Raw genomic sequence first — 113,801 nt, 5'->3', positions numbered from 1 at the left:
CAGTGTCGTGCGTCTTCCACGCGGCTACCCCCTCCACCGCCTGCGGCCGTCGGGACGGCCGTCCGCACTGGACTTGTGAGGACCCACGTGAGCTCGAAACCTGTCGTACTCATCGCCGAAGAGCTGTCGCCCGCCACGGTGGACGCGCTCGGTCCGGACTTCGAGATCAGGCACGTCAACGGTGCCGACCGCGCGGAGCTGCTCCCCGCGATCGTCGACGTCGACGCGATCCTCGTCCGCTCCGCGACCAAGGTCGACGCCGAGGCCATCGCCGCCGCCAAGAAGCTGAAGGTCGTCGCCCGTGCGGGTGTCGGTCTGGACAACGTCGACGTGTCCGCCGCCACCAAGGCCGGCGTGATGGTCGTCAACGCCCCGACCTCCAACATCGTCACGGCCGCCGAGCTGGCCTGCGGCCTCCTCGTCGCCACCGCCCGCAACATCCCGCAGGCCAACACCGCTCTGAAGAACGGTGAGTGGAAGCGGAACAAGTACACGGGTGTCGAGCTCAGCGAGAAGACCCTGGGTGTCGTCGGCCTCGGCCGCATCGGCGTCCTGGTCGCCCAGCGCATGTCGGCCTTCGGCATGAAGATCGTCGCGTACGACCCCTACGTGCAGCCCGCGCGCGCCGCCCAGATGGGCGTCAAGATGCTGTCGCTGGACGAGCTCCTCGAGGTCGCCGACTTCATCACCGTGCACCTGCCCAAGACCCCCGAGACCCTCGGTCTCATCGGGGACGAGGCCCTGCACAAGGTGAAGCCGTCCGTGCGCATCGTCAACGCCGCCCGCGGCGGGATCGTGGACGAGGCCGCGCTGTACTCGGCCATCAAGGAGGGCCGCGTCGCCGGCGCCGGACTCGACGTGTACGCGAAGGAGCCCTGCACGGACTCCCCGCTGTTCGAGCTCGACCAGGTCGTCTGCACCCCGCACCTCGGCGCGTCCACGGACGAGGCCCAGGAGAAGGCCGGCGTCTCGGTCGCCAAGTCGGTGCGCCTCGCGCTCGCCGGCGAGCTCGTGCCGGACGCGGTCAACGTCCAGGGCGGCGTCATCGCCGAGGACGTCCGGCCGGGCCTGCCGCTCGCCGAGAAGCTCGGCCGCATCTTCACCGCCCTCGCGGGCGAGGTCGCGGTCCGCCTCGATGTCGAGGTCTGCGGCGAGATCACCCAGCACGACGTCAAGGTGCTCGAACTCTCCGCGCTCAAGGGTGTCTTCGAGGACGTCGTCGACGAGACGGTCTCCTACGTCAACGCCCCGCTGTTCGCGCAGGAGCGCGGTGTCGAGGTCCGCCTGACCACCTCGTCGGAGTCCCCGGACCACCGCAACGTGGTGACCGTGCGCGGCACCCTGTCGGACGGCCAGGAGGTCTCGGTCTCCGGCACGCTCGTGGGTCCCAAGCACCTGCAGAAGATCGTCGGCATCGGCGAGTACGACGTGGACCTGGCGCTCGCCGACCACATGATCGTCCTGCGTTACGCCGACCGCCCCGGCGTGGTCGGCGCCGTCGGCCGCATCCTCGGCGAGGCCGGCCTGAACATCGCGGGCATGCAGGTCGCCCGCGCCGAGGAGGGCGGCGAGGCGCTCGCCGTCCTCACGGTCGACGCCGAGGCCCCGGTGAACGTCCTCGCGGACATCGCCACCGAGATCGGCGCGGTCTCGGCCCGCACGGTCAGCCTCGGCTGAAGCCGAAGCCGAAGCCGAAGCCAAAGCTAAAGCCGAAGGGCCCGGGGGATTCCCCCGGGCCCTTTCGCGTGCCGCGCCCCGCGACCTTCTTACGTCGCTCAGTGCGCGAGGGCTTCGCCGGCCCGGGCCGGCTCCGCCGCGGCCGCGGCCGGGGCCTGGGCTCCGCGGCCCCGGAGCAGGGCCGCGGCGAGCACCGCCGCCGCGAGCAGCAGGACCGTACCGCCCCAGGCCGCGTACTGCATTCCGTGGACGAAGGCCTCCCGGGCCAGGGTCAGGACCTGTCCGCCGGCTTCGCCGCCGAGCTGCCGGGCGGCGGCCACCGCTCCGCCGAGCGTTTCCCGGACGGCGGGCTCGGAGCCGGCCAGGTCGGAGCGGTAGACGGCGGTGCCGAGGCTGCCCAGGACGGCCATGCCGAGGGCGCCGCCGAACTCCTGGCCCGTCTCCAGCAGGGAGGCGGCCGAGCCGGCCTTCTCGGCGGGGGCGGCGCCGAGCGCCATGTCGGAGACCAGCGACATCACGGTGACGATGCCGCAGGCGAGGACCCCCGCGCCGGTCAGCAGCAGCCACAGCGAGTCGGTGGAGACGAGGCCGATCAGGGCGAACCCGGCGGCGGCGAGGACGAAGCCGCCGGCGATGACGTACGCCCGGTCGGTCTTGTGGGCGAGGACGGCGCTGACCGGGGCGGCGGCGCCGATGGCGACCGAGGGGGCCAGGCTCCAGAGGGCGGCTTCCAGGGTGCCCATGCCGAGCACCGACTGCAGGTACTGGGTGGTGAAGTAGGCCGAGCCCATCATGGCGAAGGCGGCGATCGTGTTCAGGCCGATGCCGGCGCCGAAGCCCCGGCCCTGGAAGAGGGCCCGGGAGACCATGGCGTCGTCACGGGTGCGCTGGCGGCGGACGAAGGCGTACCCGAAGGCCAGGCCGACGGCGAGGCAGCCGGCGCGGAGCGGGGTGGGGCCCTCGGCGGCGATCTCCTTGAGGGCGTAGACCACCGGCAGTACCGCGGCCATGGACAGCGGCACGCTCAGCAGGTCGAAGCGGCCGGGGGCGGGGTCCTTGAACTCGGGGACCAGCACGGGGACCAGGGCGAGCAGGAGCAGCATCGCGGGCACGTTGACCAGGAAGACGGAGCCCCACCAGAAGTGGTTCAGCATCACCCCGCTCATCACCGATCCCAGTGCGATGCCGCCGGTCATGGCACCGGACCAGATCGCGATGGCCTTGCCGCGCTGCCGGTCGTCCTGGAAGAGGTTGCGGATGAGGGCGAGGGTGGACGGCATCAGGGTCGCGCCGCCGATGCCGAGCAGGACGCGGGCCGCGATGAGCATCTCGGCGCTGGTGGCGTAGGCGGCGCCGACGGAGGCGAGTCCGAAGGCGGCCGCGCCGGCCAGCAGCAGCTTGCGGCGCCCGATCCGGTCGCCCAGGGAGCCCATCGTGATCAGCAGGCCGGCCAGGGCGAAGGCGTAGCTGTCGAAGATCCAGAGCTGTTGGGTGGCGCTGGGGTCGAGCTCCCGGGTGATGGCCGGGATGGCGAAGTAGAGGACGGAGACGTCCATCGAGACCAGGAGCAGGGGGAGCAGGAGAACGGTGAAGGCGATCCATTCCCGGCGACCGGCCGGACGCGCTGCGGGGTTCGTCATGAGCAGCAATGTACAAGTGTCATAAACGACTGTCTAGTACGGATGTGTAGGACGGTCGTATGGAACGTTTGTCTTGGACGGGCGTCTTGGTTACCGTGACGGCATGGGACATCGCGAAGACTTGCTGGAAGGCGCCAAGAAGTGCCTGGTCGAGAAGGGTTTCGTGCGCACGACCGCACGCGACATCGTCAAGGCCTCCGGTGCGAACCTGGCCTCGATCGGCTACCACTACGGCTCCAAGGACGCCCTCATGACGGAGGCGTTCATCGCCGTCATCCAGGACTGGGGCGACCAGTTCACGGCCGGGGTGCGGGGGGAGGGCGGCTCGCTCGAGCGCTTCCGCTCGGTCTGGGACGGGGTGCACTCCGGGCGTGCGGAGTCCGGCCCGATCTGGGCGGCGAGCATGGAGGTCGCGCTGACCCCGGACCGGCTGCCCGAGCTGCGGACGATGCTCGCGGCCTCGCAGGGGGAGGGGCGCAAGGGGCTCGTCTCGATGTTCACCGGTGTCGCGGAGGAGGACCTCGGCGAGGAGGACCTGCGGACCACCGGCGCGTTCTACCAGGCCCTGCTGAACGGCTTCATGCTCCAGTGGCTCTTCGACCCCGCCTCGGCCGCGACGCCGGCGGACCTGACCGAGGGCATGCGGCGGGCCGTGGAGGCGATGGCGAAGGCGGCCCCGGCGGACGGACCGGCGGCCGGGGGCGAGGCCGCGAGCGGGGCCTGAGAGGGGCCTGAGCGGGGCCTGAGCGGAGCCGGAACCCCCGCCGCGGTGCCCGCGTCCCACCCCCTAACCGGTCCGATCTGAGGGGGAGTCGTGAGACGTGCGGTGACGGTGGTGGCGGTGTTCCTCGGGGTGCTCGTGGCGGCCGGATGCGGGGAGGCGGGACCCCCGCGGGCGGCTGCCGCGCCCGAACTCCGGCCCCGCATGGAGGAGGTGGCGCGCGCCTGGGAGGGCTCGGCCGAACTGAAGGAGTGGCGCGCGGGGTTCCACCTCCTGGAGGACCCGGTGCGGCTGCCGGCGGACGCCTTCCACGACGGGCGCGACAAGACCGCCTACGCGGAGCGGAACTTCGCCCTGCGCGGCGAACTGCCCGTGGGGGGCGGCCGATCCGCCCGGATCCGCTGGTCCGACGGTGCCACCCTCGACGTCACGGCACTGGGTGCGAGCGCCGCGTACGGGGCGCTCACCGGCGGGGCGCCCACCCGCGAGCACCCGCTGACCGTGACCGGCGCCCGGTTCGGCGAGCTGACCGTGAAGACCAGCCGCGGACCCGCCCTGGTCCCGGTCTGGTTCTTCGACCTGGAGGGGTACGGGGAGCCGCTCGCCCGAGTCGCCCTGGCCCGCGCCGAGCCGGCCGAGCCGCCGGTCGAGCCGATGGAACCGTCCGGCTCCACCACGGCGCTGACGGGCCACGGAGCCGCGGACCCCGGCGCCACGGCCTTCACCGTGGACGCCGGACACGGGGCCTGCGACGGCGGGGTCGCCGTCGAGGTGCTGGAGGGCGCCGACACGGTGGTCCTCGGCGGCCGGATCCTGCCCGGGCGGGAGCTCCCCGAGGGCGAGGGGTGCCCCGCGGTCCTGCTCGGGGCGACGGTCCCCGTGACGCTCTCCCGGCCGCTCGGAGGCCGGGTCCTGGTCGACGCGGTGTCCGGTGAGGCACTCGGCCACTCGGGCGGCGCCGTCCGCTGACCGGAGTCGCGGAAGGCGGGCCGCCGCCGCGGCAGGCGTCGGAGGCGGGAGCCCGGTCAGCCGTGCAGGCGGGCCGCCTTGAGGGACATGTGCAGGAGCAGGCGGTCCTCGCCCTCGTCCAGGTCCAGGCCGGTCAGCTGCTCCACCCGGGCGAGGCGGTAGTACAGGGTCTGGCGGTGGATGCCCAGGGCGGCCGCCGCCCGGCCCGCCTGGCCGGCGCAGTCCAGGAACACCTCGGCCGTCCGGGCCAGTTCGGGGTGCGCGGGGCCGAGCAGGGCCCGGGTCGCCGGATCGTCGAGCGCCTCCTCGGCGACGGCCGCCAGCATCCGGTACGGCCCGATCGCCGACCACTGCGCGACCGCCCCGAGCCGCGGCCGGGCGGCGGCGGCCCGGGCGGCGGACTCGGCCTGGCGCCACGCCGCGGGGAGCCCCGGGAGGGCCCGCACGGGATCGGACACCCCGGCGGTCATCCCGCCGGGGGGCGCCCCGGCTGCGGACACCCCTACGGCGGGCACCCCTGCGGCGCCCTTGCCGGGGTCGGCGGAGCCCGGGCCACTCGGGCTGCCAGCTCCGGCCGCTCCGCCCGCTCCGGCCGCGCGGGGCATCAGCCGCGAGATCGCCGTCATCGCCGGAGCCAGCGGGTCCGCGCCGCGCAGCCGGACCAGGACGGCCAGGACCTGGCGCCCCGGGGCGGCCGTGCCGTCCTGCCCGCGCGCCCCCGGGCCGGGCTCCTCCTCGCCGGCCCGCCGCCAGGGGACCACGCACACCGCCGCCGCCCCCGGGACCGAAGCCGGGGCCTCGCCGGGCCACGGGCTCACACAGACGGCCGCGTGCGGTCCGTCTCCGCCCGGACCGAGCGCCACCCGCAGCGCCGCCACGGCCATGTCCTGCTGCCAGCCCCGCCCGGCGGTGAGCACCGCGCGGAACTCCCGCGACAGGTCGGCCCCCGCCCTGGCCTCCTCCGCGAGGAGCAGTCCGATCCGCTGGGCCACCTCCATGGCCGCGGCCAGCGCCTCCGCGTCGGGGCCGGGGTCCCGGTCGAGGAGCCACACGTAGCCCTGGACGATGCCGCGGTAGCGCACCGGCAGGCAGATCCGGCCCCGGAAGACCCCGGCGTCCGGGGCCGCGGGGATCCGTACGGGCCCGGTGGCGCGGGCGATGCCGAAGCCCTCGAACCAGGAGCGGACGGCGGCCGTCGACTGGCGGGTGAGGATCGAGCGGGTCCGTACGGGGTCCATCGCGAGGTCGTCATCGCTGTCGTGCGCGCCGAAGGCGATGAGGCGGAAGTCCCGGTTCTCCAGCGTCGCCGGAGCGCCGAGCAGCGCCGAGATCTCATCCACCAGGTCCTGGTAATCGCCCTTCACCCGCACATTCTCCCACCCCCGGACCGGGCCTTCAGACAGATGTATGAGATCCGGGCCACGGATGCGTGACAGCTGTCGATGGCAGAGGATCGTGGAGATCCCTAGGTTTCACGGTGGTTTCACTTGCATTTTCCTTATGGCCCACGTCATCCCGGCGCAGGCCGTATGTCTGCTTCTGCCACCCCGTTGGAGGTGCCCCGTGCTGGGTCCCGCGATCCTCGCCGCCTCGCGCAGCGACAAGATGCGCCGAATCGTCTCTGCCGCCCCGGTGACCAAGCCCGTGGTGAACCGGTTCATCCCCGGTGAGACGGTCGACCAGGTCATCCCGATCGTCGAGGACCTCACGGCCAAGGGCCTGGAGGTGACCCTCGACGTCGTCGGCGAGGACATCACCACCGTGGAGCAGTCCCACGCCGCGCGCGACGCGTACCTCCAGCTCATCGAGCAGCTCGCCCACCTGGGCCTCGGCGAGACCGTCGAGATGTCCGTGAAGCTGTCGATGTTCGGCCAGGCGCTCGCGGGCGGCCACGAGCTCGCCCTCGCCAACGTCCGCCCGGTCGTCGAGGCCGCCGCCGCCATCGGCACCACCGTCACCCTGGACGCCGAGGACCACACCACCCTCGACTCGATGTTCGCCATCCACGAGGAGCTGCGCCGCGACTTCCCGCAGACCGGCTGCGTGATCCAGGCGTACCTCTTCCGCACCGAGGCCGACGCCCGCCGGCTGGCCGACGCCGGCAGCCGCGTACGGATCGTCAAGGGCGCCTACAAGGAGCCCGCCGAGGTCGCCTACCAGGACAAGGCCGAGATCGACCTGGCCTACGTCCGCATCATGCGGATCCTGATGGAGGGCGACGGCTACCCGATGATCGGGTCCCACGACCCGCGCCTGATCGCCATCGCCCAGGAGCTCGCCCGCACGGCGGGCCGCAAGCTCGACGAGTACGAGTTCCAGATGCTCTACGGCATCCGCGGCGAGGAGCACCTGCGGCTGGCCGCCGAGGGCCACCGGATGCGCGTCTACACGGCGTACGGGACCGACTGGTACGGCTACTTCATGCGGCGCCTCGCGGAGAAGCCGGCGAACCTCCTCTTCTTCCTCCGCTCGATGATCACCAAGAACTAGGTCCTGGCCCTGAACTAGGCCCTCCCACTAGCTCAAGGAGTTACCAGTCATATGGACGCTGTGACCCAGGTCCCCGTTCCCGTCAACGAGCCGATCCACTCGTACGCCCCCGGCACCCCGGAGCGCGCGCGCCTCGAAACGCAGCTGAAGCAGCTGTCCGAGAACCCGATCGACCTCCCGATGACGATCAACGGCGTCAAGCGGATGGGCGGCGGCGAGCGCTTCGACGTCGTGCAGCCGCACGACCACGCGTCGGTGCTCGGCACGTACGCGAACGCCACCCAGGCCGACGCGCAGGAGGCCGTCGACGCCGCCCTGGCCGCAGCCCCGGCCTGGCGCTCGATGTCCTTCGACGACCGCGCCGCGATCATCCTGCGCGCCGCCGAGCTGCTGTCCGGCCCGTGGCGCGAGAAGCTGGCCGCCTCCACGATGCTGGGCCAGTCCAAGACCGCGCAGCAGGCCGAGATCGACACCCCGTGCGAGCTCGTCGACTTCTGGCGCTTCAACGTCCACTTCGCCCGCCAGATCCTGGCCGAGCAGCCGGCCGCGAACTCCGCCGGCGTGTGGAACCGCAGCGACCACCGCCCGCTCGAGGGCTTCGTCTACGCGATCACGCCGTTCAACTTCACGGCCATCGCCGGCAACCTGCCGACCGCCCCCGCCCTCATGGGCAACGTGGTCGTGTGGAAGCCGTCCCCGACGCAGACCCACTCCGCGGTCCTCCTCATGGAGCTGCTGGAGGAGGCCGGCCTGCCGAAGGGCGTCATCAACCTGGTGACGGGCGACGGCATCGCGGTGTCGGAGGTGGCACTGAACCATCCCGAGCTGGCGGGCATCCACTTCACCGGCTCGACGAAGACCTTCCAGTACCTGTGGAAGACGGTCGGCAACAACATCGAGACGTACAAGTCCTACCCGCGCCTGGTCGGCGAGACCGGCGGCAAGGACTTCGTCGTCGCGCACCCGTCCGCGGACCGCGCGACCCTCAAGACCGCCCTGACCCGCGGCTCCTTCGAGTACCAGGGCCAGAAGTGCTCGGCGTCCTCCCGCGCCTACGTTCCGGCCTCGATCTGGAACGACGGCTTCAAGGAGGCCTTCGCGGCCGAGGTCGACGGCATCGCGATGGGCGACGTCCGCGACCTGGCGAACTTCATCGGCGCCGTCATCGACGAGCGGTCCTTTGCCAAGAACAAGGCCGCCATCGACCGGGCCGCCGCCGACCCGACCTGCGAGATCGTCGCGGGCGGCACGTACGACGACTCGAAGGGCTACTTCGTCCGCCCGACCGTCATCGCGTGCACCGACCCCGAGAACGAGGTCTTCACGACCGAGTACTTCGGCCCGATCCTGGCGATCCACGTCTACGACGACGCTGCCGCCGACGGGTTCGACACGATGCTCGCGCAGATGGAGTCCGTCTCGGCGTACGCGCTGACCGGCTCGATCATCGCCGGCGACCGCTACGCGGCCGCGGACGCGATGGAGAAGCTCCGCTTCGCGGCGGGCAACTTCTACATCAACGACAAGTCGACCGGCGCCGTCGTCGGCCAGCAGCCCTTCGGCGGCGGCCGCGCCTCGGGCACCAACGACAAGGCGGGCGCGGCGACCAACCTGCAGCGCTGGACCTCGACCCGCTCCATCAAGGAGACCCTGGTCGCGCCGACCGAGTACGGCTACCCCCACATGGGCTGATCCAGGCCCCGCTGAACCCCGCCCCCGTTCCGGTACCCCCAAGTCCGGAGCGGGGGCGGTTTCATGTCCGGAGGTCCGCCTAGACCTCCACGATGACCTGGTCCAGGGACTTGCGGACCAGGTCCGGGACCTCGCAGTCGGGGGAGGGGTAGCCGACCGGGATGACCGCGAAGGCCTTCTCGTTCTCCGGGCGGTCCAGGACGTGGGAGAGGAACCGCATCGGGCTCGGCGTGTGGATCAGGGCGGCCAGGCCGGAGAGGTGGAGGGCGGACAGCAGCATGCCGACCGCGATGCCGACCGACTCGTCGACGTAGTAGTGCTTGTGCTTCGTGCCGTCCTCGCCGAGCCAGTAGCGCTGCTGGAAGACCACGATCAGGGCCGGGGCGTCGGTGAGGTGGGTCTTCACGGCGTCCGTGCCGATGGGGCGCAGGGCCGCGAGCCATTCGTCGCCGAGCCGGCCGTCGTAGGACAGCTGCTCCTCCTGCTCCGCGGCGGCGCGGATCTGCCGCCGCACGGCGGGGTCCTTGACCAGGACGAACGTCCACGGCTGCTGGTGCGCGCCGGAGGGCGCGGTCGCGGCGCACGCGACGGCGTCCCGGACGACCTGCTCGGGCACGGGGTCGGGGGAGAAGTGGCGTACGGTCCTGCGCTCGTCCATCCGCGTCCGCAACTCGGCGGCGCGCGCGAGGGATTCCGCGCTCGGCATCCGCTCGGGGCGGTAGGGGGCGGCGCGGTAGGGCTGGCCGTGGATCGGGGTCCACTGCTGGGTATCGGGCGACATGGGCAGAGTCTGCCGAGGCAGTGGTCCAGACCGCCAGACCCGCGTCGGACGAATCCGGCCGGTGGGCGATATTTCGTGTCCGCATTCCGGATCCCGGGGCGGCGGAGCCCGCTTGGTACCGTCCCGGCATGGACGACTGGGACGCGGGGGCGGCACGGGCGGGACTGCGGCGGACGGCGGCACGGGACCCGGACTCCACGCGCGACGGCGCCGGCGGGCGGGCCGTGTTCCTTCGGCACACCTCGCAGGTCGGCGAAGGGGAGCTGCGGCGGGTGCGGGAGCTGCTCGACTCCGCCTTCGAAGGGGACTTCGGGGAAGAGGACTTCGAGCACGCGCTCGGCGGGATGCACGTGCTGGTGTACGAGGGCGAGGAGCTCGTCGCGCACGGGAGCGTCGTCCAGCGGCGGGTCCTGCACGCGGGGCGGGCGCTGCGCACCGGGTACGTCGAGGCCGTGGCCGTCCGCGCCGACCGGCGGCGGAGCGGGCTCGGCGGGGTGGTGATGCAGTCGCTGGAGGGGGTCCTCGCGCGGGCCTACCCGCTCGGGGCGCTCAGCGCGTCCGACGTCGGCGCCGCGCTGTACGCCGCGCGGGGCTGGCGGGTATGGGGCGGGGAGATCGGGGTGCTCGGGCCGGACGGGCCCGAGCGGCTCCCCGAGGAGGAGGGGTCGACGTACGTGTGGGCGCCGGACGGCGGGGTCCTGCCGGACCCCGCCGCCGGGCCGCTCCGCTTCGACTGGCGGGACGGCGACGTGCTCTAGTGCCGTGCCGTGCCGTGCCTGGCGCCGCGACCCGCGCCGCGACCCGGTGGGCCCTTCCGGCCACGGCACCGGCTGGACGGCCTGGCCGAGGGGCTAGCCGCTGATGCTCGGTGCGCCCGACTCGATGTGGCCCGTGTAGCGCCGCGACCAGGTGCCGTCGGAGTCGGCGAGGACCGTGAAGTCGTACCAGCCGCTGCTGTAGGCCACGGCGTTGAAGTAGTCCTCGCGCGAGGAGTTCGCCGGGACGGTGTACGTCCACGGGCCGTCCGTGCGGTAGGCGTTCGAGCGGATCGTGAAGGTGACCGGCGAGGCCGAGGAGTTGGTCATCTTGAAGTAGACCGCCGTCTTGCCGGTGCTCGCCTCCACCGCGAAGCGCGCCGCGACCTCGATCGACTTGCCCGCCTTCGACGCGTCGCCGATGAAGCGCCGCAGGAAGCGGTTCGGCCCGTACATCGAGATGTCGTACTTGCCGGAGCCGCTGCCGGTGCCGATGTTGAAGTAGTCCGTCGAGGTCGCGCCGGCGTCCACCGTGTACTGCCAGGCCGCCGTGTCCCGGTACTGGTGCGGGTGGATCGAGAAGTGCGCCGGCCGCTTCGCCTCCGTGCCCGCGTTCGTCATCGAGAACCAGGCCAGGATCTTGCCGGCGGCACCGAACTCGAAACGGTCCAGGTTCCCGTTGACCTGGTACGGAAGTGCCCGCGCGGGCCGCGTCCCGGCCTCCTGCACCGGCTGTGCGTTGTCCTGCGGCACCGGGTTGGGGAGCGGGCCGCAGGTCGCCTGGCCGATGACCTTGGCGGTGGACGGCAGGCCTGCGGGGACCCCGTAGACCGGGTGTGCGAAGTCGAAGACGCCCGTGAGGTCGCCGACCACCTTGCGGCGCCACGCGCTGATGTTGGGACAGGCGGCCGGGGTGCCCAGCGCGGCCGTCCACGTCTCCATGAAGCGCAGCACGGAGGTGTGGTCGAAGACCTCGGAGCTCACCCAGCCGCCGCGCGTCCACGGAGACATCACGATCATGGGGACGCGGAAGCCGAGCCCGATCGGGGTGCCGTCGATGTACTCGCCGGCCGTGCCGGGCGGGGCGACCGGCGGCGGGACGTGGTCGAAGAAGCCGTCGTTCTCGTCGTAGTTGAGGAAGAGGACGGTGGAGTCGAAGACCTCCGGGTTCGCCGAGAGCGCGCGGTAGACCAGGTCCACGAAGTGCGCGCCGTCGCCGGGCGGGGCGTACGGGTGCTCGGAGAAGGCCTCGTTCGCCACGACCCAGGAGACCTGGGGGAGGGTGCCGGCGACGACGTCCGCGCGGATGGCGGCGGCGATGTCGTCCGGGGTGGAGCCGGTGACCTTGGGCACGGAGCCCATGCCCCGGTCCCACAGCGGATTGCCGGGGGCCGCGTCCGTGAACTTCTTGAAGTAGGCGAGCCCGTTGTCCCCGTAGTTGTCCTGGGCGTTCTGGTAGACCTTCCAGCTCATCCCGGCGCGCTGCAGGGCCTCCGCGTACGTCTCCCAGGTCAGCCCGGACTCGTCGCCGCCGTCCTTGCTGCCCGCGTCGACCTTGCCGCTCCACAGGAAGGTGCGGTTGGGGCCGGTCGCGCTCAGGGTCGAGCAGAAGTAGGCGTCGCAGATGGTGTAGTTGTCGGCGAGGCCGTAGTGGAAGGGGATGTCGCCGCGGTCGAGGTAGCCGAGGGTGCGGGTGTTGCCGACGCCGGTGACGAAGTTGTCCATGCGGCCCTTGTTCCAGGCCGCGTGCTGCGAGTTCCAGCTGTGCGGGAGGTCGCCGTTGCACTGGGCGAGGGTCTCGCCGTCGACCCCGCCGGCCGGCGGGGTGGAGCTGAGCTTCCACGGGTACTGGCGGCCGCCCCAGTTGGGCTGGTTGAACATGCCCCAGCCGCCCGGGATGTTGCCTGCGGCGCGGTCGCCGAAACCGCGGACACCCTTCAGCTTGCCGAAGTAGTGGTCGAAGCTGCGGTTCTCCTGCATCAGGATCACCACGTGCTTCACGTCGGTGATGGTGCCGGAGGCGGCGGCCGCCGCCGAGGTCGGCGCGATCGCCGGGATGGCCGCCCCCGCCATCAGCCCGGCGCCGATTCCCACGAACCCTCTGCGGCTGATCGGTGTCACTGGCTACTCGCCTCCAACTCAAGTGCCCCGCTGGCACATTGACGGCAAGAGTGGCGGCAGCCGCGCCAAAGGTCTACATCCGTGCGGTAAGAACTCGGTGAACATCCGGATGGCCGGATTCAGACATCGAGCCGCACGAGCATTTTTCCCAGATTCTCCCCTCTGAGCATGCCCCGGAAGTCGTCCACCTTGTGATCGAATCCCTGGACAACGGTGGTGTCGGTGGAGATCAGGTCACTGCGCAGATGAGGGACCAGAAAGTCCTCCAGCTCGTCCTGCAGATTGGTGTGATTGCGAACCAATACCCCTTCCAGGCGCAGCGACTTGTGTACGACTTCGAAGGGGTTGCGGGGCGCGGCGGGGGAGCGGTCGCCGTTGTACATCGAGATCCCGCCGACCCACGCGATCCGCCCGTACTCGCGCAGGGCCGCGGTGCGGGTCAGGGCGGCGTACGCGGTCAGGCCGGTGCCGCCGAGGACCGAGAGGTACGCCTCCAGCGGGACGCCCTCGTGGCCGCGCAGCTTGCGGGTGCCGTCGGCGCCCAGGGTGACCTACACCCGGGCTTGGTGGCAGGCCCAGGACTGGATCCCGCGGGCCACCGTCAAGGCGGAGGACGACGGGATGGTCCTCACGATGGTCGGGCGCGGGCTCGGCATGGCGGTCCTGCCGGAGCTGTCGTTGCGGGAGGCGGGTGAGGCCGTCGAGATCACCGGTCTGGGCCCCTCGGGGCCCGTGAGACAGGTGGGATACGTCACCACGCCGGAACTGGCGAGGACGCTCGCCGTCAGGGCTCTGATCAGGGAACTCCGCTCCGCCAAGGCCTGAAGCGGAGCCGCGGTCGAGGTCCTTCCGAGGGGTTTCGCGTCTCAGATAGTAGGAAGTCCGAGTAATTGCGGAGACATACAGCGGGAGCTGGCTTACGTTGTAGAAGCCGAACGTCTCGCCGATCCGGCGAATGGCGGTCGAGAGCGCGCGCCCCGTCGCAGGCAACCCCTGCCGCGCACCGCTCCCCGCCTCTTCCGGCGCCTTGAAGGAACCCCTCATCCGTGGCCCCGCCACGCCGTGATCTCAAGGAGTCGATCACCATGACGCAGAACCCCGTCGCCGTCCGCCGCGCCCGGCGCTCCGCCGCCGCCGATGCCGACCGCAAGAACGCCGCCGCCGCCCTCCAGCGCGCCCTGGACCGCCGTGACAACGGCGGCTCGACCGGCCACTGAGCACGAGCCCGGCCCCGCACATATTGCGTCCACATGATGGACGCAATATGTCTGAGGGGTGGGACAAGGAGTACGGTTCCACCATGTCGACCAGCATCAATCTCGCAGTGATCCCCGGTGATGGCATCGGCCAGGAAGTCGTGGCTCAGGGCCTCAAGGTCCTTACCGCGGTCCTGCCCCAGGATGTGAAGCTGGAGACCAAGGAATACGACCTCGGCGCCCAGCGCTGGCACCGCACCGGTGAAACCCTCCCGGAGGCGGAGCTCGAGGCCCTCAAGCACCATGACGCGATCCTGCTGGGCGCCATCGGCGACCCCTCGGTCCCGTCGGGCGTCCTGGAGCGCGGTCTGCTGCTGAAGCTCCGCTTCGCCTTCGACCACTTCATCAACCTGCGCCCGTCGAAGCTCTTCCCCAACACGGCCACGCCGCTGGCAGGCCGTCCGGAGATCGACTTCGTCGTGGTCCGCGAGGGCACCGAGGGCCCGTACACCGGCAACGGCGGCAGCCTGCGCACCGGGACCCCGGCCGAGGTGGCCACCGAGGTCAGCATCAACACGGCGTACGGCGTCGAGCGCGTGGTCCGCGACGCGTACGAGCGGGCCAACGCCCGCCCGCGCAAGAAGCTGACCCTGGTCCACAAGAACAACGTCCTCGTGTACGCCGGCCACCTGTGGAAGAACATCTTCGACAAGGTCGGCCAGGAGTACCCCGGGGTCACCACCGACTACCTGCACGTCGACGCCGCGACGATCTTCTTCGTCACGCAGCCCGAGCGCTTCGACGTCATCGTCACGGACAACCTCTTCGGTGACATCCTCACCGACCTGGCCGCCGCCGTGACCGGCGGAATCGGCCTGGCCGCCTCCGGGAACATCAACCCGACCGGCGCCTTCCCGTCCATGTTCGAGCCCGTCCACGGCTCGGCCCCGGACATCGCCGGCACCGGCAAGGCCGACCCGACCGCGACGATCCTGTCGGTCGCCCTCCTCCTGCGCCACCTGGGCTACGAGGCCCAGGCCGCCCGCATCGAGGACGCGGTCTCCGCGGACCTGGCGGAGCGCGACGGCACCTTCCGCACCACCGACGAGATCGGCGACGCCCTCGCCGCTCGAGTAGCCGGCTGACCCGGTAGCCCCACCTCCAGGAAGCCGCCGGGTCGCGATCACCGCACCCGGCGGCTTTTCCTGTGCGGCCCCGGGTGTCACCATCTCCCCTGGGCCGCAAACACCCCGTTTCACCGAAGCCTCCTCCCGCGCGATAATCGAACGCGAGGCCGCGGACTACGGGGAAGCTCGGACGTCCTAGTACGCCGTGAGCGCGGTCCGCCATACACAACCGGTGAAGGACAAGCACTCATGACGACGCCCACGATCGAGCTGAAGCCCTCCTCGAACCCCCTGTCCGCCGCGGAGCGCGAGGCGATCCTGGCGAGCCCCGGCTTCGGCCGCCACTTCACCGACAACATGGTGACGATCAAGTGGACCGAGGGCCGCGGCTGGCACGACGCCGAGCTGGTCCCGTACGCGCCGCTGTCGATGGACCCGGCGAACATGACCCTGCACTACGCGCAGACGATCTTCGAGGGCCTCAAGGCCTACAAGCAGCCCGACGGCACCGTTGCCACCTTCCGCCCGCTGGCGAACGCCGAGCGGTTCCAGTCCTCGGCCCGCCGCATGGCGATGCCGGAGCTGCCGACCGAGCTGTTCATCGCGGCCTGCGACGCGCTGATCAAGCAGGACCGCGCCTGGGTGCCGGACTCCGGCGAGGCCTCGCTGTACCTGCGGCCGTTCATGTTCGCCTCCGAGGTCGGGCTCGGCGTCCGCCCGGCCAACGAGTTCCTCTTCATCGTCATCGCCTCGCCCGCCGGCGCCTACTTCCCCGGCGGCGTCAAGCCCGTCTCCGTCTGGCTCTCCGAGGAGTACGTGCGCGCGGCCAAGGGCGGCACCGGCGCCGCGAAGACCGGCGGCAACTACGCGGCCTCGCTCGTCGCGCAGGCCCAGGCCGCCGAGCACGGCTGCGACCAGGTGGTCTGGCTCGACGCCGTCGAGCACCGCTGGATCGAGGAGATGGGCGGGATGAACCTGTACTTCGTGTACGGGCAGGAGGACGGAGCACATCGGATCGTCACCCCCGAGCTCACCGGCTCGCTCCTTCCCGGCATCACCCGCGACTCCCTCCTCACCATCGCCCGCGACCTCGGCTACACCGCCGAAGAGGGCCGGATCACCACCGAGGACTGGAAGCGCGACAACGAGAACGGCACCCTGACCGAGGTCTTCGCCTGCGGCACCGCCGCCGTGATCACCCCGGTCGGCTCGGTCAAGTCCGAGCGCGCCAACTGGACCCAGGGCGACGGCGAGCCCGGCGAGGTCACCATGAAGCTCCGCAAGGCGCTGCTGGACCTCCAGACCGGCCACACCGCCGACACCCACGGCTGGATGCACCCGCTCGGCTAGAGCCGGCGAGCCCGTACGTACGAAGGCCCGCGCCCTCCTGACCACAGGGGGGCGCGGGCCTTCGTACGTACGGGGAAAGTCCTACGCGGCGACCGGCTCCTCGGCGGCTTCGGCCGGGGCCGCGGCGGGGGCGGTGCGGGCCGTCAGGGCCGTGTGGACCAGCCCGCCGGCCAGGCCGGACAGGACGAAGGAGCAGTCCACGCCACCGGTCAGGGCCAGCAGCGGACCCTCGTAGAACGGGGTGGTCACGGCGAGCAGGCCGACGCCCGCGCCGATCGCCCAGGAGAGGGTGGCCGGGACGTTCCAGCCGGCGCGGAACCAGTAGACCCCGCCCTTGGCGCGGCGGTTGAAGACCTGGAGGGCCTCGGCGTCGTAGTGGCCGCGGCAGCGCACGTGGCCGATGAGGGTGATCACGGCCCACGGGGTGCCGATCGCGGTCAGCAGCAGCACGAACGAGGTCATCGCGGCCTGTACGTCCCACTCGAAGGAGCCGACGAACACGAACGCGGTGGCCACGGCCGCGGCGATCACGGTGGTCGTGGTCCGGCTGGCCTTGGGGACGATGGCGTCGAGGTCGAGGCCCATGGAGTAGAGCATCAGCCCGGCGTTGCCGACCGATCCGGCCGCCGCGGCGACCAGCAGCGGAACCAGGTACCAGAACGGCGCGGCGTCGACCAGCGGACCGGCGTACTCGGCGCCGGCCCGGGCGGCGAGCGCCGTGTAGGTGCCGAAGAGCTGCGGGATCAGCAGTCCGGCGAGCAGGCCGAGCCCGGTGGACCAGAGCACCTTGCGGGAGCTGTGCCTGCGCGGGGAGATGTAGCGGGTGTAGTCGCCGAGCAGGGTGATGAAGGCGACGGGCCCGCTGAGCCCGGCGGCGACGGCGGCGAGCAGCCAGGTCGGCCAGAACGAGCCGAGCAGGTACGGGGTCTCCGGCGGGGCGGCGGAGGTGAAGTCCGGGGCGTAGGCGAAGACGCCGACGGCCAGCAGGACCACCATGCCGATGGACAGGACCTTGCTCATGCGCAGCAGCAGCCGGTAGCCGAAGACGGCTCCGACGACCGTGCACACGGCGAGCACGCCGTACATCACGGCCCGGGAGGCGCCGGTGTCCGGCAGCCCGGTGAGCCGGGACAGGGCGCCGACCATCACGTCGCCGCCGATCCACAGGGTCAGTGCGGTGTAGCCGAGCGAGAGCAGCAGGCCGACCACCGAGCCGACGAGCCGGCCGCGGACGCCGAACTGGGCTCCGCTGGAGGTGGAGAGGTTGGTCCCCGTGCGCAGGGAGACGAGCGCGAGCGGCGCGGTGAAGGCGATGCCGACGAGGGTGCCGGTCACGATGGCGGTGACCGACGGCCACAGACCCAGCCCGAAGGACGGGGGCAGCCAGCCGAAGACGATCACACCGAGGCAGAGATTGGAGCCGAGGAGGATCGAAATCAGGTCACGGGGACCGCTCGTCCGCTCCTCTTCCGGGATGGTGTCGACTCCGCGCTGTTCGATGGGCATGGGGGGACTCCCTTGGAAGGGCGGGGGGTGGCAACGCAATATTTGAGCGCCACTCAATGTGACCTAAGCCCAGGTCCCAGGTCAATGCTTCATTGCGGAGAAATGAAGAGTTAGAGTGATGCTCTAACCCATCGACTCAAAGGGTGGTGGATCGGCGTGCGGCTGACCCCAACGGAGCGCGACAGGCTGCTGCTGCGCAGCGCTGCGGAACTGGCCAGGGCCCGGCGGGCCCGCGGGCTGAAACTCAACGTCCCCGAGGCCACCGCGCTCATCGCGGACACGGTCTGCGAGGCCGCGCGCGACGGCAAGCGGCTCGCCGAGGCCATCGAGGAGGCCCGCTCGGTGCTGGGCCCCGGCGACGTCCTGCCCGGCGTCAGCGACGTGGTCACGGAGGTGCACGTGGAGGCCGTCTTCGACGACGGATCCCGCCTCGCGGTGGTCTCGTCCCCGATCCGGGGCGCCGTCGGCCTCGGCGAGCACGCCCCCGGCGCGGTCGTGCCCGGCCCCGGCGCCCCCCAGCCGGAGCCCGCCGTCCACCTGCACGTGCGCAACACCGCCTCCGTGCCGGTCAGCGTCACCTCGCACTTCCACTTCTTCGAGGCGAACCCGCGCCTTCACTTCGACCGCGCCGCCGCCTACGGCATGCGGCTGTGCGTGCCGGCGGGCTCCTCGGTCCGCTTCGACCCGGGCGGCGAGGCCGAGGTCGGCCTGGTCCCCATCGGCGGCGAGCGCATCGCCATCGGCTTCGCCGGACTGGTCGACGGCCCCCTCGACGCCCCGGGCGCCAAGGCCGAGGCCCTGCGCCGCGCGGCCGCCTGCGGCTACCTCGGCACGGATGCCACCGATGCCACCGATGTCACCGATGTCACCGACACCACCGACGCCACGGACGGAGACCAGGCGTGAGCAAGCAGACCCGGCACAGCGACCACTGCGCCCCCGGCAGTCGGCACATCGACCCGCACGAGTACGCCTCCGTCTTCGGCCCCCGCGCCGGGGACCGGGTCCGGCTCGGCGACTCCGGGCTGACCGTCTGCGTCGAGTCCGATTCCCAGAAGCCCGGCGACGAGTTCCTCGCCGGCTTCGGCAAGACCGCCCGCGACGGACTGCACCTGAAGGCCGCCGCCGTCCGCGACACCTGCGACGTGGTGATCAGCAACGTGCTGGTCATCGACGCCGTCCTCGGCATCCGCAAGGTCTCCATCGGCATCCGCGAGGGCCGCATCCACGCGATCGGCCGCGCCGGAAACCCGGACACCCTGGACGGGGTGGACGTCGTGGTCGGCACGGGCACGAGCATCGTCTCCGGCGAGGGCATGATCGCCACCGCCGGAGCCGTCGACACCCACGTGCACCTGCTGTCCCCGCGCATCATGGAGGCCTCGCTCGCGGCGGGCGTCACCACGATCATCGGCCAGGAGTTCGGCCCGGTCTGGGGCGTCGGAGTCAACTCCCCGTGGGCGCTCAAGCACGCCTTCAACGCCTTCGACGCCTGGCCCGTCAACATCGGCTTCCTCGCCCGCGGCTCCTCCTCCGACCCGGCCCCGCTGATCGAGGCGCTGGCCGAGGGCGGTGCGAGCGGCTTCAAGGTCCACGAGGACATGGGCGCCCACACCCGCGCCCTGGACACTGCCCTGCGGGTCGCGGAGGAGTACGACGTACAGGTCGCCCTGCACAGCGACGGCCTCAACGAGTGCCTGTCCGTCGAGGACACCCTGCGGGTGCTGGACGGCCGCACCATCCACGCCTTCCACATCGAGGGCTGCGGCGGCGGACACGTCCCCAACGTCCTGAAGATGGCCGGCGTGCCGAACGTGATCGGCTCCTCCACCAACCCCACCCTGCCCTTCGGCCGGGACGCGGTCGCCGAGCACTACGGCATGATCGTCTCCGTCCACGACCTCAAGCCGGACCTCCCCGGTGACGCCGCCATGGCCCGCGACCGGATCCGCGCGGGCACCATGGGCGCCGAGGACGTGCTGCACGACCTGGGCGCGATCGGCATCACCTCCTCCGACGCCCAGGGCATGGGCCGGGCCGGCGAGACGATCCGCCGCACCTTCGCCATGGCCGCGAAGATGAAGGGCGAGCTGGGTCCGCTGGCCGGCGACGGCGAGGGCGACGACAACGCCCGCGTCCTGCGCTACATGGCCAAGCTGACGATCAACCCGGCCATCGCCCACGGTCTGGCCCACGAGATCGGCTCCATCGAGATCGGCAAGCTCGCCGACATCGTGCTGTGGCGCCCCCAGTTCTTCGGCGCCAAGCCGCAGCTGGTCCTCAAGTCGGGCTTCCCGGCGTACGGGGTCACCGGCGACCCCAACGCCGCCACCGACACCTGCGAACCGCTGGTCCTCGGGCCGCAGTTCGGCTCGTACGGGGCCACGGCCGCCGACATCTCCGTCGCCTTCGTGTCGGCCGCCGCCGCGGCCCTCGGCAGCGACGAGATGCCCACCCGCAGGCGCCGCGTCGCCGTCCGCGGCACCCGCGGCATCGGCCCCGGCGACCTGCTCCTCAACTCCCGGGTGGGCGCGGTCGATGTGGACGCGCGCAGCGGACTCGTCTCCCTGGACGGGGAACCGCTGCGCTCCGAAGCCGCCGATTCGGTCTCCCTCAACCGCCTGTACTTCCTGTAAGTCAGCACAGCCCGTAAGGACCTCCTGCCATGACCGCACAGCCCGCGAACGACGGTTTCCGGATGCCCGCCGAGTGGATGCCCCACGAGCGCACCTGGATGGCCTGGCCCAGCCCCAACCCCACCTTCACCAACGAGCGGGAGCTCGCCGAGGCCCGCGAGGCCTGGGGCGCCGTCGCCCGCGCGGTGCTCGCGTACGAGCCCGTGACCCTCGTCGTCTCGCCCGGTGACGCCGAGAGCGCCCGCGCGGTCGTCGGCGACGGGGTCGAGCTGGTCGAGCGCGAGCTCGACGACGCCTGGATGCGCGACATCGGTCCGACCTTCGTCACCAACGACGCCGGCGAGCTGGCCGCCGTCGACTGGACCTTCAACGGCTGGGGCGCCCAGGAGTGGGCCCGCTGGGACCACGACTCGAAGATCGCCCGGGAGGTCTCCGGCATCGCCGGGACCCGCACCTACAGCACCGCCCTCGTCAACGAGGGCGGCGCCATCCACGTGGACGGCGAGGGCACCGTGCTCCTCACCGACACCGTGCAGCTGGGCAAGGGCCGCAACCCCGACTGGAGCCGCGAGCAGGTCGAGGCCGAGATCCACGCCCACCTGGGCACCACCAAGGCGATCTGGCTCCCGTACGGCCTGGCCGGCGACTACGGCACCTACGGCACCCAGGGCCACGTGGACATCGTCGCCGCCTTCGCCCGCCCCGGCGTGGTCATGGTCCACAGCCAGCCCGACCCGGCCCACCCGGACCACGAGCGCGGCAAGACCATCGCCGCCATCCTGCGCGCCTCCACCGACGCGCGGGGCCGGCGGCTGGAGGTCGTGGAGATCCCGGCGCCGACCGTGCTGGAGGAGGACGGCGAGTGGGTCGACTACTCCTACATCAACCACTACCTGTGCAACGGCGGCGTGGTCCTGTGCGCCTTCGACGACCCGCGCGACGAGGAGGCGGCGGAGATCTTCCGCGGTCTGTTCCCGGAGCGGACCGTGACGCTCGTCGACGCACGTACGATTTTCGCCGGGGGTGGCGGAATCCACTGCATCACCCAGCAGCAGCCGAAGGTCTGACCCGTCCGAGGGACGGGACGGGCGGACCAGAACGAGGAGTGGGCCATGGTGGCGGGTGAGGTACGTGCCGCGCGCAAGAACGCGCCGCCGCGCGAGGACGTCCTGGTCGCCGCCATGGCCACCATCGCCGAGCGCGGCCTGGACGGGCTGACCATGGCCGGCCTGGGCCGCCAGGTCGGCATGAGCAGCGGCCACCTCCTCTACTACTTCCGCACCAAGGACGAGCTCCTGCTGCAGACCCTGGAGTGGAGCGAGGCGGCGCTGGGCACCGAGCGCCGCGCCCTGCTGTCCCGCCGCGGCCCCGCGCGCGAGCGCCTGCAGGCGTACGTCGACCTGTACGTGCCCCAGGCCGCCCGGGACCCGCACTGGACGCTGTGGCTGGAAGTCTGGAACCGCTCGCAGAACGCCGGACCGGGGGAGCGGGAGCGCCAGGGGGCCATCGAGGGCGCCTGGCACCGCGACCTGGTGGCCCTGCTCGCCGAGGGCATCTCGCGCGGGGAGTTCCGTCCGGTCGACCCGGACCGCTTCGCGGCCCGGCTGCGGGCCCTGCTCGACGGCTTCAGCATCCAGGTCGCCGTCGGCCTGCCGGGGCTCTCCCGAGAGGGCATCCTGGACCACGTCCGCGAGTTCCTGAGCGAGGCGCTGACCCCGCGGCAGGCCCAGATCTGAGCCGGGTCCCGGCCTGGCGCGGCGATCGGCGTGCCCGCATTGTGAGATCCCCGTCCACCCGCGGCAGGCGGTATGGCACACTGCCGACGTGCCTGCTCAGCTCATGATTATGGACAGCAGCGCGCCGGTCCGCAGTGACCGCTGAACCGTGAAAGAACTTCGCGGAAGCGGCCATCGTGCCTCAGACCCGCGCGCAGACCTCTCGCACCCGCGAGAGGTCTTTTCGTTTTCCGGCCCCAAACATGCCGGGAGCGGGCAGCGCGCGATGATGGGGGCAGTGGAGGCGGCCTGCCCTGGGGCGGGCATCCGGAAACCACACATCCGACAGGAGTCAGATCAGCATGACGACGACAGAGGCGACTGAGTCGACTGCGCCGGCTACGGGCCCCGGCCTCCTCGATGACGGGTTTCACGTCTTCGACACGACCCTGCGCGACGGCGCCCAGCGTGAGGGCATCAACCTCACGGTCGCCGACAAGCTGACGATCGCCCGGCACCTGGACGACTTCGGGGTGGGGTTCATCGAGGGCGGCTGGCCCGGCGCCAACCCCCGCGACACCGAGTTCTTCTCCCGGGCCCGCGCGGAGATCGACTTCAAGCACGCCCAGCTCGTCGCCTTCGGCGCGACCCGCCGGGCGGGCGGCTCCGCCGCCACCGACCCGCAGGTCCGCGCGCTGCTCGAATCGGGCGCCCCGGTGATCACGCTGGTGGCCAAGTCCCACGACCGGCACGTCGAGCTCGCCCTGCGCACCACCCTCGACGAGAACCTCGAGATGGTCCGCGACACCGTCTCCCACCTGGTCGCCCAGGGCCGCCGGGTCTTCGTCGACTGCGAGCACTTCTTCGACGGCTACCGCGCCAACGCCGAGTACGCCAAGTCGGTCGTCCGCGTCGCCCACGAGGCCGGCGCCGACGTCGTCGTCCTGTGCGACACCAACGGCGGCATGCTGCCCGCGCAGATCACCGCGACCGTCGCGACCGTCCTCGCCGACACCGGCGCCCGCCTGGGCATCCACGCCCAGGACGACACCGGCTGCGCCGTGGCCAACACGCTGGCCGCCGTCGACGCCGGCGCCACCCACGTCCAGTGCACCGCGAACGGCTACGGCGAGCGGGTCGGCAACGCCAACCTCTTCCCGGTCGTCGCCGCGCTGGAGATCAAGTACGGCCGCACGGTCCTCCCGGTGGGCGCCCTCGCCGAGATGACCCGGATCTCGCACGCCATCGCGGAGGTCGTCAACCTCACCCCCTCCACGCACCAGCCGTACGTCGGCGTCTCCGCCTTCGCGCACAAGGCGGGCCTGCACGCCTCGGCCATCAAGGTCGACCCGGACCTGTACCAGCACATCGACCCGGAGCGGGTCGGCAACACCATGCGGATGCTGGTCTCCGACATGGCCGGCCGGGCCTCCATCGAGCTCAAGGGCAAGGAGCTCGGCGTCGAACTCGGCGGGGACCGCGCGCTGATCTCCCGCGTCGTCGAGCGGGTCAAGGAGCGCGAGCTCCAGGGCTACACCTACGAGGCCGCCGACGCCTCCTTCGAACTGCTGCTGCGGGCCGAGGCGGAGGGCCGGGCGCGCAAGTACTTCCGCATCGAGTCCTGGCGGGCCATCATCGAGGACCGCCCCGACGGCACGCACGCCAACGAGGCCACGGTGAAGCTGTGGGCCAAGGGCGAGCGGATCGTGGCGACGGCGGAGGGCAACGGCCCGGTCAACGCGCTGGACCGCGCGCTGCGGGTGGCGCTGGAGCGCTTCTACCCCCAGCTGGCGAAGTTCGAGCTGATCGACTACAAGGTCCGCATCCTGGAGGGCAAGCACGGCACCGAGTCCACGACGCGCGTGCTGGTCACCACGACGGACGGCTCCCGCGAGTGGAACACGGTCGGCGTCGCGCCGAACGTGATCGCGGCGTCCTGGCAGGCCCTGGAGGACGCCTTCACCTTCGGCCTCCTCCACGCGGGCGTGGAGCCGGCGGAGTAGGCCGGCGCCTTCCGGGCTTCGCCCAGCCGCCCCCCACCTCGCCGGACCGCGGTCCGGCGAGGTCCTCGGGGCGGGGGTCGATGGCCCTTATGTCCCGCTCACACAGGATTACACCCGTTCGGGTAGCGTCGTGAGTATGAGGACCAGGCTTATGTCCATACGTATGGGATCGCTGCTGGCCGGTCTGCTGCTGTCCCTGTCCGCGACCGCCCTCCTGGTCGCCCCGCAGGCATCCGCGGCCACCGGGACCACGGCCGTGGCGGAGGCCCTCAAGAAGGGCCCGGTCTACGTGGACCCCCGCGCCGAGGCGCAGCTGCCGCCGGCGCAGGCCGAGGCGCTCGCCAAGAAGATCAAGGACGCCGGGAAGCCGGTGTTCGTGGCCGTGCTGCCGGCCACCGCCGAGTTCCCCGCGGCCACCGTGCTCAAGACGGTCCGCACCGAGACCGGCATCACCGGGCTCTACGCGATCCGGCTCGGGGACGGCTTCAACGCCGGCGCGGACAAGGCGGTCATGCCGAACAACGCGGTCCGCAACCTGGTCGACGCCGTCAAGGCGGGCGCCCCGGTGGACGCGAGCACCGAGCTCAACACCTTCGTCGACCAGGCCCTGGCCCAGGCGAAGGGCAAGGCCCCCGCCTCCTGGAGCGGGGCGGGCGGCGCGGCGGCCGACAGCGGCGCCCCCGTCGGCGCACTGATCGGCCTCGGCGTCGTGGCCGCGGTCGGCGGCGGCGGTGCGTACGCGTTGGTCAAGCGCAACCGAAAGAAGAAGGAAGAGCTGCGCCGCGAGGCCGTCGCCCGGCTGGGCGTCGTCGTCGACGAGGACATCACGGCCTTCGGCGAGGAACTGGACCGCCTCGACTTCCACCCCGGCGAACCCGGCGCGGACGACGCCATGCGGGCCGACTACGGGCAGGGCCTCGACTCGTACGAGAAGGCCAAGCAGATCATGGCCTCGGTGCGGTACCCCGAGGAGGTCAAGGGGGTCACCCAGGCACTGGAGGACGGCCGGTACGCACTGGCCCGCCTCGACGCGCGCCGCCAGGGCCGGCCGCTGCCCGAGCGCCGTTCCCCCTGCTTCTTCGACCCGCGCCACGGGCCGAGCGCCGAGGACGCCGACTGGGCCCCGGCGGGCGGGGCCGCCCGTACCGTGCCGGTCTGCGCGGCCGACGCCGTACGGCTGCGCGACGGCCAGGACCCGGCGGTCCGCACCGTCGACACGGAGCACGGGCCGCGCCCCTACTACGACGCCGGCCCGGCGTACGGCCCCTGGGCCGGCGGCTACTTCGGCGGCGGCATCCTGCCGGGCCTGCTCATGGGCACGATGCTCGGTTCGATGATGTCCAGCCCGGCCTACGCCTCCGACTTCGGCGGCGGCAACGGCTACGACGGCGGCTTCGGGGGCGGGGACGTCTCCGGCGCCGACTTCAACCCGTCCGACTTCGGCGGCGGGGACTTCGGCGGCGGAGGCGGTTTCGACGGGGGCGACTTCTGAGCCGCCCCCGGTCCCGGAGGGTCAGGCCTGCTTGATCGCGGAGATGTCGAAGGTCAGCTTCACCTTGTCGCTGACCATCACACCGCCGGTCTCCAGGGCCGCGTTCCAGGTCAGGCCCCAGTCGGAGCGCAGGATCTCGGCGGAGCCCTCGAAGCCGACGCGCTCGTTGCCGTAGACGTCGGTGGCGGAGCCGTTGAACTCCAGGTCGATGGAGAGCGGGCGGGTCACGTCCTTGATGGTCAGCTCGCCGGTGATGCGGTACTTGTCGCCGCCGAGCTGGGCCGCCCGCGTCGAGCGGAAGGTCATCAGCGGGAAGGTCTCGGCGTCGAAGAAGTCGGCGGAGCGCAGGTGGCCGTCGCGGTCGCCGATGCCGGTGTCGACGGAGGCGATCTTCACGTCGATGGAGGCGGTGGAGCGGGACGGGTCGGCTCCGTCGAGGTGCAGGGCGCCCTCGTGGCCGGCGAAGGTGCCGCGGACGTTGGTGACCATCGCGTGGCGGACGGTGAAGCCGATGCTGCTGTGCGCGGCGTCGATGACGTAGTCGCCGGTGACGGCCGCGAGGGCCGGGTCCACGTCGAGCGTGGCGACGGCGCCGCCTTCCTGGGACTGCGCGGTCTGGTTGCGGCGGGTGAAGAGACCCATGACTTGCTCCTCGGTTCGGCACCCGGTCGGTGCTGTTGAACTTTCAACAAGAATGACGCTAGACCCATTCCGTTCAAATTTCAACTTCTAGGGTGCGTGTCGCCGGTTCGGCGGGCGCAGAGGGGGTCTTTGTTGGATCCGCACAAAGGACGAAGGTCCCGTCTGGCGGTGTCCGCTCATCCCTTCGTGGTTCTGTCCGGCCCGGACAGCGGAACACACGCGACACTGTGTGGATTCGACGGAGGGTTTTGGCGGTCCCGCTTCGTAAGGTCGGTACATGACCGTTGTGGACCAGATTCCGAGCGAGCCGACGGACGCCCGAGGGCGCGTGGCCGAGCTGCACGACCTGCGCGAGCAGGCGCGTCGCGGACCGAGCGACCGGGCGACCGAAGCCCAGCACGCCAAGGGCAAGCTCACCGCCCGTGAGCGCATCGCGCTGCTGCTCGACGAAGGTTCATTCAAGGAGGTCGAGCAGCTCCGCCGCCACCGCGCGACGGGCTTCGGCCTCGAGGCCAAGAAGCCGTACACCGACGGTGTCATCACCGGCTGGGGCACGGTCGAGGGCCGCACGGTCTTCGTCTACGCGCACGACTTCCGCATCTTCGGCGGCGCCCTGGGCGAGGCCCACGCCACGAAGATCCACAAGATCATGGACATGGCCATCGCGGCCGGTGCCCCGCTGGTCTCGCTCAACGACGGCGCCGGCGCCCGCATCCAGGAGGGTGTCTCCGCCCTCGCCGGCTACGGCGGCATCTTCCAGCGCAACACCAAGGCCTCGGGCGTCATCCCGCAGATCTCGGTCATGCTGGGCCCCTGCGCCGGCGGCGCCGCGTACTCCCCGGCGCTCACGGACTTCGTGTTCATGGTCCGCGAGACCTCGCAGATGTTCATCACCGGCCCGGACGTGGTCCGCGCGGTGACCGGCGAGGAGATCACCCAGAACGGCCTCGGCGGCGCGGACGTGCACGCCGAGACCTCGGGCGTCGCGCACTTCGCGTACGACGACGAGGAGACCTGCATCTCCGAGGTCCGCTACCTCATCACGATGCTCCCCTCCAACAACCGCGAGAACCCCCCGGTCCACGAGACCAGCGACCCGGCCGACCGTCGCTCGGAGGTCCTGCTCGACCTCGTGCCGGCCGACGGCAACCGCCCGTACGACATGCTCAAGGTGATCGAGGAGCTCGTCGACGAAGGCGACGTCCTGGAGATCCACGAGCGCTGGGCCCGCAACATCATCTGCGCGCTCGCGCGGATGGACGGCCAGGTCGTGGGCATCGTCGCCAACCAGCCCGGGCACCTCGCCGGGGTCCTGGACATCCACGCCTCCGAGAAGGCGGCGCGCTTCGTCCAGCTCTGCGACGCCTTCAACATCCCGATCATCACCCTCCTGGACGTCCCCGGCTTCCTGCCGGGCGTCGACCAGGAGCACGGCGGCATCATCCGGCACGGCGCCAAGCTGCTGTACGCGTACTGCAACGCGACGGTCCCGCGGATCTCGCTGATCCTGCGCAAGGCCTACGGCGGCGCCTACATCGTCATGGACTCCCAGTCCATCGGCGCCGACCTCACCTACGCCTGGCCCACCAACGAGATCGCCGTGATGGGCGCCGAGGGTGCCGCCAACGTCATCTTCCGCAAGCAGATCGCGGACGCCGAGGACCCCGAGGCCATGCGCGCGCGCATGGTCAAGGAGTACAAGGCCGAGCTGATGCACCCGTACTACGCGGCCGAGCGCGGCCTCGTCGACGACGTCATCGACCCCGCCGAGACCCGAGAGGTGCTCGTCGCCGCCCTCTCGATGCTCCGCAACAAGCACGCCGATCTGCCGTCCCGCAAGCACGGCAACCCGCCGCAGTAGACGTCGAAGGAGAAACGCCACCGATGAGCACCGCCACCGGCACCCTGCTGAAGGTCGAGAAGGGCCACGCCGAGCCCGAGGAGCTGGCCGCGATCACCGCGATCCTGCTCGCCCGCGCCGCCGCCACCCCCGAGGGCGTCACGGCCACCGTCCGCTCCCAGGCCGGCTGGCGCCGCCTCGAGCGCACCCCCGGCTTCCGCGGCCCCCGCAGCTGGCAGGGCTGAGCCCCGAGCACGGCGAGAGGCCCCGCACCCGTTCAGGGTGCGGGGCCTCTCGCGCATCCGGATCCGCCCGGCCGGGGCGGCCACGGCGAAGGCCCCCGCGTCCTCGGACACGGGGGCCTTCGCGCGCGCGTGCGCGTGCGCTACCGCAGGCGGGCCATGAGGGCGTGCTCGACCAGGGTGATGAGCGCGCTCTTGGCGTCTCCGCGGTGGCGGGCGTCGGTGGTGATGATGGGGGCGTCGGGGCCGATCTGCAGGGCCTCGCGGACTTCCTCCGGGGTGTACGGCTGGTGCCCGTCGAAGCCGTTGAGGGCGATGACGAACGGCAGGCCGCTGTTCTCGAAGTAGTCGACGGCGGGGAAGCAGTCGGCGAGACGGCGGGTGTCGACGAGGACGACGGCGCCGATCGCGCCGCGCACCAGGTCGTCCCACATGAACCAGAAGCGGTCCTGACCGGGGGTACCGAAGAGGTACAGGATCAGGTCCTGGTCCAGGGTGATGCGGCCGAAGTCCATGGCGACCGTGGTGGTCGTCTTGTCCCCGGTGTGGGTCAGGTCGTCGATGCCGGCGGAGGCGCTGGTCATCACGGCTTCGGTGCGCAGCGGGTTGATCTCGGAGACCGCGCCGACGAACGTGGTCTTGCCCACGCCGAAGCCGCCGGCCACCACGATCTTCGCGGAGGTGGTGGAGCGAGCAGGAGCCGCTCCGCCGTTAGAGCTTGCGAAGTCCACTGAGCACCCTTTCGAGCAGTGTCACATCTGGCTGGCCGCCGGCGGACTCGTCGCCGCCGGGCTGGTGGATGGCGACAAGGCCCGCCTCCGCCAGGTCGGCGACGAGGATCCGGGCGACGCCAAGGGGAATGGAGAGAAGTGCCGAGATCTCCGCGACGGATTTGATCTCCTGGCACAGACGGCAGATGCGCTGGTGCTCGGGCAACTGCCCTTGCAGACGCGCGGGATCGGCCGTGGTGCTGACCAGCGCCTCGATGGCGAGCTGGTAGCGCGGCCGGGTACGGCCGCCCGTCATCGCGTACGGGCGCACCAGCGGGTTGTGCGCCTGCGGGGCCTGCGGACGCGAGGAGCGCTGCGGCTGCTGCGAGGGCCGGTAAGGCTGCTGGGGCTGTCCGTACGGGTCTTGGGGCTGCTGTCCGTACGGCTGCTGCTGGTAGGGCTGCCGCTGGTAGGGCTGCCCGCCCGGATTGTGCTCCGGCGAGGGCCGATTGCTGGGAGTGGAGGGGAAGTTGAAGCGGTTCTGGTCGTGCCCACCCTGCGGCTGCTGCGCGCCGCCATAAGGATGTCCTCCGGGTGTTGTCACGTTTCCTCCTCCGACTCCAAGAACGCAGTACTCCCTGTGGAACCGCGCCACCGCACCCTATGGTGCGATGGCGCGAAACGCACTGCCTGTCTGCTAGTTGAGAAGGCTTCCCTGCAGTTCCGCGCGCAGGTCCGGGGTGAGGACCGTGCCCGCGCGATCCACCAGGAGGGCCATCTCGTAGCCCACGAGGCCGATGTCGCACTCGGGGTGCGCGAGCACCGCGAGCGAGGATCCGTCGGAGACGGACATCAGGAAGAGGAAGCCGCGGTCCATCTCGACCACGGTCTGGTTGACGGCGCCGCCCTCGAAGATGCGGGAGGCCCCTGCGGTCAGCGACGTCAGTCCGGAGGCCACGGCCGCCAGCTGGTCGGCGCGGTCGCGCGGGAATCCGTCGGACATCGCCAACAGGAGGCCGTCGGCGGAGACCACCACCGTGTGGGACACCCCAGGGGTGTTGTCCACGAAGTTGGTGATCAACCAGTTCAGGTTTTGCGCCGCCTGGCTCATCGCGCTCACACTAACGCTCCTGGTCATAGCTGTTACTTGACTGCTCGGATCCCGCGTTGCGGCCCTGCTGGACACCGCGCCGCAGGTTGCTCAACCTGCCGCGGACGTCCTCGGGGGCCCGGGAGACCTGGGGGCCGCCCTGCGGGGTCGTCTCCGCAGCACCCTCGACCAGGTTGGCCTTGGGCACTCGCCGAGGGAGACCGGACGGGGTGACCCCGCCCGCCTTCGGCTCGCGGAGTTTGGAGGCCTGCTGCCAGCGCTCGTCGTTGTTCGAGCGCCAGTCGGCAGGACCTTCCGGTACCTCCGGGGCCCGCTCCGGTTCAACGGGCCGCTGCTGACGCTGCGGCCGCTGTTCGAAGAGGGATCCGGTGGACTCCGCTTCCTGCTGCCCGGGCCGCTGCTGCTGCTGGCCGCCGCGTCGCGGCAGGCCCGCTCCGGTCACCTGGTGACCGGCGTCGGCAGCGGCGCCCGGACTGTCGAAGCCTACGCGTTCCCGGGGCGGTTCGGGAGCGGCGGGTGATTCCGATTCGGTCCCGTAATCCTGCTGGTAGGAGCCCGAGTAGGGGTTCTGCTCGGGCCACTCCGCCTGCGGGGACGGGGAAGCGTACCCACCGTCGTACGCCGGGAGGTCCTGTCGCTGATCCGTGTAATCGGCTTCCGGATAGGCGTACTCCTGCTGGGGGTACGCCTCGTATCCCTGCCCGTTCTGGACGGGCTCGTAACCGGGGTCGTAGCCCTGCGCGGGCTGCTGCTCGTAGCCCTGGTACGGCTGGTACGCGTGCTCCGGCTGGGGTTCCGGATACTCGGCCGCGGGCTCGCCGTACTCCGGCTGCGCCTGCGGGTAGCCGACCTGGGCCTCCAGAGCCGCGCGGCGCTCCTCGCGGCCCAGCGAGCGGCCCAGGGGGTCGGGCGCGGACTCGTCGGGGCCCGGGCGGTCGGCCCGGTGGACCTCGTAGCGCGAGTCGTCGAAGCCGAGCTCGGCCGCCGTGCGCTGCGGCGAGGCATGCTGGGCCTGCTGCTGCGGGATCATCGAGGAGACCGTGAAGTCGTCGTCCGGGATGCCCTCGCCACCGCCACCGTGGGTGATCGCGTCGGGGAGCATGACCAGCGAGGTGGTGCCGGCCGCCTCGCCCGAGGGGCGCAGCTGGACGCGGATGCCGTGCCGGTCGGCCAGCCGGCCGACCACGAACAGGCCCATGCGCTGCGAGATCGCGGCGTCCACGGTCGGCGGGTTGGCCAGCTTGTGGTTGATGTCCGCGAAGTCCTCGGCGGTGAGGCCGATTCCCTTGTCGTGGATCTCGACCATCACGCGGCCGTCGGGCAGACGCGTCGCGTTGACCCGGACCTTGGTCTGCGGGGAGGAGAACGTGGTGGCGTTCTCCAGCAGCTCGGCGAGCAGGTGCACGAGGTCGGTCACGGCCTGGCCGTGGATCTCGGCCTCGGAGACGCCCGACAGCTCGACGCGCTCGTACTGCTCCACCTCGGAGGAGGCGGCGCGCAGGACGTCGACGAGGGGGACGGGCTGGTCCCAGCGGCGGCCCGGTTCCTCACCCGCGAGGATGAGGAGGTTCTCGCCGTTGCGGCGCATACGGGTGGCCAGGTGGTCCAGGCGGAAGAGGTTCTCCAGCTGGTCCGGGTCGGCCTCGTTGTTCTCCAGCTCGGTGATGAGGGTCAGCTGGCCCTCGATCAGCGACTGGTTGCGCATGGAGAGGTTCGTGAAGATCGCGTTGACGTTGCCCCGCAGGAGCGCCTGCTCGGCGGCGAGCCGGACGGCCTCCCGGTGGACCTGGTCGAAGGCGCGGGCGACCTCGCCGATCTCGTCCTGGGAGTCGATCGGGATCGGCACCACGCGGGTGTCGACCTTGCCCGGGTCGGTGCGCGAGAGCTGGTCGACCAGCATCGGCAGCCGCTGCTCGGCGACGTCGAAGGCGGCACTGCGCAGCTTGCGCATCGCGCGGCCCATCTGGCGGGCCATCATGCCGGCCAGGATGAAGGCGGCGAGCAGGGCGACGACCACGATGGCGCCGGTGATGATCGCGTCGTTGCGGGCCTCGTCGGAGACGGTGACGGCGTCCTTGACGGCCTTGTCGAGGAGTTCCCTCTCGACCTCGGCGTAGCCGTCGAACTTGGCGGTCGCGGCGGCCTGCCAGGCCACGGCGGTGGTGCCGTTCGCGGCGAGGACTTCCTTGCGCTCGCCGCTGGCGATCGCCTCGGTCATGCCGGTGAGCGCGGAGTCGTTGACCACGGGCGGGGCCTTGAAGGGGGTGCCGGCCTGCTCCGCCGCCTGCTTGGCGGCCGCGAGCTTGGTGGCGCCCGCCGCGGACTGCTTGCCCATGACGTCCTTGAGGCGCTGCACGTCCTCTTCGGTGCCGGCGGCGACGTACTCGCCGATGGCTATCTCCTCGAGGTACGCGTACGAGGAGAAGGCGACCAGCTGTGCCTTGCGGATTTCCTCGTTCGTGTTGGGCCGCACCAGCAGGTGCGTGCCGACCGAGCGCTGCAGCGAGTTCGCGGCCTTGGACAGCTCGAGCGCGTAGACCATGCGGCCGTACGAGGTCACGTTGCCGGTGCCGAGGCCCAGCTCGTTGGAGAACTGCATGAGGTAGTGCTGGACCAGCACGTACCCCTCTTCGGTCGGGATCGGGCCGGCCGCCTTGGGCAGGGCCTTCTTCGCCGTCTCGATCTGCGGGAGGTAGGCCGTCTTGCGGACCTGCTCCAGCTTGGGCTCCTCCTGGCGGAAGAGTTCGAGGCGGCGCTCCATGCCCTGGCCCTCGGGCATGTCCTTGACGGCCTGGGCGAACTTCGCCTTGGCCGAGTCGGTGGCGGCGTACGCCTTCATGACCGGGTCGGACTCCCGCTGGCCCCGCAGCAGCGGGTCGGCCGTCAGGTCGCGCTCGTTGAGGAGGGCCTGGCCGTACTCGGCGGCGGCCTGGACGATGCGGGCCGTCTTCTCGGCGTTCTTGGCCTCGTCCCAGGTGTCGATGGACCCCTTCACCTGGAAGCCGCCCATGACCAGTCCGACGAGGACGGGCACGAGCAGGATGGCGTTCAGACGGGTCGGCACGCGCCAGTTGCGCGGCGAGAACCTGCTGGTGCTGCCGCCGCTCGTGGGCGCGTCCACGGGTACGTCGATGGGGGACGCGGCCGCGCGCGGCGGCGGGGTGAAGTTGCCGCGCGCGGGTTCATCCGCGGGGCTCGAGTTGCTTCGCCTCACTCGACCAACAACCTCTCGGCGGTGCTACTAGCTAGTTCGTTGAATTCCAGCACGGTTAACGGCCGTGTTCCAAACAGTTGAAATCGGCCGTTCCTAGAGCCTTATGCCCCACATAAAACGGACATAAAGAGCGTCCTGCGGCAAAAGTGGGGCCAGTTGTGAGCGCAGCGAGACCGGACGAACGCACCGTGTCGCCAACTTCCGGGAATTCTCCTTCGAAACGTTATGAACGAAGGGGGCGGGCCGTGTCGTATGACACAGCCCGCCCCCCAAAATCAGCCGGTGGAACTCTTTTTGCGCGGAGTATTACTTGAGCCGCGCCATGAGGGCGTGCTCGACGAGCGTGATGAGCGCGCTCTTGGCGTCTCCGCGGTGGCGGGCGTCGGTGGTGATGATGGGGGCGTCGGGGCCGATCTGCAGGGCCTCGCGGACTTCCTCCGGGGTGTACGGCTGGTGCCCCTCGAAGCCGTTGAGCGCCACGACGAACGGCAGGCCGCTGTTCTCGAAGTAGTCGACGGCGGGGAAGCAGTCGGCCAGGCGCCGCGTGTCGACCAGGACGATCGCCCCGATCGCGCCGCGCACCAGGTCGTCCCACATGAACCAGAAGCGGTCCTGACCGGGGGTACCGAAGAGGTACAGGATCAGGTCCTGGTCCAGGGTGATGCGGCCGAAGTCCATGGCGACCGTGGTGGGGTTCGGTGGCAGCTTCAGTTGTGAAAAAGAGACAGCGCCCGCCAGTGGGGGCTGGCGGCCCTGCGCGCCGACGAGGCCTGGGGCACCACCCGCGGTGACGGCGTCACCGTCGCCGTCCTGGACACCGGGGTCGACTCGGCCCACCCCGACCTGGCCGGCCACGTCCTGGAGGGCACGGACCTCGTCGGCATGGGCGCCGGCCGGGGCGACCGCGCCTGGGCCCGGCACGGCACCGCCATGGCCGGGATCATCGCCGGGCACGGCCACGGCCCGGACCGCCGCCAGGGTGTCCTCGGCCTCGCGCCGCAGGCGGAGATCCTCCCGGTCCGGGTGATCCTGGAGGAGGGCGACCCCGGCCGGAGCAAGGCCCGCGACAGCAAGGGCGGCGCGCTGGCCGAGGGCATCCGCTGGGCCGCCGACAACGGCGCCGACGTGATCAACCTCTCGCTGGGCGACGACAGCAGCTCCGCGCACCACGAGGCCGCCGAGGACGAGGCCGTCCAGTACGCCCTCGCCAAGGGCGTCGTCGTCGTGGCCTCCGCGGGCAACGGGGGCGAACAGGGCGACCGCGCCTCCTACCCGGCCGCCTACCCCGGAGTCATCGCCGTCACGGCCGTCGACCGCAAGGGCAGGAAGGCCGCCTTCTCCACCCGCAACTGGTACGCCACCGTCAGCGCCCCCGGCGTCGACATCGTCATCGCCGACCCGGACCGCTCCTACTACGAGGGCTGGGGCACGAGCGCGGCCTCCGCCTTCGTCTCCGGCGCGGTCGCCCTGGTCAAGTCCGCCCACCCCGACCTGTCCCCGGCGCAGATCAAGAAGCTGCTGGAGGACACCGCCTCCGACGCGCCCGCGGGCGGCCGCGACGACGCCCGCGGCTTCGGCCTCGTCGATCCGGTCGCCGCCCTGCAGGTCGCCGACGCGATGACCGCCGAGCCCCCGCGGCCCTCGCCGGCGGCCGCCGGGAGCACCTACTTCGGCCCCGGCCCCGAGCCGGTGCGCCGCCCCGAGCGCGGGGCCCGCCTCGGCGCCCCGGCCGGCGCGGCCGCCGGACTGGCGCTCCTCGTACTGGCCGGCGTACTGGCGCGGCGGCCCCGGGCCGCGCGGCCCGATAGGGTCGGGTAACTGTGGCGAACAAGAACATTCCCGACCCCGGTTTCTCCGACGACGACGGCTCCGCCGATCCCCGGCTGAGCGCGGCCCTGGCCGCCTGGGCCGAGGACAGAGGCAAGGAGCCCCAGGTGCTGGCCGCCCTCAAGGACGCCCGCCTGCTGGTGCCCGTCGTCGCCGTCCTCGGCGAGGTCGAGACCGACCCCGAGACCGGCCTCAAGCGCGAGAAGACCAGCGACATGGCCGTCCCCACCCTGCGGGCGGGGGACCGGCGGGCACTGCCCGCCTTCACCTCGATCGCCTCGCTGGCCCTCTGGGACCCGGCCGCCCGCCCGGTGGCGGTCCCGCTGCACCAGGCCCTGGCCGCAGCCGCCCACGAGAAGGCCGACACGCTCGTCCTGGACCTGTCCGGTCCGGTCACCTACCAGCTCACCGGCCCCGCCCTGCGCGCGCTCGCCGAAGGCCGCACGGACGCCGGGCCGCTCGCGGACCCAGCCGTGCGCGAGGCGGTACGGGCCGTCGTGGCCGCCGAGCCCGCGGTGCTCGCGGCCCACCTGGGCCCGGGCGGCGCGGACGCGGACGGCACCCTGGCGATCGTGCTGGCCGTCGGCCCGCAGGCCCAGGCGGCGGCCCGGCGGGTGGCCGAGGCCCTCGCGGCCGACGAGACCCTGCGCGCACGCCTCGTGGGCGGACTGGACCTGGCGCTGCTCCCGGAAGGGGCCCCGGCGCCGCCCGGCGAGCCCCTCTTCACGCGCTGAACCCCGCCCCGCGACGCAGAAGGCGACGGAGCACGCGACGCGGAACGCGACGCAGAAACGGAAAAGAGGACCCGACCGGCACGTTCCGGTCGGGTCCTCTCCTCGTTCCGCCGTCGCGGCTACGCGTACACGGGGCCGGTGAACTTCTCGCCCGGGCCCTGGCCCGGCTCGTCCTGCACCAGCGAGGCCTCGCGGAAGGCGAGCTGGAGGGACTTCAGGCCGTCGCGCAGCGGGGCCGCGTGGAAGGAGCTGATCTCGGTGGCGCTCGCGGTGACCAGGCCGGCGAGGGCGGTGATCAGCTTGCGGGCCTCGTCGAGGTCCTTGTACTCGGAATCGGGCTTGTCCAGGCCCAGGTTGACCGCCGCCGCGCTCAGCAGGTGGACGGCCACCGTGGTGATGACCTCGACGGCGGGCACGTCCGCGATGTCGCGGGTCATGTCGTCGTAGTCGGGAGCGGCCGGGGAAGCGGGAGTGGAACCGGGGGGCGTCGCGTCAGTCATGTGCCCCACGATATGCCGTGCGGCGGGCTTGCAACGCGGGTGCTAGTATGTACTTCGACCGGCCGGACACCTATGTGCCCGGCCACAAGTGGAGGCTCCGATTCTCCCACCCAGCCGCCCTCACGGGAGGCGGGTCACCGGTCAGGCGGTATCCATCGTTCCGTACGGACGATGGAAAGCCGCCCGATTTTGCGCCCCGCGGTTCGCACGCGACGGTGCTCCGGTTGTATTGGAGCCCCCGCCTGTGCCCGGCGGGGCTTTTTTCATTCTCCGCCGCGGTCGGTCTGACGGAAACAACGTCAGCGGCTGTCCTCCAGGCAGCCGTGTGGTGCTACCTAGGAGGATCCATCAGCACCGAGCCCCGCATCAACGACCGGATTCGCGTTCCCGAGGTACGACTCGTCGGCCCGAGCGGCGAGCAGGTCGGCATCGTGCCGCTTGCGAAGGCGCTTGAGCTCGCGCAGGAGTACGACCTCGACCTGGTCGAGGTCGCGGCGTCCGCACGCCCGCCGGTCTGCAAGCTCATGGACTACGGCAAGTTCAAGTACGAGTCGGCCATGAAGGCCCGTGAGGCGCGCAAGAACCAGGCGCACACGGTCATCAAGGAAATGAAGCTCCGGCCGAAGATCGACCCGCACGACTATGACACCAAGAAGGGTCACGTCGTTCGGTTCCTCAAGCAGGGCGACAAGGTCAAGATCACGATCATGTTCCGTGGTCGTGAGCAGTCCCGTCCGGAGCTCGGCTTCCGACTGCTCCAGCGCCTCGCGGCCGACGTCGAGGACCTGGGGTTCATCGAGTCGAACCCGAAGCAGGACGGCCGAAACATGATCATGGTTCTCGGTCCGCACAAGAAGAAGACCGAGGCGATGGCCGAAGCCCGCGAGGCGCAGGCCGCCCGCAAGGCCGAGCGCCAGGGCTACTCCCTGACCGACGACGAGGCCCTCATCGAGGACGCCGAGTTCGAGGCCGAGGACGCCGACATCGCGGCCACCGAGGTCACCGAGGTCGCGGAGGACGCTTCCGGCGAGGCGACCGAAGCGGCCGAGGCTGCCCCCGAAGAGGCAGAGGCCTCTCCCGAGGCTCCTACCCAGGCCTGATCCCGAGGCAGCCCGCCTCGGGTCACCACACAACATGACGCTCCCGCGAGCCGGCCCCCACCAGGGCCGGTGGGGGCGCCACCGACGAGGAGATAACGGCGCCATGCCGAAGAACAAGACGCACTCCGGGACCAAGAAGCGCTTCAAGATCACCGGCACCGGCAAGGTGCTCCGTGAGCGCGCCGGCAAGCGCCACCTGCTCGAGCACAAGTCGTCCCGTGTCACCCGCCGCCTGACCGGCACCGCGGAGATGGCCCCCGGCGACGCCAAGAAGATCAAGAAGCTTCTCGGCAAGTGACGTCCTCCGCTCCCCTTCCGGGAGCGGGAGCACGTCAAGACCGGGACCCCATCGAATTCGGGCCGTGTGAGGACTTCCACGGCCCCGCTACAAGGAGTACACAGTGGCACGCGTCAAGCGGGCAGTAAACGCGCACAAGAAGCGTCGGGCAATCCTCGAGGCTGCGAAGGGTTACCGCGGTCAGCGTTCGCGCCTGTACCGCAAGGCCAAGGAGCAGGTCACCCACTCCCTGGTCTACAACTTCAACGACCGCAAGAAGCGCAAGGGCGACTTCCGCCGCCTCTGGATCCAGCGCATCAACGCCGCTGCCCGCCAGAACGGCATGACGTACAACCGCCTCATCCAGGGTCTGAACGCCGCCAACATCGAGGTGGACCGCAAGATCCTCGCCGAGCTGGCCGTCAACGACCCCAACGCGTTCGCCGCGCTGGTCGAGGTCGCGCAGAAGGCCCTCCCGGCCGACGTCAACGCCCCGAAGGTCGCTGCCTAAGCAGCACGCCCTCAAGGCTGCAGTATCTTGCCCGGACCCGCAGGCCACGCGCCTGCGGGTCCGGTGCGTTCACCAACGAGTTCCACCCGCTGTACGTACGGAAGCGAGCCGACCGCCATGGGCACCCCCGCCGAGCTGATCTCCCCCCGATCCACGCGGGTGGCCGCCGCCAGGCGACTGGCGCGGCGCAACTTCCGCACCAAGGAGCGCCGCTTCCTCGCCGAGGGCCCGCAGGCCGTGCGCGAGGCCGTGGAGCACCGCGGCGCCGGCGGCGAACCGACCCTGATCGAGCTCTTCGCGAGCGTCGACGCGGCCGAGCGCTACGCCGACATCGTCGACGCCGCCTACACCGCCGGCGTCCGTGTCCACTACGCCTCCGACGAGGTGCTCGCCGAGGTCTCGCAGACGGTCACCCCGCAGGGCCTGGTCGGCGTCTGCCACTTCCTCGACTCCCCCTTCGAGGAGATCCTGGCGGCCCGGCCCAAGCTCGTCGCCGTCCTCGCGCACGTCCGCGACCCCGGCAACGCCGGTACGGTGCTGCGCTGCGCGGACGCCGCCGGAGCCGACGCCGTGGTGCTGACCGACGCCTCGGTGGACCTCTACAACCCCAAGTCGGTACGGGCCTCCGTGGGCTCCCTCTTCCACCTCCCGGTGGCCGTCGGCGTGCCCGTCGAGCAGGCCGTCGAGGGGCTGCGCGCGGCCGGCGTGCGGATCCTGGCCGCCGACGGGGCCGGCGAGGACGACCTCGACGCCGAGCTGGACGCGGGCACCATGGGCACCCCCTCGGCCTGGATCTTCGGCAACGAGGCCTGGGGCCTGCCCGAGGAGACGAGGGCGCTCGCCGACGCCGTGGTCCGGGTCCCGATCCACGGAAAGGCCGAGAGCCTGAACCTCGCGACGGCCGCCGCCGTGTGCCTCTACGCCTCCGCGCGTGCACAGCGGGCGCCCGGAGGGTGCCGCTCCGTGACCCCCAGCTAGTAATGTGGCCGCCCGGGGGCCCACTGCGCTACTCGGAGATGTGGGGTACGGGGACATGACCGTCGGTACGAACAGCTCGCCGGCAGCCGCCGAGGCGGCCGGCGCACCCATCCCGGCGACCGCGCCCCAGCGGGCCGGGACCGGCAAGGTGCCCGCGCAGCCCGCGTCCGCCCGGGCCGCCGCCGTCCAGGCCGCAACCGCCACCACCGCTGCCATCCACGCCCGGCCCGCGCACGTGAGCCCCGTAGGACCCGGGACCCCGGCCGATCCGCACACGGAGTTCGCCGGCCTCGGGATCGACCCCGACGACCTGCCCGACGGGCTCGTGATCGCCGACGCCACCGGCCGGGTCATCTGCTTCAACTCCGCCGCCGCCCGGATCACCGCCCGCGTGGCGTGCGAGGCGCTCGGCGAGGGGATCGAGCGCGCGCTGCCGCTGGAGGACCTCGAGGGGCGCCGCTGGTGGGCGCTGACCGACCCCTACGGCGGCCTCGCCACCCGGCGCGGACAGCCCGAGCGCAACCTCCTGCTCCCCGGCGGCCGCGAGGTGCTCGTCTCCGCCCGCTACGTGCGCACCCACCCCACCGGCCCGCTGCGCCGCCTCGTGGTCACCCTGCGGGGCACCGAGGCCCGCCGGCGCACCGAACGCAGCCACGCCGAGCTGATCGCCACCGTCGCGCACGAGCTGCGCTCCCCGCTGACCTCCGTCAAGGGGTTCACGGCGACCCTGCTCGCCAAGTGGGAGCGGTTCACCGACGACCAGAAGCGCCTGATGCTGGAGACCGTCGACGCCGACGCCAACCGCGTCACCCGGCTCATCACTGAGCTCCTGGACATCTCGCGCATCGACTCGGGCCGCCTCGAGGTGCGCCGCCAGCCGGTCGACATGGCCACCGCCGTGGGCCGCCACGTGCAGGCGCTGACCGCGAACGGGCAGGCCCCCGAGCGCTTCCTCGTCAGCGTGAGCCGGCCGCTGCCCGATCTGTGGGCGGACCCGGACAAAATTGACCAGATCCTCGGCAACCTGCTCGAAAATGCGGTGCGGCACGGCGAGGGAACGGTCACCATCGACGTAACGCCGACCAGCTTCGCGAACGCAGCGGGGAAGACCGAGAAGGGAACCGCCGTCACCGTGACCGACGAGGGCCCCGGAATCCCCGAAGAGTCGATGGGCCGCGTCTTCACCCGCTTCTGGCGGGGCAGCAAGCGCGGCGGCACCGGCCTCGGCCTGTACATCGTCAAGGGAATCGTGGAAGCCCACGGCGGCACCATCGCGGTCGGCCGCGGCCCCGGAGGCGGCGCCGAGTTCCGATTTATCCTGCCCGTCGCAGCCCCGGCGTACCTCACGCAGTAGTCCTGCGGAGCGTCTCGCCAGGCGGCCACGGGCTCCTTCACCCCCGGCGACCTTTAGACTCGACCTTTGGCACCCTTGTGTCCTTGTGCCGAGCGCGTCCTGCGCGTCGCGCGGGGGACCCACCAGCCAGCCATCGGAAGTACGGGAAGAGATGTCGGCACCGAACAAGTCGTACGACCCTGTTGAGGTCGAGGCACTGAAACCGGATGAGATCGAGCGCATGCGGGACGAGGCGCTCGCCGCCTTCGCCGCCGCCGGCGACCTCGACGAACTTCGCGAGGCGAAGACCGCGCACATGGGCGACCGCTCGCCCCTGGCGCTCGCCAACCGCGAGATCGGCGCGCTGCCCCCCCAGGCCAAGGCCACGGCGGGCAAGCTCGTGGGTCAGGCCCGCGGCGCCGTGAACAAGGCCTTCGGGGCCCGCACGGTCGCCCTCGAAGCCGAGCGCGACGAGCGCGTGCTGGTCGAGGAGGCGGTGGACGTCACGCTGCTCCACGACCGCGTGCCCGCCGGCGCCCGGCACCCCCTGACCACGCTGATGGACCGCATCGCGGACATCTTCGTGGCCATGGGGTACGAGGTCGCGGAGGGCCCCGAGGTCGAGGCGGAGTGGTTCAACTTCGACGCCCTCAACTTCACGCCCGACCACCCGGCGCGCCAGATGCAGGACACCTTCTTCGTCCGGGGGCCGGCAGGCACCGAGGGCGACGAGTCCGGCGTCGTGCTGCGCACCCACACCTCACCGGTGCAGGCGCGCTCACTGCTGGAGCGCAAGCCCCCCGTCTACATCGTGTGCCCGGGGCGGGTCTACCGCACCGACGAGCTCGACGCGACGCACACCCCGGTCTTCCACCAGGTCGAGCTGCTCGCCGTGGACGAGGGCCTGACCATGGCGGACCTCAAGGGCACCATGGACCACATGGTCCAGGAGCTGTTCGGCGAGGGCACCACCACGCGCCTGCGCCCGCACTTCTTCCCCTTCACCGAGCCGTCCGCCGAGATGGACATGCAGTGCTACGTGTGCCGCGGCGAGTCGGTGGGCAACCCCGACCGCCCGTGCCGCACCTGCTCCAGCGAGGGCTGGATCGAGCTCGGCGGCTGCGGCATGGTCAACCCCAAGGTGCTGACCGCCTGCGGCGTGGACCCGGAGAAGTACAGCGGGTTCGCCTTCGGCTTCGGCATCGAGCGGATGCTGATGTTCCGCCACAACGTAGAAGACATGCGAGACATGGTCGAGGGTGACGTCCGTTTCACCCGGCCGTTCGGGATGGAGATCTGATGCGGGTCCCGCTTTCTTGGCTGCGGGAGTACGTCGACCTCCCCGCCGGTGAAACCGGTCGCGACGTCGCGGCCAAGCTCGTCGACGCCGGCCTCGAGGTCGAGACCGTCGAGCAGCTCGGCGGCGGCCTCAAGGGCCCGCTCGTCGTCGGCCAGGTGCGAACCATCGAGGAGCTCGAAGGCTTCCGCAAGCCGATCCGCTTCTGCACCGTGGACGTCGGCGCCGCCAACGGCACCGGTGAGCCGCAGGAGATCGTCTGCGGCGCCCGGAACTTCTCCGTCGGCGACAAGGTCGTCGTGGTCCTGCCCGGCGCGGTGCTGCCCGGCGACTTCGCGATCGCCGCGCGCGAGACGTACGGCCGCACCTCGCACGGCATGATCTGCTCCGGCGACGAGCTGGGCATGGGCGACGACGGCACGCACGGCATCATCGTGCTGCCGCACGAGCACGAGGTCGGCACCGACGCGATCAAGCTCCTGGAGCTCGTCGACGAGGTCCTCGACATCGACATCACCCCGGACCGCGGCTACTGCATGTCCATGCGCGGTGTGGCCCGCGAGGCCGCCACCGCGTACGGCCTGCCGCTGCGCGACCCGGCGCTGCTCGACGTACCCGCGCCGAACTCGTACGGCTACGCCGTCAAGATCGACGACCCGCAGGGCTGCGACCGCTTCACCGCCCGCACGGTGACCGGCCTCGACCCCGAGGCGCGCTCCCCGATCTGGCTCACCCGGCGCCTGCAGAAGGCGGGCATGCGCCCGATCTCGCTCGCCGTCGACATCACCAACTACGTGATGCTCGAACTCGGCCAGCCGCTGCACGCCTACGACCGCTCGCGGATCGACGGCGCCATCGGCGTCCGCCGCGCCGAGCAGGGCGAGAAGCTCACCACCCTCGACGGGGTCAAGCGCACGCTCGACTCCGAGGATCTGGTGATCACCGACAACAGCGGCCCGATCGGGCTCGCCGGTGTCATGGGCGGCGCCGACACCGAGATCGCCGACTCCGTCACGACGCCTTTCGATCCTTCCGGGGCGACCGGCGCGGTCACCGGCACCACCGACGTGGTCGTCGAGGCCGCGCACTTCGACTCCGTGTCGATCTCGCGCACCGCCCGCCGCCTGAAGCTGTCCTCCGAGGCGTCCAAGCGCTTCGAGCGCGGCGTCGACCCGCAGGCCGCGGCCGCGGCCGCGCAGCGGACCGTGGACCTGCTGGTGCTGCTCGCCGGCGGCACCGCCGAGGCCGGCGTCACCGAGCTCACCGCCCCCGGTGCCCCGCGCACCATCGCGATGAGTGCGGACCACCCCGACAAGGTCGCGGGCATGGACTACGGCCGCGAGACCGTCGTACGCCGCCTCCAGGAGGTCGGCTGCGACGTCTACGGCCAGGACGAGCTCGTCGTCACCGTCCCCTCGTGGCGGCCCGACCTCGCCGAGCCCAACGATCTCGCCGAAGAGGTCATCCGGCTGGAGGGCTACGGAAACCTTCCCTCCACCCTCCCGCAGGTGCCGTCCGGCCGCGGTCTGACCGCCCGGCAGCAGCTGCACCGCCGGGTCGGCCGCGCGCTGGCCGGTGCGGGCTACGTCGAGGCGCTCAGCTACCCGTTCCTGGGCGAGGGCGTCTTCGACCAGCTCCAGCTGCCCGCGCACGACGCCTCCCGCCAGGTCGTCAAGCTGGTCAACCCGATCTCCGACGAGGAGCCGGCGCTGCGCACCACGCTGCTGCCGGGTCTGCTCGGCGCGCTGCGCCGCAACGACAGCCGGGGCAGCCACGACCTCGCGCTCTTCGAGACCGGCTCGGTGTTCCGGGCCGCCGCGCAGCCGGGTGTCGCCGTACGGCTGCCCGTCGACCGGCGTCCCACGAACGAGGAGATCGCCACCCTGAACGCGGCCCTGCCCGCACAGCCGCGCTACGCCGCGGTCGTGCTGGCCGGAGCCCGCGAGCAGGCCGGCTGGTGGGGCAAGGGCCGCCCGGCCGACTGGGCGGACGCGGTGCAGGCCGCGCGCTCGCTGGCCGTCGAGGCCGGTGCGGACCTCGTGGTGCGCCAGGGCCAGTACGGCCCCTGGCACCCGGGCCGCTGCGCCGAGCTGCTCGTCACCCTCGACGGGGTGGAGACGGTCATCGGCCACGCCGGTGAGCTGCACCCGCGCGTGGTCAAGGCGATGGGCCTGCCGGCCCGCACCAGCGCGATGGAGATCGACCTCGACCGCCTCGCGGCGGCCGGCGGCGAGGCGCTCCAGGCGCCCCGGATCTCCTCCTTCCCGGTGGCGACCCAGGACGTGGCGCTGATCGTCGACGCGTCGGTCCCGGCGTCTTCGGTGGAGGACGCGCTGCGCAAGGGCGCGGGCGAACTGCTGGAGTCGCTGAGGCTGTTCGACGTCTTCGAGGGCGAGCAGGTGGGCGAGGGCAAGAAGTCCCTGGCGTACGCGCTGCGCTTCCGTGCGGCGGACCGCACGCTGACGGCCGAGGAGTCGACGGCGGCCCGCGACGCGGCCGTCGCCCTGGCCGGAGAGCGCACCGGCGCGGTGCTGCGCGGAGCGTAACCCCGCGTTCCCCGGGCTCTGCCCGGACCCGCGCGTCAAGCGCCGGCGGGCTGGAAAATCCAGCTCCGCCGGCGCTTGACGCGTTTCGGGAAGGGGGACCACGCGGGCCGGGCCCGGTGGGTGGGCCCGGCGCGCGTTCGGTCCGGCTCGGCCGGGACCCGGCGACCAACCAGGCCCCGGCGGAGCCGAAGCGCGCCGCCCGCCTGCCGTGGAGTGTCGGGCAGACAACAGGACGGGCGGCGCGGTTGACGGGTCGTCGCACTGTACGAGGGGGAGCCGACGACCCTTGTCACCTCTTGGCGAGGCCCTTAAGTGAAGCGCTCGCGGGGCCCCCGGCGGCAGGGTGCGTATCGCATTTATGCGCGTACGGCGTTCACACCCCGTGTGAACCCCGCACCCACTAGCCTGAGTCCGACGAGCCCTTGGAGCGGCCCATGCAGCCCAATGCCCTGCTCGATGCCCTCCTCGCCGAGGCGGGCATGTCCCACGCAGGACTCGCCGCACACGTGAACCAGGCGGGCCGTACCCGCGGACTCGCCCTGCGCTACGAACACACCGCCGTGGCCCGGTGGTTGAAGGGCCAGCGCCCCCGCGGCCAGGTCCCGGACCTGATCTGCGAGGTGATCGGTGGCCGGCTGCGGCGCTCGCTGTCCCTCGACGACGCGGGCTTCGGGCTGCCGGGGCAGAGCACCGACCCGGGTCGTTGTGGCGGCACGGTCCCGCTCAGCGGCTTCGTCGACCGCGCCGCCGCCCTGTGGCGCTCCGACGACCACGGCCGCCAGTGCCTCGCCGCCGACGCCCTGACCGGCACGCCGGCCGTGATCCCGGTGTGGGAGTGGGAGAACCCGCCGGAGGACGCGGACGTCTCCCGCGACGGCCCGACCCGTGTCGGCCCCGAGCACATCGAGATCCTGCGGGCCGCCCGCGCGCACTACGAGCTGATGTACCGGCGGGCCGGCGGCGTGGCCACCCGCGACCGGATCGTGCGCTTCCTCGGCACCGAGACCGCCCCGATGCTGCGCGGGAGCTACTCCGACGGACTCGGCCGCAGCCTGTACCGGGCCGGCGGCTCCCTGGTGGCGGTGGCGGGGATCTGCGCGTACGACTCGGACGCGCACGGGCTGGCCCAGCGCTACTTCCACCAGGCCCTGCGCCTGGCCAAGGCGAGCGGGGACCGGGGGCTGGGGGCCTACGTGATCGCGCTGATCGTCAACCAGTGCCTGCACCTGCGGGAGTTCCGCCAGGCCGTGGCCTTCGCCGAGGCGGCCCTGCGCGCCGCGGGCCGCCACACGACCCCGGCGCTGGCCGCCGACCTGTACGCCATGCAGGCCAAGGCCTACGCCCAACTCGGCGACACCCGGGCCGCGTTGGCCTGCATCCGCAAGGCCGAGGCGGCCGCCGACCGGATCCGGCCCGGCACGGAGCCGGACGAGACGGGGTACGTACAGCCCGGGCTGGTGAACGTACAGGTGGCCGAGGCGCTGCTCGGTCTGGGGGACCTGCGGGCGGCCCACGAACAGGCCGCGGCCGCCGTCGGCACCCCCGCGCACGACCGGGGCCGGGTGCACCGCCTCGCGATGCTGTGCGAGATCCAGCTGCGCCAGGGCCAGGCCGACCAGGCGGTGGCGGCGGCGGCCGAAATGGCCGAGCGGGCCAGGGGGATGGAGTCGCTGCGGTTGCGCGACCGGCTCCGGACGGTCCGCGAACAACTGCTGACCAGCGGTTGTTCGGGCGCGGAGGAGACCGCGGAGCTCATCGACGGGGCGCTGCGCGTTCCCCTGTGACGGCTTGAACTGCTGCCATGTTTGCCACCTACTCGATCGGAAGGTGGCACAACCGTGCAGTGGACGAACTTGAGTGAGCAGACTGTGTACGCGAACCGTTGGTTCGACGTGAATCTCGCCGACGTGGAGCTCCCCGACGGCCGGCACCTGGACCACTTCGTGATCCGGCTGCGCCCGGTGGCCGTCGCCACGGCCGTCAACGGGGCCAATGAGGTGCTGCTGCTGTGGCGCCACCGCTTCATCACCGACAGCTGGGGCTGGGAGCTGCCCGCCGGGGTCGTCGAGGACGGCGAGTCGCTGGAGGCCGCCGCCGCCCGGGAGATGGAGGAGGAGTCGGGCTGGCGGCCCGGACCCCTGCACCATCTGATGACCGTCGAGCCGTCCAACGGGCTGACCGACGCCCGCCACCACCTCTACTGGGCGGACGGGGCCACCTACACCGGCCACCCCGAGGACGATTTCGAGTCCTCGCGCCGCGAGTGGGTACCGCTCAAGCTGGTGCCCGACATGATCGCGCGCGGCGAGGTCCCGGCCGCCAACATGGCGGCCGGGCTGCTGCTGTTGCACCACCTGCGGCTCGGCTGAGCCCGCGGGCGGTCAGGCGTACGGGTAGAAGCCCGAGCCGGTCTTGCGGCCGAGGCGGCCGGCGTCGACCATCCGCTGGAGCAGCGGGGGAGCCGCGTACAGGGGCTCCTTGAACTCCGCGTACATCGAGTCGGCCACCGAGGCCACCGTGTCCAGACCGATGAGGTCCGCGAGCTTCAGCGGGCCCATCGGGTGGGCGCAGCCCAGCTCCATGCCGTTGTCGATGTCCTCGCGGCTCGCGATGCCCGACTCGAACATCCGGATCGCGGACAGCAGGTACGGGATGAGGAGCGCGTTCACGACGAAGCCGGAACGGTCCTGGGCGCGGATCGCGTGCTTGCCCAGCGCGCCCCCGACCAGGGCCTCGGCCCGCTTGATCGTCTCGTCGCTGGTGGTCAGCGCCGGGATCAGCTCGACGAGCTGCTGCACCGGGGCCGGGTTGAAGAAGTGGATGCCGATGACCTGGTCGGGCCGCGAGGTGGCGACGGCCAGCTTGACCAGCGGGATCGAGGAGGTGTTGGAGGCGAGGATCGCGTCCGGGCGGGTGATCACCTGGTCGAGGACCTGGAAGATCTCCGTCTTGACCTGCTCGTTCTCGACGACGGCCTCGATGACCAGGTCGCGGTCGGCGAACTCGCCCAGGTCGGTGGTGAACGACAGGCGGGCCAGGGTCGCGTCCCGCTCCTCCTCGCTGATCTTGCCGCGTTCGGCGGCTCGCGTCAGCGAGGTGTGCAGGCGGGTCCGCCCGAGTTCGAGGGCCTCGCCGGTGGTCTCGGCGACCATCACCTCGAGACCGCTGCGGGCGAACACCTCCGCGATGCCCGCGCCCATCTGGCCACAGCCCACTACGCCGACGCGTGCGATGTCGTCTGGGAGGTCCGTCACATCGTGCCTTTCGCTGCTCTCCATCGCGGGTCCCCCGTACTCGTGCAGTGGTAACTGCGTTCCGGCGCCCGCCACGCCCCCCGACGTTACCCCCGTCCTTGCCCGGCGTGTCGGGCCGGGGCGGGCATGCTGGGCGGACACGCGGCAATGTCACGGAGCGGAACGGAGTCGTCGCATGGCGTACATCGGCAGGCGCGGAGTGCTGGCCGCGGCGGCGGGGGTGCTGGCCGCCGCGGCGACGGCGGCCCCCGCGAAGGCGGTCCGGCCGGGGCGGGAGCCCCGGGCGCCGAAGGCGGTCGCCGCGGACTTCCGCGGAATGTGGGTCGCCTCCGTGCAGAACGTGGACTGGCCCTCGGAGAGCGGGCTGTCCGCCGCCGAGCAGCGCGCCGAGCTGATCGGGCTCCTCGACACCGCCGTCGCCCGGCGCCTCAACGCGGTGATCCTCCAGGTCCGGCCCACCGCCGACGTGATGTGGCCCTCGGCGCGCGAGCCGTGGTCCCAGTGGCTCACCGGGGAGCAGGGCGTCGACCCCGGCTGGGACCCGCTCGGCACGGCCGTCGCCGAAGCGCACGCCCGGGGGCTGGAGCTGCACGCCTGGTTCAACCCGTACCGGGTGGCCAACCACACCGACCGGAGCCTGCTCGTCCCCGAGCACCCGGCCCGCCGGAACCGGGGCTGGACCGTCGCGTACGGCGGCAAGCTGTACTACAACCCCGGGCTGCCGGAGGTGCGGCGCTTCGTGCAGGAGGCCATGCTCGACGCCGTCGCCCGCTATCCCCTCGACGGGGTCCACTGGGACGACTACTTCTACCCGTACCCCGTCGAGGGCGAGGACTTCGACGACGACGACGCCTACGAGGAGTACGGCGGCTCCTTCGCGACCCGCGCGGACTGGCGCCGCCACAACACCGACACCCTGGTCCACGAGATGTCCGGGCGGCTGCGGGCGCTGCGCCCGGCGGTCCGCTTCGGCATCAGCCCCTTCGCGGTGTGGCGAAACTCCGACCGGGACCCGCTCGGTTCGCCGACGCAGGCGGGCGTCGCCACGTACGACGACCTGTACGCGGACACCCGCAAGTGGGTGCGCGAGGGCTGGATCGACTACATCGCGCCGCAGGCCTACTGGCAGCTGGGCCATCCGACCGCGGACTACGCCGACATCGTCCCCTGGTGGGCCCGGACCGTCGCGGGCACCGGCGTACGGCTCTACGTGGGGGAGGCGCTCTACCGTTGCGACGGGCAAAGCCCGACCGCCGCGTGGCGCGATCCCCGGGAGCTGTCGCGGCACGTGCGCTTCGCCCGCGGATACCCGGAGGTCCGCGGCCACGTCTACTTCTCGGCGAAGCAGGTGGCCGCGGACCCCAACGGGGCGATGGCCAGGGTGGTGGCCGACCACTACCCGGCCGCGGCTCCGCCGCGTTGAGCCGACGGGCCGCGCCGGTTCACTGCTCGTGTCCGTCCGGGTGCTTGACCACGCAGTCGGGCCCGGGGGACATGACGGCCTCGTGTCCGTCGTTGAAGCGGACCCGGTAGGGAGGGGTGCCGTTCTCTCCGAGCACCTGGGTGATCTCACCGACCTTGTCGTGCTGGCCCACGATCCTCCCGTGCTGAACCAGCTGGTCGCCCTCGGTCGCGCGCATAGCTGACCTCCTCGGTGGCGGTCCGATCCGGTGCTAGCAGTTTAGGTCGTTCCCTCACTGTTTGACCCGTTGGGTCACGGCGATGCAGACGAGGACCGCGCCGGCGGCGACGGGCGCGGCGGGGGACAGGTGCTCGCCGAGCAGCGCCACCGACCACACCAGGGTCAGCAGCGGCTGCGCGAGCTGGAGCTGGCTCGCGCGGGCCGCCCCGATCTCCGCCATGCCCCGGTACCAGACGTAGAGGCCGAGGAAGGTGGAGCCGACGGCCACCCAGACCAGCCCGGCCAGCCCGTGCGCGGTGAGGTGGACGGGCTCGTGCGCGAGCCCGATCGCGGAGCCGGCCAGGCCGATCGGCAGGCACAGCACCAGGGCCCAGCCGATCACCTGCCAGCCGGGCAGCACCCGGGCCAGGCGCCCGCCCTCGGTATACCCGGCCGCGCACACCAGCAGGGCGGCGAACAGCAGGGCGTCGCCGAAGGAGAGGGCGCCGCCGCTCTGGGCCAGGGTGAAGCCGAGGACGATGACGGCCCCGGCGACGGCCGCCGCCCAGAACCGGCGCGGCGGCCGGGCGCCGGTGCGCAGCGATGACACGACGGCGGTGGTCAGCGGCAGCAGGCCGACCACGACGGCGGCGTGGGAGGTGGTGGAGGTCCGCAGCGCCAGGGTGGTCAGCAGCGGGAAGCCGATGACGACACCGCCCGCGACGACGAGCAGGCCCGGCCAGTGCGCGCGGTCGGGGAGCGGTACGCGCCCGGCGAGCAAGCAGGTGCCCGCGGTCAGGCCCGCGAGGACGCAGCGCAGGGCGAAGAGCGACCAGGGGCCGAAGCTCTCCAGGCCCCAGGCGGTGGCGGGGAAGGTCAGCGAGAAGGCGACGACACCGGTGGAGGCGAGGGCGGTGCCCCCGCCGAACCGCCGCACGCGCGCGGCGCCTCGCGCCGGGCCCTGCTCCGTGTCCCGAACTGCTATCGCGGCGGGGAGGGTAGCGCTATTCTTTGCTGTCATGTACGAGCGTAGCAGTGTGGCGGAACTGGCGGAATCCCTGAGGTCCGAGCTCAACCGCTACCCGATGGGTGGAAAGCTGCCGTCCAGTCGGGCCTTGGTCGAACGCTTCCGCGTCAGCCCCGTCACCGTCTCCCGGGCCCTCGCCCAGCTGGCCGCCGAGGGGCTCGTACTCACCCGCCCCGGAGCGGGCGTCTTCCGCGCGCGGCCCCGTGCGCAGGCCCCCGAGCCGGGCGACACCTCCTGGCAGGCCGTCGCCCTCAGTGCGGAGGGGGCCGGCGACATCGTCCCGCGCTCCGTCGACGCCTCCGGGGTGCTGGTCACCCTCGCGGCCCCGCCGGCCGGGGTCATCGAACTCCACAGCGGCTACCTGCACCCCGTGCTCCAGCCGGAGCGGGCCATGGCCGCCGCCCTCGCCCGCGCCGGGCGGCGGCCCGGGGTGTGGGGGCGCCCGCCCGTGGAGGGGCTGCCGGAGCTGCGGGACTGGTTCGCCCGGGAGATCGGCGGAGCAGTCGGGGCCGCCGACGTCATGGTCACCGCCGGCGGCCAGAGCGCGCTCACCACCGCCCTGCGGGCGCTCGCCCCGCCCGGGGCGCCGATCCTCGTCGAATCCCCGACCTACCCCGGGCTGCTGGCCATCGCCCGCGCCTCCGGGTGCCGGCCCGTCCCCGTCCCGGTCGACGCGGACGGGGTCCGACCGGAGCTGCTGGCCGAGGCCTTCGAAGCCACCGGGGCGCGGGTGTTCGTATGCCAGCCGCTGTTCCAGAACCCGACCGGGTCGGTGCTGTCCGACGAGCGCCGCGCCGAGGTGCTGCGGATCGCGCGCGCCGCCGGGGCGTTCGTGGTGGAGGACGACTACGCGCGCGCCCTCGCCCACGAGGACGCCGGCCCGCTGCCCGCGACGCTCGCCTCCGAGGACCGCGACGGGGTGGTCGTGCACGTGCGGTCGCTGACCAAGGTCACCTCGCCCAGCCTGCGGGTGGGCGCGCTGGCCGCCCGCGGGCCGGTCCTGGACCGGCTGCGCGCCATCCAGGTCGTGGACAGCTTCTTCGTGCCGCGGCCGCTCCAGGAGGCGGCCCTCGAACTGGTCGGCGCACCCGCCTGGCCGCGCCACCTGAAGACCGTCGCCGCCGAGCTGCGCCACCGCCGCGACGTCCTCGCGGGGGCGCTGCGGCGGGAGCTGCCCTCACTGGAGGTGCCGCACCTTCCGCGCGGCGGATACCAGCTGTGGGCCCGGCCCGGCGGGGGCGGGGACGACGTGGCCTTCGTGGCGGCCGCCCTGCGCGCCGGGGTCGCCGTCGCGCCCGGGCGGCCGTACTTCTGCGCGGAACCGCCCGGTCCGTTCGTCCGGCTGAGCTTTGCCGGGGTCGGCGGCGCGGGCGAGCTGACCGAGGCCGTCCGGCGGCTGCGGGCCGCCTCGGGGGGCGCGGCCGACGGCGGGCTTCGTTCAGACGCTTGACCCCGTGCGACACGCGGATCACCATCGCCGCATGCATGTTCGGGTTTCGCTAGTCGCAGCAGCCCGTAGTACCTCGCTGCTCGCCGAGCGCTTCGACGACGACCGCCCCATCGACGTGGACGGCTGGCGCGCGGTGGAGTCCGCCGCGCGCGGGCTCGTGCCCCTGGGCTCGGCCGAGCTCCGCTACTGTTCGCCGACCTCGCGCAGCCGGGCCACCGGCGCGGCCCTCGGCTACGCGCCGATGGCCCAGCCCGCGCTGCGGGAGTGCGACATGGGCCGCTGGCGCGGGCTGACCCTGGCGGAGGTGGCGGCCCGCGAGCCGGCGGCCGTGGACCTCTGGCTCGCCGATCCCCGCGCCGCGCCGCACGGCGGGGAGTCGCTGCTGGCGTTCATCGCCCGGATCGGCGGCTGGCTGGACACCCGGCCGGCGGACGACGGGGGAGCGATCGTGGCGGTGGCGGAGCCTTCGGTGGTCCGCGCGGCACTCGTGTACGCCCTGAACGTGCCGCCGCTGACCTACTGGAACGTGGACGTCCGCCCCCTGTCCACGGTCACCCTGGCGGGCTGGCCGCGCCGCTGGCACCTCTCCCTCCAGGCGCCGGCGTAAACCCGTTGAGGGGCCCTCAGACCCCGGTCCGGCACCCGCTGGTCTTGGACGCGGCGGGCGGGGCCGAGGCCGGCTCAGAGGAGCGAGACGGGGGCGGTCGCGGCGGAGGGGAGGTAGATCCCCGCGATGCCCGCGTAGTTCGCCCGGTAGCCGCGCAGGATCTCGTCGAGCGGGATCGTCAGCCGGGCCGGGGTGTCGCAGCGGGCGGCACCGAACTGGTCGGTGACGGCGGTGCACAGGATCCGGCCGCCGAGGGTGGTGAAGGTGACCGGTACGCCGTCCAGCCCGGCCGGGGCGTCCGCGATCCGCACGGTGGTGCTGAGGTTCTTGACGCCGAACAGCAGCCCGTTCAGCTTCGCCGGACCGGCCGTCGCGAGGGTGGCCACGGCGGGCCGGACCTGCCCGGGCAGGTCGCAGACCTGGAGCGCCGGGGCGTAGACCTGCCCCGGGGGACAGGCCGTCACCGTGGCGATCCCGCCTCCGCACTGCACGTAGAACCGCTGGTCCTGCACCCTCGGCAGCCGCCCGGTGGCGCCGCCGGCGCACGAGCCCTCGGCGGCGGTGGCGGGCCCCGCCCCCGTGCCGAGGGCGACGACCGCCCCCGCGGCCAGTGCGGCGAGTCCCTTGCCGATGCGCAACAACACCCTTGCCCCCAGTTCAGTTGTTCACTCAGTGTGACGAAATGAATACGAAGTGACTATAGGGATGGGTGTGTGACGGACGCAATGACCCCCGGGCGCCGCTCGTGAGTGCGAATGCCGCTATGTTGAACGCGTTCAATATGGCTTCGGGTTCGGGGGAACGGTCATGGCGCACGTCGAGGCGGCGGAGGTTCGGACGGCAGGGGTTCGGACGGCAGGGGCGGCCCATGCGTGGCAGACCAAGATCGCGGCGGCCGCGTGCGCGCTGCCGCCGGTGCCCGGGCTGCTGATGCTCGCGCACGGCCTGCCGGCCCTCGCCTTCTTCGCCGCCGCCCTGCTGGCCGCCGCCCCGCTGGCCTTCCGGGGCCACCGGGCGGCCTTCGGGGCGGCCTGCGCGATCGCCGGGTGCCTGCTCCTGCCGACCGCCTTCTTCGGCTTCTACGACGGGTTCTTCATCTTCCTGTTCCCGGCCCTGGTCCTGCCGCTCGCCGTCTTCGCGGACCCCACCCGCCACCGGATCGGCGCATCGTTCGCGACGGGTGTCGCGTGCCTGCTGATCGCGGTGTCGGCGCTGATCCACGGGTGCGTCGTGGTGGTCCTCGCCCGATGAGTTCCTACGGAGCGCGCACGTCCGAGGCGTCGACCCAGTCGATCCGCGCGACGAGTCCGGAGCCGGGCGCGGAGCCGGGCGCGGAGCCGGGCGCGGAGCCGGGCGCGGAGCCGGACCCGGGCCCGGGGCCGGCGGCCTCGGCGGCCAGCAGGGCCCACTCGCGGCAGGCCGCCACGAGCTCGGGCCACGGCGCGCCCCAGTCGACCTCGGACGCCCAGTCGATGCCCCCGCCCGCGTGGGAGGCCCGCCGCTCGGCTCCGATCCGCAAGAGGCCGAAGCCGTACACCGCCTGACCGTGACCGGCCAGGTCCGAGACCGCCTCGGCCAGGTCGGCCACCGGCCAGGCCCGGCCGCCCTGCAAGGCCTCGTACCGTCGGGCCAGGGCGCCGGCGCGGGGCGGCAGCACCTCCCGGCGGCCGCCGAGCTCGGTGAGCGCCCAGCGCACCGCCTCGCCCTCGCACTCCAAGGGATCGACCCCGGTGCCGAGGAGGGACGCGTACAGGGCCAGCAGGCGCGGCACGGCCGCCCGGATCCCGAGCTCGCCGAGGGACTCGGCGGCCCACTGCCGGACGGTGGAGTCCGTGCTGTCCAGCAGGCCGGTCAGGACCTCGCCCGGCCGGGGGTCCTTCAGCGCGTTGAAGACGTCGACGGCGCAGAGCTGCCCGAAGGCGCCCAGGCCCGGCACGGCCGCGATCACCTGGTCAAGGACGCGCGGACCGAGGCGGATCAGCGCGTGCTGGGCGTCCTCGGCCTCTTCGCCCGTGTCCGAGTCCAGCAGCCGCACGAGGGCCCCGATCCCGGCGTCCGCACGCTCCACGGCGACCGGGATCAGCGGCCGCGGGGCTTGCCGCGCTTGCCGGTGGACTTGGCCACGGCCTTGCCGCTCTTGGGGCCGCCCGCCCGCGGGTTCTTGGCGGCCGGCTTGCCGCCCCCGCGGGGGGCCGGCTGGCGCTGCGGCTTCGCCTTGGCCTTGTCCTTGTCCTTCTTCTGCTCGGGCTCGGGCTGGGTGCGCCCGCGGCCGCGCGAGCTGTTGACGGTCCGGCCGCGCACGATGCCGATGAACTCCTCGACCAGCTCGGGGGTGTCCTCCGCCTCGGGCCAGGACAGTGCGACGCGCGACTCCGGCGCGTCCAGGAGCGTCCGGTAGGTGAGGTCCTTGCGGTGGTGCAGGCGCGCGAGCGACTGCGGGACCGCGAGGACTCCGATGCCCGCCGCCACCAGCTCGATCGCGTCGGCCGTCGTCTCGGGCCGCTCCCGCGCGGGCTTGCCCGGCAGCTGCTCCCAGTCGAGGGTGTCGTCGAGCGGGTGGAGCACGATCTCGTCCGCGAGGTCCGCGAGGGACAGCTCCTCGGCCGCCGCCGCGACGTGGTCCTTCGGGATCACCACGACCGTGGTCTCCGTGTACAGCGGGATCGCGCTGAGGTCCGTCCGGTCGATCGGCAGCCGCACGAAACCGGCGTCGGCGCCCTTGGCGCGCAGCAGGGCCGGAGCCTCGGCGGGGGTGACCGGCACGAGGGTCAGCGGGACGTCGGGCAGGCGTTCCTTCCAGATCCGCACCCACTTGGTGGGAGTCACCCCGGGGACGTAAGCGAGCTGGAACGACGGGGGCGCCACGGAGTCTGTCACCCGGCCAGATTACCGGCCGTGGTCGGAGGTGGTGCACACGCTCGATACCCTTGACCCCATGACGTCGCACCAGAGCGCCCAGACCATGAAGCCCGCGACCGCGGCGAAGAAGCTGGGTGTGTACCTCGAGGCCACCCCCGCCGAGTTCCAGGAGGGTGTCGTCTCGCGCACCGAGCTGGCCGCCCTCCAGGCCGAGCCGCCCCAGTGGCTGCAGGACCTGCGGAGCAACGGCCCGCACCCCCGTCCGGTGGTCGCGGCGAAGCTCGGCATCTCCATCGCCGGCCTGGCGCGCGGCGGCATCGCCGACGCGCTCACGACCGAGCAGATCGAGGCCCTGAAGCAGGACATGCCCGAGTGGCTCGTCAAGGAGCGCTCCACCCAGGCCGAGGTCCGCAAGGAGACCGTCCGCATCAAGCAGATGCAGGCCGAGAAGGCCGAGAAGCGGGCGCGCTCCTGACCTTCCAGGCCCGCTGCCCGGACCACCCCGGGGCCCCGCCCTTCGACGCCCGACCGGATCACCCGCAGTCCCCGTACCGCCGGGGCCGCGAGCCGGCGGGCGTTGTCCTGTTTCCGGGCCCTCCGGGCCTCTTTGCATAAACGTGCGTAGGTACGTATAGTCATGCCATCGAGGAGGAGGGTTTCCGATGGTGGTACGTGTAGCGGTGGCCGGTGCGAGCGGATACGCGGGCGGGGAAGTGCTGCGCCTGCTGCTGTCCCACCCCGAGGTCGAGATCGGCGCGCTGACCGGGAACTCCAACGCCGGGCAGCTGCTCGGCTCGCTCCAGCCGCACCTGGTGCCGCTCGCCGGACGCACCCTGGAGGCGACCACGCCCGAGGTGCTCGCCGGTCAGGGCCGTCGGCATGACGTCGTCTTCCTGGCCCTGCCGCACGGGCAGTCCGCCGCCGTCGCGGCCCGGCTCGGCGAGGACGTCCTCGTCGTCGACATGGGCGCGGACCACCGGCTCCGGGACTCCGCCGACTGGGACGAGTTCTACGGCGCCCCGCACGCCGGCACCTGGCCCTACGGCCTGCCCGAGCTGCCCGGAGCCCGCGCCGCGCTGGCCGGCTCCAAGCGCATCGCCGTGCCCGGGTGCTACCCGACCGCCGTCTCCCTCGCGCTCTTCCCGGCCTACGCCGCGCAGCTCGCCGAGCCCGAGGCGGTGATCGTCGCCGCCTCCGGCACCTCCGGCGCCGGCAAGGCCCTCAAGCCGAACCTGCTGGGCTCCGAGGTCATGGGCTCCATGAGCCCGTACGGGGTCGGCGGCGGCCACCGCCACACCCCCGAGATGGTGCAGAACCTCAGCCCCGTCGCCGGTACCCGGGTCTCGGTGTCCTTCACGCCGACGCTGGCGCCCATGCCCCGCGGCATCCTCGCCACGTGCTCCGCCAAGGCGCTGCCCGGCACCACCGCCGACGCGGTCCGCGCCGCGTACGAGAAAGCCTACGCGGACGAGCCCTTCGTGCACCTGCTGCCCGAGGGCCAGTGGCCGGCGACGGCGTCCGTCTACGGTTCCAACGCCGTTCAGGTGCAGGTCGCGTACGACGGGGCGGCACAGCGGATCATCGCGATCAGCGCCATCGACAACCTCACCAAGGGCACCGCCGGCGGCGCGGTGCAGAGCATGAACATCGCCCTCGGGCTCCCCGAGGCACTGGGTCTTTCCACGATCGGAGTCGCTCCGTGAGCGACGAACGGGCAGCCACCGGGCTGCGGACGAGGACGACGGCCGCACGGGCGCGCTGCGCGGGCGGAGAAGCGAACGAGGAGATGCAGTGAGCGTCACGGCAGCACAGGGGTTCACGGCGGCAGGCATCGCCGCCGGGATCAAGGCAAACGGCAATCCGGACCTGGCCCTCGTGGTCAACAACGGGCCGCGTCTGGCCGCCGCGGGCGTCTTCACCTCCAACCGCGTCAAGGCCGCTCCGGTCCACTGGTCCGAGCAGGTCCTGCGGGGCGCCGCCGTCAGCGCGGTGGTCCTCAACTCCGGCGGCGCCAACGCGTGCACCGGACCCAGGGGCTTCCAGGACACCCACGCCACCGCCGAGAAGGTCGCCGAGGCCCTCGGCGGAGAGGTCAACGCCGGCGAGGTCGCCGTCGCGTCCACCGGCCTGATCGGCGTCCTGCTGCCCATGGACAAGCTGCTGCCCGGCATCGGGACCGCGGTCGCCGCGCTCTCCGCCGACGGCGGCGAGGCCGCCGCCATCGCCATCAAGACCACGGACACCGTGCACAAGACGGCCGTGGCGACCAAGGACGGCTGGACCGTCGGCGGCATGGCCAAGGGCGCGGGCATGCTCGCCCCCGGCCTGGCCACCATGCTCGTCGTCCTCACCACCGACGCCGACCTGGACAGCGCCACCCTCGACAAGGCGCTGCGCTCCGCGACCCGCACCACCTTCGACCGGGTCGACTCCGACGGCTGCATGTCCACCAACGACACGGTGCTGCTGCTCGCCTCGGGCGCGTCCGGCCGGGTGCCGGCGTACGAGGAGTTCGCGGAAGCCGTGCGCACGGTCTGCGACGACCTGGCCCGCCAGCTGATCGGCGACGCCGAGGGCGCCAGCAAGGACATCCGCATCGAGGTCGTCGGCGCGGCCACCGAGGACGACGCGGTCGAGGTCGGCCGGTCCATCGCCCGCAACAACCTGCTCAAGTGCGCCATCCACGGCGAGGACCCGAACTGGGGCCGCGTCCTGTCCGCGATCGGCACCACGAAGGCGGCCTTCGACCCGGACCGGCTGAACGTGGCCATCAACGGCGTCTGGGTCTGCAAGAACGGCTCCGTCGGCGAGGACCGCGACCTGGTCTCGATGAAGGACCGCGAGGTCCGCATCACCGCCGACCTGGCCACCGGGTCCGAGTCCGCGGTCATCTGGGCCAACGACCTGACCGCCGAGTACGTCCACGAGAACAGCGCGTACTCCTCATGAGTACCGCACGCAGGCACACCGCGCTGCCCAAGGCCGAGATCCTCATCGAGGCCCTGCCCTGGCTGACCCGCCACAACGGCAAGGTCGTCGTCATCAAGTTCGGCGGGAACGCCATGATCGACGAGGACCTGAAGGCGGCCTTCGCCCAGGACGTCGTCTTCCTGCGCCAGGCCGGCCTCAAGCCCGTCGTCGTGCACGGCGGCGGTCCGCAGATCAACGCCCAGCTGGACAAGCAGGGCCTGGTCAGCGAGTTCAAGGCGGGCCTGCGGGTCACCACGCCGGAGGCGATGGACGTCGTGCGCATGGTGCTGGCCGGGCAGGTCCAGCGCGAGCTGGTCGGGCTGCTCAACCAGCACGGGCCGCTCGCCGTCGGCATGACCGGCGAGGACGCCCACACCATCACCGCCACCAAGCACACCCCCGAGATCGACGGCGAGAGCGTCGACATCGGGCGGGTCGGCGAGATCACCGCCATCGACACGGGCGCGATCGAGGCCCTGCTGGCGGACGGCCGGATCCCGGTCATCTCCTCCATCGCGCGCAGCGCCGACGACCACCACGTCTACAACGTGAACGCCGACACGGCGGCCGCGGCCCTCGCGGCGGCGCTCGGCGCCGAGACGCTGATGGTCCTCACCGACGTGGAGGGGCTGTACGCGGACTGGCCGAACAGCGACGAGGTCATCAGCCGGCTCACCGTCAGCCAGCTGGAGAAGCTGCTGCCCGAGCTGTCCAGCGGCATGGTCCCGAAGATGGAGGGCTGCCTGCACGCCGTCCGCAACGGGGTGACCACCGCCCGAGTGATCGACGGCCGGGTCCAGCACTCGATCCTGCTCGAGATCTTCACCGACGAGGGAATCGGCACGATGGTCGTGCCCGACGCACAGGGAGGGGAACCCGCATGACCGGAAACCAGGCCACCAGCAACCAGCACTTCGCCGCCCGCTGGCAGGGCGCGCTGACCAACAACTACGGCACCCCCGCGCTGGCCCTCGTACGCGGTGAGGGCGCACAGGTCTGGGACGCGGACGGCAAGCAGTACACCGACTTCGTCGGCGGCATCGCGGTCAACGCCCTCGGCCACGCCCACCCGGCGATCGTCGAGGCCGTCACGGCCCAGGTCTCCACCCTCGGCCACGTCTCCAACCTCTACGCCTCCGAGCCGGTCCTCGCGCTCGGCGAACGGCTGCTCCAGCTCTTCGGGCGCACCGGCAAGATTTTCTTCTGCAACTCCGGTGCCGAGGCCGTCGAAGCCGCCTTCAAGATCGGCCGGCTGACCGGGCGGACCCACATGGTCGCCACCGACGGCGGCTTCCACGGCCGCACCATGGGCGCCCTCGCGCTCACCGGCCAGCCCAAGAAGCAAGCCCCCTTCCTGCCCCTGCCCGGAGACGTCACCCACGTCCCGTACGGCGACGTGGAGGCCCTGCGGGCCGCCGTCACCGAAGAGACCGCGCTCGTGGTCATCGAGCCGATCCAGGGCGAGAACGGCGTCGTCGTGCCGCCGGCCGGCTATCTGACGGCCGCCCGCGAGATCACCCGGGCCACCGGCACCCTGCTCGTCCTCGACGAGGTGCAGACCGGCATCGGACGCTGCGGCCAGTGGTTCGAACACCAGGCCCACGAAAGTGTCGAGCCCGATCTCGTCACACTCGCGAAGGGCCTCGGCGGCGGTCTGCCGATCGGCGCCGTGGCCGCCTTCGGCCCCGTGGCCGACCTGCTCCAGCCGGGCCAGCACGGCACCACCTTCGGGGGCAACCCCGTCGCGTGTGCCGCAGGCCTCGCCGTCATCGAGACCATCGCCGCCGAAGGCCTCCTCGACCGGGTCAAGGAGCGGGGCGAGCGGCTGCGCGGCGGAATCGAAGGATCCGCACACCCTCTCGTCTCCCACGTCCGCGGCGCCGGCCTCCTGCTGGGTATCGTGCTGACCGAGCCGCTCGCGCCGCAGGTGCAGCGCGCGGCTCAGGACGCCGGCTTCCTGGTCAACGCGCCCGCCCCCGACGTCGTACGGCTGATGCCGCCGTTCGTACTGTCCGAGGCCGAGGTGGACGCGTTCCTGCGGGCCCTGCCCGGCGTGCTGGACGCGGCGAAGTCCGCCGCGGACGTGGACGGATGATGAACCGGGGAATGGGACGACGATGAGTCAGGCGCAGGAACACGAGCAGAACAGCCAGTCCGTTCCGCAGACCCGCACCGCCCGCCACCGCCGGATCGTGGACATCCTCAACCGGCAGCCGGTCCGCTCCCAGAGCCAGCTGGCCAAGCTGCTCGCCGACGACGGGCTGAGCGTCACCCAGGCGACGCTCAGCCGCGACCTCGACGAGCTCGGCGCGGTGAAGATCCGCAACACCGGCGGCGAGCTGATCTACGCGGTGCCCAGCGAGGGCGGCTTCCGCACCCCGCAGGCGCCGCTCGGCGAGTCGGCGAAGGAGGAGCGCATGCGGCGCCTCTCCGGCGAACTGCTGATCTCGGCGGAGGCCTCCGCGAACCTCGTGGTCCTGCGCACCCCGCCCGGTGCGGCCCAGTTCCTCGCCTCGGCGATCGACCAGGCCGAGCTCCAGGCGATCCTCGGCACGATCGCGGGCGACGACACCCTGATGCTGATCAGCCGCGACCCCGCGGGCGGCCAGGCCCTGGCCGACCACCTGCTGAGGCTGGCCCAGAAGGAGAGCTGAGCCCGGCGGCCCGCCCGCGCGGATCAGTACCGGGTGACCGCCAGTGCGCCCGACTCCGTGCCGATCGCGATGTGCGGGTGGCGGCGCGGGTTCGCCCAGCGCAGGATCGCGCGCATGGCCCCCTCGGGGACCGAGACGCAGCCGGCCGTCGCGCCCTTGCCGTCGACGTGCAGGAAGATGCCCGCGCCCCGGCCCCGTACGGGGCGGTCGTAGTTGAAGGCGATGACCAGCGCGTGCGCGTACTGCTTCGTGTACGAGACCAGGTGCTCGGCCTCGCCCGGCGCGCAGTCCGCGGGCAGCGGCTCCACCCAGCGGTTGTAGCTGCCCGAGGCGTTGTCCTGGCACCACCAGGAGGCGGGAGTCACCCGCCGGTAGCCGTACTCCGTCCCGGCCGGGGCGTGCGCGATGCCGAAGGCGTAGGGGAGCGCGTACAGGCCCGCCGGCGTGGTGTTCGTGCCCTGGACCCGGGACCCGCCCGCGGTCAGGCCGTTCGCGCCGAAGCGGGCGGGCGCGCCGCCGGCCTCGTACCAGCGCCCCGCCCGCAGGTCCCACCACGTCAGGCGGCCCGTCGTGGACCCGGGGGCGGGGGCGACCGCGGTGATCAGCTGGCTGCCGCCGCCGGTGTCGGCGAGACGGGCGGGCAGCGGCGGATCGCCTTGGGGCAGCAGGCTGGTGACGATCAGTGAGGCGAGGGCGACAGCGGTACGCAGCACATGTCAGACGGTACGGGGCGGAAGGGGCAGCGGCAGCGCAGGCAGGCCGTCGACGCTCACCCCGATGAACTCCTTCTTCTCGCAGTACGCGTTGAACTCCTCGTCCGTCTTGCGGCCGAAGTACTCCGCGTGGAGGGTGCGCTCGCCCTGGTACTCCATGAAGGGGATGGCGTAGCCGCACACGTCGGCGATCCGCGTGGCCTTGACGACGATGACCGCCCGCGCGGCGGGCCCGTCGGCCTCCCCGAACAGCTCGACGAGCCCGTCCCAGCGCGGGTCGTCGCGGAAGACCGCCTCGCCGTCCCCGTGGATGCGCACGATGTTCGGCGGCCCGCTGAACGCGCACCACATCAGCGTGATGCGGCCGTTCTCGCGGACGTGGGCGATGGTCTCGGCGCCGCTGCCGCCGAAGTCCAGATAGGCGAGGGTCGTTTCGTCGATGACGACGAGGGTCCCGGCGCGGCCCTTGGGGGAGAGGTTGACGTGGCCGTCACCGGCCAGCGGGGCGGTGGCGGTGAAGAAGATCGGCTGCTCCTCGATGAACGTGCGAAGTCGGCCGTCTATGCGTTCGTAGAGCTTTCCCATGACAGGATTATCGCCCCAGGTCCCTGGTCCACCCGGAGGGGCTCAGTCGGTGAGCCCGAGGCGGGACCGGCGCACCCCCAGCTCGTGGTCGCCGAACAGGTGCGCGGACCGCTCGAGCAGGCCGGCCAGTTCGGGCAGGTCCGCGTCCCCCAGGCGCAGCGTGGCCTGCCAGTTCCAGCCGACGACGACCGCCCGGGCCATGGTGCGCAGCGCCGGGTCGGGGTCCGTCGCCACGGTCACCGCGGCCCGCAGTCCGTCGATCCCGTCCCGCGCGCGCAGCAGCCGGAAGGCGGACCGCCGCACGTGCGGGGGCCGTTCGTGCCCGAGGCGCTCGCTGAGGTGGCCGTGGTCCAGCCGCCGCGCCACCGGGAGCAGGCTCAGCGCGGCCTCGCGGGCCACCGATGCCGACGGGTCGTCCAGCAGGGGGAGCAGGAGCGTGTCGTCGGTGGCGTCGTCGAGTCGGCGCAGCCCGGCCACGGCGGCGGCCCGCACCGCGCCGTGGGGGTGGTCGAGCAGGGAGCGCAGCAGCGGGGTGTCCGCCCGCTTCGCGCACTCGGAGAAGCCGGTCACCGCGTACGGGGAGAGCGGCCCGGGAGCCGTGACCAGCGCGAGGTAGCGAGCGGACGGGTCCCCGCCGCCCTGGGAAACGAGCCAGCGCGCGCAGGCCCGTACGAGTCCGGAGCGGTCGGTGAGGTGCCGCCCGGCCTCCCCGGCCCGCCCGGCGCCGCGCAGGGCGGTGACCCCGGCGGCCCGGACCATCGGGCCGTGTCCGTCGAGCAGGGTGTCGATCGCCTCGTGGTCCGGCCCGTCGGTGGCCAGCGCCCGCAGTGCGGCGTCGGTCCACAGCCTCGCCGTGGCCGGGTCGGGCTCACCGGCGGCCCGCCGCGCGAGCTCCCGTACGCCGGTCCCCCCGGCGGCGACGGTCAGCCGTGCGGCGAACCGGCGGGTCGGCGGGTCGGCGCTGTCGTGCAGTGCGGTGTGGGCGGCGAGGACGACGGAAGCCGAGCCGGGTTCCGTGCGCAGCGCGGTCTCGAACCGCTTCAGCACCCAGGCGCCCTGCTCGCGCCGGCCGAGCCGCAGGACGAGTGGGGTCAGCGCGGTCAGCGTGCCCACGGGGTCGGCGGCCAGCGCCCGGTCCAGCAGCCGCCGGGCGCGTTCGCGCACGGGCCACACCCAGTCGGCGGTCCGGATCGCGATGAGCTCCGGCGGCGCCGGAGCCCCGCCGAGGGCCGCCTCGCCGAGCGCTTCCTCGCGGACGTATCCGGAGGGGTGGCAGAGCCGTACCTCGGGGTCGGGCAGCAGCGGCATCCGGCCCGCGTGCCGGATCCGCTGCTCGAAGGCCAGCCACGCGTCGGGCCCGGCCCCGGGGAGCAGCGGTCGCGGGACGGCCTCGTCGCGCAGCAGCGCGTCCGCCGCCGCGTGCCCCTCCTGCGTGTCGTGCGGCCGTCCGGTGCTCATGGGCCCTCCCTGGTGGTGTGCGGATCACCGAGCCTATGCGGGTGCCGGTCTCCTCGCCCCTGATATTCGGGCAGGTCAGGGCATTGCGGCGGAGGTCGATTGACGAAACATACGGAGTACTGCATAGTTATGCCTGTTGGATGCACCCTGTGAGGAGGAACCCCGTGGCCGAGCGCGTCGTACTCGCCTATTCAGGCGGTCTGGACACCTCCGTCGCCATCGGCTGGATCGCCGAGGAGACGGGCGCCGAGGTCATCGCCGTCGCGGTGGACGTCGGCCAGGGCGGCGAGGACCTGGACGTCATCCGCAAGCGGGCGCTCGCCTGCGGCGCGGTCGAGGCCGAGGTCGCGGACGCCAAGGACGAGTTCGCCGACGAGTACTGCCTTCCGGCGATCAAGGCGAACGCCCTCTACATGGACCGCTACCCGCTGGTCTCCGCCCTGTCGCGGCCGGCCATCGTCAAGCACCTCGTCGCCGCCGCCCGCAAGCACGGCGCATCGGTCGTCGCCCACGGCTGCACCGGCAAGGGCAACGACCAGGTCCGCTTCGAGGCCGGCATCGCCGCACTCGGCCCCGACCTCAAGTGCATCGCCCCGGTCCGCGACTACGCGATGACCCGCGACAAGGCCATCGCCTTCGCCGAGAAGGCCGACCTGCCGATCGCCACCACCAAGAAGTCCCCGTACTCCATCGACCAGAACGTCTTCGGACGCGCCGTCGAGACGGGGTTCCTGGAGGACATCTGGAACGCGCCGATCGAGGACATCTACGAGTACACCGCGAACCCGGCGCTGCCCCGCGAGGCCGACGAGGTCGTCATCTCCTTCAAGGAGGGCGTCCCGGTTGCCATCGACGGCAAGCCCGTCACCGTGCTCCAGGCCATCCAGCAGCTCAACGCCCGCGCCGGCGCCCAGGGAGTCGGCCGGATCGACATCGTCGAGGACCGCCTCGTCGGCATCAAATCCCGCGAGGTGTACGAGGCTCCCGGCGCGATCGCCCTGATCACCGCCCATCAGGAGCTCGAGAACGTCACCGTCGAGCGCGAGCTGGCCCGCTACAAGCGGCAGGTCGAGCAGCGCTGGGGCGAGATGGTCTACGACGGCCTGTGGTTCTCCCCGCTCAAGCGGGCGCTGGACGGTTTCGTCAACGAGGCCAACCAGCACGTCAGCGGCGACATCCGGATGACCCTCCACGGCGGCCGCGCCGTCGTCACCGGCCGCAAGTCCGACGAGTCGCTGTACGACTTCAACCTCGCGACCTACGACTCGGGCGACACCTTCGACCAGTCGAAGGCCCAGGGATTCATCGAGATCTTCGGCCTGTCCTCGAAGATCGCCGCCCGCCGCGACCTCGCCTGATCCGAACGCGGCACCCACCGTCTCCCCGTTACCTCCGCGACGGGGAGGCGGTTGCACATCCAAAGCCTTATTTGAGGAGCAGTAGCTGTGAGCAGCAACAACGGTGGTGACGTCCGGCTCTGGGGCGCCCGGTTCGCCGACGGTCCCGCCGAGGCCCTCGCGAAGCTCTCCGCGTCGGTCCACTTCGACTGGCGCCTGGCCCCGTACGACATCGCGGGCTCCAAGGCCCACGCCCGCGCGCTCGCCAAGGCGGGCCTGCTCACGGCCGACGAGCTCGGCCGCATGATCGCGGGCCTGGATCAGCTCGCGGTCGACGTGGCGGACGGCTCCTTCACCGGCACCATCGCCGACGAGGACGTCCACACCGCCCTGGAGCGGGGCCTGCTGGAACGGCTCGGCGCCGACCTCGGCGGCAAGCTGCGCGCCGGCCGGTCGCGCAACGACCAGATCGCCACCCTCTTCCGGATGTACCTGCGCGACCACGCCAGGATCATCGGCGGCCTGGTCGCCGAGCTCCAGGACGCGCTGGTCGGCCTGGCCGAGGCGCACGCCGAGGTGGCCATGCCGGGCCGCACCCACCTGCAGCACGCGCAGCCGGTGCTCTTCGCCCACCACGTACTGGCCCACGTGCAGGCCCTGTCCCGGGACGCGGAGCGGCTGCGCCAGTGGGACACCCGGACCGCGGTCTCCCCGTACGGCTCGGGGGCCCTGGCCGGTTCCTCGCTGGGTCTGGACCCGGAGCAGGTCGCCGCCGACCTGGGCTTCGAGCGCGGCTCGGTCGGCAACTCCATCGACGGCACGGCCTCGCGGGACTTCGTCGCCGAGTTCGCCTTCGTCACCGCGATGATCGGGATCAACCTGTCCCGGATCGCGGAGGAGATCATCATCTGGAACACGAAGGAGTTCTCCTTCGTGACCCTGCACGACGCCTTCTCGACCGGGTCGTCGATCATGCCGCAGAAGAAGAACCCGGACATCGCCGAGCTGGCGCGCGGCAAGTCGGGCCGCCTCATCGGCAACCTGACCGGCCTGCTCGCCACCCTGAAGGCGCTGCCGCTGGCCTACAACCGCGACCTCCAGGAGGACAAGGAGCCGGTCTTCGACTCCTGCGACACCCTGGAAGTCCTGCTGCCCGCCTTCACCGGGATGATGGCCACCCTCACGGTCAACCGGGAGCGGATGGAGGAGCTGGCGCCGGCGGGCTTCTCGCTCGCCACCGACATCGCGGAGTGGCTGGTCAAGCAGGGCGTGCCCTTCCGGGTCGCGCACGAGGTGGCCGGCGGGTGCGTCAAGGAGTGCGAGGCGCTCGGGATCGAGCTCGACGAGCTCACGGACGAGCAGTTCGCGAAGATCTCCGAGCACCTGACGCCGGAGGTCCGCACGGTCCTCAACGTGAAGGGCGCGCTGGCCTCCCGCAACGGCCGGGGCGGCACCGCCCCGTCGGCCGTCGCGATCCAGCTCACCGAGCTGAAGGCGGACCTGGTCATCCAGCACGCCTGGGCGGCGCACAAGAACTAGTGCGGTGACCGGAGGGGCGGCCGGAGCCTTCGGGCCCGACCGCCCCTCCGGCATGTCCGGGGGCGGTCATCGAATGACGGTCAGTTGCCAATCGTCCCCGTCCCCGTCCAGTCCGTGAGGGCTTCGAAGTCCGCCCGGACCAGGCCGATCCGCTCGTCGATGCGCAGCAGCAGGGTGTCCGCGGGGTGGTGCCGGTCCGCGTACGCGCGGTCCGCGTCCGTGATGTCGTCGTCGATCCAGGCGAAGGGCCGCCCTGCCGCGTACTCCAGGACGTACTGCGTCTTCCAGAAGGTGCCCTCCGGCGCCCGGCCGTGCATCGTCGGCCAGTCGATGAACGGGAGCCGGGGCAGGCCCAGGTGCGGGCCTATCCAGCCGTTCGCCTCGTCCTTCCACGTCGTGGCCCAGACGAGCTCGTACGCGTCCGTGAGCGCGAGCAGCTCCGTCCCGTGGTCCGGATTCAGCCAGACCCGCAGGGGCTTCGCGCGCTCCGCCTCCGTCCAGCCCGTCGGGCGCATCCGGTGGGTGGCGTACCCCTCCGGGCGGCGCTGGGGCTTGGCCGCGTAGGGGTTCAGCGGGCTTATGCAGGCATGAGACACGTCCGGCCAATTCCCGCGGACGCTGAGTGCATGGGCAAGAGACGTCCCAGACCGCTATGGCACGAACGGGCCTGAACCAGATACCTGGACGCCGCCGGCCTACGGGAAGTTGTCGTCGCTCACGCGAGATCCTGTCGGAGCTAACGGCGCGGTCGAGGAAAAGGCGCTTCGCACAGTGGTCTATCCAGTGGTAGCTACAGGACCCACATCGGCGCGAAGCTCAGCAGGAGCCTCTTCCGGCCACGTCTGTCGAAGTCGACGACTGCTTGGGTCTCCGCTCCGGTTCCACTCACACCGACCACCGTTCCGATGCCAAAGATTTTGTGCTTGACTCGGTCGCCGATGTCCACAGTGCTTGACACGGCTGGCACGCGCGGCGAGGGAGCCCTGCCCAAGAACCGAAGTTCTTGGCCATCAGGGTCGCCGTCCGTTTCTGGCGGCTGGAAAGAAGGGCCGAGAGACCACCAGTTGACGGACGGTCGCTTTTCGCTGCTCGGGGTGCCGGCGTCTTCCCGCTCTCTACCGACTGCCTTGTCTTCGGCAGACGATGTTTGCATCGAAGTATGGGTGTCTTGCTGCCAGATGGGCAGATCCATGGCAGTACGGATCCCCGTACGGCCGGCTGGCAGCTGTACCTCGGTCAGCGCGGGCGTGGTCAGCAGTTCGAGGAGCTGCTGTGCAGTGGGGCGATCTGCGGGGCGTTTATCCAGGCAGTCCGTTAGGAGTCGGGAGAGAGCTACTGATGTCCCGACAAGGTCAGGCTCCTCATGGACAACTCGGTACAGCAGGGCGTGGGCTGAGCCATCGAAGCCAAAGGGACCGCGACCGGTTGCTGCGTAAGCCAGAACTGACCCCAGGGAGAAGATGTCGCTCGCTGTGTCTACCGTGGCCCCCACGGCCTGCTCGGGTGACATGAACGCGGGGGTCCCGACCACGCTGCCTGTGCTCGTCAGCGCAGTGCCACCATCAAGCGCCTTTGCGATGCCGAAGTCGAGGACTCGCGGCCCCTCATCGGTCATAAGAATGTTGGACGGTTTCAGGTCCCTATGCACGAGACCGACGCCGTGGATGTCCACGAGTGCCTCTGCAAGCCCTGCTCCCAGCCTCCGGACCTGCGGCTCCGCTAACGGTCCGTCCCTGCCCATCAGAGTCCCCAGGTCAGGCGCATCGATATATGCGCTGGCCACCCAAGGCACCTCAGCGTCCGGATCAGCATCGACTACAGCTGCCGTCCAGAACCCGCCCACGCGCCGGGCCGCCTCAATCTCGCGCCGAAAGCGGCGGCGGAAACCGGGTACTCCCGTGAGCTCGGAACGTACGACCTTCACTGCCACAGGGCGGCCGCTGGGTGACCGTCCCAGATACACGCACCCCATACCGCCAGTGCCTAGCCTGCCGACCAACTTGTAAGGCCCGATGCTGGTCGGGTCACCTCCAAGGAGCGCGTCCACCGTTTCCCCCGAGCTCTCGGTCATGCAAGGGCACGTCGGCAGCAGTATCTTCGATTCACAGCCTGACGCACCACCCGAGCTGGAAGGCCAACTCACTGGCGAGTCTGCGGTAGTAGATGAGGATGCAGGCGATGCTCTTCCTATGGCCCGTGATGGGTGCGCGCCCGTGCCGGAAGCGTGCGGACGTTCTCACCGTCTTGGAGGGCTGCGCGGAGACGCTGGAGTTCGTCGTGCTGTTCGACGAGCCGGGAGAGCGCCAGTGTCTTGAACTCGGCCGCTTCGGACGCTTCCTGCTTCATTCGCGAGAGTCGCCCCTTCAAGCTGGCTACCTCGGCTTTGAGACGGTCGATCTGGGCGAGGCGGGGGTCGGGCTCGCCAGTCACCTCTCGGACCCTGCCCAGCCGGTTCTCGAACTCTTCCTTGATGTGGGGGTAGGTGCGGTACAGCGTGGCCCGGGGGACAGCGGCGAGGATGCTGAGGGACTTGATGTCGCACCGCAGGCCCTCGGGGATGTCCCCGGCCATGAGCTGATCCATGGCGGCCCTCAAACGACTTTCCGCGGCGGCGCGGCGGTTATTCGGCACTGGGTGTCTCCTCACCGGCCACGGCGGAGTCGATGGATTCCACGATCCGCATGGATCGCTCGTAGGTCTGCTGGGCGCGTTGACGCTCCGGCGCGGACAGCCGGGGGTTGCCGAGGAACACAGCTCGGGTGTTCTCGGCGTGGTCGGCCCATGCTTGCCGGTGCTGGGGGTGATGGGTGGCTTGGGGGCAGCGAGCGGAGTCGCACATGCCGAGAAGAGGCTCGCTGGCGTTCGGAGTGCCGGCCATAGTGAGGCACAGGGCCTTGGCGGGGTCGGTGAACCAGCAGTAGTTCGCCACGCCGATGTGGAGTGTCTTCGCCTTGGTCTTGAGCAGTTTCTCCACGCGACGGTCGTCGGCGACGGTGGCGGGGCCGGGCTCGTGTCCGGCGAGGGAGTGGTCGACGCTTTGGAAGGCGGCGATCAGGTCGCGTGCGCCTCGGCCGGAGGGGAGGGTGCCTTGCTGGTAGTCGTGGTAGGCGGCGAGCGTGAGCCGGGTGTGTTCGACTTCCTCTTCGGCCCGGACCTCGGCGAGGAACGCGGCCTGGTGTCCGCCCGGTCGGGCGGTGTAGCCCTCGGTGGTGGCCACCGAGACGTGCTTCAGGTGCCACTTTGTGGCCAGGAGGCCGTGGGGGCGCTGGGCAATCGACAGAGCGAGGGTGCGACGTAGGGCCCGCGGGTGGACCGGACCATCGGGGATCGGGGTGAGGCCGAGATGCTGTCCGAGGGGACCGTTGATCCAGTCCCGGAGCGCGGTGTACCTGTTGGCGGAGTTGTTGGCGACGGGGAAGATCAGGTCCCCGAGGTCCGTGCCGCCGAGGCCTTCGGCGGCTCCGACAGCGCGGTGTACATCTTCGATGACCACCCATGAGTCGGGCACTCCGCCGAACTTCTCACCCTTGACGCGGCGGGAGTCCAGCCAGCGGCGGGAGCCGTAGGCGCGGTCTTCACTGCGGCGGCAGCCATGCGTGAGTTCGGCCAGCTCTGAGGTCCGCATGCCAGACAGCGCCGAGGTGAGGTAGTAGGCAGCGGAAGTGACGGCGAACACCATGCTGTCCAGGGTGAAGTGATTCATAGGGAGGGCCCAGGGGACGGGCTCTTCGTCATCGGCGCGGGGCACCGCCGCTGTGTCACGGCACCACGAGTTCTCGGTGCCACAGGCAGCGACCCATGCCTCCAACTGGGGCCGGAGCCGGTCCAGATCCCGTTTGGTAGAGGAAAGCGAAAGGAAGTCCTTGGTGAAGGACATGTGGGCGAGCGTGAGGAGGGGATCGCTGACGTCCCAACCCGAGTTAAGTCTGCGGGAGATGCCAGAGGGGGCAGCACGGGGGGCCGGGATTCCGGCTGCGATACACCGCTCGATTTCGGCGATGACGAGCGGGTGGTGTTCGACGCGGAGGGACGACCGGATGCTGCCCCGGCGGGCGATGGTCTGCCGGGCGCGGGTGGCTTCCTTGACGAGATGGGGGCTGATCGTGTCGACGAGGTAGGAGGCGCCGGCGAGGAGGGGCCGCAGGATGTCGTCTGGGACGGCGGGGGTCTGGTTGGTGTCGGGACGCTGGTATCCGGCCACCTGGGCGGCGGTGCGGTCGCCCCATGGGCGGAAGCCCGTCGGGTAGGCGTCGGGCAGCAGCGGTGCGTACGCGGCCAGGGCCTGAGCAGTGAGAACGAAACCTGCGATGGTGCCGGGGGTGACCGGCTGGCAGGGGTCGGTGCGGCCGACGGAGACGACGGGCAGGTATGCGTCACAGTGCCGCTGGTGGATCTGTTGGAGGCCGGTGAGTCCCGCCTCGGTGAGGTGGTTGAACCAGGCTGTGAGGCGGACGAGTTCGTGTCGGAGCGTCTGCAGGGCGAGAGGGGAGCGGTATGCCTGCGGGAGGACGGCGACGGACGGGTGGGTGGGCACGAGGCGGGCCATCAAGTAGGTGCGTGCGACCGATCGCCAGGTCGGGTTGGTGACCTGGGTGAAGTTCAGGATCTGCTCGCTGCGCGGCCAGGACGCCGGGGCGTCGGCGACGCAGGTCAGGTCCCAGATGTCCTGGTCGAAGTGGGGGCGGCGAGCGCCGGGCCGAGTGCGGTATCCAGCAGTCTGGAGGATGTCCAAGCCGGTGAAGGGACTGTGACCGGCGCCGGCGGTCAGAGCGTCGGATCTGGTCACGGGATCTCCTCCGGTTGCAGGACCGCGAACCCGTTTTCGGTGGCGGCCCGGATCGCTGTCGTGCTGAAACGGGGCAGCAGGTCGGTACTGAGCCTGTCGGCGTAGGGGCCGAAGATGGCCAGGAACTGGGCATTCGTCATGTGCCGTTCCTGATCGGCGAAATAGCGTTGGAGACGCAGCAGGTTGGGCAGGTGCCGGGGGGTGAACACGGCGAGCGGGCATAGCAGGCACACCCAGGGACGGGCTGGGCAGGCGGTTCCGGCCGGGGCGTGGGGGCTGTTGTAGAGACTGGCGCAAGAGGCGACGAACACGTCCTGTTCGCCGGCCAGTAGCCGCTGGACGGCGTCGCCGTCGAGTCCGGCGTCCGCAACGAGGCGGGGGAAGTCGGCAGCAAACCGGGCGGCGTCTTGGCTGGTGGCGATGACCGGCGGCGCGGCCTTGCGGCGGATGTCGCGCTGAGCTTCCTCGATGACTCCCTCGATGGCCTCCACCTGGGCGGGGGTGTGGTGGTGGAGGTAGTGATCGCCTTCGATCGCCGGGGTGTGGTTGGGGTCGATGGTGGTGCGTCCGGTCCAGGCGGAGCGGTCGCGCCTGTGATGGCAGGTCGTACGAATCCGGCCGCCGTGTGGGGCCATGGGCTGGCCGTTGTCGTCGGTCAGGCCGACGGTCTTCGCCCACTTGATCCGCTGCCATGGGGTGCGGGGATGCCCGGACAGCGCCGTGCCGTTGTAGTTGATCCACATGGAGTCGGAGAGTTCTCCGGCATGCTCGCGCAGAGACGCGGAGTGGGCGAGCCACTGGTCCAGGAGCCGTACGGCGGGGCCGCGCAGGTTGAGGGCTTCGCGGGCGGTCCGACCCTTGCGGTAGGACAGCAGGCCCGTGGCGGGGCCGGTGTGCGCGAAGTCGGGTACGGAAAGGGTGTCGATACCGTCGGGCACGGCGCCGGTCAGCATGGCCAGCCGGAGGTTGTAGACGAGTGCCGTATACCCGGATGGGAACAGGGCGTTGCGAAACTCCAGGACCGCGGTTGTGATCGCCCAAGGAGCTCCGGGGATCATCGCGCGGATCGCGCGAACCGGCACGGGGCCAGTTCTACGGATCAGCCAGGCCAGATTGTCCCGGGTGATGCCGTGGGCGATCGGGTCGGCCCCGCGTTCAGCGGATTCCAGAGCCTTGAGGTGATCCTGCCAGGCGGTGTCGATGGCGGTGCGGGCGGCTTGATCGATGCGCCGCCATTCTGCATCGCTGTAGGGCCGATGAGGGGTGGACCCGGCCTGCTGGTTGATCGGCCTTCCTTCGAGGTGGGCTCGGATGCTGGCGTGGAGGGTGCCGCCGTCGGTGAGGAAGCCATTGAGAGTGATGCGGCTGTGCCGCTCGAATGTGAATCCGAACTTCAGCCAGTAGGAAGTGAGTTGTGTCGCAGTGAGACCGGAGAGAGTGCCGGTGAAACCGGTCTCGTGCAGGTAGCGGGCGAGGTGCCGGGCACAGCGGACAGCGTGCCGGGCATCGCGGTAGGTGCGGATCGGGCCGTTGGGATGGGCGGCTGCAGTAAGTCCTCGAGCGAGGTCGCCGGCCAGTACCGAGTCGGGCAGCTCGTAGAGCGTGCCGAGGTAAGGCCGCTGACCCGGGAGCGTGTACTGAACGGCGAGCGGCTGTCGGATTTCAGCGGGCATCGGTGTCCTGGAATTCTGCGTCGGCTTCCCGGCGGGCGACCGGGTCGGGGTCGGCGTCCTCGTATGCCTGGCGGAAGATCCGCTGGGTGTCCAGGAGATGGAGGTACACCTGGGTGGTGGCGACGCTGGCATGGCCGAGGAGGTCCCGCAGGATCAGCAGGGGATCGGCCTTGGTGAGGTAGAGAGCCATGGCGTCGTCATCGCCGGTGTCGAGGACCAGGCGGGCTGCCTGCTGGTAGTAGCCCCGCACCAGCTTTTCAAGGGTGGCCATAGCCATCGTGTGGCGTGTCATGTGGGGGTGGACGTGCGGAAACGCGGGTTCCCACCGATCGCGGATGCGGGCGGAGGTCCGGCGGAGGGTGGTCGCCCAGTCCAGGAACGGCGAGCCGTCGGACTGGACGGCGAGGAGGGCGCTTCCGCCGCGGGGGCCGACGAGGCGGAGCCGTTCGGCCGGAGTCAGCAGGTGCCAGCGGCGGTAGGTGCCGTTGAGGTAGGCGCCCTCGTACGTCGGGTTTTCTACGTGGAGGGCGTGGATGGGGCGCCATCGGGAGCCGTTTACGTGGGTGGCCCGTTCCAGCGTCGCGTAGTCGTGGACGCGGGCCAGGGTGTCGTACTCCACCCAGGTCTGTCGGCCCTTGCTGCCCTTGGTGGTCGGAGGCGCGAGCGACAACGGGACGGGGACGGTGGTGCGCTGGCGGGGCAGGGGAGGGATCTCCCAGGGTGTGAGGAGCCGCCATTCTCGGAGCCGCAGGCCGGTGGAGATCGCAAGCGAGCCACCGGCGGCGTTCCTGCCGGTCTCGCGGCCCCGAAACGTGTGGTCGGGTTCGCCGTCCGGGTCGTTGCCCGCGAGAGCGTTGACCAGCAGCTCGGAGTACGGCCGCTCCAGGTACCTGCGGGTGGCGTGCCGTCTGGCACCCCGGACGGTGGCGAGGTTACGGGCGGTCTCCACTCGTACGCCGTCAGGGCGCAGGTAGGAACCCATGGCGTAGGAGAACGGGACCTCCTGACAGTGCCCCTCGCTCACGGCCCACCGGTAGAACGCCGCGATGGTCTTGACCGCAAGGTTCCAGCTGGACGCGCCGAGCCGAACTTCCAGCGGGCCGGACAGGCGATGCTCGGAGTACAGGGACAGGCCGTCGCGCAGCCGCTGGCGGTCGGAGAACAAGGCGATGCTATGGGCGGACAGGAATTCGGCCCAGGGCTTGAGCTGTAGGGCGTAGGTCTTCCACGAGTTCTCGGCGGGGGCTCCGCTGATCGGCAGCTCCCGCAGCCAGCGGTTGATGAGTGTCACCGGTCGGGGACCGTTCTCGTCCTCGAAGCGGAGATCATCGTCCACGAGAACCGGCATGCCGTCGCGGTTGAGCGGCGGGGCGGAGAGGTTCCAATCCTCCCCACCAGCTTTGGAGAAGTAGAAGAGAATCACCACTGCACGGTAGTTGGGACGTATTCAGATGTGCCCGATATCTACGAAACTGCCAGCCATGTGACGGTTGTTGATGTAGTGCGACCGTGTTGGTGTCTCATGGGTGACAGTTCCGCTGTCGCCGGGCTTGGCGGGCGCGGTGGTGGAGGTTGCCCGCGGCTTGCGTTTCCAGGCTGGTCTGCGATTCGAACGTCCAGGCGTCGCCGAGGCTGCGACCGCCCCGGCGCATCATCGTGCCGGATGGCAGTGGGATCGTCCCCGGCCGCGGCCGGGGCGCCTTCCCGTTCGCCATGGTGATCATCGGGGCGATCCCGGAGGGTAGCCACTCGCTGACGACCCTCCGGCAGCGTGAGACACGCGCACGCGCAGGACGTAGAGGTCTTGGGCAGGCTGCCGAGTGAGACAGCGAGACGGGATCAAACCGCACGGATAAGCGGGCCGTCCACGTCGATCAGGAGCAGGGGCTTCTTCGGGTCCATCCCGGCAGGATCGCCTTCCGGGAGCCCGATCGGCAGCCCATTTATCGATCCAATGAGACATCAACGTCTCATTCGGGTTATGCTTGTCTCATGGCCATGGATCGTGACCAGGTGCTCCGCGACGCGGCCGCCCTGCTCTCCCGCAAATCGACCGCCACGATGGACGAGGTCGCCCGCGCCGCCGGAATCGGCCGCGCGACCCTCCACCGGCACTTCGCCGGGCGCGACGCCCTCGTACGGGCGCTCGAAGAGCTCGGCATCCGGGAGTTCGAGGTGGCGTTCGACAACGCCCGCCTCGAGGAGGACACGGCGGTGGACGCGCTGGGGCGGCTCATCGCCGAGGCCGAGCCCAACGCCGAACTGCTGGCCTTCCTCGTCACCGAGAACCAGCTCTTCGAGGGCGACCAGGTCAACGAGGGCTGGTCCCGGCTCGACGCCCGCGTCGGCGCGCTCTTCCGGCGCGGCCAGCAGGAGGGCGACATCCGGATCGACCTGAGCCCCGCCTGGCTCACCGAGGCCCTTTACAGCCTCATCGGCGCCTGCGCCTGGGCCGTCATGGACGGCCGGGTCGCGGCCAAGGACTTCCAGTACATGATCACCGAGTTGCTGCTCGGTGGCGCACGACGGAGTGTGGAGAAATGAGCCGTACCGAACAGCTGACCCAGGCGAAGGGGGCGGAGGGCAGGGGCTCCGGGCGCTGGATCGCGCTCTCCGTGCTCGTCCTGGCCGTGCTGCTGGTCGCGGTCGACGCCACCGTACTCGGTCTCGCCACGCCCGCCCTCAGTGAGGACCTCAAGCCGTCCGGCACCCAGCTGCTGTGGATCGGCGACATCTACTCCTTCGTCATCGCCGGCCTGCTCGTCTCCATGGGCTCCCTCGGTGACCGCATCGGTCGCAAGAAGCTCCTCCTCGTCGGCGCGGCCGCCTTCGGCGCCGTCTCGGTCCTCAACGCCTACGCGACCAGCCCCGAGATGATGATCCTCGCCCGGGCCCTGCTCGGCGTGGCCGGCGCGACCCTGATGCCCTCCACCCTCGCGCTGATCCGCAACATCTTCCACGACCCCAAGGAGCGCAGCCTCGCCATCGGCATCTGGGGCGCCACAGCCTCCGCGGGCGCGGCCGTCGGACCGGTCGTCGGCGGAGCCCTGCTCCAGCACTTCTGGTGGGGTTCGGTCTTCCTCATCAACCTCCCCGTGATGATCGTCCTGGTCATCGTCGGCATCAAGCTGCTGCCCGAGTCCAAGAACCCCGTCGCCGGTCCCTGGGACCTGGTCAGCGTCGGGCTCTCCCTGGTAGGCATCATCGGAGTCGTATACGCCGTCAAGCAGGTCGCCACCCACGGCATGGGCTGGGAGGTGTGGGCCGCCGCCGTCATCGGAGCGGGCGCGCTCTACACCTTCGTACGCCGCCAGTTCACCCTGACCGCCCCCCTCCTCGACATGCGGCTCTTCAAGCACCGCGGCTTCTCCGGCGCGGTCCTCGCCGACCTGCTCACCGTCTTCGGCCTGTCCGGACTGGTCTTCTTCCTCTCCCAGTTCCTCCAGCTCGTCCAGGGCCGCGAGCCGCTGGAAGCCGGCCTCGCCGAGCTGCCCGCCGCCGTCGGCGCGGTGGTCACCGGTCTGGCCGCGGGCCGCTGCGCCCGCAAGTACGGGGTACGGGTCATCGTGACGGGAGGCCTCGCCGCCATCGGCGTCGCGCTGGCCGCGCTCACCGTCATCCACAAGGAGACCGGCTACCCGCTGCTCGGCGCGGCCCTGCTCATCGTGGGCCTCGGCGCCGGCTTCTCCTTCACCGTCACCGCCGACGTGATCCTCTCCAGCGTGCCCAAGGAGCAGGCGGGATCGGCCTCGGCCGTCTCCGAAACCGCGTACGAACTGGGCGCGGCCCTCGGCATCGCCCTGCTCGGCTCGGTCGTCACCGGCGTCTACCAGGGCTTCACCGCCCCGGCCTCCGTCTCCGGCCCGGTGGCCGACGCCGCCCACGAATCCCTCGGCGGCGCCGTCGAAGCGGCCAAGACGCTCGACCCGGAGACCGCCTCGCAGATGGTCGGGGCCGCCCAGGAGGCCTTCGTGGACGGCCTGCGGCTGGCCTCCGGCGTCGGCGCGGCCGTCCTGCTGGCCACCGCCGCGGCCGCCTGGTTCCTCCTCAAGGGCCAGGAGCTCCAGGACGGCCTCGAGCACTGACGTCGCGCCAGGCCGTGGTGTCCCGTGCGGAGTTGACAGTCCGTGGAAGCGCGGGACACCATCCCGGCGATGGAGATCACCGATCTGACCCCGGCAGAACGCCGCGTACGGGACGCCTTCCCGCGCGGAGAGCGCGTCGACTTCAGGGAGGACCCCGACGAGGACGCCTCCGACGGGATCGGCTGGGGCCCCGAGCGGACGGTGCGCGCCGAAGTCATCACGGCCTTTCTGCTGGGCGGGAGTTCCGCCGACGGGCAGGTCGCCGGCCTCAACGTCAGGGGCGCCCGGATCACCGGCAAGCTGGACCTCAAGTACGCCGTCGTCGAGCACGCGATCCGGCTGCGCGGCTGCTGGTTCGAGCGCAAACCCCTCGTCTACGGGGCCCAGTTGCGCGCCCTGGTCCTGAGCGACTCGGCGCTGCCCGGACTGACCGGGACCTCCGTGAGCATCGACGTCGTCCTGCGGATGCCCTGCTGCAAGATCACCGGGCCCGTCCGGCTCTCCGGCGCCCGGATAGCCGGCGGCCTCTTCCTCCAGCGGGCGGTCATCGGCGCGCCCGGCCCCGCCGAAGAGGCCCAGGAGCCGCCGCTCCAGCTCAATCACGCCGACATCGGCACCGACATCATCGCCATGGACCTCACCGTCCACGGCCAGACGCGCATCAACGGCGCCACCGTCGGCGGCCAGATCAACCTCAACGGATCCCGCCTGCTCGCCCCCGGCGGCATCGCCCTGCACGCCGAGAACCTGACGGTCGGCACCGACCTGCGGGGCCACCGGATGGAGGCCCGCGGCCTGGTCAACCTGACGGGCTCCCGCATACCGGGCCAGCTCTACCTGGGCCACTCAGTCTTCGACAACCCCGGCGGGGTAGCCCTGCGCGCCTCCAGCTGCGTCATCGGCGAGGTCTGGCTGAACCGCTGCGACAAGATCCGCGGGCTGGTGAGCATGCGCCGCTCCCAGTTCGACATGCTGCTCGTGCCGCCCGGGACCTGGCCGGAGAAGATCCGCATCGACGGGCTGACCTACCGCACCCTGGCCCCGCACCTGCCCGCCGAGGAGCGGCTGCCCGCCCTGGAGCGCGAGGAGTCGGGCTACCTCCCGTACGCCTACGAACAGCTCACCTCGGCCTACCGCACGGTCGGCGACGAGGCGTCCGCCCGGACCGTGCAACTCGCCAAGCTGCGCCGCCACCGCCGGACCCTGCCCCGGCACGCCAGGTTCTGGGGGGTGCTCCAGGACGCCACCGTGGGCTACGGCTTCCGGCCGCTGCGCGCCGCGGGCTGGCTGCTGGCGCTGCTGGTCACGGGAACGGTCGCGTACGGGCTCCACCCGCCCCGGGAGCTGAAGCCGGGGGAGGCGCCGGAGTTCAACCCGCTCTTCTACACGATTGACCTGATGCTGCCGATCATCGGCTTCGGCCAGGAGGCGCCGTTCGCACCGGACGGCTGGTACCAGTGGCTGTCGTACCTGCTGATCGTGACCGGCTGGATCCTCGCCACGACGACCGCGGCGGGCGTCAGCCGGTCACTGCAGCGGCAGTGACCGGCAGCAGGCGGCGGCAGGGGCGCTACGCGGCCTTGGCCTTCGTCGCGTACATGTCCACGTACTCCTGGCCCGAGAGCCGCATGACCTCGGCCATCACCGAGTCGGTGACGGCGCGCAGCACGTAGCGGTCGCGGTCCATGCCCTCGTAGCGGGAGAACTCCATCGGCTCGCCGAAGCGGACGGTGACCCGGCCCGGGCGCGGCATGCCGGCGCCGCCGGGCTGCAGCTTGTCGGTGCCGATCATCGCGAAGGGGACGACGGGCGCGCCGGTCATCAGGGTCAGGCGGGCGATGCCGGTGCGGCCGCGGTAGAGGCGGCCGTCGGGGGAGCGGGTGCCCTCGGGGTAGATGCCGAAGATCTTGCCCTCTTCGAGGATCCGGCGGCCGGTCATCAGGGCGGCGACTCCGCCGTTGGCCCCGTCGCGGTCGACGGGGATCATGCCGGCGCCGGTGAAGAACCAGGCCATGGCCCGGCCCTTGATCCCCTTGCCCGTGACGTACTCGTCCTTGCCGATGAAGTGGACCGTGCGGTCGCAGACCAGCGGCAGGATCATCGAGTCGATGAAGGTGAGGTGGTTGCCCGCCAGGATCACCGGCCCGGTGCCCGGAATGTTCTCGATGCCCTCCACACGGGTGCGGAACATCAGGCGCATGACGGGTCCGACGGTGGCTTTGATGAGCGCGGTACGGAACAACGTGGGCCCTCCGGCATCGAAAAGCGGTTTCGCGCACCCACCACACGGCGGTAGTGCAGGTGAGGACGATACTCGCGGGTCAGCTCTGATCGCACATCGGGTTCACGAGGTGGATACGCAGTGTTGACGCGCGTTCGCGCCAAGTTCGGCCCGTGCACCCCCGCGCGCCACCGCCGCTTGCCTACCATCGGCACGCGAAATCGGGCCGCAGGACCCGGAGATCCCGGGACACCCGGCCCTTACGCGATGGGGAGTGGCACTCATGACGCAGGGTGGGGCAGCACGGCGCACGGTACTGGGTGCGGCCGTCATGGCGGCGGGCGGGGCCTTCGGCGGTCTCGCGGCGGGAGCGGGACCGGCCGCGGCGGCGGAGCGCGGCCGCGGCGGCGGATCCGGCGGGTACCGGGACCTGCCCGTGCCGACGGTCATCGGGCACCGGGGGGCCAGCGGCTACCGGCCCGAGCACACGATCGCCTCCTACCAACTCGCGCTCGACCTCGGCGCCGACGTGGTGGAGCAGGACCTCGTGCCCACCAAGGACGGCCACCTGGTGTGCCGCCACGAGAACGAGATCGGGGGCACCACCGACGTCGCCGACCACCCCGCCTTCGCCGCGCGCAAGACCACCAAGACCGTCGACGGGGTCTCGGTCACCGGCTGGTTCACCGAGGACTTCACGATCGCCGAGCTGAAGACCCTGCGCGCGAAGGAGCGCATCCCCGCCGTCCGCCAGCGCAACACGCTCTACGACGGCCGCTGGGACGTGCCCACCTTCGAGGAGGTGCTGCGCTGGGCCGACCGCGAGGGCAAGCGGCGCGGCAAGCGCGTCTGGCTGCACGTCGAGACGAAGCACCCCACCTACTTCCGGGGCCTGGGCCTCGGCCTGGAGGAGCCCCTCGCCCGGCTGCTGCGCCGCCACGGCCGCGACGGGCGCGGCGCCCCGCTCTTCCTGCAGTCCTTCGAGCCCTCCAGCATCCAGCGGCTCTCCCGGCTGGTCTCCGCCCCGCGCGTGGTGCTCTTCTCCGCGGCGGGCACCCGCCCCTGGGACTTCGAAGCGGCCAAGGACCCCCGTACGGTCGCCGACCTCGTCAAGCCCGAGGGGCTGAAGTGGATCGCCGGCTTCGCCCAGGGCATCGGGCCGACCATGGACCTGATCCTGCCGCGCGACGCGGCGGGCCGGCTCGGCGCCCCCACCACGCTGGTCGCGGACGCCCACGCGCAGGGGCTGATCCTGCACCCCTACACGGCGCGCAACGAGAACAGCTTCCTGCCGGCCGAGTACCGCAAGGGCACCGACCCCGCGGCGTACGGCGACGCCTTCGGCGCCTTCCGCACGTACTTCGAGCAGGGCATCGACGGGATCTTCACCGACCAGCCCGACACCGGGCTGCTCGCCGCCGAGGCCTACCGCCCGGGCCGGGGCGTCAACCCGTAACCGCGGGCCCTCGTACGAGTGGGCCGGGCCCGGCGGGGAAACCGCCGGGCCCGGCCCACTCGTCCCGCCCGGCATGGACCCGCTGAAGGCTGAACTCGCCGACCTGTTAGTGAAGCTCCGCCCGCTGCTCCGGGCCGAGGCCGCCGCGGAGACCGCGGGCACCGGAGTGGACGCCGCCGATCTGGAACAAGCCGTCTGGGTCAGGCTGCTGGAGAACCGCCGCACCCCCGCGGAGCCCGTCGACTGGCTGCGCCGGGCGGTGCGGGCGGAGGCCCGCCTGGTCCGCCGCCGGGTCCGGCGCGAAGTTCCGTACGGCCACCGCGATCACTCCGAGGACGCCGAGGACGGCGGGGCCGGCGGGGCCGGTGGTGCTACGGGCGGCGCCGCCCGTAGCACCACCGGGACGGAACCGGAAGACGCCCTCCTGCACGGCGAGGAGAACAGGGCCCTCCGATCGGCGGTCGCCCGATTGCCCGGGCGGTGTCCGGAGCTCATGAGGGCACTTATGTCGCCCAGGGACCTCACTTACCGTGAAATCGCAGGAGAGTTGGGTATCTCACAAGGAAGTTTGGGGCCCGTCCGTTCCCGATGCCTGGGATGTCTGCGCAGAATGCTGGCCGTAGAGGTTGCGGCTCCGGCCCTGCGGGGAATGGAGCGGTAGACCACAGGGCCACCAGGTGAGCGGGAGGCATGCGCACATGGGCATGAGCGTGACCATTTCGGCGGCAGTTGCCGAGGATGCCGAGCAGATCATCAAGCTGCAGTACCTGGCGTTCCAGAGCGAGGCCGAGCTGTACGGCAACTACCGCATCCAGCCGCTCACCCAGTCCCTGGACTCCCTCAAGGAGGAGCTGGCCTCGGACACCGTCCTGGTGGCCCGGCTCGGGGACGAGATCGTCGGGGCCGTGCGCGGAAACGTGGACGAAGAGGGCACCGGCAAGATCGCCAAGCTCTGCGTCCACCCGCGCCTCCAGGGCCACGGGCTCGGCGCCCGGCTGCTGACCGCGGTCGAGCAGGTCCTCGCCGGCCACGACGGGACCACCCGCTTCCGGCTGCACACCGGCCACAAGAGCGAGTCGAACCTGCGGCTCTACCGCAAGGCCGGCTACACCCAGGTCGGCGGGCGCACCGCGTCCGACGGCGTCCGCCTGGTGATCCTGGAGAAGGAGGCCAAGGAGGCCACCGACTTCGCGGTCAGCGCGTAGGAACCCCTGACCGCCGGGCGCCCCGCACCGGGCGTCCGGCGCTCGGGTGTCCGGCGCTCAGCGCTTCGCGCGCAGCCAGAGCATCCCGGTGACGGGAAGGACCACCGGGATGAAGAGGTAGCCCATCCCGAAGTCCGACCACACGGTCGCGTCGGGGAAGGCCTCGGGCCGCAGCAGGGTCCAGGTCCCGACGGTGAGCACGCCGGCCAGCTCGGCGGCGCAGCAGATCCGCGCCGCCTTGCGGGCCGTCTCCCCGCCGCGGACCAGTGAGTACGTGATGAAGGCGTAGACCAGGGCGGCCGCGGCCGACAGCGAGTACGCCAGCGGGGCCCGGTCGAACTCGGTGGAGATCTGGTAGAGCGACCGGGAGACCGCGCCGACGGTGATCACTCCGTAGAGCCAGACCAGCAGCACCCCCGGCCCGCTCACCAGGCGCCGCCGCTCGGCGGCGGGCCCGGCGGCGTCCGCGCCCGTGTTCGTGTCCGTGTCAGGCACCGGTGCTTCCCCAGATGTCGTAGAGCCGTACTTCCAGCACGGCGAGGACGACGGCGCCCGCGGCCACCGTCACCGAACCCCACTTGGTCCGCTCGGTCACCGAGAGCATCGCGGCGGCCGGGACGGCGGCGAAGGACCCCAGCAGGTAGGCCACGAAGAGCACCGTCCCCTGCCCGGGCTTCTCGCCCCGGGCGAGCTGGACCAGGCCGATCACCAGCTGGGCCAGGACCAGTACGGTCACCACCGCCATGCCGATGAAGTGCCAGTCCTTGGTCGGCTGGTCGCGCGAGGCGGCGAAACCGCACCAGGCGGCGAGGGCGAGTGCGGCCACGCCGATGGCGACCGTCAGGGCGTCGAGCATGCAGCGAGGGTATTACGGGCCGAAAGACCCGATGCGCTCACCCCTGCTCCGGGGCCTTCCTGGAGGGCATGAAGCTGCAAGGGAGCCACGGAACCGCTTTTCGGCGCGCTGCTGTTCGACAACGACGGCACGCCCGTCTCCTCCATGGAGTCGGTGCACCAGTGCTGGACCCTCCCCCAGACTCCGTCCGGGGGGACCCCTGGCCGGGGAGTTCGGGATCGCCGAGGAGGCCTTCGGGGCCGTGGTCACCTCGGCCACCCTCCCCCAGCTACCGCTGGGAGGTGCCCCCTGGCTCGCCGAGGCCCGGCTGCGCGAGGCCGGCATCGAGTGCCCGGAGCTGGTGGCCGCCGACGACATCACCCGCGGCAAGCCCGATCCGGAGCCCTTCCTGCTGGCGGCCGCCGGCTCGGCGTGGATCCGGCCCGCTGCGCGGTCTTCGAGGACGCCCCGGCGGGGCTGGCCGCGGGCCGTGCGGCGGGCATGACGACCGTGGCCTTGACCACAACGCACGCGGCCGCCGAGCTCAACGCCGACGTGGTCGTGAGGGACCTCTCGGCCGTGTCCGTGCTGGTCGGAGCCGATGGGATGACGATTGAGACGGACGACCGCCCCTGACCGCTGTTGTCCGCTATGCGGTCGAAATCCGTCCGGTATTCGGACAGCGTTGATCGGTGACGGGGAACGTCTGGTTTACTGGGGCCCATGACCACGACGAGCAGCCGCACCCTTGCGACCGAGGCGACGATGACGCCCGGTGCTCGTTGTATGTGTCGAATGTGCGCCTTCTGAGGGCCCCCTTCCCGCAGTCTCGCGCCCCGAAGCGAGACCGGCCGAGCTTCCTCCGGCACTCCCGTGCGACCCGGATCGCTCCTGCCCCGCGCATGCGTTGACACCGCCGTTTTCCGACGGTTCGACCCGTATCGCGTCCCCAGATGTTTGCCCCGTGCCCGGCACCCGCTGCGCCGCGCACTCGACAGCGACGGAAATCCTGTGATCACCACATCGGGCCTCACGAAGGTCTACCAGTCCCGTGGCCGCGAGGTCACCGCCCTGGACGGCGTCGACCTGCACGTCCGCCAGGGCGAGGTCTACGGAGTCATCGGCCAGAGCGGCGCCGGCAAGTCCTCCCTGATCCGCTGCGTGAACCTGCTGGAGCGCCCCACCGCCGGCACCGTGAGCGTCGACGGGGTCGACCTCACCGCGCTCGCCGGCCGGGGCCGCCGCGCCGGCAAGGAGCTCCGAGAGGCCCGCAGTCGCATCGGCATGGTCTTCCAGCACTTCAACCTGCTGTCCTCGCGCACCGTCCAGGGCAACATCGAACTGCCCCTGGAGATCCTCGGCGTCTCCGGCCGGGAACGCTCCCGCAAGGCCGCCGAACTCCTCGACCTCGTCGGCCTCACGGACAAGGCCAAGGCCTACCCCGGCCAGCTCTCCGGCGGCCAGAAGCAGCGCGTCGGCATCGCCCGCGCCCTGGCCGGCGACCCCAAGGTGCTGCTCTCCGACGAGGCCACCAGCGCCCTGGACCCCGAGACCACCCGCCAGATCCTCCAGCTGCTGCGCGACCTCAACCGCCAGCTCGGCCTGACCGTGCTGCTCATCACGCACGAGATGGACGTGGTCAAGTCCGTCTGCGACTCGGCCGCGCTGATGAAGCGGGGGCGGATCGTCGAGTCCGGCACCGTCACCGAGCTGCTGGCCACCCCCGGGTCCCAGCTCGCCCACGAACTGTTCCCGCTGACCGGCGCCGCGACCACCGCGGAGCACACGGTCATCGACGTCACCTTCCACGGCGACACCGCGACCCGGCCGGTCATCTCCCAGCTGGCCCGCACCTACAACATCGACATCTCGATCCTCGGCGCCGCGATGGACACCGTCGCGGGCAAGCAGATCGGCCGCATGCGCATCGAGCTGCCCGGCCGCTACGAGGACAACGTCGTGCCCGTCGGATTCCTGCGCGAGCAGGGCCTGCAGGTGGACGTGGTGCACTCCGTTGCCGATGCGGCAGACGCGGTGGACGTGGACGGCGAACTCGCCGAGCTGGTCAAGGATGGTGCGAAGTGACCTGGTCCGAAATGCAGCCGCTGCTCACGCAGGGCACCTTCGACACCCTCTACATGGTGCTGTGGTCCGCCCTGGTGACCGTGCTCGGCGGCCTGCCGATCGGCATCCTGCTGGTGCTCACCGACAAGGGCGGCCTGCTCCAGAACCGCGCGGTCAACAAGGTGCTCGGCGTGATCGTGAACATGGGCCGCTCGCTGCCCTTCATCATCCTGCTGATCTTCCTGATACCGGTCACCACGGCGATCGTGGGCACCTTCATCGGCCCCACCGCCATGATCGTCCCGCTCGCCATCGGCGCCATCCCCTTCTTCGCCCGGCTCGTGGAGACCGCGGTCCGCGAGGTGGACCACGGGCTGGTCGAAGCCGTCGAGTCCATGGGCGGAGGCATCCCGACCCTGGTCGGCAAGGTGCTCCTCCCGCAGGCCCTGCCCTCCCTGATCGCGGCCGTCACCACGACCGTGATCACCCTGATCGGCTACTCGGCCATGGCCGGCGCGGTCGGCGGCGAAGGGCTCGGCTCCAAGGCCATCACCTACGGCTTCCAGCGCTTCGAGACCGGCTTCATGGTCGCGACCGTCGTCGTGCTGATCGTGCTCGTCACGGTGATCCAGCTCCTCGGCGACGGCGTGGTACGCCTCCTCGCGCGCCGGGGTCGGACAGCCTGATCCGGGCCTGAGCCGGACATTCACCAACTTTTTCCCAGAAAGCCCGCACTTGTCGTGCTTGGGCCGTCCTTCACACAGCAAGAAGCAAGAAAGGCACTCTTCGTGCGCAAGAACATCAAGCTCACCGCCCTCGCCGCCACCGCCGCCGCGCTCACCCTCTCCCTGAGCGCCTGCGGCAGCTCCTCGGACCCGTCCTCCACCAAGGCCGACGGCGGCAAGGTCGACGAGAGCAAGCCCCTGGTCATCGCGGCGTCCCCGACCCCGCACGCCGACATCCTGAAGTTCGTCAAGGACAACCTGGCGGCCAAGGAGGGCCTCAAGCTGGAGGTCAAGGAGTTCACGGACTACGTCCTGCCGAACACCGCCACCCAGCAGGGCCAGGTCGACGCGAACTACTTCCAGCACGTGCCGTACCTCGACGACTTCAACAAGAAGAACGGCACCGACATCGTGCCCGTCGTGAACGTGCACCTGGAGCCGCTGGGCCTCTACTCCAAGAAGGTCAAGGCCCTCACCGACATCAAGGCCGGCCAGACCATCGCTGTCCCCAACGACCCCACCAACGAGGGCCGCGCGCTCCAGCTGCTCGCCGCGAACAAGCTGATCACCCTCAAGGAGGGCGTCGGCACCGGCGCCAAGCTGTCGGACATCACCGACAAGAAGGGCCTGGAGTTCAAGGAGCTGGAGGCCGCCACGGTCCCGCGCGCCCTGAACGACGTGGACGCCGCCGTCATCAACGGCAACTACGCCATCGAGGCCAAGCTCGTCCCGGCCAAGGACGCGCTCGTCCTGGAGAAGGCCGAGGGCAACCCGTACGCCAACATCCTCGCGGTCAAGAACGGCAAGCAGGACGACCCGCGGATCCAGAAGCTCGCCAAGCTCCTGAACTCCGACGAGGTCAAGAAGTTCATCACCGACAAGTACGAGGGCTCGGTCATCCCCGCCTTCGGCAAGCCGGCCGCCTGATCATCCCCTCCCGGCCCCGCCGGGCCGTCCGGCCCCGTACGCCCCACCGGTGTACGGGGCCGGCCGCTGCCCGCTTCCGGGCAGCCCGGCCCTGCACATCCCCAGGCCGATGCTGCATGCTGTGGCCTACGACCCGCGGCAGCGGTCCGCACGAACGGGCCCGCACCACGGTCGCCTCGCACCACGGTCGCACCACGGTCTCAGGCTTGGAGCTGCGCATGACTACCACCTTCCCGGACGTCACCATCAGCACGGACCGGCTGGTGCTGCGCCCCTTCGAGGAAGAAGACGTCACCGCGCTCACCGAGATGATGAACGACGAGCACATCACCGCCTGGACCGCGGTCCCGCACCCCTACACCAGCGCCGACGCCGTCGAGTGGGCCACCAGAGCCGCCCACGAGGAGCGCACCGGCGGCCGCGGCATCGTCTTCGCCGTCACCGAGTTCCTCACCCACCGCCTGGTCGGCATCGTCCACCTGCAGGGCACCGACTGGCGCCTGCGCGCCACCGAGGTCGGCTACGTGACCGCCCCCTGGGCCCGCGGCGAGGGCTACGCCAGCGAGTCCGTACGCGCCGTCGCCCGCTGGCTCTTCCGCGAGCAGGGCTTCGAACGCCTCGAACTGCGCACCGCCGCCGACAACACCGCGTCCCAGCAGGTGGCCCAGAAGGTCGGTTGCATCAGCGAAGGCGTGCTGCGCAGCGCGTGCATAGTGCGCGTCCAGAACCCCGACGGCTCCTGGTCCGACGGCCGCAGCGACCTCATCGTCTGGGGCCTGGTCCCCGAAGACCTCGACGACGAGGGCGACGAGTACGCGGACGGGTACGCCGACGGCTACTCCGGCGAGTACGCGTCGGGCTACTCCACCGACTACTCGGCCGACTACTCCATCGAGCACTCCACCGGGTACGGCGGCAGCGGGATCCGCGCGTCCGACGCGAACGGCTACGCCGTCTCGTCCGACCGGAACTGACCCGATGACCAGGTAGTCTCACCGTGCCCCCACCCCCCGAAGGCCACGGGGAGCGGCTGCGCGGGGGGCATGCCGGGAGGCGTGGGCCTGCCGTAGCTGCCCTGCTGGTAGGTCGTGTGCTGGTACTCCGGAGGCGCGGTGAAGGTGGGCTCCGGCGGCCGGATGCGGGGCATCGCGGCGACGGCCTTGGAGAGCTCTTCCGGGGTGGTGCAGGCGGGTTCCTGACGGGAGGCGGTGGCCCCGTCGTTGGCGAGGGCGCGCATGGCGAGCTCGCCCAGGCCGCGGTGGACTCCGGCGCGGACCTGGTCGGGGGCGATCAGGCCGACGCCCTTGGGCAGGCCGGTGAGGCCGTACGCGTCGTTCTCGTACGGCCAGCGCTGGGTGAGGGCGGCGTACAGCAGGGCGCCGATGGCCTCGGTGTCCGCGCGCTGCGGGGTCTCGCTGGTGATGCCGCGCAGGGCGGCGTTCACGGCGAGGCCGCGGATGCGGTACTGGCCCGAGGAGGTGCGCAGTATGGCGCTGGGGGTCAGGCGCAGGTGCGCCAGGCCCTCGCGGTGCGCGGCGGTCATGGCCTGGGAGACCTGGCTGACCAGCTGGTAGGCCTCGTGCGGCTCCATGGGGCCCGCCGCGAGGACCGCGGTGAGCTCCGTGGCGTCGGGCAGCCACTCGTGGACGACGTAGACGAGGTCGTTCTCCTCCACGGCGTCGAGGACCTGGACGAACCGGGGGTCGCCGAGCAGGGCGGAGGAGCGGGCGGCGGCCAGGACCGCGCGGGCCCGGGCGTGGTCGGCGGGCAGCAGGTGGACACCCACCGCCCTGCGCAGCTTCTCGTCCATCGCGCGCCAGCTGCTGAATCCGTCCACACGGGTGACGCACTCTTCGAGCCGGTAGCGTCTGGCGAGCTTGTGACCGCTGTGGAGTTCGGGAGCGGCCGCAGGTGCCGCGTTCCTGCGCTCGCCGTCCTTTTCGGGCATGGATCCGTCCGCGGCTCGTCCGTTCTGGGTGTCCACCCCGTCGGCCGTGGCCTTGACCGCCTCAGCGGCCGGCGGCTCGTCGCCGCCGTTGTCGGCCACGTCGACGGCAGCCGTGCTACGTTCCGCCACCGTCGTCCCTGCCTCCCCATCCGTTACGCGCTGTCGGCCATCCTGCGAAGCCATGCCAATTGTGCCCACAGTCCGGCGCTCTGCACGACACGCTAGGGAAGGGGATGGTTGTGCGCATCAGCGCCCCAGGCGTCCGCGCACCATTCCGACCATCGCGTTGAGTTCTTCGATGCGCATCCGCTTGGCGGAGACGATGAACACCGCGGCCAGCGCGATAGCGCCGGCCACCAGCGCGGTGAGCGAACCGAGCGCACCGTTGCCGAGGAAGCGCAGCACCGCGAAGGCGACCGCGCCGGCCACGGCGGCGGCGGGGACGCAGGCGCCGATGAGACGGGTGTAGGTGCGCATCACGTGCGCCCCGTCGAGGTCGCCGCCGAGGCGGGTGCGCAGCCGGCGCCAGGCGACGCCGACGCCCACCGCGTAGCCGAGGCCGTATGCGGCGGCCATGCCGACGACGGCCCAGCGGGCCGGCAGGACGAAGAAGGCGGCGGTGGAGACGCCCGCGTTGACGGCGGCGACGATGACCGTGTTGTAGAAGGGGGTCCGGGTGTCCTCGTAGGCGTAGAAGCCGCGCAGGACGACGTACTGGACCGAGTACGGGATCAGGCCGAGGCCGAAGGCCATCAGGATGAAGCCGATGTTCTGGGCGCTCTCCGCGCCGGAACCGGCGTAGAGCAGGCCTGCCATCGGGACGCCCAGCGCGAGGAACGCGAAGGCGCAGGGCACGATCGCGACGGCCGAGGTGCGCAGGCCGTAGGAGATGTCGTCGCGGACGGCGGCGGCGTCGCCGTCGTGGGCGGAGCGCGAGATGCGGGGCAGGACCGCGGTCATGACGGAGACGGTGATGATGGCCTGCGGCATCTGCCAGAGCAGCAGGGCGTAGTTGTAGCCGGTGATGCCGGTGCCGCCGTGGCCCTGCTTGTCGGCGACCTCGCCCGCCCAGGTGGCGAGCTGCGTGACGACGATCAGTCCGAGCTGGTTGGCGAGGACGAAGAAGAACGTCCACTTCGCCAGGCCGGCGGCCTTGCCGAGGCCGTGGCCCTTCCAGTCGAAGCGCAGCCGCGGCTTGAAGCCGGCGTCGCGCAGGTAGGGAACCATCGCCAGGGACTGGACGACCAGGCCGAGCAGGGTGCCCAGGCCCAGCAGCCGGACGCCGTCGGGGGTGATGCCGGCCTCGGTGACGCCGGTGGTGGTGAAGCCGCCGAAGGCCCAGATGAAGGCGCTGAAGGTGGCGATGACGACGATGTTGTTGAGGACCGGGGTCCACATCATGGCGCCGAACCGGCCGCGGGCGTTGAGGATCTGACCGAGGACCACGTGCACGCCCATGAAGAACATGGTGGGCAGGCAGTAGTGGGCGAAGGCGACGGCGACGTCCAGGCGCTGCGGATCGTCGGCGATCTTCTGCGACATCATGCCGATGAACAGCGGGGCCGCGAGGACGCAGATGGTGGTGACGGCGCCCAGCAGGACGATGACGAGGGTGAGCAGCCGGTTGGCGTAGGCCTCTCCCCCGTCCTCGTCGTTCTTCATCGCGCGCACCAGCTGCGGGATGAAGACCGCGTTGAGGGCGCCGCCGCCGACCAGTACGTAGATCATCGTCGGCAGGGTGTTGGCGACCTGGTAGCTGTCGTTGAGGGTGGCCACGCCGATGGCTCCGGCGATCACCAGAGTCCGCATGAAGCCGGTGATGCGGGAGACGATCGTGCCGGCGGCCATCAGGGCGCTGGACTTCAGCAGGCTGGAGGCGCGTCCGGCGGGCTTGCTCGGCGCCGGTGCGGCGACGGGCGCGTCCTCCGCCGGGGTGCGCGGTGCGGCCTCCTGGTCCCGGTAGAGGTGTGCGAAGGCGTCCGGCTGGGGCTCCTGGCCGGCGGCCTTGGTGACGAGGGAGTCCACGCCGACGAACTGCGTGGTGGTGGCGTGGTCGCCGTAGGGCAGGTGCCGGGAGGGGCCGTCCGGCTCGGGCGGCGGGGTCTGGGCCCAGACCCGCGGGTCGGGGGCGTAGGAGGGGGCCTGCGGAGCCGCGTAGAGCGGGCCGGGCTCCTGGAAGGTCCCGGGCGGCGGCGGCGGGTGCGAGGCCCGGTCGTAGAGGACCTCGGCCACCGGGTCCTGGGCCGACAGGTCCTGTGACCGGTACGGGTCGTAGGCGTAGGCGTCCTGGACATACGGGTCGTGGTCCGGCGCGGGCGCGGGCGCGGGAACCTGCCCCGGCACCGGGGCGCCGGGGGCAGTGCCCTGGGAGGGCGCGGGCCCGCCAGTGCCCTGCGCGCGGTCACCTTCGTACGGCGCGTTCATCGAAACCCCACCTCATCGTCCCCAGGCCGACCGGCCACGGCGTCGCTCAACGGTCCACTGTCTCACCCGTGCCGGACGGGTCCGCGCTTTGCGGTCCGGTGTCCGGGGACTCGTCACTCTGCTGCGTGCTCTCCTCCACGGCGGCGCGCGCCGCGACGCGCTTGCGGCTGGCGTACATCTTGATGCCGGCCAGCACGAGCAGGAGGACGCCGCCGGCGATGACGAGCATGACGGTGGGGGTCACTTCGGTCGCCTCGACCGTGAACGTGCGTGCCTTGCCGTAGGGGACGCCGTCGGTCGTGAAGAGCTGCGCGGTCACCTCGACGGGGCCGCTCGCGGTGGCGTTGGCGGGGAACTTCACGGTCTGGCTGTGCCCGCCCTGGACCGCGACTTCTTCCTCGGCCTGGCCGCTGTCGCCGAACATCAGGCGGGTCGGGTTGGCGGACTGCACGCGCAGGACGAGGTTGCGGGTGTCCTGGACCAGGCTGTTCTGCACGCTGACCGGGATCGTCGCGCTGTGCCCGGAGAGGGTGGCGTCGGACTTGGGGATGACCCTGACCTTCTCGGTGAGGCCGATCAGGTACTTCTGCACCTGGTCCCGGTAGTCCAGGGCCGGGCCGGGGCGGTCGCGCCAAGAGGCGGACATCTCCCGGTTGGTGGTGTTGCCGAAGGGGATCTCGACGCGGTCGGGCGCGGTCAGGATCACCTTGAAGTGGTCGAGGGTGTTCTCAGTGCTGCGGATCTTCTCGAAGGCGGAGACCGGCAGTTCCTGCTTGCTGAGCTCCTCGGGGTACTGGCCCGCGCCCGGGACCTGGGTGGCGGCGCGCGGGTCGGGCGTCGCGGCGGCGGCCGCCTCCAGGTCGGAGGGCTGGGTCCAGCGGCCCGGCTGCAGGCCCCGGATGGCGGCGGCCATCGTCTGTGCCTGGCTGGCGGACGGCATCCGCTGGGGAGCCACGACGAAGCTGCGCTGGTTGTCGGTCTTCTGCAGGTTCAGGGCGAGCGTGTGGGCGAGGAAGCGCTGGATCGCGAGCGCGGAGTTCCCGGCATCGAGCATGTCGCCCTGGAAGGCGGTGGAGAGCTCTGCGTCGGAGACCACGGCCGTGGTGCCCGCACCGATGGGGCGGGCCGCCGAGGGGGTGTAGCCCAGCGCGCCGGTCTCCTGGAGGCTGTCGCTGCGGGTCAGGACGTTGTGGGCGCCGGCCGAAGTCGCGACGTTGACGATGGACGGGTCGATCGCCCCGTCCACCGGCCAGGAGAAATCGGTGGTCGCGGGGACGTGCAGGACGGTCTCGACGGCCTGCTTCGCCTTGTCGGTGGCCGGCCGGAGCTGGCCCAGCGTGCCGGAGACGTCCTTGCCGCGGTGGGCGAGCGAGGCGATGTCGGGGTCCGCGAAGGGCAGCGCGACGACCTTCTTGCCCTGGACGGCGCTCTCCAGCGCGCTCAGCCACTGTTCGGCGACGGCCTTGTTCTTGCCCTGGACGGTCCGGCCGTCGGGGGTGCGGATCCGGTAGCCCTTGGTCATGGCGTCGACCGTGTAGAGCAGGTCCGGATCGATCACCCAGGTGATCGGCAGATCCTTGCCGAGCGAGACCATCTGCTCCAGGCGCCCGCCGGGCCGAAGCTCGTCGGCCAGGCTGTCGTCGAGGAAGACGGGGGTCTGGAGCTCGTCCGAGCCGGTCTCCGCGGTCAGGTGCGTGGTGGAGATCAGCGGCCACACGTACGAGATCTGCGAGCGCTTGGCCGCGGCTTCCGGCTGCCAGGGCAGGAAGGTCCGCTGGATGCCGAGGACCTGCTCGTACGGGCGGCCCTCGGTCTCCCCGGACAGCGAGACGCCCAGCTGGTAGACGCCGTCCTTGTCGAGCTCCAGCTTGTTCACCGGAACCTTGAGGGTGAAGGGCTGGGAGACCTTCGAGGGCAGCGAATCGATCTTCACGGCGAATTCGGCACCGACCTCGGCGGGGTCCGCCCCGGCCCGGAAGGCGCCGCGATCCGCTGCCTCGTCGATGGAGCTGCGGTCCCCCAGCGCCGGGCCGACCCGCAAGCCCACGTGCGCGTCGGTGATCTTCTCGCGGCCGTTGTTGACCACGGTGCCGGAGATCGTGAGGGTGTCGCCCTTGACCGGGGCGGTGGGCGTCAGGCCGTCGAGCCGGATGTCGACGGCCGCGGCGGCCTCCGCGGCCTGGGCCTCGGGGGCGGGTGAGTAGACCAGGGCGGCGAGGACCGGGGTTCCGGCGAGCAGGACGACCGCGCGCCGCAACCAGCGCTTGCGGGCAGGAGCGGGGGGCGCCCCCTGGATGTCTGCCGCCTCGGCCACGCGCTCCCCCGGTCCCTCGAAGTGTCAGTGGTCGTCGTTTGTGCGTCCACGCATGGTAACGAGGCCCGCTGTGCGCGAGTGCCGCGCCTTGCTCCACATGATCGGGTCCGGCCCGGTGCCGCCGTGGGCCGGGGTGGCCGTAAACGCGGGAGCTCCGGGCGGGCCGGGCACGTACCCTTTTCTGTTGTGCCGAACGCCAACGAAGACAATCCCAGTGTCCTGAGTCAGGGGCAGGCCCGCGCGGTGAGCGAACTGCTGCGGATCGCCCCCGTCGCCGACGAGCTCGGCCGCCGTTTCCAGGCGGCGGGCTTCCGCCTCGCCCTGGTCGGCGGGTCCGTCCGCGACGCGCTGCTCGGGCGCCTCGGCAATGACCTCGACTTCACCACCGACGCCCGCCCCGAGGACGTTCTCAAGATCATCAGGCCGTGGGCCGACTCGGTCTGGGACGTCGGCATCGCCTTCGGCACGGTCGGTGCGCAGAAGCTCGCCCGCGTCGAAGACGTTGATCGGAACTTCCAGATCGAGGTCACCACCTACCGCTCGGAGTCCTACGACCGGACCTCGCGCAAGCCGGAGGTCTCCTACGGTGACTCGATCGAGGAAGACCTCGTCCGCCGTGACTTCACGGTGAACGCGATGGCCGTCGCGCTCCCCGAGAAGGAATTCGTGGACCCGCACGGCGGCCTGGAGGACCTCAGGGCCGGTGTGCTGCGCACCCCGGGCACTCCGGAGGACTCCTTCTCCGACGATCCGCTGCGCATGCTGCGGGCGGCCCGGTTCGCCGCCCAGCTCGACTTCGAGGTCGCCCCCGACGTGGTGGCGGCGATGAAGGCCATGTCCGGCCGGATCGAGATCGTGTCGGCGGAGCGGGTCCAGGGCGAGCTGAACAAGCTGCTCCTGTCCGCGCACCCGCGCAAGGGCCTCGGCCTGCTCGTGGACACCGGGCTGGCCGACCACGTGCTGCCCGAGCTGCCCGCGCTGCGTCTGGAGAGTGACGAGCACCACCGGCACAAGGACGTCTACGACCACTCGTTGATCGTGCTGGAGCAGGCGATCGCACTCGAGGAGGACGGCCCGGACCTGGTGCTGCGGCTCGCGGCCCTGCTGCACGACATCGGCAAGCCGCGCACCCGGAGGTTCGAGAGCGACGGACGGGTCTCCTTCCACCACCACGAGATGGTGGGCGCGAAGATGACCAAGAAGCGCATGACCGCGCTGAAGTACTCCAACGACATGGTCAAGGACGTGTCCCGGCTGGTCGAGCTGCACCTGCGGTTCCACGGCTACGGGGACGGGGAGTGGACCGACTCGGCGGTGCGCCGCTACGTCCGCGACGCCGGCCCGCTGCTGGAGCGGCTGCACAAGCTGACGCGCTCCGACTGCACCACGCGCAACAAGCGCAAGGCGAACGCGCTCTCCCGCACTTACGACGGGCTGGAGGAGCGCATCGCCCAGTTGCAGGAGCGGGAGGAGCTGGACGCGATCCGCCCCGACCTGGACGGCAACGAGATCATGCAGGTGCTGGACGTCGGCCCCGGCCCGGTGATCGGCAAGGCGTACGCCTTCCTGCTGGAGCTGCGGCTGGAGAACGGGCCGGTGGGGCGCGACGAGGCGGTCGCCGCCCTCAAGGAGTGGTGGGCGGCCCAGGACGCCTGAGCAGGCCCTCCCGGGCCGGGGACACGGGCGTCCGCCTGGTCGGAGGGCCGTGGTGGTCGGGGTCGGTCGGTGTTTCACGTGAAACATCGGCCGGCGGACTCGGGCGCGCTCCGGTCAGGGCGATGTTTCACGTGAAACATCGCCCTGCCGCATGAGGAAGGCCGCGATCGCGGCATAGAGCGCGGCCACGCCGACGATCAGCGGGACGGACTGCCCGTCGAGGGGGAGCACGAGCGAGGCCACGGCGGCGGCGCCGACGAAGGCGACGTTGAAGAGCACGTCGTAGACGGAGAAGACCCGGCCGCGGAAGGCGTCGTCCACCTGGGACTGCACGACGGTGTCGGTGGAGATCTTGGCGCCCTGGGTGGCGAGGCCCAGCACGAAGGCCGCGGCGAGCATCGGTCCGGGGGCGAAGAACAGCCCCAGTGCGGGGACCAGGACGGCGGAACCGGCGGCGCAGGCGGTGATCCAGCCGCGCGTGCCCAGCCGGTCCACCAGCCACGGCGTGATGACGGCGGCGGCGAAGAACCCGGCCCCCGAGACCCCCACCGCGACGCCCAGCAGGGCCAGGCCTTCGGCCTCGTCGGCCGACCAGGAGTAGCGGCAGAGCGTCAGCAGCGTGACGGTCAGCGCTCCGTAGCAGAACCGCATCAGGGTCATGGCGGTGAGTGCCTGGGCGGCCGACCGCCTGGCCGCCAGGTGCCGGAGCCCTTCGGCCATGCCCCGGACGGCGATGGCGACGCCCTCGGCGACCGTCGGGTCGATCCGGCCGGGAGGGTGGTCGGGCCCGAGGAGGCGGACGGCGAGGCGCAGGGAGGCCAGGGCGGCGCACAGGTAGAAGCCGGCTGCCAGGAGGACGACGAGGGCGTCGGAGCCGGCGGCCAGTGCCCGGACGAGGAAGGCCAGTCCCCCGCCGCCGACGGCCGCGAGCGTTCCGGCGGTGGGCGAGAGGGCGTTCGCGGTGACCAGCTGGCCGGGGCCGACGACATGGGGCAGGGAGGCTGCGAGTCCGGCGAGGACGAAGCGGTTGACGGCCGTCACGGACAGGGCCGAGGCGTAGAAGAGCCAGTCGGGCACGTGGGCGACGATCAGCATGCCGGTGACACAGGCGAGGAAGGCCCGCAGCAGGTTGCCGTAGAGGAAGACCTGGCGGCGGGGCCAGCGGTCCAGCAGCACCCCGGCGAAGGGCCCGATCACGGAGTAGGGCAGCAGGAGCACCGCCATGGCGGAGGCGATGGCCGCGGGCGAGGCCTGCTTCTCCGGGGAGAAGACGACGTAGGTGGCCAGTGCGACCTGGTAGACGCCGTCGGCCGCCTGCGAGAGAAGCCGTACGGCCAGCAGGTTGCGGAAGTCCCGCAGACGCAGGAGTACGCGCAGATCACGTACGACAGCCATGAGGAAAAGGGTCACATACGCGGAGGGTCCCCGGGCGCATTGCCCGGGGACCCTCCGCGGAAGAACAGCCGAAGTCCAGGTGTCGTCAAGGACCCTTGGGGTTCGGCGGTCGGGGCGCGACTTAGCGCTCGACCTCGCCCTTGATGAACTTCTCGACGTTCGCGTAAGCCTCGTCGTCGAAGTACTGCACCGGCGGGGACTTCATGAAGTAGCTCGACGCCGACAGGATCGGGCCGCCGATACCGCGGTCCTTGGCGATCTTCGCGGCGCGCAGGGCGTCGATGATGACACCGGCGGAGTTCGGGGAGTCCCACACCTCGAGCTTGTACTCGAGGTTCAGCGGGACGTCGCCGAAGGCGCGACCCTCGAGGCGGACGTAGGCCCACTTGCGGTCGTCGAGCCACGCGACGTAGTCGGACGGGCCGATGTGGACGTTCTTCTCGCCGAGATCACGGTCGGGGATCTGCGAGGTGACGGCCTGCGTCTTGGAGATCTTCTTCGACTCGAGGCGGTCGCGCTCGAGCATGTTCTTGAAGTCCATGTTGCCGCCGACGTTGAGCTGCATGGTGCGCTCGAGTCGGACACCGCGGTCTTCGAACAGCTTCGCCATCACGCGGTGCGTGATGGTGGCGCCGACCTGGGACTTGATGTCGTCGCCGACGATCGGGACACCGGCCTCGGTAAACTTGTCAGCCCACTCCTTGGTGCCGGCGATGAAGACCGGGAGGGCGTTGACGAAGGCGACCTTGGCGTCGATGGCGGCCTGGGCGTAGAACTTCGCCGCAGCCTCGGAACCGACGGGCAGGTAGCAGATCAGGACGTCGACCTGACGGTCCTTGAGGATCTGGACGATGTCGACCGGGGTCTCGGTCGACTCCTCGATGGTCTCGCGGTAGTACTTGCCCAGGCCGTCCAGGGTGTGGCCGCGCTGAACGGTCACACCCGCACTCGGGACGTCGCAGATCTTGATGGTGTTGTTCTCGCTGGCGCCGATGGCGTCCGAAAGGTCGAGGCCGACCTTCTTCGCGTCGACGTCGAACGCGGCGACGAACTCGATGTCACGCACGTGGTAGTCGCCGAACTGGACGTGCATCAGACCGGGGACCTTGGCCGCCGGGTCGGCGTCCTTGTAGTACTCGACGCCCTGCACCAGCGAGGCGGCGCAGTTGCCTACGCCGACGATGGCTACGCGAACCGAACCCATTCCGGTTGCTCCCTGTTTGTTCTCGGACGAGGCCTGCGAGATGCAGGCCTCACTTTGCAGTTTCGTCGGACGGACCGGGTCGTCTCTGATCCCGTCCCGCCCGCTCACTTTCGATGAGCTCGTTCAGCCAGCGCACTTCGCGCTCCACGGATTCCATTCCGTGGCGTTGCAGCTCGAGCGTGTAGTCGTCGAGCCGCTCGCGTGTGCGGGCGATCGAGGCGCTCATCTTCTCCAGGCGCTCCTCAAGCCGGCTGCGACGGCCTTCCAGCACCCGCATCCGTACTTCCCGTTCGGTCTGGCCGAAGAAAGCGAAGCGGGCGGCGAAGGACTCGTCCTCCCAGGCATCGGGGCCCGTGTGGGAGAGGAGCTCTTCGAAGTGCTCCTTGCCTGCCGCCGTCAACCGGTAGACGATCTTGGCGCGGCGCCCTGCGAGTGAAGCGGCGAGAGCGTCTTCCGGGGCGTTGCCCGGTTCTTCGATCAACCAACCGTTGGTGACGAGCGTCTTGAGGCAGGGGTAGAGCGTTCCGTAGCTGAACGCTCTGAACACCCCCAGCGAGGTGTTGAGCCGCTTGCGCAGCTCGTAGCCGTGCATGGGGGATTCGCGAAGCAGGCCCAGGACGGCGAACTCGAGGATGCCTGAGCGCCTGCTCATCCGCCTGTCCTTCCCCCGCCTCGGAGTCATTATGTCGAGCTGATGTATCGGCTCGATACATCCAGACGATAGAACGGGTGGCCCCCGGCTACAAGTGGCGACACGGTGACCGGCGTCACATCGCCAATTCGTGCGGTGCAAGTTGCCTGTTTTGGGGTGAACTTCGGCACTGATTGGCTTTTGGGCGTGCGTAGTCTGTGCGCCATGACACCGGGGGGACCGGAACTCACCTGCCGCTTCCAGGCCACTCGCCTGCCCGAGGAGTAGTCGTTCGATGAGCGAGCACCGCCGCAAACAGCAGCAGCCCCAGGGTGGGGGCCGCGCCGCTGCCCGCCGGGCTGCCCAGCAGCGCCCCGGACGGGGTGCCGAGTCCGGACGCGACGTGCCCACCGCGTCGCCCAGCGGACCGTACGGGGACGAGCCGGGGCACGGCAGCAGCCGTGCGGACGGCCGCAGATCCGCCGGCCGAGGCACGGCGGGACGGGGCCGGGGCGCCGCCCAGGCCGGACGCGGCACGGGCCGCCCGGACAAGCGGTTCATCAACTACCCGCGCTCGGACAGGGACGGCTGGAAGCGCTTCGTCCCGTCCTGGAAGCTCGTGGGCGGCACGGCCCTGGGCTTCTTCGCGATCATCACGGCAGGTGCCGGCATCGGCATCGCCTCGGTGAACACGCCGGACGCGAACAAGATGGCCGAGGCGCAGAACAACGTCTTCTACTGGGCCGACGACACCCAGATGGTCGCGACCGGCGGGTCCGTCAACCGCCAGATCGTGCCCATCGGCAAGATCCCCCGGTCGATGCAGAACGCCGTGATCGCCGCGGAGAACGAGTCCTTCGAGTCGGACAAGGGCGTCGACCCGATGGGCATCACCCGTGCCGTGTGGAACATGGCCAAGGGCGGATCCACCCAGGGCGGCTCGACGATCACCCAGCAGTACGTGAAGAACACGTACCTGGACTCCGACCAGACGCTCAAGCGCAAGGTCACCGAGCTCTTCATCTCGATAAAGCTCGGTGTCACCGCGGAGAAGAACACGATCCTCGCGGGCTACCTCAACACCGCCTACTACGGGCGTGACGCCTACGGGATCCAGGCGGCCTCCCGGGCCTACTTCGGGAAGGACTGCCAGGACCTGACCCCGTCCGAGGGCGCCTTCCTGGCTTCGGTGCTGAAGGGTCCCAACCTCTACAACCCGGACGGCGGCATCGGCACCGCGGCCACGCCCGAGCTGAACACCGCGCGAGCCCAGGAGCGCTGGGCCTGGGTCCTGGACCGCGAGGTCAAGGTCGGCCGCATGCAGCAGGCCGAGCGGGACCAGTACAAGGAGTTCCCCAAGCTCATCGAGTCGGCGCAGGCCCGCAACATGTCCGGGCAGATCGGCTACATGGTCGACACGGCCAAGGCCTACGTCATGAAGACCGCGAACCTCACGGTCGACGACCTGGCCAAGGGCGGCTACCAGATCCACACCACCTTCGAGAAGCCTCGGGTCGACGCGCTGGTCAAGGCCGTCGAGGAGACCCGCGACCGGATCATCGACGAGAAGAAGCGGCCCGAGACGGACACCTTCGTCCAGTTCGGCGCGGCCTCGGTGGACGTGAAGACCGGAGCCCTCGTCGCCCTGTACGGCGGTCCCGGCATGGACAAGAAGCACTTCAACAACAACGCCAACACCTCGGGTGTCCAGGTCGGCTCGACCTGGAAGCCCTTCGTGCTGGCGGCGGCCATGCAGTACGGCACCCAGAACTCCAGCGGCGCGGGGATCTCGGCCGACAGCAAGTACATGGCCAACGACCTCACGGTGATCAACAACCGTGACGGCCAGCCGCTGCGCGACAAGGCCGGCAAGCCGTTCAAGCAGAAGAACGAGAGCCCGACCGCCTACGGCTACGTGACCCTGAACGAGGCGATGGAGAAGTCCATCAACGTTCCGTTCGCCCAGCTCGTCTTCGATGTCGGCCACAGCAAGGTCAGGGAAGTCGCCAAGGCCACGGGCATCCTCGAGGAGTCGATGGACCCGAACGCCAACGCCTCCTTCGCGCTCGGCACCTCGACCCCCAGCGCCATCCGGATGGCCGACTCGTACGCCACCTTCGCCGCCTCGGGCACCCACCACGAGCCGTTCTCGGTGCGCAGCGTCCAGCGCGACGGCAAGGACCTGGCGAACTTCGAGGCCCCCAAGGCGCAGCAGGCCATGGACAATCTGATCGCGGACAACATCACCAAGGTCCTCCAGAACGTCGTGGAGAACGGCACCGGCAAGAAGGCCAAGGGCCTGAACCGGCCGGCCGCCGGCAAGACCGGTACCACCGATGAGAACATGTCGGCCTGGTTCGTCGGCTACACGCCCGAGCTGTCCACCTCCGTGACCCTGTTCCGCTCGGACCCCGCCGCGCAGAAGAAGGAACTGATCTCCATGAAGGGCGTGGCCGGCATCCCGTCGCTCCACGGTGGAGACATCCCGGCCGAGATCTGGACGAAGTACATGAAGGACGCGCTCGACGGGGTCCCGGTGAAGGACTTCCCGGAGCCGGACAAGATCCCTGTCATCGCGGACGCCTCCGGTGCCCCCTCCCCCAGTCCCTCGATCACCCCCTCGCCCTCGATGTCGGTGCCGGCCTCGCCGTCGCCCCAGCAGTCCCCGGCCTCCCCGTCCCCGTCGAAGGGCGGCAAGCCCTCCTGCCGGCCGTGGGAGATCTGCGACCCGGACGAACCGAGCCCCGGCGCCTCCACGTCGACGTCCCCCTCACCCAGCAAAACACCGGGCAGACCCGGTGGGGCGACGAACAGCGGCGGCAGCGGAGGCTTCCCGATAGGGGGCTCCACGGGCGGCTGACCGGCCGCCCCACGCCACGGACGCGCAGGGCCGTCGCACTTGGTGCGACGGCCCTCTCGCATGTCCGGCGCGGTACGGCAGGATGTGCGCATGACGAAGGTGCACGAGGACAGCCCCGTACTGCCCACCCAGCAGGACGAGGTGGCGGCCGCCGGGAGCGAGCTCATCGGCGGCCCACTGGGCCGCCACGCGCGGCTGGGAGGCCAGTGGCTGACCCCGGTGCGCGTCGTGGTGCTCGTCGCCCTGGGGATGTTCGCGCTCGGCATGGTGCAGAAGCTGCCGTGCTACGACTGGGCGTGGTTCCGCGGGGCCGGCTCCCAGTACACCCACGCCTGCTACTCGGACATCCCGCACCTCTACGTCGTACGCGGCTTCGCCGACGGCCTCACGCCGTACTTCGACCGCATCCCCGGCGACATGCAGTTCCTGGAGTACCCGGTGCTCACCGGGCTCTTCATGGAGATCGCCTCCTGGATGACCCCCGGCAGCGGCTCCATGCAGCACCGGGAGCAGATGTACTGGATGGTCAACGCGGGCATGCTGATGGTCTGCGCCGTCGTGATCGCCGTGTGCGTCGCCCGCACCCACCGCCGCCGGCCGTGGGACGCGCTGCTCTTCGCCCTCGCGCCCGCCTTCGCGCTCACCGCGACCATCAACTGGGACCTGCTGGCCATCGCACTGACGGCGGCCGCCATGCTCATGTGGTCGCGGAGCCGGCCGCTCGCCTTCGGCATCCTGATCGGGCTGGCCACCGCGGCCAAGCTCTACCCCGTACTGCTGCTCGGAGCCGTGTTCGTGCTCTGCTGGCGGGCCGGGAAGTGGCGTGCGTTCGGCGCGGCGGTCGGTGGCGCCGCCGCCTCCTGGCTCGTGGTGAACCTGCCGGTCATGCTCTTCGCCTGGGAGGGCTGGCAGAAGTTCTACACCTTCAGCCAGGAGCGGCCGATCGACTTCGGCTCCGTGTGGCTGCTGATCTCCCAGCGCTCCGGCAATCCGCTGGAGGGCGCCAACACCTACGCGACGGGCCTGACGCTGCTGCTGTGCGCCGGCATCGCGGCGCTCGCCCTGATGGCGCCGCGCCGCCCCCGGTTCGCGCAGCTGGCCTTCCTGCTGGTGGCCGCCTTCATCCTGGTCAACAAGGTCTACTCGCCCCAGTACGTGCTCTGGCTCATCCCGCTCGCGGCGCTGGCCCGGCCGCGCTGGCGGGACTTCCTGATCTGGCAGGCCGGTGAGGTCGCCTACTTCCTGGGGATCTGGTTCTACCTCGCCTACACGACCAGCGGGGACAAGCACCAGGGCCTGCCCCTGGAGGGCTACCAGCTGGCGATCACCGCCCACCTGCTGTGCACGCTCTACCTGTGCGCCGTCGTCGTGCGCGACATCCTGCTGCCCGAGCGGGACGTGGTGCGGCGCGACGGCTCCGACGACCCCTCGGGCGGCGTCCTGGACGGCGCCGAGGACGTCTTCACGCTGGCGCAGACGCCGAAGGCGCCGTGGGAGACGGCGCCTTCGGAGGGACAGCGGGTCGACTGGGGCGCGGCCCCCAGGGACTGACTCAGGCGTCGAGCGCCCGGTCGAACTGCGTGGTGGTGTGGCGCAGGTGCGCCACCAGCTCGTCGCCGACCTTGGGCTCGGGAGAGTCCGAGGGCACGAAGAGGATCGACACCTGCATGTGCGGGGGCTCGGCGAACCAGCGCTGCTTGCCCGCCCACACGAAGGGCGACAGGTTGCGGTTGACCGTGGCCAGCCCGGCCCGGGCGACGCCCTTGGCCCGCGGCATCACCCCGTGCAGCGCCTTGGGCGCCTCCAGCCCGACCCCGTGCGAGGTGCCGCCGGCGACGACGACGAGCCAGCCGTCGGAGGCGGCCTTCTGCTGGCGGTAGCCGAAGCGGTCGCCCTTGGCGACGCGGGTGACGTCGAGGACGGCGCCGCGGTACTCGGTCGCGTCGTGGTCGCCCAGCCACAGCCGGGTGCCGATGCGGGCCCGGAAGCGGGTCTGGGGGAACTGCTGCCGAAGCCGCGCCAGCTCCTCGGCCTTGAGGTGGCTGACGAACATGGTGTGCAGCGGCAGCCGGGCCGCGCGGAGCCGGTCCATCCAGCCGATGACCTCCTCGACGGCGTCGGAGCCGTCCGGGCGGTCCAGCGGCAGGTGGAGGGCGAAGCCCTCCAGCCGGACGTCCTCGATCGCCGCGTGCAGCTGGCCGAGGTCCTGCTCGGAGATGCCGTGGCGGCGCATCGAGCTCATGCACTCGATGACCACGCGGGCGCCGACCAGGCCGCGGACCCCGTCCACCGAGGACACCGAGCGGATGACCCGGTCCGGCAGCGGCACCGGCTCCTCACCGCGCCGGAACGGGGTGAGGACGAGCAGGTCGCCGCCGAAGTGGTCCTTGATGCTGGCGGCCTCGTACGTCGTTCCGACGGCCAGGACGTCGGCGCCCATCCGGGTGGCCTCCTCGCAGAGGCGCTCGTGGCCGAAGCCGTAGCCGTTGCCCTTGCAGACCGGGATCATCCCGGGGAACTGGTCCTGGATCTGCTTCTGGTGCGCACGCCAGCGCGCGGTGTCGACGTAGAGCGTGAGCGCCATGCCCGTCCGGAACCTCTCTCGAAAAGCTGCGTGGTGCAGCGGTGCGGTGTGTGGGGAAGGGGGATCAGCGGCGCGACATATACATGTCGAGCGCCTTGTGCAGCAGCTTGTTGAGCGGGAAGTCCCACTCGCCCACGTACTCGACGGCCTCGCCGCCCGTGCCGACCTTGAACTGGATCAGCCCGAACAGGTGGTCGTTCTCGTCCAGGGTGTCACTGATGCCGCGCAGGTCGTAGACGCTTGCGCCGAGCGCGTAGGAATCGCGCAGCATGCGCCACTGCATCGCGTTCGAGGGGCGGACCTCGCGCTTGTGGTTGGCGGAGGCGCCGTAGGAGTACCAGACGTGCTGGCCGACGGTGAGCATCGTGGCGGCGGCCAGCGGCTCCCCCTCGTGCTTGGCGATGTACAGCCGCATCCGGTTGGGGTCCTCGGAGTTGAGGGCCGTCCACTGGCGCTGGAAGTAGCTGAGCGGGCGCGGGCGGAACTTGTCGCGTTCGGCCGTGATCTCGTACAGCTGCTGCCAGACCGGCAGGTCCTCGTAGCCGCCCTGGACGACCTCGACGCCGGCCTTCTCGGCCTTCTTGATGTTGCGGCGCCACAGCTGGTTGAAGCCCTTGAGGACGTCGTCCAGCGAGCGGTTGGCCAGCGGGACCTGGAAGACGTAGCGGGGCTGCACGTCGCCGAAGCCGGCGCCCCCGTCCTCGGCCTGCTGCCAGCCCATGCGGCGCAGTTTGTCGGAGACCTCGAAGGCGCGGGGCTCGATGTGCGAAGCCTCCACGTCGCGCAGGCGCTTGACCTCGGGGTCCTGGATTCCGGCCTTGATGGCGGTGGAGTTCCAGCGCCGGATGACGACCGGCGGGCCCATCTTCACGGTGAAGGCGCCCTGCTGCTTGAGGTGCGCCAGCATCGGCTGGAGCCACTCGTCGAGATTGGGGGCGTACCAGTTGATGACCGGGCCCTCGGGGAGGTACGCGAGGTACCGCTTCACCTTGGGCAGCTGGCGGTACAACACGAGGGCCGCGCCGACGAGTTCACCGGAGTCGTCGAACCATCCGAGGTTCTCCGAACGCCACTCGTTCTTCACGTCGGCCCACGCCGGGACCTGGCAGTGGCTCGCCGAGGGCAGGCTCTGGAGATAGCCCAGATGCTGCTCTCGGCTGATGGTCCTCAGGGACAGGCTCATGCGGGGCGTCTCCTCCGGCGGCTTCGCTGGCTATGGCGCGAAGCCTACTGCGACAGGGGCGCCACCCATCTGGGGGACAGGCCGGGCCTGGGCCGGTGGAGGCCGGCGCCCCGTCGCGGAGGCACCCGGTCAGCCCAGCCAGCCGCCGAAGAGACCGCCGTGGGCCATGCCCAGGAAGAAGCCGAAGCCCGAGGCGCCGAGGCCGATGATCAACGCGAAGCGCTCGCGTGTCGTCGCGGAGATGAACTGTCCGTAGGCGCCGGTGAGGATCCCGATCAGTCCGGTCCAGGAGCTGAGCAGGTGGAGGTTGTGGAAGAACGCGGTGACGAACGCCACGGCGCCGAGGATCAGGGTGACCGCCACCAGGGTGTCCTGGAGCGGATGGGGCTTGCCGTCGGTCGCGAAGAGCGAGATGGAGGACTGGCGTCGCATTGCCTGTGCCATCGGAAGGCACCTCCTGGCTGCAGCAGAGCGGTGCTGCGGTCCGCCTCCGGCAGGAGCCGGGGGCCTAGCACCGAGCACACCCGATGCATACAGATTGTGGCCTCCTGGCGCCGGATTTCAACCGGAAGGAGTCGAGGAGGTAGTCTGTACAGCTGCGCGGTGTCTGCTCTGCAGATGCCGTGCGCACGCATCACGACCCTCCTGCCACGGAACGACCGTGGCCGCTGAGTCCAAAGGAGGTGGGTTCCACATGCGTCACTACGAAGTGATGGTCATCCTCGACCCCGATCTCGAGGAGCGCGCTGTCTCCCCGCTGATCGAGAACTTCCTTTCTGTCGTCCGTGAGGGCAACGGAAAGGTCGAGAAGGTCGACACCTGGGGCCGTCGTCGTCTCGCTTACGAGATCAAGAAGAAGCCCGAGGGCATCTACTCGGTCATCGACCTCCAGGCCGAGCCTGCGGTCGTCAAGGAGCTTGACCGACAGATGAACCTGAACGAGTCGGTTCTCCGGACCAAGGTCCTCCGCCCCGAGACCCACTGAACTTCGGTTCAGCGGTAATCGGGACCGAGTAGCACAGCAGCCCAGCAGCAATCCCCGCCGAGAGGTTCATCCATGGCAGGCGAGACCGTCATCACGGTCGTCGGCAATCTCGTCGACGACCCCGAGCTGCGCTTCACCCCCTCGGGTGCGGCGGTCGCGAAGTTCCGTGTCGCGTCCACTCCCCGCACCTTCGACAAGCAGACCAATGAGTGGAAGGACGGCGAAAGCCTGTTCCTGACCTGCTCGGTCTGGCGTCAGGCGGCTGAAAACGTCGCCGAGTCCCTTCAGCGGGGCATGCGCGTCATCGTGCAGGGCCGGCTGAAGCAGCGGTCCTACGAAGACCGTGAGGGTGTCAAGCGCACGGTCTACGAGCTGGACGTCGAGGAAGTCGGCCCCAGCTTGAAGAACGCCACGTCCAAGGTCACCAAGACCACTGGTCGCGGTGGTCAGGGCGGATACGGCGGCGGTGGCGGCGGTCAGCAGCAGGGCGGCGGCGGTGGCAACTGGGGCGGAGCCCCGGGTGGCGCCGCTCCCCAGGGCGGCGGAGCTCCCTCCGACGACCCGTGGTCGTCCAGTGCGCCGGCCGGCGGCCAGCAGCAGGGTGGCGGCGGTGGCGGTTGGGGCGGAAGCTCCGGCGGCTCCGGCGGCTCCGGCGGTGGCTACTCGGACGAGCCGCCCTTCTAGGGCAGCTCGCACCCCCACTTCTTGATTTCACAGGAGAGACACAATGGCGAAGCCGCCTGTGCGCAAGCCTAAGAAGAAGGTCTGCGCGTTCTGCAAGGACAAGACCGTGTACGTGGACTACAAGGACACGAACATGCTGCGGAAGTTCATTTCCGACCGTGGCAAGATCCGTGCCCGCCGCGTCACCGGCAACTGCACGCAGCACCAGCGTGACGTCGCCACGGCAGTCAAGAACAGCCGTGAGATGGCACTGCTGCCCTACACGTCCACCGCGCGATAAGGAAAGGGTGACCGAATAATGAAGATCATCCTGACCCACGAGGTCACTGGCCTCGGCACCGCCGGCGATGTCGTCGACGTCAAGGACGGCTACGCTCGCAACTACCTGGTCCCGCGTGGTTTCGCGATCCGCTGGACCAAGGGTGGCGAGAAGGACGTGGCGCAGATCCGCCGCGCCCGCAAGATCCACGAGATCGCGACGATCGAGCAGGCCAACGAGTTCAAGGCCAAGCTCGAGTCCGTCAAGGTCCGTCTGGCCACCCGCGCGGGTGACGCCGGTCGTCTCTTCGGTTCCGTGACTCCCTCTGACATCGCCACGGCGATCGAGGCGTCCGGTGGCCCGAAGGTCGACAAGCGCCGCGTCGAGCTGGGCTCCCCGATCAAGACCCTCGGTTCGTACCAGGTCTCCGTGCGTCTGCACGCCGACGTGGCCGCGAACGTGGGCATCGAGGTCGTCGCCGCCTAAGGGCTGCGCATGAAGGGCCGCACCCCTGTGGGGGTGCGGCCCTTCATCGTTCCCGGCGCGGCCGGTGTTTCACGTGAAACAGCACTCTGTTTCACGTGAAACACCGGCCCTGGCCCCTCCGTGCTCCCGAGGGGTGGTCTACCGGGTCGCCCCTGCGATCAGCCAGCGGCCCGAGCGGGCGCGCAGCTGGAGGGTGACCATCCGGACCAGCATCATCAGCGTCATGGCGCACCAGAGGGCCGTCAGGCCGCCTCCCATGGCCGGTACGAGCAGTGCGGCCGGGGCGAAGACGGCGAGAGTCACCAGCATGGCCCAGGCCAGGTAGGGCCCGTCGCCGGCGCCCATCAAGACGCCGTCGAGGATGAAGACGATGCCGGAGACGGGCTGGGAGACGGCCACCACGAGCAGGGCCGGCAGCAGGGCGCTCTCGACCGCCGGGTCGCTCGTGAAGAGCGGGATGAAGACGGGGCGGGCGATGATCACCAGGACGCCCAGGACGATGCCGGAGACGACCCCCCACTGCACCATGCGCCGGCAGACGGCCCTGGCGCCCTCCGTGTCCCCCGCGCCGAGGTAGCGGCCGATGATGGCCTGCCCGGCGATGGCGATGGCGTCCAGGGCGAAGGCCAGCAGGCTCCACAGCGAGAGCAGGATCTGGTGGGCGGCGATGTCGGCGTCCCCGAGGCGGGCGGCCACGCCGGTCGCGATCATCAGGACGCCGCGCAGGGACAGCGTACGGATCAGCAGGGGTGCGCCGGCCTGTGCGCAGGCCCGGATGCCCGCGGCGTCGGGGCGCAGGGAGGCGCCGTGCCGGCGGGCGCCGCGGACGACCACGAAGAGGTAGGCGGCGGCCATGGCGCACTGTGCGATCACCGTGCCCCAGGCGGAGCCGGCGATGCCGAGGTCGGCGCCGTAGACGAGTGCGACGTTCAGTACCCCGTTGAGGGCGAAGCCGCCGATCGCGACGTAGAGCGGGGTCCGGGTGTCCTGGAGGCCGCGGATGACTCCGGTGGCGGCCAGCACCACGAGCATCGCCGGGATGCCGAGGGCGGAGATCCGCAGATAGGTGACCGCGTACTGGGCCACCGCGTCGGAGGCTCCGAAGAGGGAGACCAGGGAGGGTGACGTGGGCAGCAGGAGGACGATGACGGCCGCGCCGAGGAGCAGGGCGAGCCAGATGCCGTCCATGCCCTGCCGGATGGCTGCCTGGAGGTCGCCCGCGCCGACGCGGCGGGACACGGCCGCGGTGGTGGCGTAGGCGAGGAAGATGAAGACGCTCACGCCGGTGGCGAGCAGCGCCGCGGCGATGCCGAGACCGGCCAGCTGGGGTGTGCCGAGGTGCCCCACGATGGCGCTGTCGGCCATCACGAAGAGGGGTTCGGCGACGAGTGCGCCGAAGGCGGGGAGCGCGAGCGCGAAGATCTCGCGGTCGTGTTGTCTCGGGGCAGCCTTCGGTGCTGCGGTGGCCTGTCTCATGTGCTCAATCTAATCTTCCACAGGTAATAGACACAAGGCCTTTTGGATCCTTACCGACGCGCTGATTCGCGCGTTCGTCCCACCTCATTGGAGGCGATCTTGAGACAGTGGCGAAGAATTTTCTGCCGCCCGCTCTCCTGAGGGAGAACTTGCAGGTCAAGTGGGGTGACGGGTGGGGTCGGGTGATTTTGTCCACAGCGTCGTCCCCCGGTCCGTACACAGCTTCCGGGGACTTACCCACAGCATTGGCGCCGTCATCCACACCTCATCCACACAGCCTGTGGATAACAAGATTGGCTGACGTCGCTCCCGGCTCTACCGTGGTTCGTTGCCCGACTCGCCGAAAGCCGATCCGGGTGCCCCAAATGTCAGAGCCGTGTCGTAGAAAGAGTGACACGGCGAGGTCCGCGCAGCGGACGGGAGGAGGCGGCCCGGTGAGCATGCCCGAGCCCATGGACGACCCTTGGGCCGACAGCGGTCCAGGAGACCGTCTGCCCGCCCGCTCGCGCCGCGGTGGCGAAGGCCGCGGCCGCGGGGACGAACAGCAGGACCGAGGCCGCGAGGGGGGATCCTGGGACGGCGGCGGCGGAGGCTTCGAGCGCGTCCCGCCCCAGGACCTCGATGCCGAGCAGTCCGTCCTGGGCGGCATGCTGCTGTCCAAGGACGCCATCGCCGACGTGGTCGAGGTGCTCAAGGGGCACGACTTCTACCGCCCGTCGCACGAGACGATCTACCAGGCCATCCTCGACCTGTACGCCAAGGGCGAGCCTGCCGACCCGATCACCGTCAGCGCCGAGCTGACCCGGCGCGGGGAGATCAGCAAGGTCGGCGGGGCCCCGTACCTGCACACCCTGGTCCAGTCCGTCCCGACGGCGGCGAACGCCGAGTACTACGCGGAGATCGTCCACGAGCGGGCGGTCCTGCGCCGCTTGGTCGCCGCGGGTACGAAGATCACACAGATGGGCTACGCCGCCGACGGGGACGTCGACGAGATCGTCAACAGCGCACAGGCAGAGATCTACGCCGTCACCGAGCAGCGGACCTCCGAGGACTACCTGCCGCTCGGCGACATCATGGAAGGCGCCCTCGACGAGATCGAGGCGATCGGATCGCGCAGCGGACAGATGTCGGGCGTCCCGACCGGCTTCACGGACCTGGACTCGCTGACCAACGGCCTGCACCCGGGTCAGATGATCGTCATCGCCGCCCGTCCCGCGATGGGCAAGTCCACGCTCGCGCTGGACTTCGCGCGCGCCTGCTCCATCAAGGCCAACCTGCCCAGCGTCATCTTCTCCCTCGAAATGGGGCGCAACGAGATCGCGATGCGCCTGCTCTCGGCAGAGGCCCGCGTCGCGCTGCACCACATGCGCTCCGGCACGATGACGGACGACGACTGGACCCGGCTGGCCCGCCGGATGCCCGACGTCTCCGCGGCCCCGCTCTACATCGACGACTCGCCGAACCTGTCGATGATGGAGATCCGCGCGAAGTGCCGCCGCCTCAAGCAGCGCAACGACCTCTCGCTCGTCGTCATCGACTATCTCCAGCTGATGCAGTCGGGCGGCTCGCGCCGGCCCGAGAGCCGTCAGCAGGAGGTCTCGGACATGTCGCGAAACCTGAAGCTCCTGGCGAAGGAGCTGGAGGTCCCGGTGATCGCGCTGTCCCAGCTGAACCGTGGGCCCGAGCAGCGCACCGACAAGAAGCCGATGGTCTCCGACCTGCGTGAGTCCGGCTCGATCGAGCAGGACGCCGACATGGTGATCCTGCTGCACCGCGAGGACGCGTACGAGAAGGAGTCCCCGCGCGCGGGCGAGGCGGACCTGATCGTCGCGAAGCACCGAAACGGCCCGACGGCAACGATCACGGTGGCCTTCCAGGGCCACTATTCCCGCTTCGTGGACATGGCCAACACGTAGCATCCGCTGTATGGATGCCACATCAGAAGATCTTGTCCTCCTTCCCGCGACCCGGCGGGCCCTCGCCCACCGGATCGCGGTCGCACAGCGCGACGGCCGGGCTCCGTCCCTGGTGGCGGCCGTGGTGCGGGGCGGAGAGGTGGTCTGGGAGGGCTCCCGAACCATGGTCGAGGGGCACGGGCCCGACGGGAACGTGCAGTACCGGATCGGGTCGATCACCAAGACGTTCACCGCCGTTCTGGTGATGCGGCTGCGGGACGAGGGGCTGCTCCGGCTCGGCGACCCGGTGGAGAAGTTCCTTCCCGGAACGGGCGTCGGCGAGGTGACCGTGGGCCAACTGCTCAGCCATACGAGCGGGTTGGCCGCCGAGTCGCCCGGCGAGTGGTGGGAGCGGACCGCCGGCACACTGCGCCCGGAGCTCTCCGACGTCCTGGGCGAGCAGCCCTTCCGCTTCGAGCCCGGGCTGCGCCACCACTACTCCAACCCCGGTTACACGCTCCTGGGTTCGCTCGTGGAAGCCCTGCGCGGCAAGCCGTGGGAAGAGGCGCTCCGGGCCGAGGTGCTGGAACCGCTGGGGATGGAGCGCACGACGGCGCAGCCGGTGTCCCCGCACGCGGGCGGCTGGGCGGTGCACCCGTGGGCGGACGTGATGATGCCGGAGCCGCTGGAAGACCTCGGACTCATGGCCCCGGCCGGGCAGTTGTGGTCCACCACCGGCGATCTGGCGAAGTTCGCCGCTTTCCTGGTACGGGGCGACGCGCGCGTGCTGAGCGCCGAGTCGCTGCGGGAGATGCGGACATCGGCCACTCCCCCGGAGCCGGGCCTGGCCGAGCTCGGCTACGGACTCGGGCTGCAGCTCGCGCAGAGCGGCGGGCGCCGCCTCAGCGGCCACACCGGCTCGCTGCCGGGCTTCCTCGCGGTCCTGTGGCTGAGCGAGGCGGACGACGTGGCCGCGGTGGTGCTGGCCAACTGCACCTCGGGGGTGCCGGTCTCGACGGTCGCGGCCGATCTGGTGGCGATCGTCGCGGAGGCGGAGCCGCGCGTGCCCGAGCCGTGGCGGCCGCTGCGGGAGGCCGATCTGGTCGCCCTGGAACTGTGCGGCCCCTGGTACTGGGGTACGTCCGCCCAGGCCGTGCGGCTGACCTATGAGGGGTTCCTGGAGCTGGGACCGGTGGGCGGGAACGGCCGGTCCGCCCGCTTCCGGCCGGAGCCGGACGGCAGCTGGACGGGCCTGAACGGCTACTACGCGGGCGAGAGCCTGCGGGCCGTGCGGCGGCCGGACGGGTCGGTGAGCCATCTCGACCTCGGCTCGTTCGTGTTCACGCGCGAGCCGTACGATCCCGGTGCCCCGGTGCCCGGCGGGGTCGACCCGCAGGGCTGGCGGGGCATCGGCTGACGGCCCGGATGGACCGCACCCGGATGGACCGCACCCGCCTCACCCCGCTGCCTCCCCCGTCCCCTCCGACGCCACGAGTTCGCGTTCCAGCGGGGTGCGCATGCGCGGGGTGACGCGGGCCTCCCCCACCCAGGCGCCGAGCCGGGCGGCCTCGGCGGCGATCGCCCGCTCGGCGGCGCGGCCCGGATCGCCCAGCAGCCGGTGGACGATGGCGCCGTCCGCGCGCTGGGCCCATCCGCCGACGATCTCGCCGTTCCACCACACGGTGGGGCCGATGTTGCCGGCGTAGTCGAAGAGGGCCGGGCGGTGGGCGGGATCGAGGTGGAAGCCGCGGTCCGCCCACCCCATCGCACTGGGGTCGAGAGCGGGCAGCAGGGCCGCCCAGGGCTCCGGGGCGGGTTCGGGCCCGGTGTCCCCGGGGCCGACGAGCGCAGTGGTGCCGTCCTCGAGCCGGACCTCGTCCGGGCCCACCGAGGCGAGTGCCTTGCGCACGTCGGTGAGGGTCCAGCCCGTCCACCACTTGAGGTCGGCCTCGGTGGCCGGACCGTAGGCGTGCAGCCAGCGGCGGGCGACCTCGGCGCGGGCCTCGGCCGGGGGCACGGCGGACCAGGGCTCGGCGTGCACCCAGCGGTACTGGCTGGAGGTCCACGACCCCCGGGGCCGGTCCCGGCGGATCCGGCCGTCCGCGGCCAGCAGGCGGATGACGCGGGTGGCGACGCCCCTCTCCGTCTCGTACTTCTGACCCCGGTTGATGGTGACCTTCTCCCGAAGGACCGGTACGGCGGCCGAGAGCTGGCCGCCGGTCGAGGGGCCGCGGGCGTCGAGTGCGTCGAGCGCGGCGCTCTCGGCCCGGGCCAGCCAGTCGGCGTCGAAGCCCTGGCCGTCCTCGGCGAGCTGCTTGAGGAGGTGCGGCGTTCCTTCGCGGCGATGGCCCGGGCCGTGGAGGAGTCGACGTACGGGGCGAGGCCGGTGGAGACGGCGAAGAGGGTGTTGCGCATGCTGAGCAGCCGCACGAGGCTCACCTCCTCGTACAGCGCCCGCTCGATCGAGAGGGGATCGCTTTCGCCCAGCCGGGCGCGGGCCGAGAGGAAGACGGTCGAGGCATCGGTGGCGTGGAGGGCGACCACCGCGTCCGCGGCCCGGGCCACGTCGGCGGCGCGGGCCGAGGGCGCGAGGCGGTGCCGTCGGCCGAGGCGGTGGCGGCGCTCCGCGGTGGTGATGAGGGGAAGGCTGCTCATCCTCCCGATCGTAGGCCGGGCCGCCGACAGCGCCCCGGCCCACACCCGGTCGCTCAGAGCTGGAGTTTGAACCCGACGTGGGACGCGGTGAAGCCGAGCCGCTCGTAGAAGCGGTGGGCGTCGGTGCGGGTCACGTCGGAGGTGAGCTGGACGAGCGTGCAGCCCTCCGCGCGGGACCGCTCGACCGCCCATTCGACGAACCGGGTGCCGAGGCCGCTGCCGCGCTCGTCGGCGTGGACGCGTACGCCCTCGATGATCGAACGCGTACTCCCCTTGCGGGAAAGTCCGGGGATGATCGTCAGCTGGAGGGTGCCGACCACGCGGCCCTCGCGGACGGCGACGACCACGTGCTGGCGGGGGTCGTCCACCAGCAGTTTG

General features: G+C 71.2%; 97 protein-coding genes and 8 pseudogenes (1 of these 105 only partly in view). 61 read left to right on the top strand and 44 right to left on the bottom strand.

The window, feature by feature from the left end; genetic code table 11:
- Positions 1–87: 87 nt before the first annotated feature.
- Complete coding sequence (gene serA, locus DRB89_RS05500) at positions 88–1,677, top strand: phosphoglycerate dehydrogenase (RefSeq protein ID WP_112447033.1); 1,590 nt, start codon at positions 88–90, stop codon at positions 1,675–1,677.
- Positions 1,678–1,775: 98 nt separating this feature from the next.
- Here serA and DRB89_RS05495 read toward each other — a convergent pair whose 3' ends face one another.
- Positions 1,776–3,317, bottom strand: a complete 1,542-nt coding sequence (locus DRB89_RS05495; RefSeq protein ID WP_112453210.1) for an MFS transporter — start codon at positions 3,315–3,317, stop codon at positions 1,776–1,778.
- A 103-nt stretch (positions 3,318–3,420) separates the two neighbouring features.
- Here DRB89_RS05495 and DRB89_RS05490 point away from each other — a divergent pair, with 103 nt between their 5' ends.
- Positions 3,421–4,041: a TetR/AcrR family transcriptional regulator gene (locus DRB89_RS05490; RefSeq protein ID WP_112447031.1), complete on the top strand. Its 621-nt coding sequence runs from the start codon at positions 3,421–3,423 to the stop codon at positions 4,039–4,041.
- 90 nt (positions 4,042–4,131) lie between these two features.
- Entirely contained in the window at positions 4,132–5,007 is an 876-nt protein-coding gene (locus DRB89_RS05485; RefSeq protein ID WP_162688475.1) for a hypothetical protein, read from the top strand.
- A 56-nt stretch (positions 5,008–5,063) separates the two neighbouring features.
- On the opposite strand, the gene DRB89_RS05480 is transcribed toward DRB89_RS05485, so the two are convergent.
- Complete coding sequence (locus DRB89_RS05480; RefSeq protein WP_112463218.1) at positions 5,064–6,371, bottom strand: helix-turn-helix domain-containing protein; 1,308 nt, start codon at positions 6,369–6,371, stop codon at positions 5,064–5,066.
- A 199-nt stretch (positions 6,372–6,570) separates the two neighbouring features.
- Between DRB89_RS05480 and DRB89_RS05475 the strand changes: the two genes are divergently transcribed.
- Together DRB89_RS05475 and pruA are read left to right on the top strand one after the other, a co-directional pair.
- Positions 6,571–7,497: a proline dehydrogenase family protein gene (locus DRB89_RS05475; protein ID WP_112447025.1), complete on the top strand. Its 927-nt coding sequence runs from the start codon at positions 6,571–6,573 to the stop codon at positions 7,495–7,497.
- A gap of 51 nt (positions 7,498–7,548) precedes the next feature.
- Complete coding sequence (gene pruA, locus DRB89_RS05470; protein ID WP_112447023.1) at positions 7,549–9,189, top strand: L-glutamate gamma-semialdehyde dehydrogenase; 1,641 nt, start codon at positions 7,549–7,551, stop codon at positions 9,187–9,189.
- A gap of 79 nt (positions 9,190–9,268) precedes the next feature.
- Here pruA and DRB89_RS05465 read toward each other — a convergent pair whose 3' ends face one another.
- A complete protein-coding gene (locus DRB89_RS05465; RefSeq protein ID WP_112447021.1) occupies positions 9,269–9,970 on the bottom strand; it encodes a nitroreductase family protein in 702 nt (233 codons plus the stop codon).
- Between the two features lie 128 nt (positions 9,971–10,098).
- Here DRB89_RS05465 and DRB89_RS05460 point away from each other — a divergent pair, with 128 nt between their 5' ends.
- A complete protein-coding gene (locus tag DRB89_RS05460; RefSeq protein WP_112447019.1) occupies positions 10,099–10,728 on the top strand; it encodes a GNAT family N-acetyltransferase in 630 nt (209 codons plus the stop codon).
- A gap of 93 nt (positions 10,729–10,821) precedes the next feature.
- Here DRB89_RS05460 and DRB89_RS05455 read toward each other — a convergent pair whose 3' ends face one another.
- Together DRB89_RS05455 and DRB89_RS44240 are read right to left on the bottom strand one after the other, a co-directional pair.
- The gene (locus DRB89_RS05455; protein ID WP_112447017.1) at positions 10,822–12,846 is read right to left on the bottom strand and encodes a phospholipase C, phosphocholine-specific; all 2,025 of its coding nucleotides are present in this window, start codon (positions 12,844–12,846) and stop codon (positions 10,822–10,824) included.
- A 119-nt stretch (positions 12,847–12,965) separates the two neighbouring features.
- A pseudogene (locus tag DRB89_RS44240) lies at positions 12,966–13,397 on the bottom strand (hypothetical protein); the annotation flags it as partial.
- Between DRB89_RS44240 and DRB89_RS05445 the strand changes: the two are divergent.
- The 4 genes and pseudogenes from DRB89_RS05445 to DRB89_RS05435 form a co-directional block, all read left to right on the top strand.
- Positions 13,396–13,671 (top strand): annotated as a pseudogene (locus DRB89_RS05445) (LysR substrate-binding domain-containing protein); the annotation flags it as partial. The pseudogenes DRB89_RS44240 and DRB89_RS05445 overlap by 2 nt on opposite strands.
- A 260-nt stretch (positions 13,672–13,931) precedes the next feature.
- Positions 13,932–14,063 carry a hypothetical protein gene (locus DRB89_RS45880; RefSeq protein WP_275431882.1) on the top strand — a complete coding sequence of 44 codons (132 nt, stop codon included), beginning with the start codon at positions 13,932–13,934 and terminating at the stop codon, positions 14,061–14,063.
- Between the two features lie 83 nt (positions 14,064–14,146).
- Positions 14,147–15,187, top strand: a complete 1,041-nt coding sequence (locus DRB89_RS05440; RefSeq protein ID WP_112453209.1) for a 3-isopropylmalate dehydrogenase — start codon at positions 14,147–14,149, stop codon at positions 15,185–15,187.
- A 231-nt stretch (positions 15,188–15,418) separates the two neighbouring features.
- A complete protein-coding gene (locus DRB89_RS05435) occupies positions 15,419–16,519 on the top strand; it encodes a branched-chain amino acid aminotransferase (protein ID WP_112447015.1) in 1,101 nt (366 codons plus the stop codon).
- Positions 16,520–16,600: 81 nt separating this feature from the next.
- On the opposite strand, the gene DRB89_RS05430 is transcribed toward DRB89_RS05435, so the two are convergent.
- Positions 16,601–18,025, bottom strand: coding sequence for a cytosine permease (locus tag DRB89_RS05430; RefSeq protein WP_112447013.1), 1,425 nt, complete (start codon positions 18,023–18,025; stop codon positions 16,601–16,603).
- Between the two features lie 156 nt (positions 18,026–18,181).
- Between DRB89_RS05430 and ureA the strand changes: the two genes are divergently transcribed.
- The 6 genes from ureA (at position 18,182) to DRB89_RS05395 (ending at position 25,871) form a co-directional block, all read left to right on the top strand.
- Complete coding sequence (gene ureA, locus DRB89_RS05425) at positions 18,182–18,931, top strand: urease subunit gamma (RefSeq protein ID WP_239516022.1); 750 nt, start codon at positions 18,182–18,184, stop codon at positions 18,929–18,931.
- Complete coding sequence (locus DRB89_RS05420) at positions 18,928–20,661, top strand: urease subunit alpha (protein WP_239516021.1); 1,734 nt, start codon at positions 18,928–18,930, stop codon at positions 20,659–20,661. The genes ureA and DRB89_RS05420 overlap by 4 nt, the downstream gene beginning before the upstream one ends.
- A 29-nt stretch (positions 20,662–20,690) precedes the next feature.
- On the top strand, positions 20,691–21,728 hold the full coding sequence (locus DRB89_RS05415; protein ID WP_112447011.1) for an agmatine deiminase family protein: 1,038 nt from the start codon (positions 20,691–20,693) through the stop codon (positions 21,726–21,728).
- Between the two features lie 45 nt (positions 21,729–21,773).
- Positions 21,774–22,397: a TetR/AcrR family transcriptional regulator gene (locus tag DRB89_RS05410; RefSeq protein WP_112447010.1), complete on the top strand. Its 624-nt coding sequence runs from the start codon at positions 21,774–21,776 to the stop codon at positions 22,395–22,397.
- Positions 22,398–22,738: 341 nt separating this feature from the next.
- Positions 22,739–24,379 carry a citramalate synthase gene (gene cimA, locus DRB89_RS05400; RefSeq protein ID WP_112447006.1) on the top strand — a complete coding sequence of 547 codons (1,641 nt, stop codon included), beginning with the start codon at positions 22,739–22,741 and terminating at the stop codon, positions 24,377–24,379.
- A 136-nt stretch (positions 24,380–24,515) separates the two neighbouring features.
- Positions 24,516–25,871, top strand: a complete 1,356-nt coding sequence (locus tag DRB89_RS05395; protein WP_112447004.1) for a hypothetical protein — start codon at positions 24,516–24,518, stop codon at positions 25,869–25,871.
- Positions 25,872–25,892: 21 nt separating this feature from the next.
- Here DRB89_RS05395 and DRB89_RS05390 read toward each other — a convergent pair whose 3' ends face one another.
- Positions 25,893–26,513: a YceI family protein gene (locus DRB89_RS05390; protein ID WP_112447002.1), complete on the bottom strand. Its 621-nt coding sequence runs from the start codon at positions 26,511–26,513 to the stop codon at positions 25,893–25,895.
- Between the two features lie 277 nt (positions 26,514–26,790).
- Here DRB89_RS05390 and DRB89_RS05385 point away from each other — a divergent pair, with 277 nt between their 5' ends.
- Positions 26,791–28,374 carry an acyl-CoA carboxylase subunit beta gene (locus DRB89_RS05385; RefSeq protein ID WP_112447000.1) on the top strand — a complete coding sequence of 528 codons (1,584 nt, stop codon included), beginning with the start codon at positions 26,791–26,793 and terminating at the stop codon, positions 28,372–28,374.
- 23 nt (positions 28,375–28,397) lie between these two features.
- Positions 28,398–28,598 (top strand): acyl-CoA carboxylase subunit epsilon, encoded by a 201-nt coding sequence (locus tag DRB89_RS05380; RefSeq protein WP_112446998.1) that lies wholly within the window; start codon positions 28,398–28,400, stop codon positions 28,596–28,598.
- A gap of 140 nt (positions 28,599–28,738) precedes the next feature.
- On the opposite strand, the gene DRB89_RS05375 is transcribed toward DRB89_RS05380, so the two are convergent.
- From DRB89_RS05375 to DRB89_RS05355, 5 genes and pseudogenes are all read right to left on the bottom strand, one after another.
- Positions 28,739–29,326 (bottom strand): ATP/GTP-binding protein, encoded by a 588-nt coding sequence (locus tag DRB89_RS05375; RefSeq protein WP_112446996.1) that lies wholly within the window; start codon positions 29,324–29,326, stop codon positions 28,739–28,741.
- Positions 29,307–29,909, bottom strand: coding sequence for a DUF742 domain-containing protein (locus tag DRB89_RS05370; protein ID WP_112446994.1), 603 nt, complete (start codon positions 29,907–29,909; stop codon positions 29,307–29,309). Before DRB89_RS05370 ends, DRB89_RS05375 begins: the two co-directional genes overlap by 20 nt.
- A 93-nt stretch (positions 29,910–30,002) precedes the next feature.
- A complete protein-coding gene (locus DRB89_RS05365; RefSeq protein WP_007266772.1) occupies positions 30,003–30,416 on the bottom strand; it encodes a roadblock/LC7 domain-containing protein in 414 nt (137 codons plus the stop codon).
- A 10-nt stretch (positions 30,417–30,426) separates the two neighbouring features.
- Positions 30,427–33,630 (bottom strand): nitrate- and nitrite sensing domain-containing protein, encoded by a 3,204-nt coding sequence (locus DRB89_RS05360; protein ID WP_112446993.1) that lies wholly within the window; start codon positions 33,628–33,630, stop codon positions 30,427–30,429.
- A gap of 306 nt (positions 33,631–33,936) precedes the next feature.
- Positions 33,937–34,320: pseudogene (locus tag DRB89_RS05355) on the bottom strand (ATP/GTP-binding protein); the annotation flags it as partial.
- 39 nt (positions 34,321–34,359) lie between these two features.
- Here DRB89_RS05355 and mycP point away from each other — a divergent pair.
- Both mycP and DRB89_RS05345 read left to right on the top strand, forming a co-directional pair.
- Positions 34,360–35,448 (top strand): annotated as a pseudogene (gene mycP / locus DRB89_RS05350) (type VII secretion-associated serine protease mycosin); the annotation flags it as partial.
- A 2-nt stretch (positions 35,449–35,450) separates the two neighbouring features.
- On the top strand, positions 35,451–36,191 hold the full coding sequence (locus DRB89_RS05345) for an SseB family protein (RefSeq protein ID WP_112446988.1): 741 nt from the start codon (positions 35,451–35,453) through the stop codon (positions 36,189–36,191).
- A gap of 119 nt (positions 36,192–36,310) precedes the next feature.
- Here DRB89_RS05345 and DRB89_RS05340 read toward each other — a convergent pair whose 3' ends face one another.
- Positions 36,311–36,691 (bottom strand): DUF1844 domain-containing protein, encoded by a 381-nt coding sequence (locus DRB89_RS05340; RefSeq protein ID WP_112446986.1) that lies wholly within the window; start codon positions 36,689–36,691, stop codon positions 36,311–36,313.
- A 323-nt stretch (positions 36,692–37,014) separates the two neighbouring features.
- On the opposite strand from DRB89_RS05340, the gene infC reads away from it, so the two are divergent.
- From infC to DRB89_RS05295, 9 genes are all read left to right on the top strand, one after another.
- Positions 37,015–37,791, top strand: coding sequence for a translation initiation factor IF-3 (gene infC, locus DRB89_RS05335; protein WP_112446984.1), 777 nt, complete (start codon positions 37,015–37,017; stop codon positions 37,789–37,791).
- A 103-nt stretch (positions 37,792–37,894) separates the two neighbouring features.
- Positions 37,895–38,089, top strand: coding sequence for a 50S ribosomal protein L35 (gene rpmI / locus DRB89_RS05330; protein WP_112446982.1), 195 nt, complete (start codon positions 37,895–37,897; stop codon positions 38,087–38,089).
- Between the two features lie 103 nt (positions 38,090–38,192).
- Entirely contained in the window at positions 38,193–38,579 is a 387-nt protein-coding gene (gene rplT / locus DRB89_RS05325) for a 50S ribosomal protein L20 (RefSeq protein WP_112446980.1), read from the top strand.
- A gap of 117 nt (positions 38,580–38,696) precedes the next feature.
- Positions 38,697–39,557, top strand: a complete 861-nt coding sequence (locus DRB89_RS05320) for an RNA methyltransferase (protein WP_112446978.1) — start codon at positions 38,697–38,699, stop codon at positions 39,555–39,557.
- A 55-nt stretch (positions 39,558–39,612) separates the two neighbouring features.
- The gene (locus tag DRB89_RS05315) at positions 39,613–40,911 is read left to right on the top strand and encodes an ATP-binding protein (RefSeq protein WP_112446976.1); all 1,299 of its coding nucleotides are present in this window, start codon (positions 39,613–39,615) and stop codon (positions 40,909–40,911) included.
- A 151-nt stretch (positions 40,912–41,062) separates the two neighbouring features.
- Positions 41,063–42,190 carry a phenylalanine--tRNA ligase subunit alpha gene (pheS, locus tag DRB89_RS05310; protein WP_112446974.1) on the top strand — a complete coding sequence of 376 codons (1,128 nt, stop codon included), beginning with the start codon at positions 41,063–41,065 and terminating at the stop codon, positions 42,188–42,190.
- Positions 42,190–44,733 (top strand): phenylalanine--tRNA ligase subunit beta, encoded by a 2,544-nt coding sequence (pheT, locus tag DRB89_RS05305; RefSeq protein WP_112446972.1) that lies wholly within the window; start codon positions 42,190–42,192, stop codon positions 44,731–44,733. The genes pheS and pheT overlap by 1 nt, the downstream gene beginning before the upstream one ends.
- Positions 44,734–45,167: 434 nt before the next feature.
- Complete coding sequence (locus tag DRB89_RS05300) at positions 45,168–46,517, top strand: transcriptional regulator (RefSeq protein WP_112446970.1); 1,350 nt, start codon at positions 45,168–45,170, stop codon at positions 46,515–46,517.
- Between the two features lie 54 nt (positions 46,518–46,571).
- Complete coding sequence (locus tag DRB89_RS05295; RefSeq protein WP_112446968.1) at positions 46,572–47,102, top strand: NUDIX domain-containing protein; 531 nt, start codon at positions 46,572–46,574, stop codon at positions 47,100–47,102.
- A gap of 12 nt (positions 47,103–47,114) precedes the next feature.
- On the opposite strand, the gene DRB89_RS05290 is transcribed toward DRB89_RS05295, so the two are convergent.
- On the bottom strand, positions 47,115–48,011 hold the full coding sequence (locus DRB89_RS05290) for a 3-hydroxybutyryl-CoA dehydrogenase (RefSeq protein WP_112446966.1): 897 nt from the start codon (positions 48,009–48,011) through the stop codon (positions 47,115–47,117).
- Positions 48,012–48,162: 151 nt separating this feature from the next.
- Between DRB89_RS05290 and DRB89_RS05285 the strand changes: the two genes are divergently transcribed.
- Complete coding sequence (locus DRB89_RS05285) at positions 48,163–49,410, top strand: family 10 glycosylhydrolase (protein WP_112446963.1); 1,248 nt, start codon at positions 48,163–48,165, stop codon at positions 49,408–49,410.
- Between the two features lie 19 nt (positions 49,411–49,429).
- Here DRB89_RS05285 and DRB89_RS05280 read toward each other — a convergent pair whose 3' ends face one another.
- Complete coding sequence (locus DRB89_RS05280; protein WP_112446961.1) at positions 49,430–49,627, bottom strand: DUF1918 domain-containing protein; 198 nt, start codon at positions 49,625–49,627, stop codon at positions 49,430–49,432.
- Between the two features lie 54 nt (positions 49,628–49,681).
- Entirely contained in the window at positions 49,682–50,629 is a 948-nt protein-coding gene (locus DRB89_RS05275) for a DMT family transporter (RefSeq protein ID WP_112446959.1), read from the bottom strand.
- Between DRB89_RS05275 and DRB89_RS05270 the strand changes: the two genes are divergently transcribed.
- Positions 50,628–52,085 (top strand): PLP-dependent aminotransferase family protein, encoded by a 1,458-nt coding sequence (locus tag DRB89_RS05270; protein WP_112446957.1) that lies wholly within the window; start codon positions 50,628–50,630, stop codon positions 52,083–52,085. The two genes, DRB89_RS05275 and DRB89_RS05270, sit on opposite strands and share 2 nt — an antisense overlap.
- A 31-nt stretch (positions 52,086–52,116) precedes the next feature.
- Positions 52,117–52,692, top strand: coding sequence for a histidine phosphatase family protein (locus DRB89_RS05265; protein WP_112446955.1), 576 nt, complete (start codon positions 52,117–52,119; stop codon positions 52,690–52,692).
- A gap of 74 nt (positions 52,693–52,766) precedes the next feature.
- Here DRB89_RS05265 and DRB89_RS05260 read toward each other — a convergent pair whose 3' ends face one another.
- Complete coding sequence (locus DRB89_RS05260) at positions 52,767–53,330, bottom strand: chitin binding peritrophin-A domain-containing protein (RefSeq protein WP_162688474.1); 564 nt, start codon at positions 53,328–53,330, stop codon at positions 52,767–52,769.
- 169 nt (positions 53,331–53,499) lie between these two features.
- Between DRB89_RS05260 and DRB89_RS05255 the strand changes: the two genes are divergently transcribed.
- Positions 53,500–53,943, top strand: coding sequence for a hypothetical protein (locus tag DRB89_RS05255; RefSeq protein ID WP_112446951.1), 444 nt, complete (start codon positions 53,500–53,502; stop codon positions 53,941–53,943).
- Positions 53,944–53,947: 4 nt separating this feature from the next.
- Here the strand turns inward: DRB89_RS05255 and DRB89_RS05250 are convergent, their stop codons facing one another.
- The gene (locus DRB89_RS05250; protein WP_112446949.1) at positions 53,948–54,760 is read right to left on the bottom strand and encodes a HEAT repeat domain-containing protein; all 813 of its coding nucleotides are present in this window, start codon (positions 54,758–54,760) and stop codon (positions 53,948–53,950) included.
- A gap of 11 nt (positions 54,761–54,771) precedes the next feature.
- Positions 54,772–55,569, bottom strand: a complete 798-nt coding sequence (locus DRB89_RS05245; protein ID WP_112446948.1) for a LysR family substrate-binding domain-containing protein — start codon at positions 55,567–55,569, stop codon at positions 54,772–54,774.
- Positions 55,570–55,627: 58 nt separating this feature from the next.
- Between DRB89_RS05245 and DRB89_RS05240 the strand changes: the two genes are divergently transcribed.
- The 6 genes from DRB89_RS05240 (at position 55,628) to DRB89_RS05215 (ending at position 61,175) form a co-directional block, all read left to right on the top strand.
- A complete protein-coding gene (locus tag DRB89_RS05240; protein ID WP_112446946.1) occupies positions 55,628–56,026 on the top strand; it encodes a DUF5997 family protein in 399 nt (132 codons plus the stop codon).
- Positions 56,027–56,213: 187 nt separating this feature from the next.
- On the top strand, positions 56,214–57,254 hold the full coding sequence (gene argC / locus DRB89_RS05235; protein WP_112446944.1) for an N-acetyl-gamma-glutamyl-phosphate reductase: 1,041 nt from the start codon (positions 56,214–56,216) through the stop codon (positions 57,252–57,254).
- Positions 57,255–57,342: 88 nt separating this feature from the next.
- Entirely contained in the window at positions 57,343–58,500 is a 1,158-nt protein-coding gene (gene argJ, locus DRB89_RS05230; protein ID WP_112446942.1) for a bifunctional glutamate N-acetyltransferase/amino-acid acetyltransferase ArgJ, read from the top strand.
- Positions 58,497–59,405 (top strand): acetylglutamate kinase, encoded by a 909-nt coding sequence (argB, locus tag DRB89_RS05225; RefSeq protein ID WP_112446939.1) that lies wholly within the window; start codon positions 58,497–58,499, stop codon positions 59,403–59,405. The genes argJ and argB overlap by 4 nt, the downstream gene beginning before the upstream one ends.
- Positions 59,402–60,616 carry an acetylornithine transaminase gene (locus tag DRB89_RS05220; RefSeq protein WP_112446937.1) on the top strand — a complete coding sequence of 405 codons (1,215 nt, stop codon included), beginning with the start codon at positions 59,402–59,404 and terminating at the stop codon, positions 60,614–60,616. The genes argB and DRB89_RS05220 overlap by 4 nt, the downstream gene beginning before the upstream one ends.
- 22 nt (positions 60,617–60,638) lie before the next feature.
- Positions 60,639–61,175: an arginine repressor gene (locus DRB89_RS05215; RefSeq protein WP_112446935.1), complete on the top strand. Its 537-nt coding sequence runs from the start codon at positions 60,639–60,641 to the stop codon at positions 61,173–61,175.
- 23 nt (positions 61,176–61,198) lie between these two features.
- Here the strand turns inward: DRB89_RS05215 and DRB89_RS05210 are convergent, their stop codons facing one another.
- The 3 genes from DRB89_RS05210 to DRB89_RS05200 are packed head-to-tail and all read right to left on the bottom strand — an operon-like array spanning position 61,199 to position 63,931.
- Positions 61,199–61,885, bottom strand: a complete 687-nt coding sequence (locus tag DRB89_RS05210; protein ID WP_112453207.1) for a L,D-transpeptidase family protein — start codon at positions 61,883–61,885, stop codon at positions 61,199–61,201.
- Between the two features lie 6 nt (positions 61,886–61,891).
- Entirely contained in the window at positions 61,892–62,473 is a 582-nt protein-coding gene (locus tag DRB89_RS05205; RefSeq protein ID WP_112446933.1) for a pyridoxamine 5'-phosphate oxidase family protein, read from the bottom strand.
- A 42-nt stretch (positions 62,474–62,515) separates the two neighbouring features.
- Entirely contained in the window at positions 62,516–63,931 is a 1,416-nt protein-coding gene (locus DRB89_RS05200) for a HEAT repeat domain-containing protein (protein ID WP_112446931.1), read from the bottom strand.
- 164 nt (positions 63,932–64,095) lie between these two features.
- Between DRB89_RS05200 and DRB89_RS05195 the strand changes: the two genes are divergently transcribed.
- Entirely contained in the window at positions 64,096–65,289 is a 1,194-nt protein-coding gene (locus DRB89_RS05195; protein ID WP_112446929.1) for an argininosuccinate synthase, read from the top strand.
- A gap of 87 nt (positions 65,290–65,376) precedes the next feature.
- Positions 65,377–66,807, top strand: a complete 1,431-nt coding sequence (gene argH, locus DRB89_RS05190) for an argininosuccinate lyase (RefSeq protein ID WP_112446927.1) — start codon at positions 65,377–65,379, stop codon at positions 66,805–66,807.
- A gap of 80 nt (positions 66,808–66,887) precedes the next feature.
- Here the strand turns inward: argH and DRB89_RS05185 are convergent, their stop codons facing one another.
- From DRB89_RS05185 to DRB89_RS05160, 7 genes and pseudogenes are all read right to left on the bottom strand, one after another.
- The gene (locus tag DRB89_RS05185) at positions 66,888–67,403 is read right to left on the bottom strand and encodes a hypothetical protein (RefSeq protein ID WP_112446925.1); all 516 of its coding nucleotides are present in this window, start codon (positions 67,401–67,403) and stop codon (positions 66,888–66,890) included.
- Positions 67,404–67,597: 194 nt separating this feature from the next.
- Positions 67,598–67,960: a hypothetical protein gene (locus tag DRB89_RS46255; protein WP_343234695.1), complete on the bottom strand. Its 363-nt coding sequence runs from the start codon at positions 67,958–67,960 to the stop codon at positions 67,598–67,600.
- 111 nt (positions 67,961–68,071) lie between these two features.
- A pseudogene (locus DRB89_RS44235) lies at positions 68,072–68,878 on the bottom strand (serine/threonine-protein kinase); the annotation flags it as partial.
- 116 nt (positions 68,879–68,994) lie between these two features.
- On the bottom strand, positions 68,995–69,378 hold the full coding sequence (locus DRB89_RS05175) for a hypothetical protein (RefSeq protein ID WP_239516020.1): 384 nt from the start codon (positions 69,376–69,378) through the stop codon (positions 68,995–68,997).
- 49 nt (positions 69,379–69,427) lie between these two features.
- On the bottom strand, positions 69,428–71,593 hold the full coding sequence (locus DRB89_RS05170; protein ID WP_112446919.1) for an integrase: 2,166 nt from the start codon (positions 71,591–71,593) through the stop codon (positions 69,428–69,430).
- Complete coding sequence (locus DRB89_RS05165) at positions 71,590–73,266, bottom strand: hypothetical protein (protein WP_112446917.1); 1,677 nt, start codon at positions 73,264–73,266, stop codon at positions 71,590–71,592. The genes DRB89_RS05170 and DRB89_RS05165 overlap by 4 nt, the downstream gene beginning before the upstream one ends.
- Positions 73,256–74,689 carry a site-specific integrase gene (locus DRB89_RS05160; protein ID WP_239516019.1) on the bottom strand — a complete coding sequence of 478 codons (1,434 nt, stop codon included), beginning with the start codon at positions 74,687–74,689 and terminating at the stop codon, positions 73,256–73,258. The genes DRB89_RS05165 and DRB89_RS05160 overlap by 11 nt, the downstream gene beginning before the upstream one ends.
- 569 nt (positions 74,690–75,258) lie before the next feature.
- Between DRB89_RS05160 and DRB89_RS05155 the strand changes: the two genes are divergently transcribed.
- The 3 genes from DRB89_RS05155 to DRB89_RS05145 all read left to right on the top strand — a co-directional run bounded on the left by DRB89_RS05155 (position 75,259) and on the right by DRB89_RS05145 (position 78,896).
- A complete protein-coding gene (locus DRB89_RS05155; RefSeq protein ID WP_112446915.1) occupies positions 75,259–75,810 on the top strand; it encodes a TetR/AcrR family transcriptional regulator in 552 nt (183 codons plus the stop codon).
- On the top strand, positions 75,807–77,351 hold the full coding sequence (locus tag DRB89_RS05150) for an MFS transporter (protein ID WP_112446913.1): 1,545 nt from the start codon (positions 75,807–75,809) through the stop codon (positions 77,349–77,351). The genes DRB89_RS05155 and DRB89_RS05150 overlap by 4 nt, the downstream gene beginning before the upstream one ends.
- Positions 77,352–77,420: 69 nt before the next feature.
- On the top strand, positions 77,421–78,896 hold the full coding sequence (locus tag DRB89_RS05145) for a membrane-associated oxidoreductase (RefSeq protein ID WP_112453205.1): 1,476 nt from the start codon (positions 77,421–77,423) through the stop codon (positions 78,894–78,896).
- A 25-nt stretch (positions 78,897–78,921) separates the two neighbouring features.
- On the opposite strand, the gene DRB89_RS05140 is transcribed toward DRB89_RS05145, so the two are convergent.
- Positions 78,922–79,551 (bottom strand): lysophospholipid acyltransferase family protein, encoded by a 630-nt coding sequence (locus tag DRB89_RS05140; protein ID WP_112453204.1) that lies wholly within the window; start codon positions 79,549–79,551, stop codon positions 78,922–78,924.
- A 304-nt stretch (positions 79,552–79,855) separates the two neighbouring features.
- Here DRB89_RS05140 and DRB89_RS05135 point away from each other — a divergent pair, with 304 nt between their 5' ends.
- The 3 genes from DRB89_RS05135 to DRB89_RS05125 all read left to right on the top strand — a co-directional run bounded on the left by DRB89_RS05135 (position 79,856) and on the right by DRB89_RS05125 (position 82,233).
- Positions 79,856–81,028 carry a glycerophosphodiester phosphodiesterase gene (locus tag DRB89_RS05135; protein ID WP_112446911.1) on the top strand — a complete coding sequence of 391 codons (1,173 nt, stop codon included), beginning with the start codon at positions 79,856–79,858 and terminating at the stop codon, positions 81,026–81,028.
- 73 nt (positions 81,029–81,101) lie between these two features.
- A complete protein-coding gene (locus DRB89_RS05130) occupies positions 81,102–81,689 on the top strand; it encodes a sigma-70 family RNA polymerase sigma factor (RefSeq protein ID WP_112446909.1) in 588 nt (195 codons plus the stop codon).
- 37 nt (positions 81,690–81,726) lie between these two features.
- Positions 81,727–82,233 (top strand): GNAT family N-acetyltransferase, encoded by a 507-nt coding sequence (locus DRB89_RS05125; protein WP_112446907.1) that lies wholly within the window; start codon positions 81,727–81,729, stop codon positions 82,231–82,233.
- Between the two features lie 57 nt (positions 82,234–82,290).
- Here the strand turns inward: DRB89_RS05125 and DRB89_RS05120 are convergent, their stop codons facing one another.
- Both DRB89_RS05120 and DRB89_RS05115 read right to left on the bottom strand, forming a co-directional pair.
- Positions 82,291–82,728: a hypothetical protein gene (locus tag DRB89_RS05120; protein WP_112446905.1), complete on the bottom strand. Its 438-nt coding sequence runs from the start codon at positions 82,726–82,728 to the stop codon at positions 82,291–82,293.
- A complete protein-coding gene (locus DRB89_RS05115; RefSeq protein WP_112446904.1) occupies positions 82,721–83,089 on the bottom strand; it encodes a hypothetical protein in 369 nt (122 codons plus the stop codon). The genes DRB89_RS05120 and DRB89_RS05115 overlap by 8 nt, the downstream gene beginning before the upstream one ends.
- Positions 83,090–83,381: 292 nt before the next feature.
- Between DRB89_RS05115 and DRB89_RS05110 the strand changes: the two are divergent.
- The 5 genes and pseudogenes from DRB89_RS05110 to DRB89_RS05090 form a co-directional block, all read left to right on the top strand.
- Positions 83,382–83,704 (top strand): annotated as a pseudogene (locus DRB89_RS05110) (HAD-IA family hydrolase); the annotation flags it as partial.
- Positions 83,705–84,079: 375 nt separating this feature from the next.
- The gene (locus DRB89_RS05105) at positions 84,080–85,153 is read left to right on the top strand and encodes an ATP-binding cassette domain-containing protein (RefSeq protein ID WP_112446902.1); all 1,074 of its coding nucleotides are present in this window, start codon (positions 84,080–84,082) and stop codon (positions 85,151–85,153) included.
- Positions 85,150–85,818, top strand: coding sequence for a methionine ABC transporter permease (locus DRB89_RS05100; RefSeq protein ID WP_112446900.1), 669 nt, complete (start codon positions 85,150–85,152; stop codon positions 85,816–85,818). Before DRB89_RS05105 ends, DRB89_RS05100 begins: the two co-directional genes overlap by 4 nt.
- Before the next feature lie 102 nt (positions 85,819–85,920).
- A complete protein-coding gene (locus DRB89_RS05095) occupies positions 85,921–86,784 on the top strand; it encodes a MetQ/NlpA family ABC transporter substrate-binding protein (protein ID WP_112446898.1) in 864 nt (287 codons plus the stop codon).
- 218 nt (positions 86,785–87,002) lie between these two features.
- A complete protein-coding gene (locus DRB89_RS05090) occupies positions 87,003–87,758 on the top strand; it encodes a GNAT family N-acetyltransferase (RefSeq protein ID WP_112453203.1) in 756 nt (251 codons plus the stop codon).
- Positions 87,759–87,826: 68 nt separating this feature from the next.
- On the opposite strand, the pseudogene DRB89_RS05085 reads toward DRB89_RS05090, so the two are convergent.
- The 3 genes and pseudogenes from DRB89_RS05085 to DRB89_RS05075 form a co-directional block, all read right to left on the bottom strand.
- Positions 87,827–88,861, bottom strand: a pseudogene (locus tag DRB89_RS05085) (protein kinase family protein); the annotation flags it as partial.
- Between the two features lie 117 nt (positions 88,862–88,978).
- Positions 88,979–91,156, bottom strand: coding sequence for a murein biosynthesis integral membrane protein MurJ (gene murJ / locus DRB89_RS05080; protein WP_112448020.1), 2,178 nt, complete (start codon positions 91,154–91,156; stop codon positions 88,979–88,981).
- 46 nt (positions 91,157–91,202) lie between these two features.
- The gene (locus tag DRB89_RS05075; RefSeq protein ID WP_204357682.1) at positions 91,203–93,470 is read right to left on the bottom strand and encodes a DUF6049 family protein; all 2,268 of its coding nucleotides are present in this window, start codon (positions 93,468–93,470) and stop codon (positions 91,203–91,205) included.
- Between the two features lie 186 nt (positions 93,471–93,656).
- On the opposite strand from DRB89_RS05075, the gene DRB89_RS05070 reads away from it, so the two are divergent.
- Positions 93,657–95,126, top strand: coding sequence for a CCA tRNA nucleotidyltransferase (locus DRB89_RS05070; protein ID WP_112448021.1), 1,470 nt, complete (start codon positions 93,657–93,659; stop codon positions 95,124–95,126).
- A 114-nt stretch (positions 95,127–95,240) separates the two neighbouring features.
- Here the strand turns inward: DRB89_RS05070 and DRB89_RS05065 are convergent, their stop codons facing one another.
- From DRB89_RS05065 to DRB89_RS05055, 3 genes are all read right to left on the bottom strand, one after another.
- The gene (locus tag DRB89_RS05065) at positions 95,241–96,521 is read right to left on the bottom strand and encodes an MFS transporter (protein WP_112453309.1); all 1,281 of its coding nucleotides are present in this window, start codon (positions 96,519–96,521) and stop codon (positions 95,241–95,243) included.
- Between the two features lie 121 nt (positions 96,522–96,642).
- Positions 96,643–97,725, bottom strand: a complete 1,083-nt coding sequence (locus DRB89_RS05060; protein WP_112448022.1) for an inositol-3-phosphate synthase — start codon at positions 97,723–97,725, stop codon at positions 96,643–96,645.
- Between the two features lie 49 nt (positions 97,726–97,774).
- The gene (locus DRB89_RS05055) at positions 97,775–98,377 is read right to left on the bottom strand and encodes a PadR family transcriptional regulator (RefSeq protein WP_112448023.1); all 603 of its coding nucleotides are present in this window, start codon (positions 98,375–98,377) and stop codon (positions 97,775–97,777) included.
- 274 nt (positions 98,378–98,651) lie between these two features.
- On the opposite strand from DRB89_RS05055, the gene DRB89_RS05050 reads away from it, so the two are divergent.
- The gene (locus DRB89_RS05050; protein ID WP_112463216.1) at positions 98,652–101,216 is read left to right on the top strand and encodes a transglycosylase domain-containing protein; all 2,565 of its coding nucleotides are present in this window, start codon (positions 98,652–98,654) and stop codon (positions 101,214–101,216) included.
- 90 nt (positions 101,217–101,306) lie between these two features.
- Positions 101,307–102,767: a glycosyltransferase 87 family protein gene (locus DRB89_RS05045; RefSeq protein ID WP_112448329.1), complete on the top strand. Its 1,461-nt coding sequence runs from the start codon at positions 101,307–101,309 to the stop codon at positions 102,765–102,767.
- A gap of 1 nt (position 102,768) precedes the next feature.
- Here DRB89_RS05045 and DRB89_RS05040 read toward each other — a convergent pair whose 3' ends face one another.
- The 3 genes from DRB89_RS05040 to DRB89_RS05030 form a co-directional block, all read right to left on the bottom strand.
- Positions 102,769–103,800, bottom strand: a complete 1,032-nt coding sequence (locus tag DRB89_RS05040) for an alanine racemase (protein ID WP_112448330.1) — start codon at positions 103,798–103,800, stop codon at positions 102,769–102,771.
- A 64-nt stretch (positions 103,801–103,864) separates the two neighbouring features.
- Positions 103,865–104,983: a peptidoglycan bridge formation glycyltransferase FemA/FemB family protein gene (locus tag DRB89_RS05035; RefSeq protein WP_112448331.1), complete on the bottom strand. Its 1,119-nt coding sequence runs from the start codon at positions 104,981–104,983 to the stop codon at positions 103,865–103,867.
- Between the two features lie 129 nt (positions 104,984–105,112).
- Positions 105,113–105,427, bottom strand: a complete 315-nt coding sequence (locus tag DRB89_RS05030) for a hypothetical protein (RefSeq protein WP_112448332.1) — start codon at positions 105,425–105,427, stop codon at positions 105,113–105,115.
- Between the two features lie 250 nt (positions 105,428–105,677).
- Here DRB89_RS05030 and rpsF point away from each other — a divergent pair, with 250 nt between their 5' ends.
- The 4 genes from rpsF (at position 105,678) to rplI (ending at position 107,397) form a co-directional block, all read left to right on the top strand.
- On the top strand, positions 105,678–105,968 hold the full coding sequence (gene rpsF / locus DRB89_RS05025) for a 30S ribosomal protein S6 (protein ID WP_004950685.1): 291 nt from the start codon (positions 105,678–105,680) through the stop codon (positions 105,966–105,968).
- A gap of 72 nt (positions 105,969–106,040) precedes the next feature.
- On the top strand, positions 106,041–106,652 hold the full coding sequence (locus DRB89_RS05020; RefSeq protein ID WP_112448333.1) for a single-stranded DNA-binding protein: 612 nt from the start codon (positions 106,041–106,043) through the stop codon (positions 106,650–106,652).
- Between the two features lie 43 nt (positions 106,653–106,695).
- A complete protein-coding gene (rpsR, locus tag DRB89_RS05015) occupies positions 106,696–106,932 on the top strand; it encodes a 30S ribosomal protein S18 (RefSeq protein ID WP_003956534.1) in 237 nt (78 codons plus the stop codon).
- An 18-nt stretch (positions 106,933–106,950) separates the two neighbouring features.
- On the top strand, positions 106,951–107,397 hold the full coding sequence (gene rplI / locus DRB89_RS05010) for a 50S ribosomal protein L9 (protein ID WP_112448334.1): 447 nt from the start codon (positions 106,951–106,953) through the stop codon (positions 107,395–107,397).
- A gap of 138 nt (positions 107,398–107,535) precedes the next feature.
- Here the strand turns inward: rplI and DRB89_RS05005 are convergent, their stop codons facing one another.
- On the bottom strand, positions 107,536–108,873 hold the full coding sequence (locus tag DRB89_RS05005; RefSeq protein WP_112448335.1) for an MATE family efflux transporter: 1,338 nt from the start codon (positions 108,871–108,873) through the stop codon (positions 107,536–107,538).
- A 452-nt stretch (positions 108,874–109,325) separates the two neighbouring features.
- Here DRB89_RS05005 and dnaB point away from each other — a divergent pair, with 452 nt between their 5' ends.
- Together dnaB and DRB89_RS04990 are read left to right on the top strand one after the other, a co-directional pair.
- Positions 109,326–110,789 (top strand): replicative DNA helicase, encoded by a 1,464-nt coding sequence (gene dnaB / locus DRB89_RS04995; RefSeq protein ID WP_112453339.1) that lies wholly within the window; start codon positions 109,326–109,328, stop codon positions 110,787–110,789.
- 10 nt (positions 110,790–110,799) lie between these two features.
- Positions 110,800–112,185 (top strand): serine hydrolase domain-containing protein, encoded by a 1,386-nt coding sequence (locus tag DRB89_RS04990; protein ID WP_112448336.1) that lies wholly within the window; start codon positions 110,800–110,802, stop codon positions 112,183–112,185.
- A gap of 39 nt (positions 112,186–112,224) precedes the next feature.
- Here the strand turns inward: DRB89_RS04990 and DRB89_RS04985 are convergent.
- Together DRB89_RS04985 and DRB89_RS04980 are read right to left on the bottom strand one after the other, a co-directional pair.
- Positions 112,225–113,423, bottom strand: a pseudogene (locus DRB89_RS04985) (winged helix DNA-binding domain-containing protein).
- Positions 113,424–113,476: 53 nt separating this feature from the next.
- Positions 113,477–113,801 carry the 3' portion of a GNAT family N-acetyltransferase gene (locus DRB89_RS04980; RefSeq protein WP_112448337.1) on the bottom strand. The gene runs 140 nt beyond the window's last position, so 325 of the gene's 465 nt are visible here — the last part of the coding sequence; its start codon lies beyond the right edge, outside the window; it ends in the stop codon at positions 113,477–113,479.

The sequence above is a fragment of the Streptomyces sp. ICC4 genome (assembly GCF_003287915.1).
GTDB lineage: Bacteria > Actinomycetota > Actinomycetes > Streptomycetales > Streptomycetaceae > Streptomyces > Streptomyces tritrimontium.
Note: the sequence above shows the minus strand (reverse complement) of the source record. Positions and strands in the feature narration are given on the sequence as shown.

Excerpts from the sequence above, each read along its gene's own strand:
- DRB89_RS05495 (WP_112453210.1), bottom strand. The coding sequence starts at position 3,317 with ATGACGAACCCCGCAGCGCGTCCGGCCGGTCGCCGGGAATGGATCGCC.
- DRB89_RS05490 (WP_112447031.1), top strand. The coding sequence starts at position 3,421 with ATGGGACATCGCGAAGACTTGCTGGAAGGCGCCAAGAAGTGCCTGGTC.
- pruA (WP_112447023.1), top strand. The coding sequence starts at position 7,549 with ATGGACGCTGTGACCCAGGTCCCCGTTCCCGTCAACGAGCCGATCCAC.
- DRB89_RS05465 (WP_112447021.1), bottom strand. The coding sequence starts at position 9,970 with ATGTCGCCCGATACCCAGCAGTGGACCCCGATCCACGGCCAGCCCTAC.
- DRB89_RS05460 (WP_112447019.1), top strand. The coding sequence starts at position 10,099 with ATGGACGACTGGGACGCGGGGGCGGCACGGGCGGGACTGCGGCGGACG.
- DRB89_RS45880 (WP_275431882.1), top strand. The coding sequence starts at position 13,932 with ATGACGCAGAACCCCGTCGCCGTCCGCCGCGCCCGGCGCTCCGCCGCC.
- DRB89_RS05440 (WP_112453209.1), top strand. The coding sequence starts at position 14,147 with ATGTCGACCAGCATCAATCTCGCAGTGATCCCCGGTGATGGCATCGGC.
- DRB89_RS05435 (WP_112447015.1), top strand. The coding sequence starts at position 15,419 with ATGACGACGCCCACGATCGAGCTGAAGCCCTCCTCGAACCCCCTGTCC.
- DRB89_RS05430 (WP_112447013.1), bottom strand. The coding sequence starts at position 18,025 with ATGCCCATCGAACAGCGCGGAGTCGACACCATCCCGGAAGAGGAGCGG.
- DRB89_RS05415 (WP_112447011.1), top strand. The coding sequence starts at position 20,691 with ATGACCGCACAGCCCGCGAACGACGGTTTCCGGATGCCCGCCGAGTGG.
- DRB89_RS05410 (WP_112447010.1), top strand. The coding sequence starts at position 21,774 with ATGGTGGCGGGTGAGGTACGTGCCGCGCGCAAGAACGCGCCGCCGCGC.
- cimA (WP_112447006.1), top strand. The coding sequence starts at position 22,739 with ATGACGACGACAGAGGCGACTGAGTCGACTGCGCCGGCTACGGGCCCC.
- DRB89_RS05395 (WP_112447004.1), top strand. The coding sequence starts at position 24,516 with ATGAGGACCAGGCTTATGTCCATACGTATGGGATCGCTGCTGGCCGGT.
- DRB89_RS05390 (WP_112447002.1), bottom strand. The coding sequence starts at position 26,513 with ATGGGTCTCTTCACCCGCCGCAACCAGACCGCGCAGTCCCAGGAAGGC.
- DRB89_RS05385 (WP_112447000.1), top strand. The coding sequence starts at position 26,791 with ATGACCGTTGTGGACCAGATTCCGAGCGAGCCGACGGACGCCCGAGGG.
- DRB89_RS05380 (WP_112446998.1), top strand. The coding sequence starts at position 28,398 with ATGAGCACCGCCACCGGCACCCTGCTGAAGGTCGAGAAGGGCCACGCC.
- DRB89_RS05365 (WP_007266772.1), bottom strand. The coding sequence starts at position 30,416 with ATGAGCCAGGCGGCGCAAAACCTGAACTGGTTGATCACCAACTTCGTG.
- DRB89_RS05340 (WP_112446986.1), bottom strand. The coding sequence starts at position 36,691 with ATGACTGACGCGACGCCCCCCGGTTCCACTCCCGCTTCCCCGGCCGCT.
- rpmI (WP_112446982.1), top strand. The coding sequence starts at position 37,895 with ATGCCGAAGAACAAGACGCACTCCGGGACCAAGAAGCGCTTCAAGATC.
- DRB89_RS05320 (WP_112446978.1), top strand. The coding sequence starts at position 38,697 with ATGGGCACCCCCGCCGAGCTGATCTCCCCCCGATCCACGCGGGTGGCC.
- DRB89_RS05315 (WP_112446976.1), top strand. The coding sequence starts at position 39,613 with ATGACCGTCGGTACGAACAGCTCGCCGGCAGCCGCCGAGGCGGCCGGC.
- pheS (WP_112446974.1), top strand. The coding sequence starts at position 41,063 with ATGTCGGCACCGAACAAGTCGTACGACCCTGTTGAGGTCGAGGCACTG.
- pheT (WP_112446972.1), top strand. The coding sequence starts at position 42,190 with ATGCGGGTCCCGCTTTCTTGGCTGCGGGAGTACGTCGACCTCCCCGCC.
- DRB89_RS05300 (WP_112446970.1), top strand. The coding sequence starts at position 45,168 with ATGCAGCCCAATGCCCTGCTCGATGCCCTCCTCGCCGAGGCGGGCATG.
- DRB89_RS05290 (WP_112446966.1), bottom strand. The coding sequence starts at position 48,011 with ATGGAGAGCAGCGAAAGGCACGATGTGACGGACCTCCCAGACGACATC.
- DRB89_RS05285 (WP_112446963.1), top strand. The coding sequence starts at position 48,163 with ATGGCGTACATCGGCAGGCGCGGAGTGCTGGCCGCGGCGGCGGGGGTG.
- DRB89_RS05280 (WP_112446961.1), bottom strand. The coding sequence starts at position 49,627 with ATGCGCGCGACCGAGGGCGACCAGCTGGTTCAGCACGGGAGGATCGTG.
- DRB89_RS05270 (WP_112446957.1), top strand. The coding sequence starts at position 50,628 with ATGTACGAGCGTAGCAGTGTGGCGGAACTGGCGGAATCCCTGAGGTCC.
- DRB89_RS05275 (WP_112446959.1), bottom strand. The coding sequence starts at position 50,629 with ATGACAGCAAAGAATAGCGCTACCCTCCCCGCCGCGATAGCAGTTCGG.
- DRB89_RS05265 (WP_112446955.1), top strand. The coding sequence starts at position 52,117 with ATGCATGTTCGGGTTTCGCTAGTCGCAGCAGCCCGTAGTACCTCGCTG.
- DRB89_RS05255 (WP_112446951.1), top strand. The coding sequence starts at position 53,500 with ATGGCGCACGTCGAGGCGGCGGAGGTTCGGACGGCAGGGGTTCGGACG.
- DRB89_RS05240 (WP_112446946.1), top strand. The coding sequence starts at position 55,628 with ATGACGTCGCACCAGAGCGCCCAGACCATGAAGCCCGCGACCGCGGCG.
- argC (WP_112446944.1), top strand. The coding sequence starts at position 56,214 with ATGGTGGTACGTGTAGCGGTGGCCGGTGCGAGCGGATACGCGGGCGGG.
- argB (WP_112446939.1), top strand. The coding sequence starts at position 58,497 with ATGAGTACCGCACGCAGGCACACCGCGCTGCCCAAGGCCGAGATCCTC.
- DRB89_RS05220 (WP_112446937.1), top strand. The coding sequence starts at position 59,402 with ATGACCGGAAACCAGGCCACCAGCAACCAGCACTTCGCCGCCCGCTGG.
- DRB89_RS05215 (WP_112446935.1), top strand. The coding sequence starts at position 60,639 with ATGAGTCAGGCGCAGGAACACGAGCAGAACAGCCAGTCCGTTCCGCAG.
- DRB89_RS05205 (WP_112446933.1), bottom strand. The coding sequence starts at position 62,473 with ATGGGAAAGCTCTACGAACGCATAGACGGCCGACTTCGCACGTTCATC.
- DRB89_RS05200 (WP_112446931.1), bottom strand. The coding sequence starts at position 63,931 with ATGAGCACCGGACGGCCGCACGACACGCAGGAGGGGCACGCGGCGGCG.
- DRB89_RS46255 (WP_343234695.1), bottom strand. The coding sequence starts at position 67,960 with ATGCAAACATCGTCTGCCGAAGACAAGGCAGTCGGTAGAGAGCGGGAA.
- DRB89_RS05175 (WP_239516020.1), bottom strand. The coding sequence starts at position 69,378 with ATGGCCGGGGACATCCCCGAGGGCCTGCGGTGCGACATCAAGTCCCTC.
- DRB89_RS05165 (WP_112446917.1), bottom strand. The coding sequence starts at position 73,266 with ATGCCCGCTGAAATCCGACAGCCGCTCGCCGTTCAGTACACGCTCCCG.
- DRB89_RS05155 (WP_112446915.1), top strand. The coding sequence starts at position 75,259 with ATGGCCATGGATCGTGACCAGGTGCTCCGCGACGCGGCCGCCCTGCTC.
- DRB89_RS05150 (WP_112446913.1), top strand. The coding sequence starts at position 75,807 with ATGAGCCGTACCGAACAGCTGACCCAGGCGAAGGGGGCGGAGGGCAGG.
- DRB89_RS05145 (WP_112453205.1), top strand. The coding sequence starts at position 77,421 with ATGGAGATCACCGATCTGACCCCGGCAGAACGCCGCGTACGGGACGCC.
- DRB89_RS05140 (WP_112453204.1), bottom strand. The coding sequence starts at position 79,551 with ATGCGCCTGATGTTCCGCACCCGTGTGGAGGGCATCGAGAACATTCCG.
- DRB89_RS05135 (WP_112446911.1), top strand. The coding sequence starts at position 79,856 with ATGACGCAGGGTGGGGCAGCACGGCGCACGGTACTGGGTGCGGCCGTC.
- DRB89_RS05130 (WP_112446909.1), top strand. The coding sequence starts at position 81,102 with ATGGACCCGCTGAAGGCTGAACTCGCCGACCTGTTAGTGAAGCTCCGC.
- DRB89_RS05125 (WP_112446907.1), top strand. The coding sequence starts at position 81,727 with ATGGGCATGAGCGTGACCATTTCGGCGGCAGTTGCCGAGGATGCCGAG.
- DRB89_RS05115 (WP_112446904.1), bottom strand. The coding sequence starts at position 83,089 with ATGCTCGACGCCCTGACGGTCGCCATCGGCGTGGCCGCACTCGCCCTC.
- DRB89_RS05090 (WP_112453203.1), top strand. The coding sequence starts at position 87,003 with ATGACTACCACCTTCCCGGACGTCACCATCAGCACGGACCGGCTGGTG.
- murJ (WP_112448020.1), bottom strand. The coding sequence starts at position 91,156 with ATGAACGCGCCGTACGAAGGTGACCGCGCGCAGGGCACTGGCGGGCCC.
- DRB89_RS05065 (WP_112453309.1), bottom strand. The coding sequence starts at position 96,521 with ATGGCTGTCGTACGTGATCTGCGCGTACTCCTGCGTCTGCGGGACTTC.
- DRB89_RS05060 (WP_112448022.1), bottom strand. The coding sequence starts at position 97,725 with ATGGGTTCGGTTCGCGTAGCCATCGTCGGCGTAGGCAACTGCGCCGCC.
- DRB89_RS05055 (WP_112448023.1), bottom strand. The coding sequence starts at position 98,377 with ATGAGCAGGCGCTCAGGCATCCTCGAGTTCGCCGTCCTGGGCCTGCTT.
- DRB89_RS05050 (WP_112463216.1), top strand. The coding sequence starts at position 98,652 with ATGAGCGAGCACCGCCGCAAACAGCAGCAGCCCCAGGGTGGGGGCCGC.
- DRB89_RS05045 (WP_112448329.1), top strand. The coding sequence starts at position 101,307 with ATGACGAAGGTGCACGAGGACAGCCCCGTACTGCCCACCCAGCAGGAC.
- DRB89_RS05040 (WP_112448330.1), bottom strand. The coding sequence starts at position 103,800 with ATGGCGCTCACGCTCTACGTCGACACCGCGCGCTGGCGTGCGCACCAG.
- DRB89_RS05035 (WP_112448331.1), bottom strand. The coding sequence starts at position 104,983 with ATGAGCCTGTCCCTGAGGACCATCAGCCGAGAGCAGCATCTGGGCTAT.
- DRB89_RS05030 (WP_112448332.1), bottom strand. The coding sequence starts at position 105,427 with ATGGCACAGGCAATGCGACGCCAGTCCTCCATCTCGCTCTTCGCGACC.
- rpsF (WP_004950685.1), top strand. The coding sequence starts at position 105,678 with ATGCGTCACTACGAAGTGATGGTCATCCTCGACCCCGATCTCGAGGAG.
- DRB89_RS05020 (WP_112448333.1), top strand. The coding sequence starts at position 106,041 with ATGGCAGGCGAGACCGTCATCACGGTCGTCGGCAATCTCGTCGACGAC.
- rpsR (WP_003956534.1), top strand. The coding sequence starts at position 106,696 with ATGGCGAAGCCGCCTGTGCGCAAGCCTAAGAAGAAGGTCTGCGCGTTC.
- rplI (WP_112448334.1), top strand. The coding sequence starts at position 106,951 with ATGAAGATCATCCTGACCCACGAGGTCACTGGCCTCGGCACCGCCGGC.
- DRB89_RS05005 (WP_112448335.1), bottom strand. The coding sequence starts at position 108,873 with ATGAGACAGGCCACCGCAGCACCGAAGGCTGCCCCGAGACAACACGAC.
- dnaB (WP_112453339.1), top strand. The coding sequence starts at position 109,326 with ATGGACGACCCTTGGGCCGACAGCGGTCCAGGAGACCGTCTGCCCGCC.
- DRB89_RS04990 (WP_112448336.1), top strand. The coding sequence starts at position 110,800 with ATGGATGCCACATCAGAAGATCTTGTCCTCCTTCCCGCGACCCGGCGG.